General features: G+C 68.4%; 102 protein-coding genes, 1 tRNA gene, 1 other RNA gene and 1 pseudogene (2 of these 105 only partly in view). 52 read left to right on the top strand and 53 right to left on the bottom strand.

From position 1 onward, the window contains the following. A protein-coding gene (locus tag IE660_RS09205; RefSeq protein WP_203568062.1) for a hypothetical protein crosses the window boundary here: on the bottom strand, positions 1-351 show its beginning. 813 nt of this gene lie to the left of the window's left edge; 351 of the gene's 1,164 nt are visible here — the first part of the coding sequence; its start codon is at positions 349-351; its stop codon lies off the left edge, out of view. Between the two features lie 820 nt (positions 352-1,171). Between IE660_RS09205 and IE660_RS09200 the strand changes: the two genes are divergently transcribed. Beyond that, positions 1,172-1,738 carry a hypothetical protein gene (locus tag IE660_RS09200; protein WP_203568061.1) on the top strand — a complete coding sequence of 189 codons (567 nt, stop codon included), beginning with the start codon at positions 1,172-1,174 and terminating at the stop codon, positions 1,736-1,738. Continuing rightward, entirely contained in the window at positions 1,738-2,805 is a 1,068-nt protein-coding gene (locus IE660_RS09195; protein WP_203568060.1) for an ArdC-like ssDNA-binding domain-containing protein, read from the top strand. The genes IE660_RS09200 and IE660_RS09195 overlap by 1 nt, the downstream gene beginning before the upstream one ends. Positions 2,806-3,364: 559 nt before the next feature. On the opposite strand, the gene IE660_RS09190 is transcribed toward IE660_RS09195, so the two are convergent. From IE660_RS09190 to IE660_RS16400, 4 genes are all read right to left on the bottom strand, one after another. Next, on the bottom strand, positions 3,365-3,601 hold the full coding sequence (locus tag IE660_RS09190; RefSeq protein ID WP_203568059.1) for a hypothetical protein: 237 nt from the start codon (positions 3,599-3,601) through the stop codon (positions 3,365-3,367). A gap of 168 nt (positions 3,602-3,769) precedes the next feature. Continuing rightward, a complete protein-coding gene (locus IE660_RS09185) occupies positions 3,770-4,795 on the bottom strand; it encodes a hypothetical protein (protein WP_203568058.1) in 1,026 nt (341 codons plus the stop codon). After that, positions 4,792-5,319: a SigE family RNA polymerase sigma factor gene (locus tag IE660_RS09180; RefSeq protein ID WP_203568057.1), complete on the bottom strand. Its 528-nt coding sequence runs from the start codon at positions 5,317-5,319 to the stop codon at positions 4,792-4,794. Before IE660_RS09180 ends, IE660_RS09185 begins: the two co-directional genes overlap by 4 nt. A gap of 105 nt (positions 5,320-5,424) precedes the next feature. Next, a complete protein-coding gene (locus IE660_RS16400; protein ID WP_203568056.1) occupies positions 5,425-6,480 on the bottom strand; it encodes an endonuclease/exonuclease/phosphatase family protein in 1,056 nt (351 codons plus the stop codon). A 232-nt stretch (positions 6,481-6,712) separates the two neighbouring features. Here IE660_RS16400 and IE660_RS09170 point away from each other — a divergent pair, with 232 nt between their 5' ends. Continuing rightward, positions 6,713-6,907, top strand: coding sequence for a hypothetical protein (locus tag IE660_RS09170; RefSeq protein ID WP_203568055.1), 195 nt, complete (start codon positions 6,713-6,715; stop codon positions 6,905-6,907). A gap of 224 nt (positions 6,908-7,131) precedes the next feature. On the opposite strand, the gene murJ is transcribed toward IE660_RS09170, so the two are convergent. From murJ to yicI, 5 genes are all read right to left on the bottom strand, one after another. After that, the gene (gene murJ, locus IE660_RS09165; RefSeq protein ID WP_203568054.1) at positions 7,132-8,763 is read right to left on the bottom strand and encodes a murein biosynthesis integral membrane protein MurJ; all 1,632 of its coding nucleotides are present in this window, start codon (positions 8,761-8,763) and stop codon (positions 7,132-7,134) included. Between the two features lie 52 nt (positions 8,764-8,815). Further along, the gene (locus IE660_RS09160; RefSeq protein ID WP_203568053.1) at positions 8,816-10,090 is read right to left on the bottom strand and encodes an aspartate kinase; all 1,275 of its coding nucleotides are present in this window, start codon (positions 10,088-10,090) and stop codon (positions 8,816-8,818) included. 223 nt (positions 10,091-10,313) lie between these two features. After that, complete coding sequence (locus IE660_RS09155) at positions 10,314-10,721, bottom strand: antitoxin (RefSeq protein WP_203568052.1); 408 nt, start codon at positions 10,719-10,721, stop codon at positions 10,314-10,316. A gap of 92 nt (positions 10,722-10,813) precedes the next feature. Then, the gene (locus IE660_RS09150; protein ID WP_203568051.1) at positions 10,814-12,811 is read right to left on the bottom strand and encodes a beta-galactosidase; all 1,998 of its coding nucleotides are present in this window, start codon (positions 12,809-12,811) and stop codon (positions 10,814-10,816) included. Further along, positions 12,808-15,024, bottom strand: coding sequence for an alpha-xylosidase (gene yicI / locus IE660_RS09145; RefSeq protein WP_203568050.1), 2,217 nt, complete (start codon positions 15,022-15,024; stop codon positions 12,808-12,810). The genes IE660_RS09150 and yicI overlap by 4 nt, the downstream gene beginning before the upstream one ends. 94 nt (positions 15,025-15,118) lie before the next feature. Between yicI and IE660_RS09140 the strand changes: the two genes are divergently transcribed. Further along, positions 15,119-16,108, top strand: coding sequence for a LacI family DNA-binding transcriptional regulator (locus IE660_RS09140; protein ID WP_203568049.1), 990 nt, complete (start codon positions 15,119-15,121; stop codon positions 16,106-16,108). A 48-nt stretch (positions 16,109-16,156) separates the two neighbouring features. Here IE660_RS09140 and IE660_RS09135 read toward each other — a convergent pair whose 3' ends face one another. The 3 genes from IE660_RS09135 to IE660_RS09125 are packed head-to-tail and all read right to left on the bottom strand — an operon-like array spanning position 16,157 to position 19,790. After that, positions 16,157-17,146: a carbohydrate ABC transporter permease gene (locus tag IE660_RS09135; protein WP_203568048.1), complete on the bottom strand. Its 990-nt coding sequence runs from the start codon at positions 17,144-17,146 to the stop codon at positions 16,157-16,159. Then, positions 17,143-18,156, bottom strand: a complete 1,014-nt coding sequence (locus tag IE660_RS09130) for an ABC transporter permease (protein ID WP_328701914.1) — start codon at positions 18,154-18,156, stop codon at positions 17,143-17,145. Before IE660_RS09130 ends, IE660_RS09135 begins: the two co-directional genes overlap by 4 nt. Then, positions 18,153-19,790: an extracellular solute-binding protein gene (locus tag IE660_RS09125; protein ID WP_203568047.1), complete on the bottom strand. Its 1,638-nt coding sequence runs from the start codon at positions 19,788-19,790 to the stop codon at positions 18,153-18,155. Before IE660_RS09125 ends, IE660_RS09130 begins: the two co-directional genes overlap by 4 nt. 219 nt (positions 19,791-20,009) lie before the next feature. Between IE660_RS09125 and IE660_RS09120 the strand changes: the two genes are divergently transcribed. Further along, positions 20,010-22,814: a beta-glucosidase family protein gene (locus IE660_RS09120; protein ID WP_203568046.1), complete on the top strand. Its 2,805-nt coding sequence runs from the start codon at positions 20,010-20,012 to the stop codon at positions 22,812-22,814. A gap of 12 nt (positions 22,815-22,826) precedes the next feature. On the opposite strand, the gene IE660_RS09115 is transcribed toward IE660_RS09120, so the two are convergent. Both IE660_RS09115 and IE660_RS09110 read right to left on the bottom strand, forming a co-directional pair. Next, a complete protein-coding gene (locus tag IE660_RS09115) occupies positions 22,827-24,311 on the bottom strand; it encodes a glycoside hydrolase family 5 protein (RefSeq protein WP_203568045.1) in 1,485 nt (494 codons plus the stop codon). Further along, on the bottom strand, positions 24,304-25,578 hold the full coding sequence (locus tag IE660_RS09110; protein ID WP_203568044.1) for an ROK family transcriptional regulator: 1,275 nt from the start codon (positions 25,576-25,578) through the stop codon (positions 24,304-24,306). Before IE660_RS09110 ends, IE660_RS09115 begins: the two co-directional genes overlap by 8 nt. Before the next feature lie 116 nt (positions 25,579-25,694). Here IE660_RS09110 and xylA point away from each other — a divergent pair, with 116 nt between their 5' ends. From xylA to IE660_RS09090, 4 genes are all read left to right on the top strand, one after another. Then, complete coding sequence (gene xylA, locus IE660_RS09105) at positions 25,695-26,873, top strand: xylose isomerase (RefSeq protein WP_203568043.1); 1,179 nt, start codon at positions 25,695-25,697, stop codon at positions 26,871-26,873. 6 nt (positions 26,874-26,879) lie between these two features. After that, positions 26,880-28,316 carry a xylulokinase gene (locus IE660_RS09100; protein WP_203568042.1) on the top strand — a complete coding sequence of 479 codons (1,437 nt, stop codon included), beginning with the start codon at positions 26,880-26,882 and terminating at the stop codon, positions 28,314-28,316. 24 nt (positions 28,317-28,340) lie between these two features. Further along, positions 28,341-28,916, top strand: coding sequence for a DUF1707 SHOCT-like domain-containing protein (locus tag IE660_RS09095; RefSeq protein WP_203568041.1), 576 nt, complete (start codon positions 28,341-28,343; stop codon positions 28,914-28,916). 71 nt (positions 28,917-28,987) lie between these two features. Beyond that, positions 28,988-29,302: a GNAT family N-acetyltransferase gene (locus IE660_RS09090; protein WP_203568040.1), complete on the top strand. Its 315-nt coding sequence runs from the start codon at positions 28,988-28,990 to the stop codon at positions 29,300-29,302. Positions 29,303-29,311: 9 nt separating this feature from the next. On the opposite strand, the gene IE660_RS09085 is transcribed toward IE660_RS09090, so the two are convergent. Beyond that, positions 29,312-30,991, bottom strand: a complete 1,680-nt coding sequence (locus tag IE660_RS09085; RefSeq protein ID WP_328701912.1) for a glycoside hydrolase family 13 protein — start codon at positions 30,989-30,991, stop codon at positions 29,312-29,314. Positions 30,992-31,255: 264 nt separating this feature from the next. Beyond that, entirely contained in the window at positions 31,256-34,435 is a 3,180-nt protein-coding gene (ileS, locus tag IE660_RS09080; protein ID WP_203568039.1) for an isoleucine--tRNA ligase, read from the bottom strand. Positions 34,436-34,818: 383 nt separating this feature from the next. Here ileS and IE660_RS09075 point away from each other — a divergent pair, with 383 nt between their 5' ends. The 3 genes from IE660_RS09075 to IE660_RS09065 all read left to right on the top strand — a co-directional run bounded on the left by IE660_RS09075 (position 34,819) and on the right by IE660_RS09065 (position 36,717). Continuing rightward, the gene (locus IE660_RS09075) at positions 34,819-35,472 is read left to right on the top strand and encodes a uracil-DNA glycosylase family protein (RefSeq protein ID WP_203568038.1); all 654 of its coding nucleotides are present in this window, start codon (positions 34,819-34,821) and stop codon (positions 35,470-35,472) included. Positions 35,473-35,636: 164 nt separating this feature from the next. Next, entirely contained in the window at positions 35,637-36,515 is an 879-nt protein-coding gene (locus tag IE660_RS09070; RefSeq protein WP_203568037.1) for a hypothetical protein, read from the top strand. A 58-nt stretch (positions 36,516-36,573) separates the two neighbouring features. Next, on the top strand, positions 36,574-36,717 hold the full coding sequence (locus IE660_RS09065) for a hypothetical protein (RefSeq protein WP_203568036.1): 144 nt from the start codon (positions 36,574-36,576) through the stop codon (positions 36,715-36,717). A 33-nt stretch (positions 36,718-36,750) separates the two neighbouring features. Here the strand turns inward: IE660_RS09065 and IE660_RS09060 are convergent, their stop codons facing one another. From IE660_RS09060 to IE660_RS09025, 8 genes and pseudogenes are all read right to left on the bottom strand, one after another. Beyond that, a complete protein-coding gene (locus tag IE660_RS09060) occupies positions 36,751-38,784 on the bottom strand; it encodes a hypothetical protein (protein WP_203568035.1) in 2,034 nt (677 codons plus the stop codon). Positions 38,785-38,982: 198 nt separating this feature from the next. After that, on the bottom strand, positions 38,983-39,612 hold the full coding sequence (gene recR, locus IE660_RS09055) for a recombination mediator RecR (protein ID WP_203568034.1): 630 nt from the start codon (positions 39,610-39,612) through the stop codon (positions 38,983-38,985). Continuing rightward, the gene (locus tag IE660_RS09050; RefSeq protein ID WP_203568033.1) at positions 39,612-39,929 is read right to left on the bottom strand and encodes a YbaB/EbfC family nucleoid-associated protein; all 318 of its coding nucleotides are present in this window, start codon (positions 39,927-39,929) and stop codon (positions 39,612-39,614) included. The genes recR and IE660_RS09050 overlap by 1 nt, the downstream gene beginning before the upstream one ends. 149 nt (positions 39,930-40,078) lie before the next feature. Then, on the bottom strand, positions 40,079-42,478 hold the full coding sequence (locus IE660_RS09045) for a DNA polymerase III subunit gamma and tau (RefSeq protein ID WP_203568032.1): 2,400 nt from the start codon (positions 42,476-42,478) through the stop codon (positions 40,079-40,081). Continuing rightward, positions 42,468-42,812, bottom strand: a pseudogene (locus IE660_RS09040) (DUF418 domain-containing protein); the annotation flags it as partial. The gene IE660_RS09045 and the pseudogene IE660_RS09040, both read right to left, overlap by 11 nt. 120 nt (positions 42,813-42,932) lie before the next feature. Continuing rightward, positions 42,933-43,023, bottom strand: an RNA gene (gene ffs / locus IE660_RS09035) — signal recognition particle sRNA small type. A gap of 112 nt (positions 43,024-43,135) precedes the next feature. Continuing rightward, entirely contained in the window at positions 43,136-43,453 is a 318-nt protein-coding gene (locus tag IE660_RS09030; protein ID WP_203568031.1) for an FG-GAP repeat domain-containing protein, read from the bottom strand. Further along, positions 43,428-43,940 carry a hypothetical protein gene (locus IE660_RS09025; protein ID WP_203568030.1) on the bottom strand — a complete coding sequence of 171 codons (513 nt, stop codon included), beginning with the start codon at positions 43,938-43,940 and terminating at the stop codon, positions 43,428-43,430. Before IE660_RS09025 ends, IE660_RS09030 begins: the two co-directional genes overlap by 26 nt. Before the next feature lie 183 nt (positions 43,941-44,123). Between IE660_RS09025 and IE660_RS09020 the strand changes: the two genes are divergently transcribed. From IE660_RS09020 to IE660_RS08995, 6 genes are all read left to right on the top strand, one after another. After that, positions 44,124-44,507 (top strand): SHOCT domain-containing protein, encoded by a 384-nt coding sequence (locus IE660_RS09020; protein WP_203568029.1) that lies wholly within the window; start codon positions 44,124-44,126, stop codon positions 44,505-44,507. Next, positions 44,507-44,797, top strand: coding sequence for a hypothetical protein (locus tag IE660_RS09015; protein ID WP_203568028.1), 291 nt, complete (start codon positions 44,507-44,509; stop codon positions 44,795-44,797). Before IE660_RS09020 ends, IE660_RS09015 begins: the two co-directional genes overlap by 1 nt. 643 nt (positions 44,798-45,440) lie before the next feature. Further along, positions 45,441-45,528 (top strand) — tRNA-Ser (locus IE660_RS09010). A gap of 212 nt (positions 45,529-45,740) precedes the next feature. Beyond that, the gene (locus IE660_RS09005) at positions 45,741-46,037 is read left to right on the top strand and encodes a hypothetical protein (protein ID WP_203568027.1); all 297 of its coding nucleotides are present in this window, start codon (positions 45,741-45,743) and stop codon (positions 46,035-46,037) included. Beyond that, complete coding sequence (locus tag IE660_RS09000) at positions 46,034-46,324, top strand: hypothetical protein (RefSeq protein ID WP_203568026.1); 291 nt, start codon at positions 46,034-46,036, stop codon at positions 46,322-46,324. Before IE660_RS09005 ends, IE660_RS09000 begins: the two co-directional genes overlap by 4 nt. Next, positions 46,317-46,529, top strand: coding sequence for a hypothetical protein (locus IE660_RS08995; RefSeq protein WP_203568025.1), 213 nt, complete (start codon positions 46,317-46,319; stop codon positions 46,527-46,529). The genes IE660_RS09000 and IE660_RS08995 overlap by 8 nt, the downstream gene beginning before the upstream one ends. Before the next feature lie 69 nt (positions 46,530-46,598). On the opposite strand, the gene IE660_RS08990 is transcribed toward IE660_RS08995, so the two are convergent. Continuing rightward, entirely contained in the window at positions 46,599-47,621 is a 1,023-nt protein-coding gene (locus IE660_RS08990; RefSeq protein ID WP_203568024.1) for a Gfo/Idh/MocA family protein, read from the bottom strand. Positions 47,622-47,624: 3 nt separating this feature from the next. Next, positions 47,625-48,467, bottom strand: a complete 843-nt coding sequence (locus tag IE660_RS08985; protein WP_203568023.1) for an aldo/keto reductase — start codon at positions 48,465-48,467, stop codon at positions 47,625-47,627. Between the two features lie 224 nt (positions 48,468-48,691). Here IE660_RS08985 and IE660_RS08980 point away from each other — a divergent pair, with 224 nt between their 5' ends. The 3 genes from IE660_RS08980 (at position 48,692) to IE660_RS08970 (ending at position 53,328) form a co-directional block, all read left to right on the top strand. Further along, the gene (locus IE660_RS08980; RefSeq protein ID WP_203568022.1) at positions 48,692-50,530 is read left to right on the top strand and encodes an ABC transporter ATP-binding protein; all 1,839 of its coding nucleotides are present in this window, start codon (positions 48,692-48,694) and stop codon (positions 50,528-50,530) included. After that, on the top strand, positions 50,527-52,311 hold the full coding sequence (locus tag IE660_RS08975; RefSeq protein ID WP_203568021.1) for an ABC transporter ATP-binding protein: 1,785 nt from the start codon (positions 50,527-50,529) through the stop codon (positions 52,309-52,311). Before IE660_RS08980 ends, IE660_RS08975 begins: the two co-directional genes overlap by 4 nt. A 309-nt stretch (positions 52,312-52,620) precedes the next feature. After that, positions 52,621-53,328 (top strand): lysoplasmalogenase, encoded by a 708-nt coding sequence (locus IE660_RS08970; RefSeq protein WP_203568020.1) that lies wholly within the window; start codon positions 52,621-52,623, stop codon positions 53,326-53,328. A gap of 71 nt (positions 53,329-53,399) precedes the next feature. Here the strand turns inward: IE660_RS08970 and IE660_RS08965 are convergent, their stop codons facing one another. Continuing rightward, positions 53,400-54,854, bottom strand: a complete 1,455-nt coding sequence (locus tag IE660_RS08965; protein WP_203568019.1) for an MBL fold metallo-hydrolase RNA specificity domain-containing protein — start codon at positions 54,852-54,854, stop codon at positions 53,400-53,402. Between the two features lie 80 nt (positions 54,855-54,934). After that, positions 54,935-55,225 (bottom strand): PIN domain-containing protein, encoded by a 291-nt coding sequence (locus IE660_RS08960; RefSeq protein ID WP_203568018.1) that lies wholly within the window; start codon positions 55,223-55,225, stop codon positions 54,935-54,937. 89 nt (positions 55,226-55,314) lie between these two features. Here IE660_RS08960 and IE660_RS08955 point away from each other — a divergent pair, with 89 nt between their 5' ends. From IE660_RS08955 to IE660_RS08940, 4 genes are all read left to right on the top strand, one after another. Beyond that, on the top strand, positions 55,315-55,557 hold the full coding sequence (locus IE660_RS08955; protein ID WP_203568017.1) for a hypothetical protein: 243 nt from the start codon (positions 55,315-55,317) through the stop codon (positions 55,555-55,557). Between the two features lie 149 nt (positions 55,558-55,706). Further along, complete coding sequence (locus IE660_RS08950; protein WP_203568016.1) at positions 55,707-57,719, top strand: aldo/keto reductase; 2,013 nt, start codon at positions 55,707-55,709, stop codon at positions 57,717-57,719. 267 nt (positions 57,720-57,986) lie between these two features. Continuing rightward, entirely contained in the window at positions 57,987-58,376 is a 390-nt protein-coding gene (locus IE660_RS08945; protein WP_203568015.1) for a cytochrome P450 family protein, read from the top strand. 76 nt (positions 58,377-58,452) lie between these two features. Continuing rightward, positions 58,453-59,184 carry a PIG-L deacetylase family protein gene (locus tag IE660_RS08940; protein WP_203568014.1) on the top strand — a complete coding sequence of 244 codons (732 nt, stop codon included), beginning with the start codon at positions 58,453-58,455 and terminating at the stop codon, positions 59,182-59,184. Positions 59,185-59,190: 6 nt separating this feature from the next. Here the strand turns inward: IE660_RS08940 and IE660_RS08935 are convergent, their stop codons facing one another. Next, complete coding sequence (locus tag IE660_RS08935) at positions 59,191-60,672, bottom strand: alpha-N-arabinofuranosidase (RefSeq protein ID WP_203568013.1); 1,482 nt, start codon at positions 60,670-60,672, stop codon at positions 59,191-59,193. Between the two features lie 118 nt (positions 60,673-60,790). On the opposite strand from IE660_RS08935, the gene IE660_RS08930 reads away from it, so the two are divergent. After that, positions 60,791-62,713, top strand: a complete 1,923-nt coding sequence (locus IE660_RS08930; protein WP_203568012.1) for a glycoside hydrolase family 127 protein — start codon at positions 60,791-60,793, stop codon at positions 62,711-62,713. A 130-nt stretch (positions 62,714-62,843) separates the two neighbouring features. Beyond that, positions 62,844-63,389, top strand: coding sequence for a hypothetical protein (locus IE660_RS08925; protein WP_203568011.1), 546 nt, complete (start codon positions 62,844-62,846; stop codon positions 63,387-63,389). Between the two features lie 100 nt (positions 63,390-63,489). Here the strand turns inward: IE660_RS08925 and IE660_RS08920 are convergent, their stop codons facing one another. Then, positions 63,490-64,368, bottom strand: coding sequence for a glycosyltransferase family protein (locus IE660_RS08920; protein ID WP_203568010.1), 879 nt, complete (start codon positions 64,366-64,368; stop codon positions 63,490-63,492). A 220-nt stretch (positions 64,369-64,588) separates the two neighbouring features. Here IE660_RS08920 and IE660_RS08915 point away from each other — a divergent pair, with 220 nt between their 5' ends. Next, positions 64,589-65,302 (top strand): glycosyltransferase family 2 protein, encoded by a 714-nt coding sequence (locus IE660_RS08915; protein ID WP_203568009.1) that lies wholly within the window; start codon positions 64,589-64,591, stop codon positions 65,300-65,302. Position 65,303: 1 nt separating this feature from the next. Then, positions 65,304-66,266, top strand: coding sequence for a glycosyltransferase family 2 protein (locus tag IE660_RS08910; RefSeq protein WP_203568008.1), 963 nt, complete (start codon positions 65,304-65,306; stop codon positions 66,264-66,266). Positions 66,267-66,291: 25 nt separating this feature from the next. Here IE660_RS08910 and IE660_RS08905 read toward each other — a convergent pair whose 3' ends face one another. Genes IE660_RS08905 through IE660_RS08885 form a run of 5 tightly spaced genes read right to left on the bottom strand, consistent with a single transcriptional unit; the run spans position 66,292 to position 72,349 of the window. Next, complete coding sequence (locus IE660_RS08905; protein WP_203568007.1) at positions 66,292-67,197, bottom strand: glycosyltransferase family 2 protein; 906 nt, start codon at positions 67,195-67,197, stop codon at positions 66,292-66,294. Next, entirely contained in the window at positions 67,194-68,396 is a 1,203-nt protein-coding gene (locus tag IE660_RS08900) for a glycosyltransferase (protein WP_203568006.1), read from the bottom strand. The genes IE660_RS08905 and IE660_RS08900 overlap by 4 nt, the downstream gene beginning before the upstream one ends. Beyond that, positions 68,396-69,526 (bottom strand): glycosyltransferase, encoded by a 1,131-nt coding sequence (locus IE660_RS08895; RefSeq protein WP_235997286.1) that lies wholly within the window; start codon positions 69,524-69,526, stop codon positions 68,396-68,398. Before IE660_RS08895 ends, IE660_RS08900 begins: the two co-directional genes overlap by 1 nt. 52 nt (positions 69,527-69,578) lie before the next feature. Beyond that, on the bottom strand, positions 69,579-71,411 hold the full coding sequence (locus IE660_RS08890) for an ABC transporter ATP-binding protein (protein WP_203568004.1): 1,833 nt from the start codon (positions 71,409-71,411) through the stop codon (positions 69,579-69,581). Positions 71,412-71,413: 2 nt separating this feature from the next. Further along, a complete protein-coding gene (locus IE660_RS08885; protein ID WP_203568003.1) occupies positions 71,414-72,349 on the bottom strand; it encodes a glycosyltransferase in 936 nt (311 codons plus the stop codon). Positions 72,350-72,417: 68 nt separating this feature from the next. On the opposite strand from IE660_RS08885, the gene IE660_RS08880 reads away from it, so the two are divergent. Next, a complete protein-coding gene (locus tag IE660_RS08880; RefSeq protein WP_203568002.1) occupies positions 72,418-73,344 on the top strand; it encodes a hypothetical protein in 927 nt (308 codons plus the stop codon). On the opposite strand, the gene IE660_RS08875 is transcribed toward IE660_RS08880, so the two are convergent. The 9 genes from IE660_RS08875 to IE660_RS08835 form a co-directional block, all read right to left on the bottom strand. Then, the gene (locus tag IE660_RS08875; protein WP_328701910.1) at positions 73,320-74,225 is read right to left on the bottom strand and encodes a glycosyltransferase family 2 protein; all 906 of its coding nucleotides are present in this window, start codon (positions 74,223-74,225) and stop codon (positions 73,320-73,322) included. The genes IE660_RS08880 and IE660_RS08875 overlap by 25 nt on opposite strands. 11 nt (positions 74,226-74,236) lie before the next feature. Further along, a complete protein-coding gene (locus IE660_RS08870) occupies positions 74,237-76,396 on the bottom strand; it encodes a glycosyltransferase family 4 protein (RefSeq protein ID WP_235997282.1) in 2,160 nt (719 codons plus the stop codon). Then, a complete protein-coding gene (locus IE660_RS08865) occupies positions 76,396-77,457 on the bottom strand; it encodes a glycosyltransferase (RefSeq protein WP_203568000.1) in 1,062 nt (353 codons plus the stop codon). Before IE660_RS08865 ends, IE660_RS08870 begins: the two co-directional genes overlap by 1 nt. Continuing rightward, entirely contained in the window at positions 77,457-79,706 is a 2,250-nt protein-coding gene (locus tag IE660_RS08860) for an N-acetylneuraminate synthase family protein (protein WP_328701909.1), read from the bottom strand. The genes IE660_RS08865 and IE660_RS08860 overlap by 1 nt, the downstream gene beginning before the upstream one ends. Positions 79,707-79,798: 92 nt before the next feature. After that, a complete protein-coding gene (locus IE660_RS08855) occupies positions 79,799-80,809 on the bottom strand; it encodes a prephenate dehydrogenase (protein ID WP_203567999.1) in 1,011 nt (336 codons plus the stop codon). After that, positions 80,800-81,807, bottom strand: coding sequence for a CgeB family protein (locus IE660_RS08850; protein ID WP_203567998.1), 1,008 nt, complete (start codon positions 81,805-81,807; stop codon positions 80,800-80,802). The genes IE660_RS08855 and IE660_RS08850 overlap by 10 nt, the downstream gene beginning before the upstream one ends. Further along, a complete protein-coding gene (locus tag IE660_RS16395; protein WP_203567997.1) occupies positions 81,804-82,343 on the bottom strand; it encodes an acyltransferase in 540 nt (179 codons plus the stop codon). The genes IE660_RS08850 and IE660_RS16395 overlap by 4 nt, the downstream gene beginning before the upstream one ends. After that, positions 82,340-83,611 carry an O-antigen ligase family protein gene (locus IE660_RS08840; RefSeq protein ID WP_203567996.1) on the bottom strand — a complete coding sequence of 424 codons (1,272 nt, stop codon included), beginning with the start codon at positions 83,609-83,611 and terminating at the stop codon, positions 82,340-82,342. The genes IE660_RS16395 and IE660_RS08840 overlap by 4 nt, the downstream gene beginning before the upstream one ends. Before the next feature lie 4 nt (positions 83,612-83,615). Then, positions 83,616-85,103 carry a polysaccharide biosynthesis tyrosine autokinase gene (locus tag IE660_RS08835; protein ID WP_203567995.1) on the bottom strand — a complete coding sequence of 496 codons (1,488 nt, stop codon included), beginning with the start codon at positions 85,101-85,103 and terminating at the stop codon, positions 83,616-83,618. A gap of 161 nt (positions 85,104-85,264) precedes the next feature. On the opposite strand from IE660_RS08835, the gene IE660_RS08830 reads away from it, so the two are divergent. The 3 genes from IE660_RS08830 to IE660_RS08820 all read left to right on the top strand — a co-directional run bounded on the left by IE660_RS08830 (position 85,265) and on the right by IE660_RS08820 (position 88,547). Beyond that, entirely contained in the window at positions 85,265-86,350 is a 1,086-nt protein-coding gene (locus IE660_RS08830; protein WP_203567994.1) for an acyltransferase family protein, read from the top strand. Between the two features lie 9 nt (positions 86,351-86,359). After that, the gene (locus tag IE660_RS08825; protein WP_203567993.1) at positions 86,360-87,034 is read left to right on the top strand and encodes an acylneuraminate cytidylyltransferase family protein; all 675 of its coding nucleotides are present in this window, start codon (positions 86,360-86,362) and stop codon (positions 87,032-87,034) included. 94 nt (positions 87,035-87,128) lie between these two features. Continuing rightward, complete coding sequence (locus IE660_RS08820; protein ID WP_328701908.1) at positions 87,129-88,547, top strand: sugar transferase; 1,419 nt, start codon at positions 87,129-87,131, stop codon at positions 88,545-88,547. Between the two features lie 10 nt (positions 88,548-88,557). On the opposite strand, the gene IE660_RS08815 is transcribed toward IE660_RS08820, so the two are convergent. From IE660_RS08815 to rfbA, 3 genes are all read right to left on the bottom strand, one after another. Beyond that, positions 88,558-89,397 carry a glycosyltransferase family protein gene (locus tag IE660_RS08815; protein ID WP_203567992.1) on the bottom strand — a complete coding sequence of 280 codons (840 nt, stop codon included), beginning with the start codon at positions 89,395-89,397 and terminating at the stop codon, positions 88,558-88,560. Between the two features lie 215 nt (positions 89,398-89,612). Then, positions 89,613-90,944: a hypothetical protein gene (locus IE660_RS08810; RefSeq protein ID WP_203567991.1), complete on the bottom strand. Its 1,332-nt coding sequence runs from the start codon at positions 90,942-90,944 to the stop codon at positions 89,613-89,615. Further along, the gene (gene rfbA, locus IE660_RS08805) at positions 90,932-91,804 is read right to left on the bottom strand and encodes a glucose-1-phosphate thymidylyltransferase RfbA (RefSeq protein WP_203567990.1); all 873 of its coding nucleotides are present in this window, start codon (positions 91,802-91,804) and stop codon (positions 90,932-90,934) included. Before rfbA ends, IE660_RS08810 begins: the two co-directional genes overlap by 13 nt. Positions 91,805-91,899: 95 nt before the next feature. Here rfbA and rfbB point away from each other — a divergent pair, with 95 nt between their 5' ends. From rfbB to IE660_RS08770, 7 genes are read left to right on the top strand one after another with little or no spacing between them, the layout of a single operon-like run. Continuing rightward, entirely contained in the window at positions 91,900-92,898 is a 999-nt protein-coding gene (gene rfbB, locus IE660_RS08800; protein WP_203567989.1) for a dTDP-glucose 4,6-dehydratase, read from the top strand. Next, positions 92,898-94,277: a sugar nucleotide-binding protein gene (locus tag IE660_RS08795; RefSeq protein WP_203567988.1), complete on the top strand. Its 1,380-nt coding sequence runs from the start codon at positions 92,898-92,900 to the stop codon at positions 94,275-94,277. Before rfbB ends, IE660_RS08795 begins: the two co-directional genes overlap by 1 nt. Beyond that, positions 94,274-95,173 (top strand): nucleotidyltransferase family protein, encoded by a 900-nt coding sequence (locus tag IE660_RS08790; protein WP_203567987.1) that lies wholly within the window; start codon positions 94,274-94,276, stop codon positions 95,171-95,173. Before IE660_RS08795 ends, IE660_RS08790 begins: the two co-directional genes overlap by 4 nt. Further along, positions 95,170-95,430, top strand: a complete 261-nt coding sequence (locus IE660_RS08785) for a PqqD family protein (protein ID WP_203567986.1) — start codon at positions 95,170-95,172, stop codon at positions 95,428-95,430. The genes IE660_RS08790 and IE660_RS08785 overlap by 4 nt, the downstream gene beginning before the upstream one ends. Next, entirely contained in the window at positions 95,423-95,962 is a 540-nt protein-coding gene (locus IE660_RS08780) for an arsenate reductase/protein-tyrosine-phosphatase family protein (protein ID WP_203567985.1), read from the top strand. Before IE660_RS08785 ends, IE660_RS08780 begins: the two co-directional genes overlap by 8 nt. Before the next feature lies 1 nt (position 95,963). Then, positions 95,964-96,680 carry a hypothetical protein gene (locus tag IE660_RS08775; RefSeq protein WP_203567984.1) on the top strand — a complete coding sequence of 239 codons (717 nt, stop codon included), beginning with the start codon at positions 95,964-95,966 and terminating at the stop codon, positions 96,678-96,680. Beyond that, positions 96,677-96,943 (top strand): hypothetical protein, encoded by a 267-nt coding sequence (locus tag IE660_RS08770; RefSeq protein ID WP_203567983.1) that lies wholly within the window; start codon positions 96,677-96,679, stop codon positions 96,941-96,943. Before IE660_RS08775 ends, IE660_RS08770 begins: the two co-directional genes overlap by 4 nt. Here the strand turns inward: IE660_RS08770 and IE660_RS08765 are convergent. Next, on the bottom strand, positions 96,934-97,956 hold the full coding sequence (locus tag IE660_RS08765; protein ID WP_203567982.1) for a MauE/DoxX family redox-associated membrane protein: 1,023 nt from the start codon (positions 97,954-97,956) through the stop codon (positions 96,934-96,936). The genes IE660_RS08770 and IE660_RS08765 overlap by 10 nt on opposite strands. A 298-nt stretch (positions 97,957-98,254) precedes the next feature. On the opposite strand from IE660_RS08765, the gene IE660_RS08760 reads away from it, so the two are divergent. Beyond that, positions 98,255-101,068: an MGH1-like glycoside hydrolase domain-containing protein gene (locus tag IE660_RS08760; RefSeq protein ID WP_203567981.1), complete on the top strand. Its 2,814-nt coding sequence runs from the start codon at positions 98,255-98,257 to the stop codon at positions 101,066-101,068. Between the two features lie 42 nt (positions 101,069-101,110). On the opposite strand, the gene IE660_RS08755 is transcribed toward IE660_RS08760, so the two are convergent. After that, positions 101,111-103,090, bottom strand: coding sequence for a heavy metal translocating P-type ATPase (locus IE660_RS08755; RefSeq protein WP_203567980.1), 1,980 nt, complete (start codon positions 103,088-103,090; stop codon positions 101,111-101,113). A 49-nt stretch (positions 103,091-103,139) separates the two neighbouring features. Then, the gene (locus IE660_RS08750; protein ID WP_203567979.1) at positions 103,140-103,358 is read right to left on the bottom strand and encodes a heavy-metal-associated domain-containing protein; all 219 of its coding nucleotides are present in this window, start codon (positions 103,356-103,358) and stop codon (positions 103,140-103,142) included. Between the two features lie 201 nt (positions 103,359-103,559). Here IE660_RS08750 and IE660_RS08745 point away from each other — a divergent pair, with 201 nt between their 5' ends. From IE660_RS08745 to IE660_RS08735, 3 genes are all read left to right on the top strand, one after another. Continuing rightward, complete coding sequence (locus tag IE660_RS08745) at positions 103,560-104,267, top strand: Crp/Fnr family transcriptional regulator (protein ID WP_328701906.1); 708 nt, start codon at positions 103,560-103,562, stop codon at positions 104,265-104,267. A gap of 211 nt (positions 104,268-104,478) precedes the next feature. Next, entirely contained in the window at positions 104,479-104,709 is a 231-nt protein-coding gene (locus IE660_RS08740) for a DUF6498-containing protein (protein WP_203567978.1), read from the top strand. 98 nt (positions 104,710-104,807) lie between these two features. Then, positions 104,808-105,098 (top strand): hypothetical protein, encoded by a 291-nt coding sequence (locus IE660_RS08735; RefSeq protein WP_203567977.1) that lies wholly within the window; start codon positions 104,808-104,810, stop codon positions 105,096-105,098. Between the two features lie 55 nt (positions 105,099-105,153). Here the strand turns inward: IE660_RS08735 and IE660_RS08730 are convergent, their stop codons facing one another. Then, positions 105,154-107,454: a family 78 glycoside hydrolase catalytic domain gene (locus IE660_RS08730; RefSeq protein ID WP_203567976.1), complete on the bottom strand. Its 2,301-nt coding sequence runs from the start codon at positions 107,452-107,454 to the stop codon at positions 105,154-105,156. A gap of 295 nt (positions 107,455-107,749) precedes the next feature. On the opposite strand from IE660_RS08730, the gene IE660_RS08725 reads away from it, so the two are divergent. Genes IE660_RS08725 through IE660_RS08710 form a run of 4 tightly spaced genes read left to right on the top strand, consistent with a single transcriptional unit; the run spans position 107,750 to position 112,134 of the window. Next, entirely contained in the window at positions 107,750-107,941 is a 192-nt protein-coding gene (locus IE660_RS08725) for a hypothetical protein (protein ID WP_203567975.1), read from the top strand. A gap of 22 nt (positions 107,942-107,963) precedes the next feature. After that, the gene (locus tag IE660_RS08720; RefSeq protein ID WP_203567974.1) at positions 107,964-108,962 is read left to right on the top strand and encodes a DNA topoisomerase IB; all 999 of its coding nucleotides are present in this window, start codon (positions 107,964-107,966) and stop codon (positions 108,960-108,962) included. A 4-nt stretch (positions 108,963-108,966) separates the two neighbouring features. After that, positions 108,967-109,629, top strand: a complete 663-nt coding sequence (locus IE660_RS08715; RefSeq protein WP_203567973.1) for a uridine kinase family protein — start codon at positions 108,967-108,969, stop codon at positions 109,627-109,629. Positions 109,630-109,656: 27 nt separating this feature from the next. Further along, a complete protein-coding gene (locus tag IE660_RS08710; RefSeq protein WP_203567972.1) occupies positions 109,657-112,134 on the top strand; it encodes a phosphoketolase family protein in 2,478 nt (825 codons plus the stop codon). Positions 112,135-112,251: 117 nt separating this feature from the next. Here the strand turns inward: IE660_RS08710 and IE660_RS08705 are convergent, their stop codons facing one another. After that, on the bottom strand, positions 112,252-112,539 hold the full coding sequence (locus IE660_RS08705) for a DUF1905 domain-containing protein (RefSeq protein WP_203567971.1): 288 nt from the start codon (positions 112,537-112,539) through the stop codon (positions 112,252-112,254). A gap of 77 nt (positions 112,540-112,616) precedes the next feature. Here IE660_RS08705 and IE660_RS08700 point away from each other — a divergent pair, with 77 nt between their 5' ends. The 4 genes from IE660_RS08700 to IE660_RS08685 all read left to right on the top strand — a co-directional run. After that, positions 112,617-113,042: a DUF3592 domain-containing protein gene (locus IE660_RS08700; protein ID WP_203567970.1), complete on the top strand. Its 426-nt coding sequence runs from the start codon at positions 112,617-112,619 to the stop codon at positions 113,040-113,042. A gap of 93 nt (positions 113,043-113,135) precedes the next feature. Then, positions 113,136-113,522 carry a YciI family protein gene (locus tag IE660_RS08695; protein ID WP_203567969.1) on the top strand — a complete coding sequence of 129 codons (387 nt, stop codon included), beginning with the start codon at positions 113,136-113,138 and terminating at the stop codon, positions 113,520-113,522. Further along, positions 113,519-114,766 (top strand): RNA polymerase sigma factor, encoded by a 1,248-nt coding sequence (locus IE660_RS08690; protein ID WP_203567968.1) that lies wholly within the window; start codon positions 113,519-113,521, stop codon positions 114,764-114,766. Before IE660_RS08695 ends, IE660_RS08690 begins: the two co-directional genes overlap by 4 nt. Positions 114,767-114,776: 10 nt before the next feature. Continuing rightward, positions 114,777-115,343, top strand: the beginning of a protein-coding gene (locus IE660_RS08685; RefSeq protein ID WP_203567967.1) for an MFS transporter. 771 nt of this gene lie beyond the right edge of the window; only the first 567 of its 1,338 coding nucleotides appear in the window; its start codon is at positions 114,777-114,779; the stop codon falls past the right edge of the window.

Genomic DNA, 115,343 nt, shown 5'->3' with positions numbered 1-115,343 from the left:
TAGGAGGTACTTGGTGCTTAGTCGATTGCACAGCATGCGCAAGCCGCGCACCGCACGTTCATCGACCGTCAAGCCTTGAATCCCCCGGGTAGCCAGCAAACCGCCATCATTGGAGAAGCATCTTCCCATCAACTCGCTGGCTTTGGAAGGGGAGGAGCGTGGCAGTGTGATCAGCCATTCAACAACCTCAATGAGCTTCTCGTAAGTGGCGTCTATTAGAGAATCGCTCGCTGACGAGTTCCACTTCATGCTCTCCAACACCGTCGCCAAGCGGTAGCGAATAGCAGCTTCGGCGATTCTGCGATGCTCTGAATGCGGCACTACCGTGACACCGGGAGTCAAAACCTCCACGGACGCGAGGCTACCTTTGTCTGGATGTAGAACATCGACGTAGAAGTACGTAAGTTGCTTCTCCAGTTGACGAGTGTCGAAGGTTAGGGATGTGCGTGAGATAATAGACCGATCCCCGATAGTGAAGTGCTCAGTCGCCCGGGTGATCACCCGATGGGGGTCTCTCATGAGCTGAAGAAGGACGTTCACGAGGTCATCATCCGACGGAGGGCGCCGTCGAACCGCCTCGGGGCTCCGCTTAGGAGTTGCGCTGGCCACGTGCAAGCCTTCCATTCTCGCTGTGGCGCAGAAGCGGTCCAGTTCCCTTCATGTTGCCCATTATGGACGCTAGCGATCGGCGCGTGAGCCATTTGGGGCAGACCTGCCTCATCGCAGAAGAAGGTCACCCAGCCTAGTCCTCCGAGTATAGGATCATCTTCCTTCCTCAGACTCGGACGTGGCGCGCTTGGCACTTCCGTGGATGTCGTGATCATCGCGTCCAGCGGCATCCCACGCCTCGAGGTCAGACCCTCGGCGGAACGCTGGAGGATATTGGAACCACAGCGAGCGTTCCTTCGACAAGCTCGGGACCTCGACCCAGCCCATCAGCGAGCTGCCACGGCCGCTCCGGGATCCTCTCTCTGGGTCGGGTCCGCAAGGGTTCGAACACCCACCACCTCGCTGAACTTAAGTGGCGAGAGACGGCGTACATGCCACATCCAATGAATGCTCCGTGGTAGGCGAGCTCAGATTGAAGCTCTCGGAGTTGTCCACGAGCGCGAGCAAGTGCCCGCTATGTAGGTGACTAGCGACCAGCGCGCACCTGTCGTGAGGAGGCCTCATGAACTCCCAGCCCCGCGGACTGTTCCCCGGCACCGAGTTGTGGTTGCAGTGGGCTGACCCGCACGGCGTCCGCCACGACGACGATGGCAAGTCGTTCAACGAGGTGGCCCGCGACTACCAAACCAGCCACGCCAACAGCGAGCTGCTCGCACCGGACCCGTCCGGCTCGCCGTCCGCAACCCACCAGGCGGCTGCGAGTACGGCCTACGCGCGGGCGTTGCTGATCGTGGCCACCATCGAACACCGTGGCGGCGACCTGGACGTCTACCCGGTGCAGGTCTGCGACTCGGATGGGAGGATCGTCGCGCGTCGCTCGTCACCCGATGAGTCGTGGGAGTCCTTTGCTGGGCCGACCGTCGCACCAGACGACCCCGGAGCGCTGGGCGACCAACACGGCGCTGGGGTTCCGGCCGTGACCGAACCGGAACTGCCCCTGCCTGATGTCCCCCTCATCGTGGAGGACCTGCTCGTTGAGGCCAAGCAACTCGCGGACGCGGGCGCACCGCCCGAGGTGATCGAGAAGATCCTCGACCAGGTCGACCCCCTGCGAGAAGGCCGCGGCTGATGACCGGCTACCGCAAGCCGGTCAGCGACGCGGACCGGGCTGCGGCCGCCGAAGCCCGGCAGGCCATCCTGGACAAGCTCCGCGCCCAGCTCCGCGACGGCATCCTGGCGTTGAACGATCCGCAGGCATGGCAGGAGTGGCTGAGGTTCTCCGCCCAGTTCCACCGCTACTCCATGGGCAACTCGATGCTCATCATGCTCCAGGACCCGCAGGCCACCCACGTGGCTGGGTATCAGGCGTTCAAGGCGATGGGACGCCAGGTGCGGCGCGGGGAGACCGGCATCAAGGTCCTCGCTCCGATCACCCGCCGAGAGTCTCGCCTCGACGACGCTGGCCAACCGATGCGCGACGACCAGGGCCACGTCTTGCACCGGACCCACGTGGTTGCGACAAGACCAGTCACGGTGTTCGATATCCGGCAGACAGACGGGCCTCCGTTGCCCGACCCCAAGGTCGGCGAGGCCACCCTCCTCACCGGGCAAGCCCCCTCCGGACTGTGGGACCGCCTCCAAGGCCTCCTCGAGGCACGGGGATTCGACGTACGTCGCGGCGCGGACCTCGGGGGGCCGAACGGCTACACCGACTTCGGCCGGCGGCTCGTCATGGTCCGCGATGACGTCGACGACGCGCAGGCCGTCAAGACCCTCGCACACGAAGCCGGTCACGTGATCCTCCACCCAGACCGGCAGGGCCGCGATTGCCGGGGGATCATCGAAGTCGAGGCCGAATCGGTCGCCTACATGGTGACCAGCGCCCACGGTCTCGACTCCAGCCAGTACACCTTCAACTACGTCGCTGGCTGGGCCCTCAACGCGGTGACCGAGCAGCGGGACCTCGCCGACATCCTCCGCAGCACAGGCCAGCGTGTCATTGGCGCCGCAGACCTCATCCTTCAGGCCACTCAGCCGGCTCCGACCATCACCGACAGCGCGCTCGATGCTCTGGAGACTGACATCCGAGTTCAGACGGACCCCACGCGCTGGGAGGCAGTCACCGTCGGCCAGGCCATCACCCCCGAACCGCCGACCGTGCCTTCGCCGGCGCTGGTCCCCTCAGTGGGCCGCTGACCATGACGATCGCGATGGACGAACTCTCCTCACCCGGCCCATGCGACAGCGTTGCGTCGTCGACGCGGCGCTTGCCGCACGACCTCAAGCGGAACGGTGCCCGCGCCTCCCTGTTGCTGCGAGCGGTCGGTGTCGGACCTGCCAGGCCCCACCGCGCACAGGAGGGAGCCGAACCTGTTCCTGCACGCGTCCCTCTGCGCTGGCTCGCCAATGATCCCGGTGCGGGCTCCGCCTATGCTGAAGGGCAGCGATGGACGCGAGATCCGCGCGGATCTCGGGTTCGTAGCGATTCCCCACGTATTCCCCACGACAAGGTGACGCAATGGCTACGGCCCATCAAAATACCTTGTCAGAGTCCATTCGCATTGGATAGAAGAGAGCTTCAACTCCTCTCTCGCGCACAAGCGGAAAGGCCCCGATGATTCGGGGCCTTTTTCCTTGCGACAAGGGATTTCCGCGCGAAGGTGGGCGCTTCCCCCGGCGGGGCCACAACAACACGCACAACCGAACCATTCCCCGATTGTGCGGCGACGAGCCGGCACACAACCACCACGAAGGGTCAGCGGAATTGGGGATGAACCGCTCGTCCCCAGCTGGCGAGGTCGCCCCAGGCGTCCGGCGCGTCCAGCGGATTGTCCTGCCAGGCGCGCACATCGGGGTCACTCTTTTCGGACTGCGCGATGAGTGCGGCCAGAGCTTGGTCGAGCAGTTCTGGGTCGGAGGGCGTTCCGGCGCACTCCCGCGCCTGACGCAGGAGGTCGCCGTCGACGGTGATGTTGAGCGCGACACGAGCCATAGCCCCAGAGTGTCACGTTCATGCCGCAGGACGAAGGTCGTCTGAGGAGGCGGTCTCGACACGGTCGCTCGTCCCTCGCGAACCACTCGACCGGCCGTGGGGGGAACCGAGAGGCGGATCACTCCGGGTACTCCCGGAGTGATCCGCCATTCGGATGCGAGCCCGACCTCAGCGGGTGAGGAGCAAGTCCTCCGGCTTGCCGTCGACCTTCCAGATCACCTTTGGCGGCTCGACCTCGGTCGTGGCGACCACCAGCAGCACCTTGTGCTCGGTGGCGGGCTGCACGTAGCGCTCGATCGAGGCATCCCCCTGCACCCGGATGTCGGCGGCGGCCAGGGGCAGCAGCACGGCCCAGGTCTCGGTGCCACTGCTCGGTCCGCTGGTGTCCTTGCGGTACAGCACCGACGGACCTGAGGTCTTCACAGCACCCATGGTCAGGGTGGACTCGTCGCTGATCCCCCACCACTGGCCGTCGACGAACGCGTTGAAGGAACTTTCGGGGATCTCGATCTGCCTAGGGTTGCGCCCCTCCTGATTGCTGACCAGGCCACGGCTGTCGACCCAGTACAGCGGGAACAGGTTCTCGTCCTCGCCGTTCTCAAGCTGGTTGAAGCGCACCAGGAAGACCGAGAGGTCGGTGCCCGGCACGGGCTTGGAGACCTGGGTGTTGGCACCCTTGGAGGGACAGAGCAGGTACGCGGGCTTGCCGACCATGATCCCCATCACGTGACCCTTGGTGACATCGCCGGCCGACCAGGTCGCTCCACGGTCGGGCAGGTCGCTGCCGCCCCACAGTTCTGGCCAGGTGCCGTTGGGATTGGAGACCCTCATCTTCACCGTGGGTTGGGTGGCCCCCACTCGTCCGATCGCTGCCCGGTTGACCTCGAACCGGAAGGTCTTCGGGTCGTCGGCGTGCTCGACGCCGAAGGAGTCGGGCAGCCGGTCGAAGTCGATGGTCACCCAGTCGGCACCACCATCGGCGGGCTGCGCCCCGCGGGGCAGGCGGTCGTCGATCACGGCGGCCCCGAGCCCGAGCGCGGCCAGCACGCCGAGACCAGCACCGCCACGCAGCAGGTTGCGTCGGGTGACGGCCCGCTGGCCCATGCCCAGCACGGCGTCGGGGTCGATGTCGAGGTCGGGGGTGTCGGTGTTGCGCAGACTCGTGCGCAGGTCGTTCTCGAAGTCGGTGCTCATGCTCGTGCTCCCTGTTCCATGGTCTGGGTGTCGGTGGCGCGCCCGCTCAGCGTGCGCAGGGTGGCCAGTCCGCGTGAGCAGGCTGACTTCACCGCCCCCAGAGAGATGTTGAGTTCGTTGGCGACGTCCTGTTCGGCCAGGTCGTCGAAGTAGCGCAGGACGATCACCGTGCGCTGTTGGGCGGGGAGTTGGGCGAGCAGGCGAACCAGCTCGTCACGGTCGTCCACGACCTGGAAGGGGCTGCGCGGCTGGGCACGTTCGCCGTAGTCAGGGATCGGCAGGTCGCGATGCTTGCGATGGTTGTCGATGTTCTGGTTGGCCATCACCCGGCGGCAGTAGGCGGGGGCGTCGTCGCGACGCACCCGCTTCCAGGCCAGGTAGGTCTTGACCAGCGCTTGCTGCAGCAGTTCGCTGGCTGCTTCACGGTTGCCGGTCAGCAGCCAGGCGGTGGACGACAGCGACGCTGTCGACTCCGCCACGAAGGCCGCGAACTCGTCGTCGGCCTGGCGCTTGCTGGTGAACATCAGGTGCCTCTCTGTGTGGACACCATGCTCTACGGATGAGTGCCTGCGAAGGTTGCCTCGCCGCTGGGTGAAATCGCGCGAGTTCGGACGACGCCGTCATCGCTCTCAGCGTGCGTAGGTCAGCCGCACCACGACCGCTCGGTGGTCAGAGCCGGGAGAGTCGACCACCCACGACCCGCGGGACGCGTCGTAGGGCTTGGCGAAGACGTGGTCGATCCGCGCACCCGCCCAGGTCGGCCAGGACGAGGGCCAGGTGCCCATCGCGTTGGTGCCGACGGTGGCCGGCCGTACCCCGGGATCAAGCGCGGCGTGGTCGAGGGTGGCGTTGAAGTCGCCGGCGGCCACCACGTGGCGTTCGGCCCGGATGGCCTGCGAGGCGTTGCTGACCGTCCCTCGCCAACTGCGCGACCAGACCGCGTGCTCGCGGTGCCACGGCGGCACCGAGGGCGGCGGAACGGCGTGCACCGTCATCAGTACCGGTCCGTCGTGACCGACGGGATCGGCAATCACCAGACCTCGTTGCAGCCCTTCACGCACCCGGTACTCCCCCGCCTGCGGGCTGACCAGCAGGGCGTTCGGCCAGGGCGACGACACCGCGAAAACCTGCCACCCCGGCTCACCGAGCGCCGCCAGTTCGGCCGCCACCTTCTCGGCATGGTCGCGCTCGGACTCCGGCAGCGCGACCATCGTCGCCCGGGAGCCGTGGGCGAGTCGAGCGATCCAGGCCGGGTCGACTTCGTCCCACAACGAGTTCAGCGACACCACGGTGAAGTCGTCGTCGCCAACCGGGGACGAGGCGATCTGCTCGATCGTCGCAGGCGCGTCACCGACGCCACCCCGTGACCAGACCACGGCGCCGTGCACGGCGACCGAGCAGGTGAGCACGACCACCATCAGGCTGGCCATCACCGCGCCGAAGCTGCCCACACCACGTCCAGCCCGTCGAGCGCGGACTTGGCGGACAAGCAGCACCACCCACACCAGCACCGCCACCACCAGGGCCACCAAAGTGAGTGCCAACAGCAGCGTTCGGAAGGCGACCAGTTGCCCGATCGGGGTGACCATCGACAAGCCGCTCGCCCTGGGGAAGGTGAACACTCCGACCACCGCGGTGGCCGCCACGAAGGCGAGCACCGCCAGGATGCGTCCGGGTCGTCTCACCCACCCAGCCTGCCCGACGCGGGTGGCACACCCAAACGCGCTGTTCGCTGATCCACAGTCAGGTCGATGTGCCCGGTCAGGTCGGTCTTCCCGTTCAGGGCACAATGACTGCCATGGCCTCCTCGACCACACGCCGCGCACGCCGGATGCAGGTGGAGCGCTGGTTCAGCGACCGAGGTCTGGCCGAATTGCTCGAGGGCAACCGCTTCGCACCGACGTCAGCCGCCGGGCGGTGCGTCCCCTGGTCGTGCGGGTGGCCGCGTTCATGGGCGTCTTCACCGCCTTCTACTACGCGGTCGCCTCGGCCACCGACGCGGTGCGGCGCGACGGGGTGGACGACGCCACCGAGACCGGCATCCGTGAGGCCTGCGCGGTCCGCCTGGTGCTGGTGAGCGAATCGCTTTCGGGCACGGAACAGGCTGCCTGACCCGGTCGGTTCCGACGCATTGGACATGTTTGCGGTGGAGGGCGCAACAGCCCTAGTCTGGTCGCAGGTCGGTTCCCCTCCGACCCACGCGGCACACAGCACGACCACCCTGCATTCCCCCTCGCAGTTGATGGACGTCGCCGCACACTGCAGGACCCCGGATCCCCCGACCCGGGGTCTTGCTTCATTTGCGGGTCCGACTGGAGCGAGGGAACGCTGGAAGCTCAGCGCACCAGCCGCAGCCGCCGCAGCACGGGGGCGAGGAACTCGTCCACCTCGACGATGCGCATCAGCTTCGACGCCCCGAGGAAGATGCCGACGAACAGCACCCCGGCCACACCCAGTTCGAGCAGGGCGCCGACGAAGCCGCTGCTGAAGCGTCCGATCACCCAGGCCACACCGTGAGCCACCAGGCCGGCGAACGCGGCGGCGAGGGTGAGCCTGACGTAGAGCCGCCATACCGTGGCCAGGTTGAGTCCCTGCAGTTGCCGGCGGGCGACCAGGACGAACACGATCGCGGCGATGCCGTTGGCGATGGTCTGGCCGAGGGCGATGGTCACCACGGCCCAGTGCTTGGGCACGACGAAGGCGAGCAGGCCGAAGCCCATGTGCACGGCGGTGAGCAGGCCCTGCAGTGCCAGGTTCGTGCGTCCGTCCTCGCGGGCGAAGCAGTAGCGCTGCTGCAGCGTGGTGAGCCCGAAGGCCATCGTCCCGATCGCCATGGCGGCCAGCACCCAGGCCACGTCGACCTGCTGGTCGTGCACCATGCCGGGGAAGACCACCCGCACCACTGGGAGCGCCAACGCCACCAGGCCGAGCGACATCGGGATCACCGCCACCGCCGGCAGTGACATGCCCCGGTTGAGCAGGCGCCGTGCTTCGGGCAGGTCGCGCGCGTTGAAGGCCCGTGACATCTGCGGGTAGAGGGCAGTGAGGATCGAGGTGGTGACGAAGCTGTGCGGCAGCATGAACAGCAGGAAGGCATACTGCTGCACGGCGACGCTGGCCACGCTCTCGTCCTGACCACGGATCACGGTCATCGCCCACTGCAGGAAGAGCCCACCCAGCTGGGCGAGCACCAGCGCGGTGAAGGTCCAGCCCAGGATCTTGGACGCCGAGCCGAGCCCGTGACCACGGAACCCGAAGCGGGGACGCCAACGGAAGCCGCCGCGGTACAGCGGGATCACCAACGCCAGTCCCTGAACCACGATGCCCAGGGTCGACGTGCCGCCGAGCATCCACACCATCGAGGACGACCAGACCGCTCCCCCACCCTGGGGCCCCCACAACGCCAGGAAGCCGATCAGGCCGGCGATCTGGACGAGGTTGGCCAACACCGGCGTCCACATGAAGGCAGCGAACTGGTCGCGGGCGTTGAGCACCTGCCCGAGCACGGCGTACAGGCCGTAGAAGGCGATCTGGGGCAGGCAGATGAAGGCGAACGCGACGGTCAGTTGGTGGTGGTACTCGGGCAGATCGGTGGTCAGCCTGATCAGCAGCGGAGCGGCGACCGTGGCGGCGATGGCCACCCCGAAGACCAGCAGCAGCGAGGCGGTGAGCAGTCGGTCGACGAAGTCCTGGCCGCCGTCGTCGCGAGCCATCGCCTTGGTGATCTGCGGGATGAGCACCGCGTTGAGCACGCCGGCCGACAGCAGGATGTAGACGTAGTTGGGCAGCGTGTTGGCGATGGCGAAGGCGTCACCGCCGAGGGTGGCGCCCACCGCTGCGGTCAGCAGCGCGGCGCGAACCAGACCGAGCACCCGGCTGGTGAGCGTGCCGGCCGCCATCAGCGCGGAGTTGCGTCCCAGGGACGCTGCGGCCGAGGGCTTGGCCGAGGTCTGGGCCGCCGAGGTCATGGACGCACGTTACTGCGTGGCTGCCGGTGGAGCCGTTCAGCGACGCGGGCGATCAGCGGCCGGTGCCGGCGTAGACGACGGCCTCGCCCTCGGCGTCCAGCCCGAAGGCGGTGTGGGCGGCACGCACCGCGTCGTCCACCTTGTCGGCCTCGACGACCACCGAGATGCGGATCTCTGAGGTGCTGATCATCTGGATGTTGATCTCGGCGTCGGCCAGGGCATTGAAGAACTTGGCGGTGACGCCGGGGTGCGAGCGCATCCCGACCCCCACGATCGAGACCTTGCCGATCGAGTCGTCGTAGAGCAGGTCCTGGAAGCCGATGGTGTCCTGCTGGGCGCGCAGGGCCTCGATCGCCTTCTTGCCGTCCGACATCGGCAGGGTGAAGGTGACGTCGGTGCGGTTGCTGTCGACGTTCGACACGTTCTGCACGATCATGTCGATGTTGATGTCGGCCCTGGCCACGGCATCGAAGATGCGGGCGGCCTCACCGACCCGGTCGGGCACCCCGACCACGGTGATCTTCGCCTCGCCACGGTCGTGGGCGATGCCGGAGATGATGGCCTGTTCCATGGGATTTCCTTCGTTGATGTCGTTGAGGTCCTTGACCCAGGTGCCGGGCTTGTCTGAGAAGGACGACCGCACGTGCACCGGGACGTTCTCGCGCCGGGCGTACTCCACGCAGCGCAGGTGCAGGATCTTGGCGCCGTTGGCGGCCATCTCGAGCATCTCCTCGTAGGAGATCTCGGGGATCCGCTGCGCCCCGGGGACGATCCGGGGGTCGGCGGTGAACACGCCGTCGACGTCGGAGTAGATCTCGCAGTAGTCGGCGCCCATCGCCGCAGCCAGGGCGACCGCGGTGGTGTCGGAGGCGCCTCGTCCCAGGGTGGTGATCTCCTTGGTGTCGTTGCTGACCCCCTGGAAGCCGGCGACGATCACGATCGAGCCCTCCTCGAGGGCGGCCTGGATGCGTCCGGGCGTGATCTTGAGGATGCGGGCGTTGCCGTGCTGCTCGGTGGTGATGACGCCGGCCTGCGAGCCGGTGTAGCTCTTGGCGACGTGGCCAAGGTCTGACAGCGCCATCGCCAGCAGGGCGGCGGACTGGCGCTCGCCGGTGGTCAACAGCATGTCGAGCTCGCGCGGGGCCGGCTGCGGCGAGACCTGGTGGGCGAGGTCGAGCAACTCGTCGGTGGTGTCACCCATCGCCGAGATCACGATGACCACCTCGTGGCCCTCGCGCTTGGCCGCCGCGATCCGGCGTGCGACCCGCTTGATCGACTCGGCGTCGGCGACCGACGACCCGCCGAACTTCTTCACGACCCTCGCCATGGCACCTCCTGTTGCTCCGCGGCCATGCTAGCGAGGCCGGATGCAGCGCAGCGTCCCCGCCGGTGGGTGGTCAGGTGGGCGCTGCTGGGCAAGGGGGCGAGGAACGAGCTCCAGTTCTGCAGCTCTCGGCCTTCCTGCAGCTCCGGCTTCGGTTTGTGGCGCGAAACGCGCTGTCAAACGCGTGTTTCCCGCCACAAACCGATCAGGCCCCTGGGGGACGAATTCAGCTCTCGGGCATCTTGGGGGTCTCGGCCTTGGGTTCGGGAGCGTCGAACTCCGGAGTGCCGGCCGGCTCGGTGGGTGCCGGTTCGGTGGGCTGCGCGGGCTCGGTGGGGGCGGGCTCGGTGGGGGCGGGCTCGGTGGGGGCGGGCTCACTGGGGGCGGGCTCGGTCGGGGCAGGTTCGGTCGGTTGGCTCGGCTGCTCGTCGGCGTTGTTGGGCAGGCCCAGGCGCCCCTCGATCCAGTCACCGGCCTTGTCGACCATGCCGGAGTGCTTGCCGCCGGTGCGGGCGTCCACCGCGTCCTCGATCTTGTCGATCACGCTGCGGGTCTTGTCCGGGTTGTCCTGGGCGTAGTCCTTGGCCTTGTCGATGTACTCACCGGCGTTCCCGAACTGCTGCTGGTCGGTCATCGCGTCCTCCTGGGTCGGGGATGGGGTGACCACAGCGTGGCAGGCTCGTCCTCCGCGCCGCAGGATCTGGGCCCAGATGAACGAGCTTCGCCTCACCGCTCGACGAGAACGACGACACCTCCCCCGGGCAGCTCGATGGCATCGTCCTCGTCGCCACCCAGCAGATCGCGCGCCGGGCACCGCAGACCCAGCTTGACCGCCTTCCTCGACGGGTTGAACACGAAGGTCGCCGCCCCTCGGCGGGCCACCTCGCAGCCCTGCCAGTCCTCCGACGACCCGGCCAGCACGGGGATCGACGACTCGACGCCGGCCTGCTGCAGGGCGTGCTCGACCAGTCGATCCAGCATCGGCGCGGGCAGGTCTGCCCCGACGAGCACCATGCGGTGCCGCGGCGACGAGACCACGACAGCATCCAGGTCGGGGTACAGCGGGTCGTCCGGATCGACAGACACCAGCACCTCGGCGTCGTCCACCCTGACCTGGTCGGCCCAGACCTGGGCGCGGCCGTCGCCGAGCAGGTCGGAGCGCAACGCCAGACCACTGCCGGCCAGCGGCCAGGGCTGCTCGACCACCGCGCCGAGCAGGTCACTCAGGCCGACCGGGAAAGGCCCCTGGTGCACCCCGCCGGTCTCGTCGGTCACCACGGTGAACGGCCCCAGCACCAAGCCAGCCCCACGCTCGACGACACCGCGCAGGTTGCTGATCGCGTCATCGGCGACCACGTGCGCGATCGGTGCGAGCACCAGGTCGTAGCCCGACAGGTCGTCCGAGGCAGCGCGCAGGTCGACCGGCACCCCGCGGCGCCAGAGCGGCTGGTACCACGACTGCAGCACCTCGATCGGGTCGCGGGTCTTGCTCGGCATGGTGGGGTCGGTCAGCGCCCACCACGAGTCCCAGTCGAACAGCAGGGCCACCCGTGCCGCCTCGTGCACGCCCACGAGTGACGACAGCCGCGCCAGGTCGTCCCCGATCTCGACCACGCCACGGTGCAGGCGAGCGTCGGCCCCGGCGTGCGGCAGCATCGCGGAGTGGAACCGTTCGGCGCCGTGGTGCGACTGGCGCCACTGGAAGCTGAGCACGCCGTCTGCCCCGTGGGCCACGGCCCGCAACACGTCGTGGCGGCGCTGCACGTCGGTCTTGGCGACATTGTGCGGGCGCCAGTTCACCGCGCCCATCGCCTGTTCCATCATCATCCACGGCTCGTTGCGCAGCGAGCGCATCAGGTCGTGGACGAGCGCCGCGCGCACCGGCCCGCCCTCGAGGTCGCCGGGGTCCTTGTAGTGGTCGTCGGTCATGATGTCGACCTCGCCCGCCCACCGCTGGGAGTCCACACCCGGGTAGAACCCCATGAAGTTGGTGGTGATCGGGGCATCGCCCACCAGCGGACGAAGCACGTCGCGCTGCTCGGTGAAGAGCCGCAGCAACGCGTCGGAGGAGTAACGCCGGAAGTCCAGGGCGTGCGACGGATTGTGGTGGTAGGGGGCCGTGCGTGGTGGCAGCACCTCGCTGAAGTCCTGGTAGCCCTGGCTCCAGAAGGCCGTGCCCCAAGCCCGGTTGAGCCCCTCGATGTCGCCGTGCCTGTCGGCCAGCCAGGCCCGGAACGACTCCGCGCACAGGTCGCAGAAGCAGGTCGGGCCGTACTCGTTGCCGATGTGCCACATCACCACACCCGGATGGTTGCCGTAGCGCTCACCGAGCCGTCGGGCCAGCTCACGGCAGGCATCGCGGTAGGCCTTTGACGAGGGGCAGTAGTGGTTGCGGGCACCGTGGTGGGTGCGCACCCCACGCGCGTCGACGTACAACGCGTCCTCGTGGGCCAGGCCGAACCACGGCGGTGGTGAGGCGGTCGGAGTGGCCAGGTCGACGTCGATGCCGTTGCCGTGCAGCAACTCGATGACCTCGTCGAGCCACTCGAAGTGCCACTGGTCCGGGCCGGGCTGGAGGGTGCTCCAACTGAAGATGCCGACCGAGACCAGGTTGACCCCTGCGGCCTTCATCAGCGCGACGTCGTCGCGCCACACCTCGGGGCTCCACTGTTCGGGGTTGTAGTCGCCGCCGTAGCGGAGCCGCTCGCCCAACAGTCCGCTCATGCCCGGCCGCCGACGACAGCCGACCAACCCTGGGGTGCGTCCGGGGCCTCGACCTCGACACCGTGGGCGGTGGCGGTGACGGTGTAGCGAACCGGGTCGGCACCGACCCTGGGCACCAGCACCTCGCGGGACTGGCCCTCGTCCAACTGGTAGGCCTCGAGCCTGACGCCGTCGGCCCAGTCGTAGTCGGGACGATCGGTCACCGAGCCACGCGCCAGCACGGAGCCGGGCCGCACCATCAGCGGCAGCGAGTCGAAGCCGTGCTGCTCGCGCAACCAGCGGCCGCCCTCGACCACCTCGCCGGTGAGCAGCCTCGTCCAGCGACCCTCGGGCAGGTAGTACTCGACCATGCCGTCGGCGCTGAACACCGGCGCCACCAGCAACGAGTCACCCAGCATGTACTGGGTGTCGAGCGTGGCGGTGGCGGGGTCGTCGGGGAACTCGACCACCATCGGACGCATCACCGGCACGCCGTTCAGGTGCGCCTGCTCACCCATCGCCGCCAGGTAGGGCATCAGCGACATCTTGAGTTCGGTGAAGGTGCGGGTGACGTCGACCGCCTCGTCGTCGAAGGCCCACGGCACCCGGTAGGACGACGAGCCGTGCAGCCGCGAGTGCGAGCTGAGCAGCCCGAATGCGACCCACCGCTTGAAGATCGCCGGGTCGGGCAGCCCCTCGAAGCCGCCGATGTCGTGGCTCCAGAACCCGAAGCCGGACGAGGCCATGCTCAGCCCCCCGCGCAGCGACTCAGCCATCGCGGCGAAGGTCGACTCGCAGTCGCCGCCCCAGTGCACCGGCAGCTTCTGGCCGCCAACGGTCGCCGAGCGGGCGAACAGCACGGCCTCACCCTCACCACGCTCGCGCTCGAGCAGGTCGAACACCACCTGGTTGTAGAGCTGGGCGTACCAGTTGTGCATCCGGTGCGGGTCGGACCCGTCGTGCCAGACCACCTCGGTGGGGATCCGCTCGCCGAAGTCGGTCTTGAAGCAGTCCACGCCCTGGTCGAGCAGGCCCTTGAGCTTGTCGGCGTACCACTGGCAGGCGTCGGGGTTGGTGAAGTCGACCAGCGCCATGCCGGCCTGCCACATGTCCCACTGCCACACACTGCCGTCGGCCCGGGTGACCAGGTAGCCGTGCTCGACACCCTCGTCGAACAGCGCCGAGCGGCGGGCGATGTAGGGGTTGATCCAGACCGAGACCTTCAACCCGCGGTCGTGCAGCTTGCGCAGCAGGCCCTCGGGATCGGGGAAGGTGACCGGATCCCAGGTGAAGTCGCTCCAGTGGAACTGGCGCATCCAGAAGCAGTCGAAGTGGAACACGCTCAGCGGCAGGTTGCGCTCGGCCATGCCGTCGACGAACGAGAGCACGGTCTGCTCGTCGTAGTCGGTGGTGAACGAGGTCGACAACCACAGCCCGTAGCTCCAGGCCGGCACCCGGGCGGGCCGGCCGGCCAGTCCGGTGTAGCGCTCGAGCACATGCTTGGGCGTGGGGCCGTCGATCACCAGGTAGCGCAGCCGCTGCCCGGGCACCGAGAATTGCAGGCGCGAGGCCACCTCGCTGGCGATCTCGTAACTGACCCGGTCGGGGCTGTCGACCAGCACGCCGTAGCCGCGCGAGCTCAGCTGGAAGGGCACGTTCTTGTAGGCCTGCTCACTCGAGGTGCCGCCGTCGGCGTTCCAGATGTCGACCGACTGCCCGTTCTTGACGAAGGGCCCGAACCGCTCGCCCAGGCCGTAGACGTACTCGCGGATGCCCAGGCTCAGCTGTTCGATGACGTGGTGGCTGCCGTCGTCCAGTTGGGCCGCACCGACCGAGCGGGCGCCGGACTCGGTGAGCAGCACGTCGTCGCGCCAGAACTGCAGGCTCCACGGGCCCTCGGTCGCGACTCGGGCGCGCAGGCTTCCGGTGACCAGTTCGACGAAGCCCTCACCCTCGACCACCTCACCGTGACCACCACGGGGCAGGTCGAAGGCCGGGTGCTCACGCGCCACATGGAAGTGCTCGATCTCGACGGCGACGACCTCGGGGGCCGGGGAGTCGAGCCTGACCGTGATGATCGGCCGGTTGAGGGTGTCGCCCCGGTGCCGCAGCGGCCCGGTCGGGGCGTGGAACACCAACTGCCGCCCACGCACCTCGTACGACTCGACCTGGGCCGGCCGCAGCATCTGCTTGACGTTGTCAGCGAGCATCCAGTAGCCGTCGGTGAACTTCATCTTTCCTCCATCGAGTCATGGCGTAGTTGGGGTCGGTGGTGCATGGCGTGGGCCGCATCCCCATCCTGAGGGGTGGGCTGGAACAATGTGGCGTGTGGAGAGCCGGGTCGAGGTGTCGGGGATCAGTGAGGTCGCCCGACTGGCCAAGGTGTCGCCCTCGACCGTCTCGTACGCCCTGAGCGGCAAGCGGCCGATCTCCGAGGCCACCAAGCAGCGAATCAGCGCCGCCATCGACGAGCTGGGCTACCAGCCGCACGCCGGGGCGCGTGCCCTGGCGTCGCAGCGCACGCGCACGTTGGCGCTCGTGGTGCCACTGCGCAGCGGGATCGACCTCAACGTGATGATGCAGTTCGCGGCCGGGGTGCTGACCAGGGCCCGCGACCACGACCACGACGTGCTGGTGCTCACCGACCGGGACGAGACCGGGCTCGCGCGGGTCGGTCGGGGACGCATGGTCGACGGTCTGGTGGTCATGGACGTCGAGTCCGCCGACCCCCGGATCCAGGTGCTGGCCCAGTTGCGCCAGCCGTCGGTGCTGATCGGGGTGCCGGACGATCCGATGGGCCTGAGTTGCGTCGACTTCGACTTCGCGGCCGCAGCCCGGCTGGCCGTCACCGAGCTGGACGGACGAACCCGCGCGGGTGCGCCCCTCGCTCTGGTCGCCTCGCCCCCAGCCGTTTACGAGCGAGGCACCTCGTTCGCCCTGCGCCTGCGCGGTGCCTTCGTCGAGGCGTGCCACCAGCGCGGACGTGAGGCGATCGTCGTCCCCTGTGAACCGACGCCGGCCAGCGGACGCGCTGCGGTCGCCGCACTGCTCGAGGCCACGGACCAGCCCGGTGGCGTCCTGATCCACAACGAGTTGGCTGCCCCCGGCGCCTGCCCGGCTGCGCGTGAGGCGGGAATGGCCTCGGTCTGCATCGAACCCGAGTCGCTGACCGACGGGCCCGCTCCCGGCGGTGACCGCCTGGTGATCCCGATCTCGGCGCAGGCGATCGGGGCCGCTGCGGTCGACATGCTGATGGACCAGGTGGAGGACGGTGGTGTGGCCGGGGTGCAGCTGATGGCACCCCGGCTCACACGCTGACGACCCGCGAGTTCGTCGCGTCACCGTCGATCACTCCTTCAGCCGGTGTCAGCCCTTGACCGCACCGAAGATGACGCCCTTGGTGAAGTGACGCTGCACGAAGGGGTAGATCATCAGGATCGGCACCAAGGCCAGCACCACGACAGCCATCTGGATGGGCAGACCGGTGACCTGTCCTTCACGGATGTCGATCTGGCCCGGGTCGGCCCCGGGCATCGCCTGCCCCTGCAACACGTAGCTGCGCAGCACCAGCTGCAGCGGCCACTTGGTGTTGTCGTTGATGTAGAGCATGGCGTTGAAGAAGGCGTTCCAGTAGCCCACGCCGTAGAACAGTGCGACCACAGCGATCACCGCACGTGACAGCGGCACCACGATCGTGGACAGGATGCGCCACTCCCCCGCGCCATCGATGCGGGCGGCCTCGATGATCGCCGGCTCGATGGCCATGAAGAAGTTGCGCGTGATCAGCACGTTGAACGCCGAGACCGCACCCGGCAGGATCAGCGCCCACAGCGAGTTGAGCAGCCCGAGGTTGCTGATCAGCAGGTAGCTGGGAATCATGCCGGCACCGAAGAACATGGTCATCAGGAAGATGAACAGGATCGGGCGGTGGCCGAACGAGGTCGGCTTCGACAGGCCCCAGGCGGCCAGGATGGTCAACGTGGTCGACAGCAGGGTGCCAACGCCGGTGACGAACACCGACACACCGACGGCCCTGGTGACGATGCCACCGGCGATGATCTGCCGGTAGGCGGCGATGGTGAGCTCGTCGGGCAGGACGACCATGCCTCCGGCACGGGTGACGGCGGCGTTGGTCGAGAACGAGGTGATGATGATCGACCACAGCGGGAAGATCACCGTCAGCACGATGATGGTCAGCAGCACGCCCTTGGAGATCTTGGTGATCGCCTTGGGCTCCTCCTGGTAGACCGGTCGATTGGGGTTGCGCCGACGTACGCGGCGCACCGTGCCCGGCTCGGGGGCAGGGGTGATCGGGGCCTCGGCCGACCCCAGTGTGGGAACAGATCCGGTACTCATGCTTTCTGGTACACCCCCGCCTCACCCACCATGTGGGCCAACTTGTTGGCGCCCAGCACCAACATCAGACCGACGACGCCCTTGACCAGTCCAGCGGCTGTGGCGAAGCCCCAGTCACCGGCGATGACGCCCTGGTAGTAGACGAAGGTGTCGATGACCTCCGACGTGTCTGCGCCGACGGCGGCGCGTTGCAGAATCAACTGCTCGAAGCCGACGCTCAGCGCATCACCCAACCGCAGGATGAGCAGCAGGATGACCACTGGTCTCAGCGCCGGGAGCGTGACGTGCCACATTCGACGCCACCAGTTGCCGCCGTCGATGGCGACCGCTTCGTGCAACGCTGGATCGACCGTCGACAGTGCGGCCAGGAAGATGATGATGCCCCAGCCCGCGTCCTTCCAGATCGACTGCGAGGTGATCAGGATCAGGAAGGTGTCGGGGTTGGTCATCAGGTCGAAGGGCTGCCTGCCGTTCTGCAGCAGCACCCGGTTGACCAGACCAGCACCACCGAACATCTGCTGGAAGACCGTGACCACGATCACCCAGCTGAAGAAGTGCGGCAGGTAGACCACCGACTGGATGAAGGTGCGCACCTTGGTCGACAGCACGCTGTTGAGCAGCAGGGCCAGGATGATCGGCACCGGGAAGTAGAACACCAACTGGAACCCGGTGATGATCAGCGTGTTCTTCACCGCCAGCGCGAAGCGCTCGTTGGTGAACATCCGCTCGAAGTTGTCCCAGGCGATGAAGGCGCTGCCGCGGAACCCGCGGGCCGGGCGGTAGTCCTGCCAGGCGGCGATGTTGCCGGCCATCGGCAGGTAGGCGAACAGCAACAGCAGCAGCACGGCCGGCAGGGTCATCAGGATCAGCGACCGGTCGCGCTTGAAGCGGGTCCACGCGCTCAGCTTGCGCGTGGGCGCCGCCGGCGCTCGCCGCCCCCGACGGGGGCGACGAGCGAAGTCTCCGGTGGTGGAGTCGGCGGCGTCCATGGAGGTGGACGACGAACTCACTGCTCGTCCAACACCTTCTGGTAGATGCCGCGCAGCTCCTCGCCGCCGTTCTTCTTCCAGGTCTCGACCGCGGCGTCCAGGTCCTTCATGGTCTTGCGGCCACGGCTGATGTCCTTCTCGAGGTCACCGAACGGCGAGTCGAGAGCGGCCAGGCGCGTCGGCACGGCGATGTTCATGCCGTAGAAGGCAGGCTCCTTGAAGAACTTGGCGGTGTTGTTCACCCACTCCGAGTAGGCCTTGACGAAGCCGGGGAACTGCACCTTGGCGACCGACGGCGGCGGGCTGGCCAGGAAGATGTAGGTCGGCTGCACCTCGGTGGTGCCCAGCGCGTTCAACTTCGGCAGCTTGTCGGCGTCAAGGGTGTAGTGCGTGCCCTCGATGCCGTAGTTGACCAGGTTGTACTCCTCGGTGCCGAACGGCGAGGCGAGGAAGTCGGCGATCTTGAGGATCTCCTTGATCTTCTCCTCCGACAGGCCCTTCTTGATCGCCGAGAAGATGCCCATGGCCGGGCCCTTCCAGACGACGGGGTCTCCGGAGCCCGAGCCGATCACCGGCATGGGCAGCTGGCTGTACTGGGGGTTGTTGGGCAGCTGGCGCTGCAGGGCTTCGGCCCAACCACCGATGCCGTCCGACATCATCATGGTCTGACCCGACTCGAAGCGCTGCTTGCCGTCACCGGTACCGGCGACCGCATCCGGGTGCACGACGCCAGCCGCGAAGAACTTCGCGTTGTTGGCGATGGCGTCGCGGTACTCCTGGGTCTCGTAGCGGTGGATCAGCTTGTCGCCCTCGATCTTCCACTTGGCCGGCACGGCGAACTGGTTGAACGACGGGGTCTGCATGTCGTCGGTGCCGTAGCGGCCGGCGGAGGCGCTGGTGAGCTGCTTGGCGAGCTCGAGCACCTCGTCCGGAGTGGTGGGCAGATCCTTGATGCCCTCCTTCTCGAACAGGTCGGCCCGGTAGAACAGCACGTTGGGAATGCCGGCGTCGGGCATCGGGATGCCGATCAGGGTGTCGCCGTAGACCGAGTAGCGCCACGAGTCGGTCGGGATCGAGGCCAGGTTCGGGTACTCGTTGACCTTGTCGCCACCGATGTAGGGCGACAGGTCGGTGAACAGCGCGGTGGCGTCGTCGGAGAAGCTCGCCGGCAGGTTCCAGGTGGTCAGGCACATCCAGTCGGGCATGTCCTTCTGCGAGGCCAGCACCGTCGACATCTTGTCGCCGTAGGTGTTGCCGTCGGAGATCTGGAAGGTCAGCTTCGCGCCCAGGCGCTCGTTGATGCCGTCGAAGTACTTGTTGCCCGAGGTGCGCGGGATGGCTCCCCACAGCGGGGTCATCACGGTGAGGGCCTGACCGGTGCCCGGGGGCTGGTCGTAGACCTTGACGTACTCGGCCGGGATCTTCTCGAAGCCGTTGGCCGGCGGCGGGTAGTCCGGGCTCACGTACTCCTTGAGCGTGTAGTTGGGCAGCTTCTGGTCGGGGCCGGCCGAACCACCGTTCGTCCCACCACCGTTCGGGCTGTCCGTACCGGCACCATCAGTGCGGCAACCAGCCAACAGCGACGATCCTGCGATGGCGGTGGCTCCGAGGCCCAAGGCCCCGATGAAGCCGCGTCGCGACAAACCGTTACTCATGTGTCACTTCCTTGTGCGATGGAGCGGCCACACGGTGTGGCCTCGTCGAAGCGATTCGACTCGACCACCGTAGGCGGTCCTGCCTGGAATCCAAGGGATGGTGAGTCACTTCGTTGCCATATCGTTGCATGGCAGAACAAAAGACGCAATGATGGGGTCCGGAATTTCGTCGCACGGACTTCGACAGCCGACGACTGTCCACTTCACCGGGAGCCTCGCATGACGCCCAAACCCAGTCTGTCCAGCGAAGATCTCGTCCACGCGGTCGAGACGCTGCTCGCGCAGCTGTCGGACGCCCAGGTGGTGGCACTGCTGCACCAGCACCAACCAGCCATCCCCGAACACGGGTTGCAGGCCTTCCACACCGGGCAGGAGGCAGCCCACGGAGTGGCCTGGGTGGGGGTCGCCACGGTGTTCCCGCAGCCGGTCGGCATGGCTGCCACGTTCGACGCCGACCTCGTCCGCGAGATCGGTGAGGCGGTCGGGGTGGAGTTGCGCGCCAAGCACGCCCAGGATCCGGTCGAGCACGGCCTGAACGCGTGGGCGCCCGTGGTCAACCCGCTGCGCCACCCGCGTTGGGGACGCAACGAGGAGGGTTGGTCTGAGGATCCCTACGTCACCGGATGGCTGGCCTCGTCCTACGCCCGGGGGCTGCGCGGCGACCACGAGGTGTTCTGGCGGGTCGTCCCCACGTTGAAGCACCTGCTCGCCTACAACAACGAGACCGACCGCTGCACCTGTTCGGCCTCGCTGTCGCCGCGAGTGGTGCACGAGTACGAACTGCCGGCCTTCCAGGTGCCGGTCGCCCACGGCAGTGCCGGCGCGGTGATGCCGTCGTACAACCTGGTCAACGGGCGACCCACCCACGTCAGTGCCGAGTGGATCGACGAGCTGCGCCAGATCGCCCCTGACCTGGTCACCGTCTCCGATGCGTATGCGCCGACCAACCTCACCGAGGCCCAGCGCACCCACCCCACCCGCGCCGCCTCGCACGCTGCCGCGGTCCGGGCCGGCCTCGACTCGTTCACCGACGCCGACAAGCGCAGCGAGACCACGATCACCGCTCTGCAGCAGGCACTGGACGAGAACCTGCTGACCATGGACGAGGTGCGGGCTGCGGCACGGCGCCTGCTGCTGATGCGGGCGCTCACCGGTGAACTCCACCCTGACTCGGACCCCTTCGTGGTCGGGCCCGACCAGATCGACACCCCCGAGCACCGCGACCTCGCCCGACGCTCAGCCCAGTCGCAGGTGGTGGTGCTGCACAACAACGGCGTGCTGCCATCCAGTCCGGGCTGGCGGCTGGCCGTGGTCGGACCGTTGGCCGACACGGTCAAGAGCGACTGGTACTCCGGCACCCCACCGTACGAGGTGGGCATCGCGTCCGCCGCCGGCCAGGCCGGCTGGCAGGTCAGTCACGACGACGCCGCCGACCAGGTGCGGTGGCACAGCACCGAGGCTGCCACCCGGGGGCAGGTGCTCACCCGCGACCAGGACGGCTTCCTGGTGGTAGCCCCAGCCGACGACGCGGCCACCCACCGGGTGACCGACTGGGGTGATGGCACCCTGACCATCGCCGACGACGCCACCGGGCTGCTGTGGAGCGGACGCCACAACGGCATGATCGGCATCGATGCCACGAGGCCGGGCGGCTGGGTCTGCCAGGAGGAGTTCCGCGAGCACGCCTGGGACGACGGCACCGTCTCGATCGAGCACGTGGGCTCGCGACGCTGGTTGCGCATCGAGCAGTTCGGCGACCTGGTCAGCGCCACCGCCCTGCGACTGGACGAGGCGTCGCGCTTCACCCGTGACCTGGTCTCGTCCGCTCGCACCCGGGTGGAGGCGCTGGCGGCCGAGGTGGACGAGGTCTGGGTGGTGGTGGGCAACGATCCGCACCTGCTCGGCCGCGAGACCGCCGATCGCCCCAGCCTCGACCTGCCGCACGCACAGCGAGCCATCTGTGAGGCTGCGCTCGGCCACGACGCCCCCACCGTGCTGGTCGTGGTCTCGTCCTACCCCTACGCGCTGGGTGACCTGGTCGACCGGTGCGATGCCGTGGTGTGGAGCTCGCACGCCGGGCAGGAACTGGGCCATGCAGTGGCCGACGTGGTCTCGGGGGCGGTGGAGCCGCGGGCCCGCCTCGCCCAGACCTGGTGGGCCAGCGAGGACGACATCGGTGACCTGTTCGACTACGACGTCATCGGGTCGGGTCTGACCTACCAGTACAACGAGGCCACACCGCAGTTCGCGTTCGGGCACGGCCTGGGCTACTCCCCGGTCGACTACTCGCAGTTCGTCCTCGACCGGCAGCACGTCCGCGTCGAGCAGCCGGCGCACGCTCGGGCACTTCCTCCCGACGACACGGTTGCCGTCGCCTCGGTCACCCTCGCCAACACCGGCGAGCGGGTCGTCCACGAACTGGTGCAGCTCTACGCCTCGTCGCTCGACCATCCGCTGGCCGCGCCACGACGCGTGCTGCTGGCCACGCAGTGGGTGGAACTGCAGCCCGGCGAACGGGTCGAGGTCGACGTGCCGGTCACCACCCAGCGGTTGGCGACCTGGTCGGTGCGCACGCAGTCGTGGCGCGTGGAACCGTCACGGTGGCAGATCTTCGTCGGCCACGACTGCCTCACCGCCTGCGGTGAGGCCGAGCTGGTGGTGGAGGCCGACCCCGCTCCCCCGCACAGCTGGCCGCTGACGGCGTGGAACGCCGACCACCATGCCCGGGTGCAGTTCATCGCGACCTCGGACGAGCGAGGCTCGGCCGCAGCTGTCGAGCCCGGTGCGGACCAGGCGGTGGTGAGGTGGGACGAGGTCGCCGTCACCGGACCCGTGACGGTGCGAGCGCGGCGGGGTCGAGACGAGGGCGGACTCGAGGTCGCGTGGGCCGACCAGACCCACGACGTCGAACTGCCCACCCAGGCGTGGGGCGACGTCCACCTCGATCTGCCACCGGGCGAAGGCTCGCTTGAGCTCAGGATGACGGGTTCTGCGCAGGTCTGGCGGATCGACCAGGCGACGTGAGGGTGCCCCGGGTCAGCTGAGGCGGACGCCGAGCAGCTCGGTTCCGCCGGCCCCACCGACCACGGTGATGCCGGTGTCGTCGATCTGAACCTCGGGTGACGAAGGGGATGATTCGGCGACCACGGCCTCGGCTGAGGTCGCTCGTCCGCGCACCCGGAAGCGGGCGGTCTCACCGGGCCGCAGCACGAGCACGTGTTCACCGGCCCGGGCTCGCTCGCGCGGATCAGCGGCGAACGGGTTGATGCCCTGGTCACCGCCGCGGTACTCGATGGTGTGGCCGTCGGCGGCACGCACGCCGGCTCCCTGCCCGGCGTCCCAACGGTGCTCGGCGGCGTAGGCGGGTACGAAGCCTGCCGGGGCCTGCAGCAGGGCATCGACGATCTCGCCGTGCCAACGGCAGTTCGACAACCGGAAGGCCTCGAGCACCTCGTCCAGCAACCGCTGCGCGACCTCGGGCGCCGGGCCCTGCGATCGCCTCTCAGCGGCGGCGACCACCTCGTCCCACCCCTGGGGGGCGGGGGCATCAGCTGGGGACGAGGGGTTCTCGAGCTTTTTCCACGGCCAGAAGTTCCACGAGATGCCGAGTTGCTCGTAGCTGCCGAAGGCGGCGCGCATCCACTCGACGCTGTTCTCGCCACCCTCCCCCATGTAGAGCGGAAGGCCCAGCCGTGCCGCGGGTTCGATGAACTTGGCCAGTCCGTCACGGTCGGGGGCGTCCCAGTAGCGGTGGAACTGCAGGCAGGAGTTCTCGTCCCAGACCTGGTCGAAGATCGAGAAGTTGGTCGACCAGTGGCTGCCCTCGTACATCAGCAGGTGCTCGCTGTCGACTGCGCGGATGGCGCTGGTCAGGTCGCGGTAGAGGGGGACCAGGTCATTGGCGTGCAGGTGCTGGAACTCGTCGCGACAGGGCTCGTTGAGCAGGTCGTAGCCCATCACGGTGGGTTCGTCGCGGTAGCGGGTCGCGAGCTCGGTCCACAGCGACAGGCACCAGCTGCGGTAGGGCTCGTCGAACACCTCGGGCCGGTCATGCTCGGAGTCGTCGATGTTGGCCCCGGTCTGCCCTCCGGGGGCGCCGTGCAGGTCGAGCAGCACCAGCAGTCCGGCGTCGCGGCACCAGCCGATGACGTCGTCCAGCCGGCGAAAACCCTCGTCGCCGAACTGGCCGTCGGCGTTCATGAACAACCGCCAGTTGAACGGCACCCTGATGTGGTCGAAGCCGCACTCGGCGATCCTGGCGACGTCGTCGCGGGTGAAGAACTGGTCGCGGAACCTCGTCCAGAAGGTGGCTGCGTACCGCTCCCCGGCCAGGTTGACGACCAGTTGCTCCATCAGTCGGGGGCGAGTCGCTCCGTCGAAGAAGCGCCACATGTAGCCCTCGGGCAGCAGCCAGTTGCCGATGCCGACCCCGCGGAAGAGCCGTGGCTCGCCGTCCAGGTCGAGCAGGTCGGTGCCTCGGCGGCGGACGAAGCGGGTGGTGGCAGGGCCCGTATCAGGCATGGGGTGTTCCTTGGTCGAGGATGAGGGGGGTCAGCCAGGAGGCGGGGTCGCTCAGCACTGCTTCGAGTGCTGCGACCGCGGCTCCCCACGAGGCGGGTGAGGCGTCGAGGGCCACGGTTTCGACGGTGGGCGGTGCGTAGGGGGCGGCGAGCACACGGGTCTGCAACTCAGCGACCATGGCCGCGGTCAGGTGGTCGCCGAGTTGGCCCAGGTGACCACCCATCACCACCTGTGACACGTCGAGCAGGTTCAGCGCACCAGCCACGGCGATGCCGAGCGCGCGTCCGGCCACCTGTACCGCACCGACAGCCCGGGGGTGCCCTGCGGCCAGTGCTGCGGCCAGCTGCTGGCGGTCGGTGACCCCCGCAGCGGTCAGCAGTCCTCGCAGACCTGCCACGGTCTCCAGGCATCCGCGGGCACCACAGCCGCACAGGTCGCCGCGTGGGTCGACGTAGGTGTGGCCGATCTCGCCGGCCCAGCCGTGGCTACCGGTGATCAGTCGGCCGGCTGAGACCAGCGCCGACCCGATGCCGACCTCACCCGACAGGTACAGGAAGTCCGACCACGGTGAGCGTCGACCGGGAGCGATCCTGGCCACACTGAGCGCGGCGAAGTCGGCCTCGTTGCCGACGATGACCTGCCCCGGCATGCCCATCGCGTCCGCCAGCCCGGACGCAGCGTCGACGTCGTGCCAGTCCAGGTTCGGGGCGCGCAGCAGCACTCCTCGGGAGGTGTCGACCAGACCGGGCAGGGCCAGCCTGACGCCGGTCAGTCGACTGCTCGGGGGCAGGCCGTCGAGCGCCTCGTGGGCGAGGGCTGCCAGACGGGTGAACACGTCATCTGGCGTGGCACTGGTCAGGTCGGTCTCGACGACCCGCTCGGAGACCACCTGACCGGACAGATCGACCACGCGGGCAGCCATCAGGCCGATGTTGGCCTCGAGCCCCAGCCCGACGAACGACGACTGGGCCGGCGTCAGCGGCACACCGGGGCGGCCGCGCTGGCCCCCCACCCGCGGTTCACCCTCCTCGACCAGACGATGGGCGACCAGTTCGTCCACCAGCCGCGACACGGTCGATCTAGTCAGGCCGGTGCGCAGGGCGACATCGGCGCGCGTCAGCGGCGACTCCGAGAAGATCACCTGCAGCACGGTCGCGAGGTTGAGCTCGCGCAGGCTGCCCTGGTTGGCGCCAGACGAGCGCGCCGCATCGGGCGACGCCGGGCTCGATGCCGGGTCACGTCTGCGACGCTCGCCGCTGGTTGCCATGGCTGCTTCCCTCCCTGGATTCGACCCTCACCGTATCCAGACCAGCACCCTTGACCTGCAGCACGTCGGATCGATATGTTTCATCGTAGAACAAAACCACCTCAGAGGAGAGCTCCATGGTCCGCACACCCACCCCCGACGACAAGTTCTCCTTCGGCCTGTGGACGATCGGCTGGACCGGCACCGACCCGTTCGGCGTGCCCTCTCGTCCAGAACTCGACCCGTGGGAGTACGCCGAGGGCCTGGCCGAACTGGGCGCCTGGGGCATCACCTTCCACGACAACGACGTCTTCGCCTTCGACGCCACCGACGACGAGCGCTCCGCCCGCGTCGGCCAGCTCAAGGACGCGGCTGGCAAGGCCGGACTCGTCATCGAGATGGTGACCACCAACACCTTCACCCACCCCGCGTTCAAGGACGGCGGCCTCACCTCCAACGACCGCTCGGTGCGCCGCTTCGGGCTGCGCAAGATCCTGCGCAATGTCGACCTCGCCGCCGAACTGGGTGCCAGCACCTTCGTCATGTGGGGCGGCCGAGAGGGCGCCGAGTACGACTCGTCCAAGGACCTCTACGCCGCGCTCGAGCGCTACAAGGAGGGTCTCGACACCGTCGCCAGCCACATCAAGACCCAGGGCTACGACCTCAAGATCGGCCTGGAGCCCAAGCCCAACGAGCCGCGCGGTGACATCTTCCTGCCCACCGTCGGGCACGCGCTGGCGCTGATCGCCGAACTCGAGCACGGCGACATCGTCGGGCTCAACCCCGAGGTCGGCCACGAGCAGATGGCCAACCTCAACTACACCCACGCCCTGGCCCAGGCGATGTTCAGCGGCAAGCTGTTCCACATCGACCTCAACGGCCAGCGCGGCCTGAAGTACGACCAGGACCTGTGCTTCGGTCACGGCGACCTGATGAGTGCCTTCTTCACCGTCGACCTGCTGACGAACGGCTTCCCGGCCTCACCCGACGCCCCCCGCTACGACGGCCCGGTGCACTTCGACTACAAGCCGTCGCGCACCGAGGGCATGCAGGGCATCTGGGACTCCGCGAGCGCCAACATGGAGACCTGGTTGCTGCTGGCCGACAAGGCCCGGGCCTTCCGCGCCGACCCCGAGGTGCAGCAGGTGATGAAGGACGCCTCGATCTACGAGTTGTCCGAGCCGACGCTGGCCGAGGGCGAGTCGCTGGCCGACTTCCTGGCCGCCGACGAGCCGTTCGACGCCGACGCCGCGGGCGCTCGCGAGTACGGCTTCGTCAAGCTGCAGCAGTTGGCGATCCGCCACCTGATCGGCTGACCGACGATGGCGAGGACGCTCGTCGCGGGGGTGGACTCGTCCACCCAGTCGTGCAAGGTGCTGGTCTGCGACGCCGAGACCGGTGAGGTGCTGCGGCAGGGGCAGGCCGCCCACCCCGACGGCACCCAGGTGCACCCCGAGCACTGGTGGCAGGCCCTGCAGACCGCGATCGCCCAGACCGGCGGCCTGGACGACGTGGCTGCGGTGTCGGTCGGCGGGCAGCAGCACGGCATGGTCTGCCTCGACGAGAGCGGCGAGGTGGTGCGTGAGGCGCAGTTGTGGAACGACACCAGCTCAGCCGGAGCCGCCCGCGACCTGGTCGACGAGCTCGGCCCCGAAGCCTGGGCCGAGGCGATCGGGTCGGTGCCGGTGGCCTCGATCACGCTGACCAAGCTGCGCTGGCTGGCCGAGCACGAGCCCGACAACCTCGCCCGCACCGCAGCGGTCTGCCTGCCACACGACTACCTGACCTGGCGGCTGACCGGCTCGCGCGACGTGACAACCCTGGTCACCGACCGGTCGGACGCCTCGGGCAGCGGCTGGTTCGACTCGGTGGGCAACCGTGAGCGTCGTGACCTCCTTCGGCACGCGATCGGCGCCAAGGGCGACGCGATCGTGGTGCCGCAGGTGCTCGGCCCGCGTGACCGGGTGGCTGTGCCCATGGCAGGGACCGGCGCCGTGCTCGGCCCGGGCTGTGGCGACAACGCCGGTGCTGCGTTGGGTCTGGGCCTCGACCCGGGGCAGACCTCCGTGTCGATCGGCACGTCGGGGGTGGTGGCGGCGGTCTCGTCCACCCCCACCCACGACCGCACGGGACTGGTCACCGGGTTCGCCGACGCCACCGGCCACTGGCTGCCGCTGACCGCGACGATCAACGGTGCCCGGGTGCTGGAGTCGACCGCCCGCCTGCTCGGCGTCGACCATGCCGGGCTCTCGGAGTTGGCGCTGGCGGCAGAGCCGGGTGCCGGTGGCTTGGTGAACGTCTGCTTCCTCGACGGGGAGCGCACCCCCAACCTGCCCGAGGCCACCGGGTCGCTGCTCGGCATGAGCCTGGCGTCGCTGACCAGGCAGAACCTGGCCCGGGCCGCGGTTGAGGGACTGCTGTGCCTGATGGCGTTCGGTCTGGCGGCGGTGCGTGCCCAGGGCGTCGACATCGAGCAGGTCACTCTGATCGGCGGCGGGGCACGGTCTGAGGCAGTGCGCCGACTGGCGCCGGCTGTGCTGGGCCTGCCCGTGGTCGTCCCCGAACCGATGGAGTTCGTGGCGCGCGGCGCGGCACGGCAGGCGGCGTGGGTGCTGTCGGGTGCGGACGAGCCACCGACCTGGTCGCTGCCCGGCTCGCAGGTGTTCGAGGCGGACGACCAGCCGTGGCTCAGGGATCGCTGGAACGAGGCCGTGGCAGGGCTGTACCCGTCGACGGTGGGTGCCACGCCGAAGGCGTAGTCCCGGCGGCACTATCCTGTCGGCATGAGTCAGGTGCCCCAGCGGATCGGTGATGCCGAACGTGATGCTGCCATCGAGGCGCTGCGTGAGCACCACGCCAAGGGTCGGCTCACCATCGAGGAGTTCGACGAGCGGATGCAGACCGCCCTGTCGGCCAAGGTGGCCAGCGACCTGCAGCCGCTGTTCAGTGACCTGCCCCGCGACCCGGCAGCGGCTGTCGAGTTCCTGCCCGCGCTGCGTCCGAGCGGGATGGCGCTGGCGGACGCCTCGACGCCGGCGTCGGTGTCGGTGTGGCGCCCGCAGGACGAGGCCGAGTACGAGCGGCTGACCCGGCTCGACCGCACCCTGGGGTGGGTGCACGCGGTGGGTTGGCCGCTGGTCATCGTGATCAACATCTTCGCCGGCTTCGACCTCTGGTGGCTGTTCATCGTGATGGGCGTGGTGGTCGGGTCGCTGCACGGCTCGGTCGAGGACCGTCGCAACAAGCTCAAGAAGCGTCGTGCCCGCGCCGGCCTGCCACCGCATCCCGATGACGAGGACGATGACGACGAGGACGACGACGAGGATCGCAAGCCCAAGAAGTCGAAGAAGGCGAGCTGATCACGGCGGGCGCCCCACCCGATGCGGCTGTGCCACAGTGGATGCTGTCCGTCACCACCCGAGGAGATTCCATGGGCGCCCCCATCAACGAACAGCCTGACCCGATCAGCTTCCACCGCGACGACGCCGGCCAGCGCTACGTGATCGAGTACGACGGCAAGCGGATCGGCCTGATCGACTTCCGGGTCGCCGGCGACGGCCTGATCGCCCTCCCCCACACCGAGGTGGACGAGGAGTACGGCGGCCGCGGCTTCGCCGGCCGCCTCACCCGGTTCGCCCTGGACGACATCCGCGAGCGCGACCTGAAGATCGTCGACCGCCCGCTGTGTCCCTACATTCGCGACTGGATCGGCAAGCACCCCGAGTACAAGGACCTGCGCGCCTGACCTCTCCGCTCAGGCTCGGAACCAGACCGTCGTGTTCGCAGGCACCTCGCCCGAGACCTCGTCCGACGAACTCGACAGCAGCACCTCCGCGCCCGCCAGCACCTCGGGCACATCGGCCGCGGCTTGGGTGAAGTTGGTGACGCTGTGCCACCCACCCGGGCGCTCGACGTGCAGCACGCCCTCGCCACTGTCGTGGAAGGTGACGGTCTCGTCGCCCAGCAGGCCGCGGCGCAGGCCCAGCGCCTTGCGGTACAGGTTGAGCATCGAGGAGGGGTCCTCGTCCTGCACCGACACGGCGAAGTCGGCGAACCACTCCGGCTGCGGCAGGTGTGCCGGCGCCACCTGGTCACCCACGCCGAACCCGTACGAGGTGCCGGTCGGCGTCCACGGCAGCGGCACGCGACAACCGTCTCGTCCCTTGTCGACCCCGGGTGAACGGAAGAACGTCGGGTCCTGGCGCTGGTCGTCGGCGATCTCGATGACCTCCTTCAGGCCCAGTTCCTCGCCCTGGTAGAGGTAGGACGAGCCGGGCAGCGCGAGGATCAGCATCGTGCCGGCAGCAGCGCGCCGTCGTCCCAGCTCCTCGTCGAACTCGGGTGCCGCACCGTCGGAGAGCACGTAGGCCTTGGCCGCGGCGGTGCCGGGCATGCCCTCCTGCTCACCGGCGCCGATCGGCAGTCCGTAGCGGGTGACGTGGCGGACGATGTCGTGGTTCGACAGCACCCAGGTGGTCGAGGCCCCTGACTGGTCGGCCAGCGCCAGGTTCGACTCGGCGATCTGGCGGAACGCGGCCGCGTCCCACGGCGCCAGCAGCAGGTCGAAGTTGAACGCCTGCCCCAGTTCGTCCGGCCGAGCGTAGGCGGGACGACGCTCCGAGGGCACCCACGCCTCAGCCACCGCCATCCGCGGCGGGTCGTACTCGTTGAAGACCTCACGCCAGCCCCGGTAGATGTCGTGCACACCGGGCAGGTCATTCAGCCGGTCGCACCCCATGATCGAGTTCGGGCTGCCCATCTCGGCCATCGTCGGCAGCGGCTCCGACAGATCCTTGACCATCAGGTTGGCCACGTCGACCCGGAAGCCGTCGACGCCGCGGTCGGACCAGAACCGCAGCGTGGTGTGGAAGTCGTCGATCACCTCGGGGTTGTCCCAGTTCCAGTCGGGCTGGGCCACGTCGAACATGTGCAGGTAGAACTGGCCGTCACCGACCGGCTCCCAGGCCGGACCACCGAACGACGCGGTCCACTCGGCCGGCGGCTTCGACTGGTCGTCACCCAGCCCGTCGCGGAAGATGTAGCGGTCGCGTTCGGGCGAGCCCTTGCCGGCCCTGAGCGCGTCCTGGAACCAGACGTGGCCCGAGCCGGAGTGGTTGGGGACGATGTCGACGATCACCCGGATGCCGCGCTCGTGCAGCGCAGCGACCAAGGCGTCGAAGTCGTCCAGCGTGCCCAGGCGCGGGTCGACGTTGCGGTAGTCGTCGACGTCGTAGCCGCCGTCGGCCAGCGCCGAGGGGTAGAACGGGCTCAACCAGACCGCGTCGACGCCGAGGGTGGCCAGGTGGTCGACCCGGCTGGTGATGCCGGCCAGGTCGCCGAGCCCGTCACCGTTCGCGTCGGCGAAGCTGCGCGGGTAGATCTGGTAGACCACCGCCTGCCGGTACCAGTTCGGGTCGTTGGTGAGCGTGGGCACGGCCGCCTCCTCGTCTTTGGGGTTGGTTCCCACGCTACCCGCAGACGACCGGCGCCACCGGGGTGGGGGCAAGGCCAGAGGCTGATGATGGGTTCCTGCCACTGGATCGCTGAAACGGGGCGAAATCCGAGGATTCGGCCGATCTGGTGGCAGGAAACCATCACCGAGACTGGTGGACCCCTGAAGCGGGGGTCTCGACAGGGTCGCTGCGCGACCTCCTCGACCGACGTTCTGACTCGCGGGCTGCTCGACCACCGGGTCTGGTTACGCGCGGACGACCTGCACCGCGAGACCGAGGTCGTCATCACGTGCCCAGTCGTCACCGGCGGCCTCGACCCGCTCGACCGCGGTGGCCAGCACCTCGTCGGCGATCAGGGTCTCGTGCGCCATGATCGCCTGGGCCAACTCTCCGTCAGCCGACCACTGCAGGGTGATCCGGTCCGAGACCTCGAGCCCCGACGCCTTGCGGGTCTCCTGCACCAGGCGGACGACCTCGCGGGCCAGGCCGGCCTGTACCAGTGCCGGGGTGAGTTCGAGGTCGAGAGCGACCGTCTCGCCCTGCTCGTTGACCACGCTCCAGCCCTCGCGGGGACGCTCGGAGATGATCACCTCGTCGGCGCCGACCTGCGTGCCACCTTCGTAATCGACTGTCGCGACGCCATGGGCAGCCAAGTCAGCCGCCAGCACAGCCGCGTCCGACGCGGCGATCGCCGCCGCCACCAGCGGTGTCTCCTTGCCGAACCGCCTGCCGAGCGCCCGGAAGTTGCCCTTGGCCGAGAAGTCGACCAGGTCTCCGGCACCGGCGAACGACTGCACCGCCTCGACGTTCAACTCCTGGCGCACCTCGGCCAGCAGCCCCTCGTCCAACTGGGCGAACGCCTGCGACGGGATCAGCACCCGCGAGAGCGGCTGGCGGGTCTTCATCTTCGACTCCGCGCGCGCGGCTCGTCCCAACTCGACCAACCGACGGGTCAGCGTCATCGACCGATCCAAGTCGGTGTCGATCTTCGACTCGTCAACGGTGGGCCAGTCCGACAGGTGCACCGAGGTCGGGGCATCGGGATCGGTGTCGCGCACCAGGTCCTGCCAGACCCGCTCGGTGACGAACGGGGTCAGCGGGGACATCACCTGGGTCAAGGTCACCAGGGTGCTGTGCAGGGTCGACAGCGCACCGGGATCGCCGTCCCAGAAGCGGCGGCGCGACCGGCGGACGTACCAGTTCGACAGCAGGTCGACGAACTCGGCGACCGCCGACCCCACGGCCTGGGTGTCGTAGTTCTCCATCGAGTGAGTCACCTGGGCGACCAGCGACTGGGTCGACGAGGTCAGCCAGCGATCCATCACGTGGTCGGACTCGACCAGACCGTCGGCGGGCGACCAGTCGTTCGTCCGCGCGTAGAGCGCTTGGAACGCGACGGTGTTCCAGTAGGTCAGCAGCACCTTGCGGACGATCTCCTGCAGGGTGGTGTGACCCACCCGGCGGGCCGCCCAGGGCGAGCCACTGGCGGCCATGAACCAGCGCACCGCGTCGGCGCCGTGCTGTTCCATCAGCGGCACAGGCAGCAGGATGTTGCCCAGGTGCTTGCTCATCCGCTTGCCGTCCTCGGCGAGGATCAGCCCCAGGCAGAGCACGTTCTTGTAGCTGGACTGCTCGAACACCAGCGTGCCGACCGCCATCAGCGTGTAGAACCAGCCGCGGGTCTGGTCGAGTGCCTCGGCGATGAAGTCGGCCGGGTAGTTCTGCTCGAGCTTCTCGGCCGAACCCTCGACCCACGGGTAGCCCCACTGGGCGAACGGCATCGAGCCGCTGTCGAACCACGCGTCGATCACCTCGGGCACGCGCCGGAAGGTGCCCTCGACCCCGGGCAGGGTGAAGGTGACGTCGTCGACGTAGGGCCGGTGCGGGTCGAGCCCGGACTGGTCGGTGCCGGTCAGCTCCGACAGTTCGGCCAGCGAGCCGACGCACACCATCTGGCTGGGGTCGAGTTCGTTGCGCCAGATCGGCAGCGGGGTGCCCCAGTAGCGGTTGCGGCTCAGCGCCCAGTCGATGTTGTTGTGCAGCCAGTCGCCATAGCGTCCGTGCTTGATGGTCTCGGGGAACCAGGTGGTGGCCTCGTTCTGGGCGATCAGTTCGTCCTTGATCGCGGTGGTGCGGATGTACCAGCTGGGCTGGGCGTAGTAGAGCAGCGCGGTGTGGCAGCGCCAGCAATGGGGGTAGGAGTGCTCGTAGTCGAGCTTCTTGAACAGCAGACCCTGCGCCTCGAGGTCGGCGACCAGGGCGGCGTCGGCGGTCTTGAAGAACTGTCCGCCGACCAGGGCGAGGTCGTCCTCGAAGGTGCCATCGGCACGCACTGGGTTGACCATCGGCAGTCCGTAGCGCCGGCAGGTGGCCATGTCGTCGGCGCCGAAGGCGGGGGCCTGGTGCACCAGACCGGTGCCGTCCTCGGTGGTGACGTAGTCGGCAAGGACGACGAAGTGGCTGGCCGTGCCGGTCTCGGGGCGAGCCGTTGCCTCGGGGAAGGTGACGAAGTCGAACGGACGCTGGTAGCTCCAGTTCTGCATCTCGCTGCCCTGGAAGCTGTCGGTGACCGTCCAGGCCGAGTCAGCCGCCGACAGATCGCCGAAGTTCTGCCTGGCCAGCGGTTCGGCGACCACGAGGGTCTCGTCGGCGGAGCTGACCGTGACGTAGGTGACCTCGGGGTGCACCGCCACGGCGGTGTTGCTGACCAGGGTCCACGGGGTGGTCGTCCACACCAGCAGCGAGGCCTTGCCGGCCAACGGGCCCGAGGTCAGCGGCATCCGCACGTAGACCGAGGGGTCGACGACATCCTCGTAGCCCTGGGCCAGTTCGTGGTCGCTCAGGGTGGTGCCGCAGCGCGGGCAGTAAGGGGCGACCCGGTAGTCCTCGACCAGCAGGCCCTTGTCGAAAATGGTCTTCAGCGCCCACCAGCAGCTCTGCACGTACTCCGGGGTCATCGTGACGTAGGCCTCGTCGAGGTTGACCCAGTAGCCCATCCGGTTGGTCATCACCTCGAACTCGTCGACGTGGCGCTGCACCGACTCGCGGCACTTGGCGTTGAACTCCTCGACCCCGAACGCCTCGATGTCGCCCTTGCCCGAAAAGCCGAGTTCCTTCTCGACGGCGAGCTCGACCGGCAGGCCGTGGCAGTCCCAGCCGGCCTTGCGCTCGACGTGGTAGCCGCGCATGGTGCGGTAGCGGGGGAAGACGTCCTTGAACACCCGGGCCTCGACGTGGTGGGTGCCGGGCGTGCCGTTGGCGGTGGGCGGACCCTCGTAGAAGGTCCAGTGCGGCCCGTCCTTGGTCTTGTCGAGCGAGGCGTCGAAGGTGTTCTCGCGCTGCCACAGCGCGAGCACCTCGTGCTCCAGGGCGGGGAAGTCGACGCCAGCGGGTACGGCGCGGTAGCGGTTCTGCGGGTCGGACATCTGGGCGGTTCCTTCGTGCGGAGTGTGACTCGACGGACGAAGGGACGAGGCACGGGCCCCGCGGTACCACCCTCCTTGGGGCGACGTCGTGCGACCTGGCCGCGTGGACGAGCCCCCGCTCTGCTGTGCCGCTGCCGGTTCTAGTGAGGTGGGACGACCCACCCGTTCTTCCGGCGGCTCCGAGGTGATGGCCCCATCAACGCCGTGCGACGTGGCCGAGTCTAGGGCAGGCGCTCGCGGCGCCCCAAGTCGGTTGCGTCGCGGGTGTTCGCGGACGAGGCGGTGTGCCCCTGTCACATGATCGTTCGACGGCTGTTGCCGCACGGTGACCCACGGTGCCGCCCGAGTTGGTGTGATCGAGCATCGGACGACAGGAGCACGCCATGGCCCGACGCCTACGCCACGCCAGCCACCGCCGAGCCCAGTGGGACCAGCGGCACCAGCCCCAGGTCAAGGCGCTCAACGTGTGGATCGAGTCGCTGGCCGACGCCCACCACGGCAGCCCTCCGCTGATCGCGCCGCACCACCGCGCCAGCCGGGCCGAGCTGCTGGTGATCGGGCCCGGCCCCACACCCGCGGCGGTCGGTCCGCACGGCACAGGACTGCTCTCGACCGAGAACGACGACGCGCCCAGCGCCCTGCTCGACCACCACCTGCGCCGGGTCGGGCTCGACCCCGACCTGTGCGTGCCGTGGGGTGCCGTGCCATGGTCAGGTGGATCCTCGTCCAGCCTCGACCTGCGGGCGGGCGCTCAGCTGCTGCCGGCGCTGGTCGACCTGCTGCCCCGGCTGAGGGTGGTGCTGGCGCTGGGCGGTACGGCCCAGGACTGCGTGACCTGGTACCTGCGCGACCAGCCCGAGCACCTGCGCAGCCGCGGCATCAGCCTGCTGCGCACCTACCAGTTGGCCACCCCGGTCGACGGCCCCGACGAGGTGCTGCGCACCGGTGCGGTCGAACGCGAACAGGGCGTCCGGACGACGTTCGCCCGGGTGGCGGAGCTGCTGGGCACGCCGGCCTCGCCCACCTTGGTCGCCTGACGGAGCTTGTCACACGAGGGCCAAGGGCTGAACCGGCCGACACCTACCCTTGGTCGGCATGGACGCCACCCCCACGCCGACCACACCATCGAACCGTTCGCGTCGGCAGCTGCTGGCCGCCGCGGGACTGACCACCCCTGACTGCCGCACTCACCGGCTGCGGTGTGCTCGGCGGGCGGTCGTCCACCACGACGACTGAGCAATCGAGCGGCCAGCAGGCCTCGTCGGGCCCTGCCGCCTCGAGCGCCACCCCGACACCGTCGGGCAGGACGACCGCCCCCGGCACCGTGCTGACCAAGGCCACTCCGACCCCGGTCGGCATCGACCTGTCCAGGCAGGCTGTCCGGGTGGCCGGGCCGCACCTGGGTCTGGCGGTGAAGGCCGAGGGCAGCCCGAGGCTCCCACCGGTGTGGGACCGGTTGGTGGCCAAGGGAAGCCCGGTCGGCGACCAGTTGCAGGCAGCCGAGGGCGAGGAGTGGTTGCTGGTGTCGCTGACGGCCTGGGCACCCTTGATTCCGACTGACAAGTACCGGGCGTCGTGCAGCGTGGTCGTCGGCGCCACCACGGTCGAGCTGACGAAGCTGCTCGGGCGCTTCGACCGGTACCTGGGCTATGACGGGCGCCACATCGCCGTCGCGGTCTCGGCGCCGGTCGGAGCCAAGGCGTCACTGGTGATCAGCGATCAGGGCAAGAAGGTCAGCCTCGACCTGCGCACCCTGCAGGTGTCGAAGGACGCCGACAGCACGGCGATGATGCTGGCCGCACGCCTCGAGACGGTCACCTACCAACCCGACAAGCTCGAGTGGAAGGGCGGGTGGGCTGACGGGCGCAACGTCGACGAGATGAAGTTCGGTGCTGACCTCGATGCCAAGGCCAGCTTCTTCACGCCAGGGAGCTCGGAAGACGGCTGGGCCAAGCCCGGACGAGTCTGGTTCCACGTCAAGTACCGGGGCACCTACCGGTCGACGTTTCACACCGCTCACCCTCGACTACGGTCAAGCCACCATCAGCCAGGGCAAGACGGTCTCCAGAGCACGCCCTGACAAGCTCAAGCTGCAGGATCTGTGGACCACGTTCCAGAACCAGACCATCACCTTCGACGTGCCGGCCGCGTTCGTCGGCGGCACCCTGAAGTTGGTCTTCCCGACCACCGTCACCATCAAGTACCGCGAAGGTCAGCGCGCCACCCACCGCCTGCGCGGCTCGGCGAAGTTGACCACGAAGGTGGCTGTCGCCTGGGGCTGAGGCCCTCGGGACCGCGATCGTGGCCTGGCGCACCTACTGCTGGTCGCTCGGCCGGTGCGGCGGGGTCGGCTGGGACTCTGGCAGGTGCTGAGTCGGTGGTGTCGAGTGCGACTGCGGGTATGGCGGCGGCGTCGCCTGCGACTGTGGGTACGGCGGCGGCGTCGCCTGCGACTGTGGGTACGGCGGCGGCGTCGCCTGCGACTGCGGGTACGGCGGCGGCGTCGCCTGCGACTGCTGGTGCGGCTGGTGCGGCTGGTGCGAGTACTGCGCCCGGTGCTCCTGCGGCACCGCTCCCGGGGCCTGCGCGAACGCCTCCGGGTGCTGCTGCGTGGCAGCGGACTCCGAGGCCGACGCTGACTGTGCCTTCTTGCGTCGCGAGAGCAGCAGCAGGATGCCCACCACGGCCCCGACCAGAACCAACGCCAGGGCACCGACCAGGATCCAGCCGGCCATGTTGCCCGTGGATGCCACCACGGACAGCCGCACGGGCTCCTGCCTCGACAGCGTCTTCAGCGTGATGGTGCTGCCGTTGATCGAAGCACCCGCGGGGACCGAGCCCGGCTCGATGGTCATGTTGCTGGGCAGCGTGATCGTCCACGACACCTCCTTGCCGACCTGCGAGCGGTAGACCTGAGAGCTCAGTCCGAGGTTGCCGGTGAGTCGGTACTCCTTCGAGAACATCCCACCCCCGTCGGTCTCGACCAGCGACACCCACGGGGCACCGTCGGGGAGCGAGACGATCTCGCCGAGCCGGCGTCCCAGGTCGCCCAGCGAGCTGCCGGCGACCGTGGTGGTGTAGACCACCACGTCGTCCCCGTCGGCGACCTCGATCGAGCCGACCGCAGCCGGCGGGGTGAGCATCTGCTGGAGTCCCTCGCCGAGCGCCTTGGCGTCAGCGGCCGGCACGGCGTACTTGGTCACCATCGAGCCGCCCTCGTCGCCCTTGATGTCGACCGCGACGTCGATGCTGCTGAACGAGACCGGACGACGCATCTGCAGCGGTGCCTGTGGGCTCATCGCCACGGCCTGCTTGTCATCGATCGTGGTCGGCTGCGAGGGCGACTGCCATCCCTCGGGGACGACGACGAAGCTCCTCACGGCCGCGTCCCTGAGGCAGATGGCGCTGCACTCGGCGGAATCGACCACCGTGGTGAGCATGGTCATCGGCACCTCGGGATCAGGGCCGGACGAGATGGCGAAGTCGGTCGACTCGGAGGTGAGTGCGGTGTTGGTCTTGGCCTTGAGGTCGTCGGGCGACGAAGCCTTGAACACCATCCGCCAGGTCGTGTCGGTCGAGGCCGGCGGGGTCAACTCCCCGCCTTCGGGAGTCGACTTCTTGAAGAACTCGTCGAACCCCTTCTCGTCTGCGGCGTAGCTGACCCGGGGGAGGTTGTAGATGATGGTGCGGGTGTACTCGTCGGTGCCGAGTCCTTCGGTGACGACGGTCACTGAATCGAACCCGAGCTCCTGGACGGTGTTGTAGCGCATCTGCGAGCCCGCCGGGTGCTTCACCCCGTCGATCTCGACGTTCGAGTTCCCCAGCTCCATGATGTTGGACTTGTTCTCGTCCGAGACGGTGCCCGTCTTGACCAGGGCGTTCACCAGCCACTGGAACAGGTCGGTCGAGGCGAAGTTCTCCTTCAGCTCAACACCCTTCTTGAAGACCGAGTTGTAGACCTTCAGGGTGACCTGCACCTCGCGGTCGACCACGTTGCCGGCGCCCAACACCGCAATGACCTTCGAGGTGTAGTCGGCCTCGTCGGTGAACGGGATCTGGAAGGAGTAGACCGTCGACCCGGTGTCGACTCCACGCGACATGCCGGAGTACTTCATGGCGGCCGGGATGTTCTTCTTGATCACCCCGTCAACGGCTGGGGCGCCACCCTTGACCTTCTCCATGTCGTCCTTCGACACGGTGATGGTCATGGCGCGAACGCCCGAACCATCGTCCTTGAGGGTCAAGACGGTGTCGACCTTCCCGCCACAGGCGGTCAGGAGCAGCAGGACCATGGTGAGCATGACGGCAAGCAGTGGCTTGCGGCGGACGCGGGCCGTCGTCGTTGACATGGGGAGTGGGCCTCTCGGCAGATTGGCGTGGCGAGGTCTGTTCCGACAGTGTGAACAGCTCTTCAGACTTCTTGTCTGCCGGACAGGCTAACACCGTTCCCACCCCCCGGGGTGGGGGTCCGGCCCTCTTCAGCCAACCGTCAGCCAACGAGTGCTGCACCCCTTGCCCGAACGGTCACTGGGTCGGCAGTGGCGCAGTCAGGACGCTCCGCCCGCACCGGCTTCGACCGGTGGGTTGAGCACCACCCGGCCGTCGAAGGCGCGTCCCAGGGTGACCTGGTCGGCGTACTCGAGGTCGCCACCCACCGGCAGCCCGCTGGCCAGCCGCGAGACCCGTACCCCCATCGGGACGAGCAGCCGCGACAGGAAGGCCGCGGTGGCCTCGCCCTCGACGTTGGGGTCAGTGGCCAGGATGACCTCTTCGACGGTGCCGTCGGCCAGCCGCTGGCACAGTTCGCGGATGTGCAGGTCGCTGGGGCCTCGTCCGTCGATCGGCGAGATTGATCCGCCGAGCACGTGGTAGAGCCCACGGAACTCGCGGGTGCGCTCGATCGCGATGACGTCCTTGGACTCCTCGACCACGCAGATCGAGGTCTGGTCGCGGCGGGTGTCACGGCAGATCCGGCAGCGCGACTCCTCCGAGACGTTGAAGCAGATGTCGCAGAACTTGGCGCGCGCCTTCACCTCACGCAGCACGTCGGCCAAGTGGTTGACCTCTTCGGGCGGGGCATCGAGCAGGTGGAAGGCGATCCGTTGGGCACTCTTGGGACCCACACCCGGCAGGGTGCCGAGTGCGTCGATGAGTTCCTGGAGCGCGCCCTCGTACATCACAGACCGAGCTGTCCCAGGTCGGGCATGGCCGGCATGGCGGCGGTGGCCCTGTCCTGCGCCTGCGTGGTGGCGTCACGGACGGCGGCGATGACAAGGTCGGCCAGGGTCTCGGTGTCGTCGGGGTCGCAGGCTTCGGGCTTGATGGTCAGCCCGATGAGCTCACCGGTGCCGCGCACGGTCGCCTCGACCAGGTCACCGCCGGCCGATCCGGTGAAGGTGGAGTTGGCCAGTTCCTGCTGGGTCTGACGCAGCTGGGCCTGCATGGCCTGGGCCTGGGCCAGCAGGCCGCTCATGTCCATTCCCTCGGGGAACATCGCATCGTCCTCTCGTCAGGCCCTCGGGCCTCGGGCGTCCATGGTGGTGGACGAGTGTGCCAGGCAGCCTACGCGGCCGCGGGCCGGGTGCCGGGCTGCCCACGCGGGTTCCGCGCTGAGCGCAGCGCGCCGGATGGGGGCCGGCTGGCTCAGCGGTCCTCCTCGGCGATGAGTTCCGCGCCGAGGTGCTTCACGATCAGTTCCGAGGCTGAGCCGACGCCGTCGTCGAGCACCACGTCGTCGGGGTCGGCGAGGTCGTCGCCCTCCTCGTCGGTCTCGGGTTCGGTGGGGGCGGTCGACATCGGCCTGATCTGCTCACGTGCTGCGGCGCCGTGGGACGACTGCCGCGGCCGTTCGGTCTCAGTGGGCTCCCCCGTCGGGCTCGACGGGGGGCCCGGACTGTCGGGTGACTCCGGGGAGTCGGGGCTGCCTCCCCTCTGCGCCGGCGGGGTGGGCTCCCTCGGGGTGGACTGACTGGGCCCGCGGTCGGCTGCGGGCTGGCCGGTGGGGGCGCCTTGTCCGCCACGGTCGGGGGCGGTGCCAGGGCCCGCGCTGTGGTCGCCGCCGTCGACGATCGGGACGATGGCAAGGTCAGCGCTGAGCACCTCGACGATGCAGTCGCGCAGAATGTCGCTGCTGCCGCTGGAGTTGAAGTTCTCGCGGGCCCCCGGGTTGGAGAAGCCGAGTGTCAACGCACCGCCCTGCACGTCGAGCACTTGGGCGTGCTGGGTGAGGATCATCCACGTGAAGCGGCGCCGCCCCTTGACCGCCTCGAGCACCTGCGGCCACTGGCTGCGCACCCGGGTGACATCGATCGCTGCAGGGTCACCACTGGGACGAAGCGCCGCGGCGGGCTCGGGGGTCGGTTCGGGCGCAGGGGCCTGCGCCATCGCGGGACGCTGGGTGCGCCGCTGGGGAGCGGGCGTCTCGGCCGGATGATCGTCGGGGCGCGCCGGCGGGCCGGCCTGCTCGGTGGCCGGGTGCGTCGGTGCGGGGGGCGCTGCCTCGGTGTCGGTCCACTGCTGGCGGGGGGCGGCGGGCTCAGCCGTCTGGGGACGCGGCGCCACGGCGACACCGGTGTCGGCGATCCGGCGCTCGAGCCGGTCGAGCCGGGCATGCACGCCGCGCTCGTCCACATCGGCACCCGGCAGCAGCACCCGCGCGCACATCAGTTCCAGGTGCAGGCGTGGAGCGGTCGTCCCCCGCATCTCGGTCAGCCCTGTGGCGATCACCTCGGCGGCCCGGGTCAGCTCGCCCGGACCCATCCCCTGGGCCTGCACGGCGAGGCGTTCGGCCTGGTCAGCCGCCACATCGATCAGGCCGGAGCTTACCGCGTCTGGCACGGCACCGACGATCACCAGGTCACGCAGCCGGCGCAGCAGGTCCTCGGCGAAGCGTCGCGGGTCCTGACCGACCTCGATGACCTTGTCGACGGCAGCGAACACGCTGCGGGCGTCGCCGGCAGCGAAGGCATCCATCACCTCGTCCAGCAGCGCGTCGGGGGTGTAGCCGAGCAGCGCGGTGGCCTGGTGGTAGCTGACGCCGTCCTCGCCGGCGCCACCGAGCAACTGGTCGAGCACCGACAGCGAGTCACGCACCGAACCGGCGCCGGCGCGGACGACCAGCGGCAGCACGGCCGGGTCGATCGCCACTCCTTCGGCCTCGCACAACGTGCCCAGGTAGGCGGTGAGCACCTTGGGCGGCACCAGCCGGAACGGGTAGTGGTGGGTGCGCGAACGGATCGTCCCGATCACCTTGTCGGGTTCGGTGGTGGCGAAGATGAACTTGACGTGCGGCGGAGGCTCCTCGACCAGCTTGAGCATCGCGTTGAAGCCGGCCGTGGTGACCATGTGGGCCTCGTCGACGATGTAGATCTTGTAGCGGCTGTGCACCGGGGCGAAGAAGGCCCGTTCGCGCAGGTCACGGGCATCGTCGACACCACCGTGCGACGCGGCGTCGATCTCGATCACGTCGATCGACCCGCCGCCGCCACGGGCCAGGTCGCGGCACGACTGGCACTCACCACACGGGGTCGGGGTCGGGCCCTTCTCGCAGTTCAGCGCCCGGGCGAGGATGCGTGCCGAGGTGGTCTTGCCACACCCGCGCGGGCCGCTGAACAGGTAGGCGTGGTTGACCCGGTTGTTGACCAGGGCCCGCTGCAGGGGCTCGGTGACGTGCTCCTGGCCGATGACGTCGTCGAAGGTGTCGGGGCGGTACCGGCGATAGAGCGCGAGCGGGGCTTCGGGCAGCTCCTGCCGGGGACCGCGATCAGGCGCCGGTGGCGGGGCCAGACCACTAGGTGGCAACTCGGCAGGTGGCAGCTCGGCAGACGGCCGTTCGGCGGGCGCCACATCTTCGGTCGGCGCGGTCACCTCGGGCAGCGGGGCGTCGTCCTCGTCCTCGTCGACCGGCTCGGACGAACCGTGCACGTCATCGATCTGCCCGGCGTCGTCGTCACCGAAGAGCCCCGGGCCGTCCTGGTCGTAGAAGTCGTCCTCGAGGTCGGGGTCGGAGTCCAGACCGAGGTCGAGCTCGTCGTCAGCTGCCACACAGGCACTCTAGTGAGGCCTCCTGACAGATTCGACCCGTCGGCCAGACCGGCGACCCGACCCGGCCACACTCAGGCACCGCGCCGCGACAACGGCCCGGCCTTTTCCACAGCCACTCGAGCAAGCCGAGCGAGAACCGGCGAAGCCACCGGTGGGCGAACGCGACCACGAGCACGGCCACCACCACAGGGCCCGCGATGGCCACCGGCACCCGCCACTGCCCGAGGTCGGCAGCCAGACCCAGGCCCCAGCCGTAGAACAGGAACCCTGCGACCAGGTTCGGCAGCAGGTAGCAGCTCAGTGCAGTCCGTCCGACCTCGATCAGGCGGCGGGCGGTCCAGCTGTTGACGGGGTGGCGGTGGCGAGGGCGGCCGAGTCACAGCGGATGCCCGCCGAGCGAGCGGCGTCGATCATCGACGGTGTGCTTGGACGCGCTGGTCGCCATCCGGGCATGAAAAGGCCCCCGCGCACCCGGTAGAGCCCACTGACCCTTGCTGTCTTCCGACCCTGGGGGAGTTGGGTGAGGTGCCGCCGCACGGGGGTTGCCAACCAGTCTAGTGGCGATCGGCGGGTGCCCCAAACGGGCGGCGCGCCAAGGTCGGCGACTGCGGCGTGGCTGATGGGGCGCTGCGTGTTCAGCGCCCCACCAGTCGTCCATCAGGCCATGAGACGGAACTTGTTGGCGTCGGCCATCACCACGCGCGGTGTCTGGAACCATCCGGTCGAGGTGCTCGGGTAGAGCCGAAGGGTCCCGTCCACGTTTCGGCCGATCAGATCGAGACGACCATCGTTGCTCTGGTCGCCTGGGACGAACACCGGACTGTAATGCGCCCAACCACGCCCGACCTGCACACCGGCTGCCAATGTGCCGTTGGCAGCTGACGTGTAACGCCAGAGGGTCCCGTCGGCACGAATCGCCATGACATCGCTTCGGCCATCGCCGTTCACGTCACCGACGCTGAAGAGCTCGCGCATCCCTTGCCAGCGCCATCCGATCTGCCCGACCGCGGTCAACCCTGAGCGCGTGATCCGGTAGCGAATCAGCCCTATGCCTGAGGTCGAGCGGGTCGGCCGCGGCATAGGCGAAAACGACCAGCGCCAAGCTGGGTGAGGGGCGCGCCACCGGACCCCGGCAGACCATGGCCAGGCCCAGCACCACCGCCACCAGCACGGCCGCGAAGGCAGGTCCGTCGGCGATCAGGTAGAGGGCGATCGCGACCATGCCCCCCACCCAGGCCCAGATCGGACGCCACCGTCGTCCGAGCAGGGCCAGTGCGGCGAGCAGTGCTCCCGCCACGGCCAGGGCCGGCGGGTCGATGCCGGACGTGTCGACCCGGCCCGGCCCGCGGTCGCGACCAGCGCCGTCCAAGCCCATCGCGTGCGCGCCCACCCAGACCACGACCATCACCCAACCCGTCGCGACGGCGATCAGGGCGTCGACCACCCAGCGCGTGGCGGTCATGACGCCACGGTGCGGGGTCGAAGGAGCCGGCGAGGTCACGCCCCCGAGACTACGCAGCGAGGGTGCGTGTTCGCGTCGTCGCAGGGGCGCATCGTGGCCTACGTCATCTGACGTAGATCTGGGGTGGCCAAGATCGTCATCCGGGCCGATGAACGCGAGGTGGCGCGAACGAAGACTGGGGTCATGACCATCTTCGAACTGCCCCTGCGAGGGGCGCACCACATGGGCCCGGGTTTCGGCGGGTTCCATCTGCTGCAAGGGCTGCTGCTGCTGTTGGTGGCCGGCATCGTCGCGCTGCTGGTGCGGGGACGCATCGGACCCGTGCGTTGGGTCCCACGCGGACCTGCCGGCACCGGCCCGCGCTTCGGACCCGGGCCTGCCGGCCAGGGCCCTGACAGTGGGGGCCCAGTCGGCTGGGCCACTGGCGCCAGCCGACCGCCGGAGGACACCGCCTTCGAGACCCTCAGGATGCGCCTGGCCAATGGCGACATCACCCCCGATGAATATCTGGAACGCACCTCGGTGCTGCGTCGTCCGCAGCCGCCGACCGACGAACGGAGCAACTGATGTGGATCCTGGTCACCGCCGCCGTACTGCTGATCGTGCTGGCCATGAAGGGACGCCTCGGTCCCCTGATCTGGGAGGGACGACCTGTCGCGGCCGGCGACACCCACCGCGGTCTGGGCAGAGGACCCTGCGGACGCTGGGCCGGCGCACGGCCCGACGTGGGTGCCGACGCAGGTGCCGACAGCCCGCCTCGCGAGTCGGCCGAGTCAGTGCTGGCACGGCGGCTGGCCGACGGGGAGATCACCCCTGAGGACTACCTCGAGCGCAGCTCGCTGCTCAACGAACGCTGATTGCCGGCACAGCTGAGGACAACAGCCACGCACCCGGAGCCCCCTAGGTGAGGGTCTCCGGGTGCGTGCCGGTCTGAGCAGCAGGGTGGGCCGTGGTCGAACGCCAGGGCGAGCCACGGTCACCGCCCCCGGCCTGAACGTGAGGTCGGCACCGACCACCCACTCGGCCATCGAGCAGACCCTGCAGAGGACACGCACCGTGACCCTGACCTGCTAGGTCGACGGACCCCGGGCCGATGGCAGTTCCCGGTGGTACAAGTACGACACCGAGGGCAATCTCTCGTTCTGGGTGTCTGGCTCCGGGCTCGGTTCGGTGAGTTCATCCATCAAGGCGTGCGGCAACACCCCCAGCGCGCCGGCCGTTCAGGGGCGCACCACCGCCGACCTGAACCGACATGTGAGCCCCGAGCACGCGGGACGCCAGCGCTGGTGTCTTCAGCGAGGGCACCACGGTCAGGATCGTCTGCCAGCTCGAGAACCAGGGCGTCGGTGGCAACAAGCTGTGGTACCTGTCCAGTGACGGCACCTGGCTGTCGGCTCGCCTCGTGCAGAACACCGTGGGTGGCACCCCGATCTGGTGCACCAGAACGAGGTGACGCCGAGGGTTCGCCAGTGACGCTGACGAGCCGGTAAGCTCCGCTGCGGAGGATTCGCCTAGAGGCCTATGGCGCTCGCTTGGAAAGCGGGTTGGGTTCACGCCCTCACGAGTTCGAATCTCGTATCCTCCGCCAGCACCGATCCCGCCCTCACCCGGGGCGGGATTCGGCATTTCAGGGCAGCGTTCGACGCTCGTGCGACCCCGCTGGTGTGGTTGAGTCCGCACATGGCTCGCGTCGAGGTTCGTCCCACCACCAGGTCGCACATGGCAGCTGTGCTCGACCTGATCGCCGAGGTCGAGGCCGACACCCTGACCGCCCACCCAGCGTAGCCACCCACCGATCCGATGGCGGTGCGCACCGCACTGTCTGAGGCACTGGCGGGCGAGCACGGCGTGGTGGCCCTGGACGGGTCCGACGTGGTCGGTGCGCTCACCTTCACCGGACCGTTCCACCCCTTCCACGGCGACCACTGCGGGGTGCTGGCCGGGCTGCACACCAGCGCAGTGCGCGGCGACGACCGCGACGCGACCTTCACCGAGATGTTCCGCACGGCTGCCGCACACCCCGACTTCGCAGCCGTCGACACGTGGACGATCACCACCTACACACACGACGGTGACCTCGCCCGGGGCCGACCATGAACGGCTTCGGGGCCCGGCTCGCAGACTCGGTGATCAGGCTCGAGCAGATCGAGGACGCCGAACTGCATGCCGCGCTGACCATCGATGAGGTGTCGGCCCAGGACGCCGTCGAGGTGCTGGCCCTCAAGCAGGGTCTGGTCGACCACCTGGGTCGTCCGCCGATCTGGTTGAGCGGGTTCAACTACACCGAAGAGAACCTGACCGAGATCTCGTTCACCCCGTACACCACCACCTGGCAGCGCCGAAGTGACCGGCCGCTGGGCGAACTACCATGGCGCCATGGCTGAGATCCGCAAGTTCACCCCGGCAGCAGGCGGGACGATCGCCCAGGCACTGGCCAAGGCGATGGGTGAGACCGTGCGTCCGGTCACCCCTGGAGCCCCGCCCAAGCCCGGCCCCGAGGACGAGCCGATTGATGAGCGCGAGTCTCCCCTGACCCAGGTGAGTGTGAACAGCCAGTTCCTGGTGGCGCCAAAGCCCAAGACCGACTGAGGACGCTGATCGTGTAGGAGCACCTGCGCGAGGTGTCAAGATCACGCTGCCCCTCGTCCCGGACGACCCTCAGCCGCGGTGCCGCACCGCCACCCGCTGGGCCTCCAGCGCCAGCCGGCACACCTCGAAGGTGTGCTCCTGTGAGGCGGCGGTCCTCGTCCCCTCGGCGACGTCGCGGACGATGTCGGCGTAATAGCTGAGCGGTCGTCCCGAGCAGTCCTCGCGGTGCACGCCCTCGGCGTCCACCCAGATCAGGTGGTTGCCGCCCTCGGCTCCGGACACGTCGACGTACTTGCGGATCTCGAGGTAGCCCTCGGTGCCCAGCACGAGAAGTCGTCCATCACCCCAGGTCGGCAGCCCGTCGGGGGTGAACCAGTCGACCCGGATGTAGCCGCGCGCACCATCGACGCCGCTGAGCACCATCTCGCCGAAGTCCTGGAAGTCCGGGTGCTCGGGGTGGGCGTAGTTGCCGACCGCACTCGAGACCACCTCACCGGACTCCGATCCGGTGAACCACAGGAACTGGTCGATCTGGTGGCTGGCGATGTCGACCAGGATGCCTCCGTAGCGGCGCTCGTCGTAGAACCAGTCGGGACGACCCCCTCCCCCGGCCAAGTGTGACGCCTCGCGGTGCGGACCCAGCCCCAGGGTCTGGACGACTCGTCCGATCCGGCCCTCGCGCACCAGTTCGCCGGCCCGGGCCACCGCGGGCACCTCGAAGCGTTCCGAGAAGGTGACCGACCAGAATCGTCTGTTCTCGCCGACCGCTCGACGCAGCTCGTCCAGTTCGTCGAACGAGATGCATCCGGGCTTGTCAGAGACGACATGCTTGCCGGCGCGCAGTGCCGCCAACGAGATCGAGGCCCGCTGGTCGGGCGCCGCAGCGATCACCACCAGGTCGATGTCGGGGTCGGCGATCACCTCGTCGACCGCGCGCACCGGCACTCCCTGGGCCTGTGCACGGAAGGTCCGTGCGACCGGGGAGTCGCCGTCCAGGGTGGCACTGGCCACGAGTTCTGCCCCGGCTTCGAGCAGGCCCCTGGTCTGGCCGAACACGTGCGGGTGGTCGAGCCCGACCGCAGCGAACCTCATGGCTCAGTGGCCGGCGTTGTCGGAGTCGACGACCTCGGCCTCGGCGCCCTTGCCGAGTCCGGTGACCTGGGCCATCTCATCGTCGGTCAACTCGAAGTCGAAGATGTCGAGGTTCTCGGCCATCCGGCCCGGGTTGGACGAGCGCGGGATCGCGACCAGCCCCATCTGGTGGTGCCAGCGCAGCACGACCTGGGCGGCCGACTTGCCGTGGCGCCCGCCGATCTCGGCCAGCAGCGGGTCGCCGCGCAGGGCGCCGTCTCGTCCGCCGATCGGGCTCCACGACTCGGTGACCATGCCGTGCTCGGCTGCCCAGGCCCGTGCGTCGGCACGGTTGGCGTAGGGGCTGAGTTGAATCTGGTTCAGGTCGGGCACGATGCCGGTCTCGTCCAGCACCCGCTGCAGGTGGGTGGGCTTGAAGTTCGAGACTCCGATCGCGCGGATGGAACCATCGTCCAACAAGGCCTTGAGCCCCTTGACCGCCTCGACGTAGCGGTCCTGGTCGGGGTTGGGCCAATGGCACAGGAACACGTCGATGTGGTCGACGCCCAGACGCTCACAACTGGCCTGCCACGCCTGCCGGACGCCATCGACGCTGTGCCAGGCCTTGTTGAACTTCGAGGTGATCAGGATTTCGTCGCGGTCCAGGCCGGACTCGCGGATGCCCTGGCCGACGGCCTCTTCGTTCTTGTAGTTCTCGGCGGTGTCGATCAGGCGGTAGCCGGCACTGATGGCGGCCTTGACCGCAGCAACCGCGTCGTCGCCGAGGATCGAGGCGGTGCCCAGGCCGAGCGCGGGCAGATTGAGTCCGTTGAGCAGCGTGACAGTGGGAACGGTGGGGGCAGTCATGTGGCCACTGTGCCAGCCTCCCGAGCACCACACTGGAGTCTGAGCACCAACGTTGGTGCACGAACTCGAGTTTGGTGCGGGGAACGCCCCCTCGGGGTGGAGCGCTGACAAGTCGATTGACACCACCTCGGCCCCCACCTAGCGTGGCCGAGGCCCCGCCGCGAGCCGAGCCACCCGAGCCCCGGCCGATGGGCTCAACCCCGACCGACCCCACAGGAGGCGCGATGGTGCTCTATCGCCACCTGTTCCGGCTGTCTCCGGTGGCCACCGTGCTCGCGCTGACCCTCACCGTCGCCGACGCCGCCGCCACCGTCGTCCTGCCGTTGCTGCTCGGACGAACGATCGGCTCGCTCTCGGGCTCGTCGATCGCCACCTCGCTGTGGTGGGCAGGCGCGCTGATCGGGGTGATGCTGCTCGCCGAGACCGCGCAGAAGGTCTCGAGCATGGCCCGGGAGTTCATCGTCCGCCGTGCCGAGAAGGACCTGCGGATGCGCAGCGCCCACAGCTTCGTCCGCGACCCGTCGCTGACCGCACCGGAATCACCCGAACTGACCGGTACCGCGAAGCGGCTCACCGAGTCGATGTGGCAGTTCTCCAACGGCTGCGGCAGCGCCGTCACCTACCTGCCCGGCGGCCTGCTGAGCCTGGCGGGCACCACGGTGGCGCTCGGGGTGGTGTTCTCTTGGCCGTTCGCGCTGTTGTTGTGCGCGGCGGTGGTGGCCCAGGTCTGGATCATCACCAAGGTGGTCTCGGCCCAGATGGAGGTCTGGAGCGACAACACCGAGCCACAGCGGCACGCCGGCTACGCCCTGGAGCAGTCGCTCGGCCCGGCCGCCAAGGAACTGCGGATCTTCGGCCTCGGCAGCTACCTGATCGACCGCTACCGCGAGAACTACCTGATCGCGCTGCGGCCGTGGTGGCGCAAGCGCTGGGGCTACTCCGGCCAGCACCTGGCTGCCGGTGGGGCCCGGGTGGTGCTGATGGTCGCCGCACTCGCTTGGGCTGCCCAGCTCACCCAGACCGGACGACTCGACGTCACCGGGTTCACCACTGCCGCCTCGCTGGTCATCACCTTCGGCGTGCTCGACATCTGGGGTTTCACCACCGTGCGCGCCGCGGTCACCCGCCTGGGCTGGCTCGAGGAGTTGTCTCCGCCGGCCGACTCCGCGGTGGTCGCCGAGATCGAGCAGGGGCGCCGTACCGCGCCCACCACCGTCTCGGCACCTGCGCCCGAGGTGGTCTTCGAGGACGTCAGCTTCCACTACCCCCGCCAGGACAGACTCGTCCTCGAGCACCTCGACTGGCGCCTGCCCGCCGGCCAAGCCACCGCGCTGGTCGGCGTCAACGGCGCCGGCAAGTCGACCCTGGTCAAGCTGCTCACCGGAGGGTTCCGCCCGACCTCGGGACGCATCCTGGTCGACGGGGTCGACCTGGCCACCTTGGACGAGGAAGGGCTGGTCGCCTGGCAGCGCCGGATCGCGCCGATCACCCAGGACTTCGTCCACCTGCCGCTGTCGGCCGGTGACAACGTCGAACTCGGCACCGGACGACTGTGGTCGGGCTCGATGCGCGGGGACGACCACCCCCACGACACCCTCGACGCGTTGGCGAACCGGGCTGGCCTGGTCGACCTGGTCGAGCGGCTCCCCCGCGGCTGGGCCACCGTGCTCGACAAGACCTTCACCGGCGGCACCGACCTGTCCGGCGGCGAGTGGCAGCGGATCGGACTGGCCCGCGCCCTGCGCGCGACCGAGGTCGGGGCCGGGCTGCTCGTCCTCGACGAACCGGCGGCGGCCCTGGACGTCGAGTCCGAGGCGAGGCTGGTGTCGAGCTACCTCGACCTGGCCTCACGGGCGACCTCGCTGCTGATCTCGCACCGGTTCTCGGTGGTGCGTCCGGTGCCGACGATCTGCGTGCTCGACGGCGGACGGATCACCGAGCAGGGCAGCCACGAGCAGTTGATGGCACTCGGCGGCGAGTACGCGCACCTGTTCACCTTGCAGGCCCAGCGCTACCTCGACGGCCACGACGTCGACGACGACCTCGAGGAGGTCGACCAGTGACCGCCCTGCGCATCATGTGGCTGTGGGTGAGCCTGGCCTTCCGCGCCACCCCGTGGCTCGCCACGTTGCTGAGCCTGAACGCGGTGGTGGCTGCAGCGCTGGCGCCGCTCACCTCGCTGGGGCTCGCGATGGCGATCGGAGCTGCGACCACTGGCTCGTCGCTGTGGCCCGGTCTCGGGCTGGCCGCAGGCGTGCTGGTGGTGGGGACGATCCTGGCCAACATCGCTCCACCGGCCGGCGACACCGCCGACGAGAAGATCATGATCCACGTCGCGCAGGACATCATGCACATGGTCACCGGCATCGGCTCGATGGGCCACCACGAAGACCCGGCTCTGGCCGACCGGATCGGGCAGTTGCGCCGAGAGATCTGGCAGATCAGCGGCATCTACCGCGCGCTCACCTTCGTCGGCACGGTGGCCGGGACGATCACCGTCGGGACGCTGCTGGTGAGCATCCACCCCTTGATGCTCGGACTGCTGCTGATCGCGCTGCTGCCGACCGGGCTGAACACCTGGTTCGCGGTGCTGCAGCGGCGGCTGTGGAAGTCGAAGGAGCCCGAGCGACGTCTGGCCGACAAGCTCACCGAGCTGATGTGGACTCCCTCGGCCTCGGTCGAACTGCGCAGCTTCGGGCTGGGTCCGGTGCTGCTGCGGTTGTCGGGGCAGGCCTACGACGAGGAGCTTCGTCCGCTGCGCCGGCTGATGGTGCGCAGCGCCTGGATCGTCACCGCCACCAGCATGCTGGCCTGGGCCTGCTACCTGGCCGCACTCGCCTGGCTGGTGGTGCGCGCCCACGACGGGCTGGCCTCGGTGGCATCGGTGGCGCTGCTGGTGATGATCGCCGGACAGATCCGCACGACGGCGGCGAGCATCGCCATGAACGCCAACATGGTGATCGACGCCCTCGACACCTTCGGGCGCTACCAATGGCTTCGTGACTACGCCCGACGCCACGACTGGAGCGGTTCGACCGCCCAGCCACCGGCGCGGTTGAGCCATGGGATCACCGTCGAGGACGTCTCGTTCGCCTACCCCTCGGACGCCCACAACCAGCGCACCGCCCCCAGCCTCGACCGGGTCTCACTGGAGTTGCCGGCCGGCACGACGGTCGCGTTCGTCGGCGACAACGGGGCGGGCAAGTCGACGCTGGTGAAGCTCTTGGCCCGGCTCTACGACCCCACCGAGGGACGGATCCTGGTCGACGGCACACCGCTGGACGAGATCTCGCCCGACGCCTGGCGGGCCCGGATCTCGGCCGGGTTCCAGGACTTCGCTCGGCTGGAGTTCCTGGCGGTCGAGACCATCGGCGCCTCTGACCTGTCGGTGGACGAGCGCGCGCCGATCGAGGAGGCCGCCCGCCACGGTCAGGCCGATGTGGTGATCGACTCGCTCCCGTCGGGACTCGACACCCAGTTGGGCATGCAGTTCGAGGGTGGGGTCGGGCTCTCGGGTGGCCAGTGGCAGCGCCTGGCTCTGGCCCGGGCGATGCTGCGCAAGCGGCCGCTGTTGATGCTGTTGGACGAGCCGACGGCCGCCCTCGACCCGGAGGCCGAGCACGCCATCTACGACCGCTACGCCGCGGCGGCCCGCGAGGTGGCCCAGAGCACCGGCGGGGTGACCGTGCTGGTCAGCCACCGGTTCTCGACCGTGCGGATGGCCGACCTGATCGTGGTGTTGAGCGGTGGCCGGATCGTCGAGCAGGGCAGCCATGCCGAGTTGCTGGCCGCCGGCGGACGCTACGCGGAACTGTTCCACCTGCAGGCCGACGCCTACCGCTGACCCTCTTTGGCAGATCGAGCAGGGCGCGTGGCACGAGCGTCTCGAGACCACGACGGTCACCGTCCGGCGCCGAAGGCCACGCCGATCGTCGACGGGCATCGCATGCAGTGCCCGCCCACGATCATGGTGCCCCTCACGCTGAAGCCGTGCCCGTCGAGCCGAGGAGCCGGGGGCTCGAGCGCCGACACGCTTCACCCGAAAGGGTCCCCCTTTGATGGTTTCGTGCCACGCGATCGCGAAATCGGGCCGAAATCGGGGCAAATCCTCGATCGCGTGGCACGAAACCATCACCGCCCTAGGCTGACCTGCATGCGCCGCCCCTCTGCCCCAGCGCTGATCGGCTGCCTCGCGTTCGTGGTGGCGTCGATCATCCACCTGGGCATGCTCGTCGCTGGTGCCGAGGGATCTACCGCGCGGGTCAGCCAGGGCAGCCTGATGCTGACGCTGGCGATCTGGGCACTGGCACCGCTGCCCCAGGGGCGAGGTCTGGCGCCGCGTCCATTTCCGGCCTGGTTCGCGCTGGGGATGGCCGCTGCCATCGGGTTCAGCTGGCTGGGCGATGTCGGGCCGGCGTTCGCACCTGACGGGACCGGCTTCCTGACCATGGTCGGGTTCTTCTTCCTCGCCCAGGTGGCGTGGATCGCCACCTTGTTCCCCTGGCGTCGGCACTCGATACTGACCGGGTCGAGGCGACCTCTGGTGCTGGTCTACCTGGTCGCCGCGGGCACGGTGCTGGCGCTGACGGCCTCCGGGGCAGGGTCACTGGTGTGGGCGGTGGTGCCCTACGCGGTGGTGCTCGCCGCGACGGGAGTGCTGGCCACCGGGCTCGGCTGGCGCGGCACCCTCGGCGGCCTCCTGTTCATCGTCTCCGACGCCCTGATCGCGATCTACACGTTCCGCCCGAGCACCGATCCGGGCGAACCCACCCGGGCGCTGGTGATCATGGCCACGTACTGCCTCGCGCAGGGGTTGCTGGTCTGGGGTGTGCGGCTGGCGCTGCAGGTGGGACGGCGCTAGACCAAGGAGGGCGTGGCGGTTTCGACACGTCCGCTCGTCTCTCGCGGACCACTCGACCGACCGGGCGAGCGTCACTCCCCCGGGCGCTCGGGCTCCCCGCAGATCAGCGGCTCCTCACCTTCTTCGATCGTCACGGGCTCGGCCTGGTCAATCCGGATCACCTCGCCGTGTCGGGCCACCACCACGGTGAAGCCCAACTCGTCCTCGATCCGCTTGGCGAACACCGGCGCCACCTGCGGGTCGCCGTGCACCAGATGGACGCACTCGGGCTCTCGTCCCAGGTCACGCAGCCAGTCGATCAGGTCGGACGCATCGCCGTGCACCGAGAACTCGTGGTCGCGCACGATCTCGGCCTTGACCTTGATGTGGCGTCCGTTGATCTTCACGGTGCGCGCGCCGTCCTCGAGCGCCCGTCCACGCGTGCCCTCGGCCTGGTACCCGGTGAGCACGACCGTGTTGCGGGGGTCCGGAAGCAGCCGGGTGAGGTGGTGCAACACGCGTCCGCCCTCGGCCATGCCTGAGGACGAGATGATCACCGCCGGGCCGCGGAACTCGTTGATCCTGCGTGACTCCTGCCCGGTCCGCGTCTCACGGATCCTGGGCATGCCCTTGAAGTCGGCCACCGTGATGCCATCGGCCAACTCGTCCAGCGAGGTGTCCTCGTAGACGTCCAGCGCCGCCAGCGCCATGGGCCCGTCGACGAACACCGGCACGTCGGGGATTCGTCCCGCGCGGTAGGCGTCGGTCAGGAACTTCAGGATCGTCTCGGTGCGGTCGATCGCGAACGCCGGGACGACCACCTGGCCGCCACGGTCGATCGTCCGGTTGATGGCGTCGACGAAGTCGGTGTGGGGCAGGTCGGGTTCGGGGTGCTCGCGGTCGCCGTAGGTGCACTCCATGACGATGTGGTCGGCGGGCTCGGGGACCGCACGCGGCTTGAGGATCGGGTGGTCGTGTCGTCCCAGGTCGCCGGAGAAGACGATGTCGGTGCCGGGAGCGGTGACGTGGATCGAGGCCGACCCCAGGATGTGCGCGGTGCGGGTCCAGCGGGCCACGATGCCATCGCCGAGGTCGACGTCGGTGTCCCAGCCGACCTCGCGGAACAGCGGCAGGGTCTGCTCGACGTCCTCGAGGGTGTAGAGCGGCAGCGGCGGGTTGTGCTTGCTGAAGCCGCCCTCAGCGTGGTCCTTGGCCTGGTTCTCCTGGATCTTGCCGCCGTCGCGCAGCACGATCTCGGCCAGTCGGATCGTCCCCTTGGTGGCGTGCACCGGACCGCGGAAACCCTTCTTGACCAGCGCCGGAAGGTAGCCGACGTGGTCGGTGTGGGCGTGGGTGAGCAGCAGGTCGGTGACCGTCGACGGGTCGACCGGGAAGTCGGCCCAGTTCTCGTCACGCCAGCGCTTCTCGCCCTGAAACATGCCGGCGTCGATCAAGATCCTCCGCTCCCCTACGGTGAGCAGGTACTTCGAGCCGGTGACGGTGCCGGATGCGCCGTAGAAGGACAGGGTCACGGGAACGCTGGTCATGGTTCCAGTCAAGCACCGCGAATGGTCGCCAGGGGCGATCCCGGCTGGTCAGCGCACCCTCCGCGGCAAGTTGACCGCAGTCAACGTCGGGCGGACGACACCGGCGCCCCGGGCAACGCCAGCAGCGCCCGGTCGCTGGTCAGCAGGGTGGCGCCGTCGACCAGGCACTGCGCCAGCAGCATCCGGTCGAACGGGTCGTGGTGGGCCACCTCGGGCAAGTCCTGCAAGGCGAGGGCATGGTCGCGCACCTGTTCGTCCTCACCCTCGAGCATCGAGATCGGCGGACCGTGGGTCCACCCCTCCACCCCGAACACCACGTTCTGACCACGGTTGACGACGAGTTCGACCCCAGCACCCCGATCTGGCTGCACCTGGTCAATGGCTCGGCCTGGCCCGGTACTTCTTCGCCGCCGGCGGGGGCAGCGAGTCGTGGATCAACAAGCTGGGCTTCGGTGGCGTGGTGCTGGCCTGGTTCCTCTGCCACCTGGCGCAGCAGGCGGTGGCGATCGCCGGCTTCTTCCTGCCCCTGAACTTCATCGTGGCCGCCGATGGTCTGCACTGCACCCCGACCTGGCTCGACCTGTACAACTCCGACACCCAGTCGGTTGTCCCGTTGGGCGCCTTCCTGCTGATGTGGCTGCTCGCGCTGGTCGCGATGTGGCGCTCGCAGGTCTCGTTCGACCGCAAGGTCGAGCTGCGCTGAGGTCCACCGACGAACAGCCCGGCATGAGCCTCTGACAACCTGGGCGGCCCGTGAATTGTCTGGATAGGCTGACACAGACAGCAGTTGCGCCGGCGCCGTGGTCGCCGAGCCATTGGACCCCACCGCCGCGTCCACACCTAGGAGTAGAAGTGAGCAACACCGCTCCCATTCGTTGGGGCATCATCGGCCCCGGGGCCATCGCCAAGGACTTTCGCCGTGGCGTCCTCGACAGCGAACTGGGCACCCTCGAGGCGATCGCCAGTCGCAACCCCCGTAAGGAGGGCCTGCGCCAGGACTTCCCCGAGGCTCGCATCATCGACGGCTACGAGGCGATCCTCACCGACCCCGACGTCGATGCGATCTACATCTCCACCCCGCACACCGGGCACGCCGAGTGGGCGATCAGGGCCGCCGAGCACGGCAAGCACGTTCTGGTCGAGAAGCCGATGGCGTTGTCGGGCTTCGAGGTCGACGCGGTGATCCACGCCCACCGTCAGGCCGGCACCTTTCTCGGCGAGGCGTTCATGTACCGGTTGCACCCGCAGACCCAGAAGCTGTGGGACCTGATCGCCGCCGGCACCATCGGCGAGGTGCGCTTCATCAGCGCCGCCTTCGGCTACCAGGCCCGGGCCTTCAACCCCGACAGCCGCACCTTCGCCTCGTCCCTGGCCGGTGGCGGCATCATGGACGTCGGCTGCTACCCGGTCTCGTTCGCCCGGCTGGTGGCCGGCGCTGCGGCCGGTCAGCCGTTCCTCGACCCCGCGCAGGTCAGCGGCGGCGCCAGCCTCAACCCCGAGGGCACCGACGACACCGCCGCCGCGGTGCTCACGTTCGACAACGGCATCACCGCCCAGGTCAGCTGCGCGGTGATGGCCAACCTCGACACCACCGCCCGCATCCACGGTTCTGAGGGGACGATCGAGGTGCCCCGGTTCTGGTTCGCCGGCGGCAACGACCGCACCGGTGGTCAGGGCCACATCGAGATCGTCCGACCCGATGGGTCGCGCGAGGTCGTCCAGGCCGGGCAGACCAAGGACCTCTACGCCTACCAGGTCGATGCGGCTTGCGAGGCGATCATCGCCGGCCGCCAGGAGTTCGCCACCCCCGGCATGACCTGGGCCGACAGCCTGGGCAACGCCCGCGCGCTCGACAAGTGGCGCAAGGACTCCGGCATCGAGTTCAGCGTCGAGACCGCAGCACAGCGCACCAGCACACTGGCGGGACGCCCGCTGTCGTCCGAGGGCGGCATCATCCCCAAGCGGCAGGTGCCCGGGCTCGAGAAGCCGGCCTCGGCGCTGGCGCTGGGATTTGAGGACTTCCGCACCTTCTCGTCCGGCGCGATCCTGCTCGACGCGTTCTGGGAGAAGGGCGGCAACATTCTCGACACCGCCTACGTCTACGGCGGCGGCTACACCGAGACCCTGTTCGGCGAGTGGCACACCTCGCGCGGCGTGCGCGACCAGGCCGTGCTGATCGGCAAGGGTGCACACACCCCGCTGTGCTACCCGGAGATGATCGGACGACAGCTCGACCAGAGCCTGGAGCGGCTGCAGACCGACCACGTCGACGTCTACTTCATGCACCGTGACAACCTCGACGTGCCGGTCGGTGAGTTCGTCGACGCGATGGACGAGCAGGTGCGCCTGGGCCGGATCCGTGGCCCGTTCGGCGGCTCGAACTGGACGATGGAGCGCTTCGACGAAGCGGTCGCCTACGCCCAGGCCAACGGTAAGCAGGCCCCGCAGGCGCTGTCGAACAACTTCGCCCTGGCCGAGATGCTGACCCCGCTGTGGGCGGGCTGCGTCACCTCGTCGACCGAGGAGTGGAAGCAGTGGCTGCGTGAGCGCCAGGTGGCCAACTTCTCGTGGTCGAGCCAGGGTCGCGGCTTCTTCACCGACCGCGCCGGACGCGACAAGCTCGACAACGCCGAGCTGGTGCGCACCTGGTATGGCGAGCGCAACTTCGCCCGCCGCGACCGTGCGATCGCGTTGGCCGAGCAGTTGGGCAAGAGCCCGATCCATGTGGCGCTGGCCTACGTGCTGGCCCAAGACTTCCCGTCGATCCCGCTGATCGGTCCGCGCACGCTGGCCGAGTTGGACGACAGCCTGCAGGCCCTGGAGATCGATCTGACGCCCGACCAGGTGCGGTGGCTGGAGGCGTGACCGACCACCTCATCGAGGAGTTCGATCCGACCGGGCACGACCTGCGCGCCCTGACCGACGACCTGCGCCACCGGCATCCGGTGGCTCGCACGGCCAAGGGCGAGCGGGTGCTGTTGGGCACCTGCAGGTGGGACGAGACCGCGCACCGCCGCGGTTGCCGAGGCCTTCGACGAGATCATCCGCTCGGTGTTGACTCGACGATCACGAGGGTCTTGGAGGGCTCGCCGCGACCCAGACCAAGCGCCGGACGATGTCACCACCCAGTTGATGCGTGACGAGGTCGAGGATCGTCCTTTCACCGATGCAGAACTGGTGTCGGTGCTGCGCCACTGGACCGGCGCTGACCTCGGCTCGATCGCGCTGTGCGTGGGCGTGCTGTTCTCGTACCTGGCCGAGCGTCCTGAGTTGCAGCAGCCGCTTCGTGAGGTCGCCGACCACCTCGACCCCGAGGGCAACGCCGAGCAAAACGTGGTCTACGGGATCGGTCCGCACGTGGGCCCAGATCGACCGCAGGCCACCATGCAGTTGCGCATCGTGGTGCGCGAGGTGCTGTCGCGCTTCACCATCGAGGCCGTGGACGATCCCCAGCGGGTCCGGGAGGTCGCCCCGGTGGGGGGCTTCCACCAGGTGCCGGTGCGGCTCGTCCCGCTGGACTGACCCGCCGAATGGCGTCGTCGGCCATGCTGGGAACCATCACCGCCGATCCCTCGGCGGAACCGAGACAGGAGAACCGATGACCCTGCCCGCCTTCACCGAACCCCTCGAGCGCGTGCTGTGCGTGGTCGCCCACCCCGACGACATGGAGTACGGCACCTCGGCCGCGGTCGCCAAGTGGACGAGCAGCGATACCCAAGTGGCCTACCTGCTGCTGACCGCCGGTGAGGCCGGCATGCAGCGTCCGCCCGAAGAGGTGGGGCCGCTGCGCGCTGCCGAGCAGCGGGCGGCCTGCGAGCAGGTGGGGGTGAGTGAGTTGACCATCCTCAACCACCCCGATGGGGTGCTGCAGTACTCACTTGACCTGCGCCGTGACATCGCCCGGGCGATCCGGGAGTTCCGCCCGACTGCGGTGGTGACCCCCAACTTCGAGGTCGAGGCCTACGGCGGCTACAACCAGGCCGACCACCGGGTCGCCGGGTTGGCCTGCCTCGATGCGATCCGCGACGCCGACAACACCTGGGTGTTCCCCGAACTGGCCAAGGACGGCCTGCCCAAGTGGGCGACAACTTGGCTGCTGATCGCCGGCCACAACGAACCCACCCACGGGGTCGAGGTGGACGAGGAGCACGTCGCGGCGTCGGTGCGCTCGCTGGAGTGCCACGAGGCCTACCTGGCCGACATCCCCGCCCACCCGGTGCCGGCGCAGTTCATCCCCGAGATGCTCGCCGGCGGCGGCCAGGCGATGGGCGTCGAGCACGCCGCCACCTTCAAGGTCGTCCGGATGGGTGGCCTCGGCGCCGAAGACTGACCCTTCTCAGCCCCTCACCTGCACCCGCACGGTGGCGACGCTGTGCGGGGGCAGCGTGATTGACACCCGACGACCCTCGACGCTGAACCCGTCGCGTCCGCTCTCCAGGTCGACCGGCGCCACCTCGTCGGAGTGGTCGAAGGTGTTGTGCGACTGCATGGTGGCGCCGGTGAGCACCTGCGCGCGCAGCAACTCCCCCGCCTCGACCGGTAGTTCGATCACCAGCGGCGCGGCCTCGTCCAGCCCTGCGTTGACGAAGCTGATCGTGTGGGCGCCGTCCTTGACCGAGGCGGTCACGTCAACATCGTCCGGGAACTGCCCGCCGACCGGCACGAACTCGGCGTCCTGGTGGTCGCTGAACAGCGAGAAGGTGTGGAAGGTCGGGGTCTTGACCATCCGCGGGCCGTCGGTGAGCAGCATGGCCTGCAGCACGTTGACCATCTGGGCGATGTTGGCCATCCGCACCCGGGCCGCGTGCTTGTGGAAGATGACGAAGTGAATCGCAGCGACCACCGCGTCGCGCACGGTGTTCTGCTGGAACAGGAAGCCGGGGTTCGTGCCGGGCTCGACCTGGTACCAGGTGCCCCACTCGTCGACCACCAGGTTGACCCGCTTGCCGGGGTCGTGGCGATCCATGATCTGGCCGTGGCGGGTGATCAACTCGTCCATCCGCCAGGCCTGCACCATGGTGGCGCGCCAGCCGTCGGCGTCGAAGTCGAGCGCTGAGGCCTTCTTCTCCCAGATGCCCTCGTTGGGAATCGTGTAGTGGTGCAGGCTCAGCCCATCCATCTGGCGGGCGGCGTTGGCCATCAGCACCTCGGTCCAGCGGTAGTCGTCGACGTTGGCGCCGCACGCGATCTTGCTGATCGGGGTGTCGGAGTACTGCCGCACGAACGTCTGGTACTGCCGGTACAGGTCGGCGTAGTGCTCGGGACGCATGGTGCCGCCGCAGCCCCACGACTCGTTGCCGACCCCGAAGAACTCCAGCTTCCAGGGCTGCTCACGGCCGTGGGCGCGGCGCAGTTCGGCCATCGGTGAGGTCGACTCGAGCGTCATGTACTCGATCCAGTCCGACATCTCCTGCACGCTGCCGCTGCCGACGTTGCCGTTGACGTAGGCCTCGGCGTCCAACTGGTGCAGCAGGTCGAAGTACTCGTGGGTGCCGAAGTCATTGGGTTCGCTGACCATGCCCCAGTGGGTGTTGACCATCGGCTGGCGCTCGGGCCCGACCCCCTTGAGCCAGTGGTACTCGTCGGCGAAGCAGCCGCCGGGCCAGCGCACCAACGGCACCTTGATCTCGCGCAGGGCTGCCACCACGTCGCTGCGAATGCCGTTCTTGTTGGCGATGGACGAGTCGGGCCCGACCCAGATGCCTCCGTCGATGCAGTGGCCGAGGTGTTCGGCGAACTGTCCCTGCAGCCGTCGGTCGAGGTGGTGGGTGGGGGCGTCAGCCAGCACGAGCGTGGTGGGTGTGGACGAGGTGGGCATCGTGGGTCTCCTGCCAAGGGGGGTCGAGATCGATTCAGACGTGCCTGGGTCGAACGCTAGTAGGCTCGTCTGACAACGCAAGTACTTCCTCGGCCAACGCCTGCACCTGGAGTCACCGATGACACCGCTGCCCACTGTTCCCCTGTCTGCCGTCCCGCTCTCGGCGGTCACGATCACCGACGAGTTCTGGGCCCCGCGCCGTGAGGTCGTCCGCACTCGGACGATCCCGCAGCAGTACCGGCAACTGGCCGAGGCCGGCCACCTCGACGCCCTGCGGCTGGACTGGAAGCCTGGCGACGACAAGGAGCCCCACATCTTCTGGGAGTCCGACGTCGCCAAGTGGATCGAGGCCGCCAGCAACACCCTGGTCCACCACCCCGACCCGCACCTGGATGCTGCACTCGACCAGGTGATCGGGCTGGTGGCAGGCGCCCAGGGTGACGACGGCTACCTGAACGTCCACTTCACGGTGGTCAAGCCGGGGCTGCGGTTCACCGACCTGCGCGATGCCCACGAGTTGTACTGCCTGGGCCACCTGGTCGAGGCTGCGGTCGCCCACCACCGGGCCACCGGCAAGACCTCACTGCTCGACATCGTGCTGGGCTACCTCGAGTTGGTGCGCCGTGAGTTCGGCGAGGGCGGTGTGGCTGCCCACGGCTACGACGGCCATGAGGAGATCGAACTCGCACTGGTCAAGCTGTTCGACCTGACCGGCGACCGGACGCACCTCGACTTGGCGGCACAGTTCGTCAATGACCGCGGCACGAAGCCGTTCTTCTTCGAGGACGAGGCGCGTCGGCGCGGCGACGACGGCTTCTTCGCGCGCTACTTCCCACGTCGTCCCGAAGAGGCCGAGCGCCACCGCCAGTACTCCCAGAGCCACTTGCCCGTGCGTGAACAGGACGAGGCGGTCGGCCACTCGGTGCGGGCGATGTACCTGTACTCGGCGATGGCCGACCTGGCCGCCCGGCTCGGCGACGACGGCCTGCGTGCGGCGTGCGAGCGGCTGTGGACCTCGGTGGTCGACCGCAAGATGTACGTCACCGGTGGCATCGGCGCCGACGCCTCGATCGAGGGGTTCCGCGGCGACCACGAACTGCCCAACGACGCCAGCTACAACGAGACCTGCGCCAGCATCGGACTGGTGATGTGGGCCTGGCGCATGGGTCTACTCACCGGCGAGGGACGGTACGGCGACGTCGCCGAACTGGCGCTGCACAACACGGTGCTGGCCGGGGCGTCGAGCGACGGCACCCACTACTTCTACGGCAACCCGATGCAGTCCGACGGTGAGCACGCCCGCCAGGAGTGGTTCGGCGTGGCCTGCTGCCCACCGAACTATGCGCGGCTGCTGACCTCGCTCGAGAGCTACGCGTTCGCCACCGGTGGCGACGAGGTGGTGGTCACCCTGTTCATCGGTGGCGAGGTTCGCGTCGATCTGGACGAGGGTCCGGTGCGGTTGTCGGTCGAGACCCGCTACCCGTGGGAAGGGCAGGTGCGCGTCCGGGTCGAGGACGCGGCCCGGTTCACGTTGGCGGTGCGGGTGCCGGCCTGGGCGAACGGGGCGACGGCCACGGTCAACGGCGAGCGGATCGATGTTGACGCGCTGGTCGACCGGGGCTACCTGCGGGTGCACCGCGACTGGGCCGCCGGGGACGAACTGGTGCTCGAGCTGCCCCTGGTGGCGGAGCGTCTGTGGGCTGACCCGGCGGTGAGCGCCGACACCGGTCTGGTGGCCGTGAGGCGTGGCCCGCTGGTGCTGTGCGCCGAGATGCGAGGGGACGAGCCGGCTGCCGGGTCGCTGGTGCTGGGGCGCGACGCGCTGTTCACCGACGGGTGGGACGACGAGCTGGACGTGGCGGTGGTCGAGGCCACGGCGATGGCCGATCACTGGCCTGAGGATGCCGACGGGTTGTACCGGGTGACGGGTCCCGACCAGGTGGCGATTCAGGTGCGGCTGGTCCCCTACTTCGCGTGGGGGAACCGGGGTCCGTCGTCGATGCGGGTGTGGTTGAGGGAGGGGCCGTCAAGCCGGGCTTGAGGGCCGGGTTATACCATCAGCAGGACGGGGGACATTCGAACTTGACCTCGTGTCGGTGGCGGCTTAACCTGAGATCCGTCAGAATTGACGACTCTTGTCTTCACGCTCTTCATCACCCTGGGGGAAAAACATGAGCAACCTGATCAGCCGCCGAACGGTCGCCAAGGGCGCCGCTTGGTCGGTCCCTGCGGTCGTGGTTGCGAGCGCAACCCCCGCCTTCGCCGTCAGCGGCCCGAAGCCCACCGTCACCTACGACGGCGCGTGCAAGTTCCCCGGCAGCAACTGCAAGGGGCGTGTGTTCCAGGGCTACGGATTGGTCTTCGACGTCAAGAACAATGACCCCGACAACGCGATCTACTTCTGCTCGCCTGTCTTGAGCAACATCGAACCGGCTGACACGTTTGGAGGTGGGACTCCCCAGTGGACGCCTCCCGCCGGCGGATCTGGTTGTGTCAAGGTCGATGCAGGACAGTCTGGCAAGCTCTACTTCTTCATCACCAACACTGGCAACAGCCAGCAGACGAACTTCACGGGGACCCTCACCGTCCAGTGGGGTCACAAGTGCCCGTGCAGCTCCGACACGCATCACCACGACGCAGTCGTTGTCGACGTCGCCGTGACCGGGACGCCTCCGCACGGGGCCTGCCAGTGCGACAGCGACTTCATCCCGGCCTGACACCCCAACAGCTCTAGCAGGGAGGCCCAGCGTTCGCGGTGGGCCTCCCTGTTTGCCATGTCCCAGGATCACCCATGTGGTTCCCGCTACGGCGCTCCGCTCAGCCCAAAGCACTGAGCACGCCTGGCCTCCCGTCCCGGGCGGTTCTTCCCTGCCACTCGCGAAGCAGGGGGTCCAGGGCCGTCATCATTCTTGGCGACATCAGTGCCTTCGGCCCTCGTCGCGCAAGCGCCGGGAACACTCGCTGTCGCCAACCGACGCTCTCCGCGAGATCGAGATACTGCTGAGCGACTACTCCTGGTGCATGGTGGGCAACGACGTAGCCTCGAAGTGAGCGCGAAGGATCGTACCCTGCAGCCAACCCCGCCGCGAGTCGCCCAGCAGTTGGTAGCGCCCCTGACTTCGCCCCGTTGAAGTTCCACCGCGCCAGTTCGTCCACGTTGCCCCACGTGATCATGCCGTCGGCGCCCCGGGGGCCCATGCAGTAGACGTTGCGTCCACAGGCCATCGCTTCGAGAGCCGTGCGCCCGACCCCGACCACGAGATCAGCTGCGTCCATGGCACTCTTCGGGTCGCTGGTCGGGCCAAGCTTCGTGTTGAGGCCCACGAGGTCCAATTCGACGCCGAGGCGAGAACAGGCCTCCTGGAGGATCTCCGTCGCGGGTGACTCGTGATTCGACACCATTGCAACCCTGGTCAAGGTCGAGTTGACAGCACCAGTGGGAACGAAGTGGTCCACGTCGATCGGATTGCCGATCACAGTGGATCGCACGGGGACGAAGCTCGCCACGTACTCTGACACGCTCACATAGGCATCGGCGCCCAGCACAGGCCACTCCAGCGCGGGGACCACCCCGTGAATCACCATGATCCGCGAGCGAACCGCAGCGCGTCGAAGACTCCTCATTGTCTCGTTGTGATTGACGATCGCCAGGTCGTAGCGCCCATCGAAACATCCCATGGAGGCATGCCGGGCCACAGACTGTTCCCCTCGACCGCATGGACGTGCACCTCATGCCTCCGAGCGACCAGCTCGTCATACAAGGTGCGGGTCCACATCTGAGCACCCGCCAGTTGATGAAGGCTCATGGTCCCGAGCAGGATGCGCATGCTCAAAGTCTAGGGTGTGGCCCTCCTTCGAGTGCTCGGTGCAGCGCTACCGTAGCGTTGGTGACAAGCCGGGACAGTGAGGAGATCGCATGACCTTCAGCGTCATCATCCCCACGCTCCAGCGATCCGACTTCCTCGTGCCCCTGCTTGAGATGGTCACCAGGGAGAGTTTGGTACGCGAGGTGATCGTCATCAACAACGCCCCGACTCCAGTGTCCTTCAGACACCACAAGCTGATCGTCCTCGATCAGCCCGGCAACATCTACGTCAATCCGGCATGGAATCTGGGGGTGCAGAGCGCCACGAGCGACCTGCTGTGCATCGCCAACGATGACCTGCTGTTCCCACCGACCCTGTTCAGGTTCGCCCGCCGGGCACTCCGCCTACCCATCGGCATACTCACTCCCGCAGCCTCGTGCTACCGAGGGTTGACTGACGCAGTGCCCGATGACCAACCACCGGATCCCGGTCGTCTACGCATCCTTCCGGTTTACCGCCGCACCTATGGCTTCGGCAGCCTCATGTTCATGCGACGCTCGTCCTACAGGCGAATACCCGAAGAGATGAAGATCTGGTACGGAGATGACTACTTGTTCGAGCACCAGAAGCGCCGCAACGCGATCTTCTCAGGGTTTGACATCGAGACGCCGATGAGCGCCACGGTCGGCGACCCCCAGTTCAATCCGCTGCTCGCCAGCGACCGGGCCGCCTTCATGTCTGCCGATCGTGGTGGATACGACCAAAGGTTCGCCAAGGAGGCAAGCGTCATGCGCCGACTGGCCACGATCGCGGGACGACGCTGACATGGCTCCCGATACCGGCGACGGGCGGCTGAGCGGCACTACAGCCATCGTCATCTCCTACAACCACGAGGCGTACGTCACCCAATGCCTGGCCTCCGTGGTCGACCAGACCACGCAGGTCGATCGCGTGATCTTCGTGGACGACGCGTCACGGGACGGCTCAGCGGCTGCGGCCTCCCAGTATTTGGCACAGTCAGGCATCGACCACCTGGTGCTGGCGCACGAGCAGAACCGGGGCCTGTGCAGCGGACTGAACGAGGCACTGTCACATGTCGACACCGAGTTCTACTTCTACATCTCGGCCGACGACACGATGGAACCGCACCGTCTGGGCCAGCAACTGAGGCACCTGGCTCGCCTGCCCAGCTCCTGTGCAGCCTGCTACAGCGACGCCTACCGGATCGACGCCACCGGCGACCGCCTGCCTGAGGTCTTCAGCGAGCACTACCGCTGGCCGGATGCCGAGAGGCGGCAGGGGAACATCTTCGGCCAACTGCTGCTCAACAACTGGATCCCTGCGCCCAGCGTTCTGCTCCGGACCGCTGCGGTTCGTGAGGTGGGCGGGTACGACGAGGACCTCTTCTACGAGGACTACGACCTGTGGCTGCGGCTCGCCGAACGCCACACGTTCGCCGTGGTCAATGAGCCGCTGGTTTCGCACCGAGTCCTCGACACCTCCTTGGGCAGCGTGGAGTTCGGGGCGGCCAATCCCCGCTTCCTCCGGGCGCTGGTGAGGACCTTCGGAAAGCATGTCGACCACCCGGAGCATTCGACTCTGGCCAGTGACCAGCTCTGGAAGCATGCCCGCGAGCTCTGGTCAGCAGGAGGGTCACGACGAGAAGTTTCTTCGGCCATGTGGAGCGCACGACGGACGTCGTTGGGTCGTGTCCGCTACTGGGGCTTCCTCATTGCCGCGGCAATGGGTCTGCCGGGCACCCTGTACCGTGCCCGGCGGCGGCGCTAGGGTCGGCCGCGGCGCCCCAGCCAGCTCAGAACAACTCCGCCGCCGGCGCTCGCCGCAGGACTCGGTAGGCGAGCTGTCCCTCGAAGTTGCCCAGGAGCGCTCCGGCATCGCGGGCGAAGACCATCCTCTGTTCGAGTGAGCGGCGAGTCTGAAGCCAGCGGACCGGCAACGCCACGACCCGGGTCACTGTCCACTTCAAGGACATGCCCGTCACGGCACGCCCGCGCTCGAGGCTACGCACGTAGGTGAGCACGCGGCCCTTGGACCAGCCACGGCGCTGGCGCAGCAATCCCTTGACCCCGTCGCGCAGACGGTAGGCAATGACAGCTTCCGGCACGACCACCAGCTCCAGCCCGTGCTCCTGGGCCCGCCAGGAGAACTCGGTGTCCTCGTCCCCCATCAACCCGTAGGCCATGTCGTAGCCACCGACCTCGACGAACTGCCGTCGCCCGATGGCCATGTTCCCGGCCCAAGCAGTCCGCAGGTAGCCCTGGACGACGAAGGGTTCGGAGTGAACCTGGTCGGTGCCCTCGAAGAACACCCTCCGGGCTGTCGCCGAGTTCAGCGACTCGAGCTCCAAGCGGCCAGCAGCCAGCGCCCGGTCGCTCTGTTCCACAGCGCGAGTCATGGCCTCTACCCACCCGGGCTGGACGATGTCGTCCGCGTCGCAGAACAACAGGATGTCTGCCGAAGCCTGGCGAGCACCGACGTTGCGGGCATAGGCCGGACCTTGGCGCTCGGTGGCGGGAACGACCCGGATCGCCAGTCTTCCCTCGAAGTCAGCACAGGTCTGCACCAGGTCGTCCGTCGAGCCGTTGTCGACCACCAGTACCTCGATTGCCGGATCGACCTGAGCCTCAAGGGCCTCGAGTTGCTGTCGCAGCAGCGGCGCACAGTTGTACGCCGGAATCACGACTGAGGCCCGGGTCATCGCGGGGACTCCAGCAGGTCGTCGAGCAGCCGGTTCAACCGCGTCGTGAAGGCTTCGGGCGCGAAGTCGCGCGCACGGGCGCGACCGAGCGCCACGGCCTGGGCCACCTCATCTCGCGGCGGCCCTTCAGACGAGTAGCCCTCGACCCAGGTGCGAGTGAGGGCAAGCAGCTCGTCGATGGTCGTCCACTGGAACTGGGCACCCATCGGGTCCACCACCTCCTTGGGGCCTGCGACTCCGTACACCAACGGAATGCAGCCGGCCGACATGGCTTCCACGGTGCTGATTCCGAAGTGCTCCTGCGCCCGGGGATCAGTGGCTTCACTCGTGCCGAAACCCTGGGCATGCCAGTACACCGCGCTCGTGCCGTAGAGCTGCTCCAGCTCGTCTCGACTGACGTTGGGGCGCAGAGCGACGGGGAGACCCTCGGCCAGGGCCTCGAGATCCGAGAAGTACTCCGCGTCGGCCTGGTGGCAGGACAATCCCCCGGCCAGGATCAGAGACCAACCCCTGACATGGAGATCGGTCATTGTGGCGAAAGCTCTGATCAAGTGATCCTGGCCCTTGTACGGAGTGCCCGAGGCGCCGGCTTGGAATCTGCCGACGGTGAGAACCGTCCGTGTCTTGGTGCTGAGTGCGACGGGGCTGCATGCCGGATGCAGCACCAGCGCGTCACGCTCCCAAGTTGTGCGCACGTGGTCGCGCGTGAAGGCAGAGTTCGCCCACACCTGGTCGTAACTCGCCACCGCACTGGCCCTGGTGGGATGCGTTGCCAAGCGCCTGACCATGCCTGACGCACCCATGTAGGGCCGTCGCCAACCCTGCGCCTGCGTGGTGAGCGGGTGCGGGAAGTGGCAGTAGAAGACATTCCAACGTCCAGAGGCGGGCACGTCGCTGCCGTACTCGGCGTTGATGAACACGTCGAGGTCAAGCCGACGGGCTCTCCGGTGGTGCGCGATGGCCTCTCGCGTCCGATCGACCTCTCGCAATGGTGACGGCGGTGCCGCTGGTAGCTCGACGATCGTCACCGCCGACAGGGGCCGCCCGAAGTCCTTCTCGATCTGCGGCACGTCGGTGCCCTCAGCCACCAAGAGGTGGGCGTCCATGCCCCGTCCGGCCATACCAAGGGCCAGGTCGATCGCCAGGCGCTCGGCGCCGCCTCGTCCGTTGAGCCATGGAAAGTACACACCGGCGCGCATCATGACTGCCCTGACTCGTTTGACTCTCTGCGCCGCTCGCCCAGCTCGTCGAAGAGTGCGAGCCATCGTGGCGTGATGGCCGTGTGCCGGTAGGAGTCGGCATGCCGACGAGCGGCCTGGCCCATCCGCACGCGGTGGTCACGATCGCCCATGGCGTCGCGCAGTGCCTGGGTGAACGCAGGTACGTCACCAGCTGGCACCAGCACACCGGCGTCCGACGGCACCAGATCACGGACGCCCGCCGAGCAGTCGAAGACGATGCTCGCAACACCGGCACTGGACGCCTCGAGCAGTGACATCGGGAAGCCCTCGTAGAGCGAGCTCATGGCATGCAGAGCGGCACCAGCCAACACCGCGGCAGAGTCGGCCGTGGGAGGCAACAGCTCGATCCTGTCCTCTGCCCCAAGGTCAGCGATGGTGGACCGCAGGAAATCAGCTTCAGGCCCATCGCCGTAGAGGTGAAGTCGCCATCCCCGCAGCTCCGGGTCGCGGGTGGCGTCGGCGAAGGCAGCAATCAGCACGTCGAGTTGCTTTTCTGCAGAGAATCGCGAGAGCGCCACCACTGTTCGGCTCTCAAGGTTCGATCGTGGCATCTCGCTGAACAGCGCATTGGGGATGGCGCGCACCGGCACGTCCATCACTTCGCGGAACCGGGTCGCGTCCTCGTCCGTGAGACAGACGAAGCAGTCATCGGCGGCGAAGGCAGGTCGGATCAGACCTGCCAGCCACGGTTCGTGGTGCAGGCTGGCGAATGATGAGTGGTGCTGCCCAATCAGCAGGGGCCCATTGTGCTTGGCCGTGTAGCCGGTCTCGGCCAGCGCCTGCCGGGCAATGACGTGGCTGCACACCACCACGTCATCGGCACCCATGCCCTCAACCAGGCGACGAAGTCGGCGCTGCCGAACGCGGCGCAGCACGCGCTTCATGGGCCACAGCGGCGCCCGCAGCAGCCCACGAACCCCCGCGCCGCGCAACAACGGGCGGTCGTCGAGGAACTTCCAAGGAAAGAGCACCCACGTGGGAAAGACGGGCTCGGCAGTGCCGGGCCTCAAAGAGACATGACGCACGGACAACCCACGGCCTTGCAGGCCGCGCGAAAGGTTGCCCACCGCCGTCGACCCCCCGCTCATCTCAGGGGTGCGTGGGCAGATGAACAGGATCCGACGCTCGACCGTGGAGCCCTCAGGAGTTGACATCGTCTGCCTGCACTTCGGAGCCAGCTTGGGCGGGTGCATCCAGAGAGCCCAGCTCGACCAACCGGTTGAAGGCGGCCGACTGCTCCCTGACCTCGGCGAAGGTACCGCTCGCGCTGACCCGCCCATCCTCGAGGAAGACAAGCTGGTCGACGCTACGCACCGTCGAGAGTCGATGCGCCACGATCAAGGTGGTGACACGACCGCGCAGCGCCTCGACGGCTTTGGCCACATGATGCTCCGTCTCGTTGTCAAGCGCTGACGTGGCCTCGTCCAGCACGAGGACGTTCGGGGCACGGTACAGAGCTCGGGCGATCCCGAGGCGTTGCCGTTGACCGCCGGACAGGCGCGAACCTCGCTCGCCGATGCCCGAATGCAGTCTTCGAGGCAAGTCCCTGACCAAGGAGTCCATCTGCACGGCCCTCAGTGCGTCCCAGACGCGCGCCTCATCGGCCTGGTCGGGCTCGACGCCGAAGGCAACGTTCTCCAGGATGCTCTCATCAAGGATGTAGACGTCCTGGGGGACGTAGGCCAGCATCTGGCTCCACTCGAAGTCTGTGATCGGTGTGCCGCCGTAGCGGACGTTACCGGTCGTGGGTTCGATCAATCCCAGGATGATGTCAACCAGCGTGGTCTTTCCGGCGCCGCTGGACCCGACGATCGCCAGTGAGGTGCCAGCAGGCACATTGAGGCTGACCCCGTTCAACACCGGGGTATGCCCATCGGGGTAGCTGAAGGTCACATCATCGACCTCCAGGGATCCAGCGCGGGCGGTCGAACCTTCCGGCGATGACTCAGGTGCCAGACGCTGCAGTGGCTGGCGCAACAGGTCGGCGGTGATGGCCAACCCTGCCCGTCCGTAGTTCACGTTGCCGATCGTGGCCGACATGCCGCTCAGTGTGGGGAGGATCTTCATGGCGGCGGCCACGAAGAGCGTCAGGGACGGCATCATCGCGCCCGGGTCACTGGCGGTGAGTGAGATCACGATCAGCAGGATCGCCATGCCCCAGATGGTGACGACCTCGAGCACCTGCTTGGGCACCTGGGCGAGGAAGTTCACCCGTCTCGACGTCGCTTGCACCTGCTTGTTGGCGTCAGCGTACCGGTGCAGGAAGTGCCCCTCGGCCCGGTGCATCTTGACCTCGCGGAAGGCGCCAACAGCCTGCAGCATCGCCTTGCTCAACCGTGCACCCGCCTGGTTCGCGAGCAGCCCGGCCGACTTGTTCGGGTTCACCAGCAGGCGGTCAATCAGCAGCATCGTGATCGCGAAGTAGACGATGGCAACCAGAGTGGGTACCGGCATCGTCACCAGGAGCAGAGAGATGATGACCAGCACCGACAGCACCTGGGTTGCCAGAGAGGCAAGGCCTCCGATCACCCGTCCGACTCCGTCGGAAACCGACTGCCCGAGCGCCCTGGCGATCTCGGCCGTGTTTCGGCGCCTGTGGGCCAGGTAGTCCTCAGCCAGGAAGTGCTGGAGCAGCTTCTGCTGGGTCTGGGCGATCATCCGGTTGTTGAAGCCCAGGCTCCACCACTGCAGGCGAAGAGAGAACAACGCCTTGGTCAAGAAGGCCAACATGACGCCTGCGGCGAGTTCCAGCACCAGGACCTGTCGGCTTGGCTCACCCAGCAACGACCAAATCTTGCCGAGGTAGCCACTGCTGAGGTCTTCGCCCGTCAGCACCTGCATCAGGGGGAACAGCGCAGCCAAACCAACGAGGTCGAAGAAGGACGCAAGCAGCTGGACCAGGACAAGGAGTACTTGGCGGCGCCGATCCTCGGGCGCCCATGATCGCAAGACGGTGATGACGTCAGCCCGCATGGTCAGTCCAACCCCACGCCCAGCTGACGGGCAGGAACTCGGCCCAGGAGCCGATGCTGAACCCAGCCCACGAGCAGTCCGCTCGACGTGCCGAGCCGTGAGGCAACCGCGTTCCAGTCGCGCGCCTTGGCTCCCAGCAGCATCAGAACCCCGGCGACGAGGCTGCGTACCGGGTTCAAGGGCCAAGCACCGCGCAGGTGGGGAGACCTGCTCCACGCGCCGAACCTCGCGCACTGGCGTGTGTGCATGAAACCGCGGTGGTAGCCCATGCGCAGCGTCTGCGCGGGCGTGGCCCGGTCGCGGTAGGCGATCCGCGCGACCGGGGAATGGGCGATGGCGATGCCAGCCTCGTTCAGTCGCATGGCGAAGTCGCCGTCGTCCGAGCCACGTCGGTATGACTGGTCGAACCCACGTAGGTCCCGCGCGACGGCGGTGAGCATCGCGCAGTTGCCGCCCATCATCACCGGGTACACCTCATTGGCCGTCGGTGGGGGCGGCGCGACATAGTTCGTGCCCTGACCGTCGATGCGCTGCCAGACCTCGTCGACCGTGGTGAAGACCTCGGCAGACATGTCTGCGGCCGAGCCCGACACCACGTCGTGGTCGGCCAGACAGCGCCACAGGTCACGCAGCCAGTACTGGCTGACGACGTCGTCGGCGTCGCAGATGGCGATGTGGTCGAAGCGCGCCTCGCGAATGCCCACGTTGCGGGCGTAGGAGACCCCCTGGTGCTCGCGCGCGGGAACCACGCGCAGGCTGGGCAGACGCGGCGTCCAGTGGTCGATCACGGGGCCGAGGTCATCGCTGGAGTTGTTGTCGACGACGACGACCTCGTAGTCGGGCACGTCGACCTGCCTGGCCAACGCCTCCAATTGCAGCCCGATCGTGTCGGCAGCGTTGTGGCAAGGGATGATGACGGTCACACCCGCCTCGCCCATGCGACCTCCCCGCTTCCCCCTGACAGAGGCCCATCCTGCCACAGGGGAGCTGAACTAGGGTTTCGACTGTGGAGCACCCCTTTCCCGTGGCTGAGCACCACCTGCTGCTGTCACCCCACTTGGACGACGCGCTGTTCAGCGCTTCGGAGCTGGTGTGTGCCGTCGACCCTGAGGTCTGGACCGTTTTTGCCGGCGTGCCAACCTCGCCAACCGCGACGGAGTGGGACCGACGATGCGGCTACGACGATGCCCAAGCGCTCATGCGTGACCGACGCGCCGAGGACGTCGAGGCCTTCGCCAGCGTCGGAGTGACCACTCACCAGCTTGACGCCCTCGAGCGGGCCTACGTCACACCGTCCGTACGAGCGAAGGACATCGAGTCCGTGACCCACAGCGTGGACGTCTGGGTGGCGGACCACCCAAGAGCAGTGATCTGGTTGCCGATCGGCGCCGGTGGACAGATGCCCGAGGGGCTCGTCGAACGAACGCGCTCGATGCTCAGCAGGTTTCGGGGAGACCAGACAGCCCAGGTCCCGGCCAGCTCACCGCCAGCTGCAGCAGCCCACACCTGCGTCCCCGTCCAGAGCAGCTCGCCCAGTCAGCTGAGGCGACTCGCCCAGCAGGTGCTGCATCGGCTGTACGTCCGTCGACGCCGCAGGGCCCAACGCCGCGGAATGCTGGCCAATGAAGACCACCTGGTGCTGCGTGATCTGGTGGTCGAGCGCTATCGCAGCGATCCCGGAGTGCGGATCGCGTTCTACGAGGAGTTGCCCTATCTGTGGTCGCGGCGCGGTGACGAGCAGGCAGCCACCACCTCGACCCGTCTGGGGGTCCGGCTCGAGAGCGCCGATGTCCCGGTCGACCGAGCGCGCAAGGCGCGACTGCTGGCCCACTACCGGACCCAACTGGTCGTGATGGATCCTGTGCAGCGGCGCCTCGAACAGGCCGACACCCTTCCCGTCACCGAGCGCTACTGGTGGGCCGAGCCCAGGTAACCCGCCCACACCGCCGACTCCACCACCCAGGCGACGGCCTTGCGCCCGATCGGTCGTGGCAACACGGGTAGGGCCAGGTCGACCGCTCGTCCCAGTCGCTCGACCCCGCTCCGACTCAGGACTCGCGCCGTGGCCCCGACCAACACGTTCCACGGGCTGCGCATGCTGGGGGCCGTGTCGCCACTGGTCCCGGCGCCATGGAGCGTGTCGAAGGTGCGGCGGGCCCGTCCGGAGTCGTAACCCCGCAACGCCCTGATCTCACAGGTGACCGACGCCATGTGGTGCAAGACCTCGGCGTCGGAGACCAGCACGATCGGCACCCCGAGTTGGTGCAGACGGTGACCGAAGTCGACATCCTCCCAGCCATACCCCTGGTAGGTGGCGTCGTAGCCGCCGACCTGGTCGAAGGTGGCGCGGGTCACCGACACATTCCCACCCCACAGCCGCCAGCGCTGGTCGGCGGGCAGTCCGTAGGCGTGGTTGCGGAACGAACGGTCGGCATGGCTGCCGTAGGCCCGCATGTAGGCGTTGTCGGGAGCGATGTTGAGCGGCAGGCCCACCGCTCCAACCGGTTCACCAGCCGCGTGCGCGGCCAGGTGTGCCGCCACGTGCCCCGGGCCGGGTTCAAAGTCGTCGTCGCAGCGAATCAGCACGTCACCGGTCGCCGCAGCGAACCCGGCGTTGAGGGCAGCCACTCGTCCTCGGTTGTCGGGGAACTCGATCAGAGTCAGGGGCAACTCATCGAACTCCTCGAGCACGGCACGACTGCCGTCGATGTCACCGTCGAGCACGACGACCGCGTCCCAGTCGGCGTGGCTCTGACTGCTGAGCGCCTGCATCAGACGCGGCAGACGCTCACGCCCCCCTCGGCTGGGGATCACCAGGGTGGCCCTCACTGGCCGACTCCGGCGAGGTCGTCGACGTGGCGCTGGATCGCCGCGCGGAAGGCAGCGGGCGAGAACTGCTCGGCGTGCTCTCTCACCGTCTGCTCCGACAGTGGCTCGCCGTCGAGCCTCTCGACTGCTGCCCTGACCTCAGCCGGCGTGGCACGATCGAAGAACCACCCACTCACACCCTCAACCACGGTGTCGAGGTAGCCACCGGCACGCAGGGCGAGCGTCGGCGTGCCGAAGGCGAACCCCTCGACCGGCGTGAGGCCGAAGTCCTCGTGGCTGGGGGCTATCACCGCGATGGCGTGGGTGTAGGCCCAGCGCAGTTGGGCGTCCGAGATTCCCTCGAGCATGGTCACGTTGGCGGGAAGGTTGCGTCGGAGCGTGGCGCCCAGCGGGCCGCGCCCGATGATCACCAGGTGCCGCTCGGGCATCTGCCGGAAGGCCTCGATCACCACGTCGACGTTCTTGTAGGGCATCAGTCGCGAGACCATCAGGTGGAAGCCGCTCGCCGCATGCTCAGGCAGCGGCAGCGGCTCCGTCACACCCTGGGGATCGATGCTGTGGGGCGGATGGACAACTTCGGCGTCGATGCCGTACACCTGCTTGATGCGCCGCTGGACGACGCTGGAGTTGGCCAGGTACCTGTCGGCAGATCGGGCGGCACGCTGGTCCCAGGCGACCAGGGCTGGCCTCAGGACCTTCAGTGCCCAGCCGCTCGGCGCTCGCCACCACGGGCGGCCGAGGTAGTCGTCGCTCAGGTAGAGGAACCGGGCTGGTGAGTGGCAGTAGACCAGCTTCTTCGCCGGCGTCCGCACGCCATGGGCGAAGCCGGTGGTCGAGACGATCAGCACGTCAGCGTCGCGTCCAGCGACGGTGGTGCTGAAGGCGACCGGGTACAGGCCGAGACCGAGCCGGAAGTTCCGCTTGAACACATCGATGCGGTCCATCCAACTGGTGTGGACATCCCTGGTCGCCAGTTCCGGATAAGTGCTGTCGGGCGCGTAGACCGACGTGGTCAGCTCAGCCTCGGGATAGGCCTGACTGAGGGTCAGCGCGACGCGCTCGGCCCCACCGCGTTGGGTGAAGTAGTCGTGGACGAGCGCCACCCGGGGTTCGGCCCTGGTGGGGCGCACACCGCCTGCCGGGCGGTTGAGACTGTCGAGCAGGTCGGCGAGCCGTCGACGTCCGGCCCGTGGGGAGAAGTGTTCGCTCCAGCGGTCGCGCATCGCGTCGAGCAGCCCCTCGTCAGGCTCGGTGGCCTGCTGGACAGCGCTGGCCAGGGCGACCGGATCGCCGGCGGGAACGACCAGCGGGTATCCCGGGCCAGCGACCTCGCCCAGCGCCCCTGCGTCAGAGACGACGAAGGGCACCTTGGCGGCCATCGCCTCGGCCACCACCAGACCGAAGGGTTCGCGCCAGACCGAGGGGAAGACGGCGACGTCGACGTCGGCGAAGAACTCGTCACGATCGATCCAGCCGCGCCGGTCGCACAGGTCACCCAGGTCGTGCAGAGCCTGATCGATCCGCTCGGCCTCAACCGGGTCGACGAAGCGGCTCTCGCCTGCCACGACGAGTCGGTACCGACCGGGCGTGCGCCGCTCCAGTTCCCTGATCGCCTCGCAGGCCACCAGCACACCCTTGTCGATGCTGAGCCTGCCGAGCATGCCCACGCGGATCGGCTGCTGGCGTGGACGGGCAGCCTGGGGCACGTCGTCGACCCAGTTCCACAGCACCGACGTGCCCGGGATCGCCGCGGCCATGTCATGAGAGGGAACGACGGTCTGCAGCACTCCCTGGCGAGCCACGCGCGCCATCAGCTTCTGGGCACCCGACGGATGCTGGTGCAACTCGACGATGCGATGGCGATGGCCGGCGGTCGCCAGGGCGGGGCGCAGTCCGTTGCACCACAGCAGGCCTTGGCGATGGCTGCCGTCCCAGGCGCGCAGACCCCGCAGGTAGTCGACGGTGGTTCGTCCGTGGATGCCGACGGTGTTGAAACCGCGTCGTCTGGACTCGTCCACCACGTCGCTCGGGTACTCCGGTGCGACCACGGTCACGTCGTGGCCGAGTTCACGCGCCGCCTCGGCGAGGGCGAACAGCATCACCTCTCCCCCGCCCATCGTGGGCTGGTTCGAGGCGAAGGTGATCGGCTGGCCCATCACACGCCCATCTGCTCGTAGACGGCGGCGATCTGCTCGGTCATCTGCCGCACGGTCGGGATGGTGTCGGGCAGCACCGGACGAGCGTTCAGGTCGAGAGCCTGCTCGATCGCGATCGCGGCGAAGGCGCCGTCATCGTCCACGCTGCCGATGCAGCGATCGGGGAGGATCTCGGGGTTGCCTCCGATCGGGCTGGCGGCCACGCCCATGCCCTGGGCCACCGCGTCGAGCAGGGTGTAGGAGAGGTTGTCGGACTGGGAGGGCTGCAGGATCACGTCGTGCTGGGCCATCGCCGCCGGGGCGTCGATGAACCCTGGGAAGGTGACCGAGTCGTCAATGCCAAGCTCACCGGCCAGCCGCTGCAGACTGTCAGCCTCGTCTCCGGACCCCGCGACCGTCAGCGTGGCCGCCGGGTGCTGGGCCAGGACGAGGGCGAAGACCCTCAGCGTCATGTCGACGTTCTTCTCAGCAGACAACCGCGACAACGACAGGAAGCGCAGCCCTGGATCACGCTGAGGGGGGTCGGCCGGTCGGTCGACCCCGTTGCGGATGACGGTGATGGGTCGGCGCGTCCGCCAGTAGCGGCGCATGTCTCGCTCGGTCGAGGCGCTGACCGCGATCAGTGAGTCGAAACGGGTGAGCCTGAGCCGGTGCACCGTCTCCATGGCCACCGCGCGGGCTCGGGTCGGGTGAAACATGTAGCGGTCCGGCGAGATGTGGTGCTCAGTGCTCACCAAGCGGGGCCGGCGCTCGGGGGCGGCCAACGCGGCCAGGATGTCGGCCCTGGCCAGGTGGGTGTGGACGATCTCGGGCCTCAGCCGACGCACCAGGGTTCGCAGGTTCCGGATGGCCGTCGGCGTCGAGACCCCTCCCCCAATGTCGACGGCAACGGCCACCCCACCCGCCGCGTTGACCTCGTCCAGCAGTGGGCCCCGGGGTGCTGCCACGACCAGGTCCCACCCGGGCACGCCGACGCGCGCCGTGTCGATGATGTGGCGGGCCACCCCGGCCAAGTTCGACACCGGTGCCACCCACAGCGCGGTGCGAGGTGTCGGTGGCATCAGAACCACTCCTCGAGCCGCTCCAGGGCAGTCCAGAACCCTTCCCCGTTGTTGGTGTGCCCCATCCAGATCTCGGGAATGAAGCCGACGCCGGGGCACCCGTCGTCGAGTTGCTGGGCCAGCAGCGGCCAGTCGATCTCGCCCTCCCCCACCTGGGGGCCTTCACCGTCGACGCCCTCGGCGTCGACCAGGTGCAGGTGCTCGGTGTGGGGGGCGAGGCGCTCCACGTACTCCGAGAAGGGGCGTCGGGTGAAGTTGGCGGCCAGCTTGGAGTGGGAGGTGTCGAGGGTGAGCCGGTGCCCGTACTGCTCGCAGAACTCCACGGTGTCGTCGAGCGCCATGAACAGGTTGTGGTACTGCTGGCCACCCATCAGCCACGGGAACGGCGGCAGGGTCTGGGCCGTGATCCGCACCTCGGAGGCGTCGATGCGTTCCAGGGCTTGGGCGATGCGGGCATACATCGCGGGACGGGCGCCCGGCTCGACGAAGCTGTCGGCGGTGAAGCCGCCCATGGTGGCGATCATGATCGGCGCCTGGTCGACGGTGAAGTGCTCGGTCAGGCTGCGGGTGATGTCGACCACCCGCTGCATCTCGACGATCGATCGCTCCCAGACCTGCTCGTCGGGGCTGGCCAGGTTGACGATGAAGTCACCGTCGTACAGGTCGGGCAGGTGCACAGTGAAGCCCATGTCGAGCTTGGTGTCGGCGAAGATCTCGTGCACGCCGAGTTCGACGTCCTTGTGCGACAGGTGGAACTCAAGGAAGTCGGGGGTGGCGACCTCGGTGAGGCGGGCGAAGTCGTGGTAGCGCACCGGGATGCCCCAGGGCCGGCGGAAGCTGTAGGGGCGGGGCCCGGACGCCACCTCGGCGAGGTCTCCGGGGTAGAAGAAGTCGCCCTCGTCGACGATCCGGTGGGCCCTGCGGCCGACCAGGTCGCCCAGCCGGTTGGGCTGCAGTCCTCGTCCCGGGGACTTGATGGCCACGTCGTCGGCGCTGATGGTCTGGCCCACCTCGATGCGGCGGGTTGCGATCAGTGACTTGGCCAGGGTGACCCGGTTCATCGACTCACCGGTCGAGACCGACCGCGGACGATCGCTGCCCATGGCTTCCTCGAGTTCGCGAATGCGGGCGGCCATGGTGGCGAACTCGGCCGGCAGCAGCGACACCTTGTGGTCGTTGCCTTCCAGACCGCGGTCGAGAGTGAAGTGCTTCTCGATGATCCTGGCGCCCATGGCCACCGCCGCCAGAGGGATGTGCCAGCCGCGCTCGTGGCCGGAGTAACCAACCGGGCCGCCGGTGAGTTCGCGCAGCCGGGTGAGGTAGCTGAGGTTGATGTCCTTGAATGGCGCGGGGTAGGTCGACTGGCAGTGCAGCATCGCCCAGGGCGAGCCCGACGAGCGCAGCAGTCCGATGGCCTCGGTGATCTCGTGCTCGGTCGACATGCCGGTCGAGACGATCAGCGGCAGCCCGGTGGCGAACATCTCGTCGAGCAGGGCGTGGTTGGTCAGGTCGGCGCTGGCCACCTTGAGGGCGGGGATGCCGTCGTTGGCGAGCACGCGCACCGAGGGGGCGTCCCACGGGGTGCAGATCACCTCGACGTCGCGTGCGCGGCAGTGGGCGAACACCTCGAGCATCTGCTCTGCGCTCAACGAGTACTTGGCCAGCAGCCCGAGGGTGTACTGGGCGCCGAGGTCCTCCCCGGCGGTCGAGGCGCCGCTCTGGCGATAGAGCGCCTCCATGTCGCGCAACTGGAACTTCACCACGTCGGCCCCGGCGCCGACGGCGAGGTCGACCAACTCGGTGGCCATCGCGACCGAGCCCTGGTGGTTGTTGCCGATCTCGGCGATCAGCAGGGCGGGGTCCTCGTCCGAGACCCGATGTCGGCCGACCTGCAGGTGGCGGCGGTCGGCGCTGGCGATCGCGACGATGCGTCGCTGCTCGTCGAGCAGGGGAATGTGGGTGATCCGGTTCGACAGCGCGGCCGCGATCTCGCTGGGTGCGGTGCCGAACGGCAGCCACGTGGCCCCTCGGTTGGCCACGCCGTCGATCGGCAAACTCAGGTCGGTGGTCTCGGCGCTGATCAGCCAGCGCCGCACGTCACCGTCGGAGACCGAGCCGATCAGGTGGCCGTGCGAGTCGGCGACGAACAGCACGCGCGCCTTGTTGGCCGAGATCTTGGTGAGCGCGGCCAGCACCGACTCTGAACCGTTGATGACCAGTGGCCCCACCTGACGATCCACCAGCACCACGATGGCCCCCTTTTGTTCGACCCCCGTACCTCGCCGCCCCCTGTGGCACTGCCACGATACCGAACCGGCGCTGACGGGCGCGTTGGGTGTTGTCACCCGACCTGCGAGGCGATGGTGCGCGCGGGCTCCTGGGCGAAGGCTGGGGCCTGTGTGGGCGCGTCTCCCCAGCGTTGGATGCCGACACGGCGCCACAGGTCTTCGACCCAGCGCGGTGGCGAGGGGTGGAACCCCCACGCGGGCAGGCCACGCGCGGCAGCTTCGAGGATGCCCGTGGAGAAGACCGACACCACCGGCTGGGACCTCTGTCGTAGCGCGACGCCGCTGTCGTCGAACGTGATGCCGGCCCGGCGCCACACCACGTGGATCGCGCGTGACACCACGTCGACCTCGGCCGGGTGTGGACGGTAGAGCGCCTGCTCACGCCGACAGAAGTCCCAGGCAGCGCGGGCATAGGAGTGACGCGGCAGTTCAGTGCCGTGCAGTTGCCCCAGGAAGAGCGCCGGGCCGTCGGCTGGCGCGGACACCGGATCGGTGGCCGCCTTCCACAGCAGTTGCGACCCGACTGTGACGACATCGACGTCACCTCGTCCGGAGCGCCAGAACTCCCCATCACCCTCGGTCCAGGCGGCCACCGTCGAGCCAGGCGGCAGAGGCGGTGCGAACGGGGTGAGCAGGCCGTGCTGGACGACGATGAACCTCACGCCTCGCCCACTGGCCCAGCGGTGCACCGGCAACGAGACAGCCTCGAAGCTGCCCGCCGACAGGACGGTGGAGATCGACGGCGGCAACTCCTCGACACCGGCGAGGGGGCGCGTCGTCCAGCCGGGTCTGGTGAGATGGGCCGGGAGCGGTCCGCGGGTGAGGATCGCGGCAGGCGCTGCCACATGGTCGAGCGGGGCGAGCAGGGCGTCGACGCTGGTGCCGCGTGCGACGTCGAGGGCCACCAGCACCCGCGGCTGGTCGCTGGTGTGATGCAGGTGCAGCGGAGCCTCGGGATGAGGTCTGACCCGGTTCTTCACGGCCGCCTTGACCTGACGAAGACGGTGGTGCGAGCGCTCCCATCGCTGCCAGGCGGCGAGGTCGGTCGGATGGATCAGACCCACAGCTGCTCCACCACCCGCGCACGTTGGGTGAAGGTGTGCTCGGCCAGGGCTCGCCGGGCGCCGGCTTCCCTGAGCGCCCGCATCCTGGTGGTGTCGCGCCTCACCCGTTGGGTCTGGTCGAGCAGTTCGTCGTGGTTTCGGAAGACCAGCACCTCCTTCTCGGGCTCGAACAGGTCTGCCACGTCGGGGCGGTCGATCAGCTGCACGGCCCCCACACCGGGAGCCTCGAAGGTGCGCATGGTGAACCCGTCCTGGTCACCGTGGATGTTGATGGTGGCCAGTGAGTCGCGCATCACCGCCCAGGCCTCGGTCAGGCTGATGTCGCGGTGGGCAGGAAGCCCTGTGGTGCCGACGCGGAAGGTGCGCAGCCGGTCGACCGGGTGCGCTGACCAGTCCCGCCCGTAAGCCGTCACCGGCACACCCGCCTGGTGCAGGTGGGTCAGGGCGGCTTCGCGGGAGTCGAACCGGGCGCCCACGAAGGTGATGTCGTCGGTGGGGCGTGGGGCACGCAGCGGACGGTGGGGGTCGTAGGCGTTCAGGACGTGCACCACCTCGGCCCCGGCAGCGCGCAGGCTGGCGGCATCGGCCTTGGAGTAGGTGGCCAACGGTCCCATGGCCGCGAGCGCCTCCAGGGAGTGCTCCATCCGTCGGATTTCGTCCCACAGCCACAGGCGGCGCGTCGCGCCGAGGTCGTCCACGGCCTGCCAGAAGTCGTCGGTGAGCGAGTCGCCCCTGATCACCAGGACGATGTCAGGCTTCGCGGCCCTGACCGCGGCGATCGCCCGTCGGGTGACCCGCTCGGCCGAGATGTGCTGGGGGCGCCCTCTGAGCTTGCCGGGCACTTCGTAGGCCAGCTTGTTGTAGATCTTCTCGACGTTGCTGCCGGCGTCGTAGCAGTGGGTGCTGGCCCGGTAGCCGAGGTCTTCGAAGCCGCGCTCGATCGAGCGCCAGTAGCCGGGGAAGCTGGGGGCGACCAGCAGGATCGAACGAGTGCTCATCCGATCACCCGGGCCGGGATGCCACCGACGACGCTGCCGGCCGGCACGTCCTTGGTGACCACGGCTCCGGCCCCGACTGTTGCCCCGTCGCCGATGGTCACTCCTCCGAGCACGGTGCAGTTCTGGCCGATGAACACGTCGTCACCGATGCGCACCTCGCCTTTGCCGGTGACCGCGTGGCGATTGCCGCGCTGGTGGTCGGTCGAGGTGATCATCACGTTGTCGGCGACGACGCAGCGGTCGCCGATGAAGACCGGGTCGATGGAGTGCACGTGCAGGCGGTGGCCGAAGTGGCAGGCGTGGCCGATGTGCAGTTCGCCCCGTTCGCCCTCGGTGGCCAGCCAGGCCCCGTCACGGATCAGGGTGCCGTCGCCGATGTGGATGCGCTTGACGCCCTGCAGCATGATCGGCGCGATCACCACCGCACCGCGGCCGACGTGACCGAAGCCTCGGCTGTAGAAGAGTCGGGTCATGAGTTGGCCGCGGCGGTAGCGCAACCCGGCAAGCTTCTCGAGCATGGTGCTGATCGGGCTCATGGCTCTCCTCGTGGGACTTGACGACCCGTACCGACCGGCGCGGCAGCAGCGGTCTCCTCGTCCCAGTCTGGGTCACTTCCGTCTGGCCTGAGCAGCAGTTGGCGAACCTCGTCGCTGACCCCTCTCACGAGGTGCTCCCCGACGGGGACGGCCAAGCGCGCCCAGATGGCGAACCCGAGGGCCAGTGCGGCGGCCGAGGTGAAGAAGACCTCGCCGAGCTTCCAGGCGCAGACCATCACGGCGCCGCAGGCAGCCTCGCCTGCCTTGACCCGTCGCGGCACCACGGCGCGGGGGCTCAACAGTCCAACCCCCACGAAGGCAAACATCCCCACGATGAGGATCGTCATCGGCCAACCCCCCTCGACCCTCAGCGCGAGGTAGGAGTTGTGAAAGAACTCCACACGCCCATTGGGCAAGGTGGCGACTGCGGTGGTCAACCCCATTCCGAACCAGGGGGCAGCCGCCACCTTCTCGTGCGAGGCCGCTTCAACCATCGACCGGAACCAGTCGGTCTGATAGCGGTTGGAGAAGACACCGATCCGGGCCAGCCGCTCCTCGGCGTAGAGCAGCCCGTAGACCAAAGCCCCAGCCAGCCCGAGTCTCAGCGCCCACACGAGTCGGTTGCGCATCAGGAACCACACCGCGGCCACGACGAAGGCCGAGATCGAGGTCCGGCTGCCGGTCAAGAAGAGCACGCCGCCCATCAGCACCGTCCACACGATCAGGTTGCGCGGCCGGCGGATCACGTAGAGACCGAGCGCATAGAGCACCACATACCAGAGTCCAGCGACGTTCTTGTCGCCGAACCAGCCAGTCAGGTAGGGAGGGTACTGGTTGGGGGTCAGTCCCGCGTAGAAGGCCAAGATGTTGACCACCAGGGTCGAGAACATCAAGCCCACCACAGCCGAATAGAGGTGAAAGCGGCCCTGAGCCACGGTGACGATCAGTGCACACAGCAGGCCAATACGTATCAGGCGATTGGTGTGGTCGACTCCTGCCAGGTGCGAGACCAAGGCCAGGTAGCCGAGCAGCATCGCCAGCCCCAGTGTGAGCACGCCCATCCCACGTACCCGGTACATCGGCTTGCGGAAGAAGGCGACCACCAACAGGAAGGCTGTCAGGGGAACACCCCCTGGAAAGCCGGGCATCAAGGGGAAGCGGTCGAACAGGAACAGCGAGAACAGGAACGCATCTGCGGGACGCAGCCGCTCCGCGAAGGCCCGCCACGCACTGGCTGACCCTCGCTCGCCCTCGACCGCCTCGGACACGGAGTTAGGCGTGCGCTCGGCGTGGAGCCTCGTCCACGTTCTCGGTGTCGGGATCCGGCGCGATGACCTCGGCCGCACCCTGCGACTTCTTGTCGCCGTAGTAGTTGCCGTAGTAGGAGTGGTACTTCCCGCTGACTCCGGCCCCATAGACCACCGAACCCAACGCCTTGCGGGGCGCGCGGTGCAGCACGGTACCGAACATGGTGGCGCCGACCTGGCTCATCAGCTTCATGCTCAGGCGCATCTGCTCCTTGTAGGTCTTGCCGACCCGCGAGACCAGGATGACGCCGTCGCAGGCGGCCGCCACCAGCCCGGGGTCGGTCACCGCCAGCACCGGTGGGGCATCAACGATGACGAAGGAGTCCTCGCTGAGTGTCTCGATCAGTTCTCGCATGCGCTGCGAGCCGACGACCTCGCTGGGGTTGGGGGGCACACGACCAGAGGGCAGCACGAGCAGTCGAGCATCGGGGGTGGGGTTCAGCGCATCCTCGAGGTCGATACTGCCGGCTAGCACCTGCGTCAGACCGACCACGTTGTCGAGACCAAAGATCTTGTGCTGCACCGGCTTGCGCAGATCGGCGTCGATCAGGACGACATTCTGCCCGGATCGAGCCATCAAGCGGGCGAGGTTCGACGAGATGGTCGACTTCCCTTCACCCGGGTTCGCGCTGGTGATCACGATCGATCGAGGAGGATCGTCAACGTTGACGTAGCGAAGGTTCGTCCGCAACTGCCGGAGCGCCTCGCCAGCCGGCCCCAGAGCCAAGCTCTGGCTCTCCCCCTTGGCGGTGCGCTGCTGGCCGAGTTCCTTGGTGTCCGGTACGACCGCCAGCACACTGTGACCAGTGAGTTCTTCGACATCCTTGGTGGTGCGCACCCTGACGTCCAGTTGCTTGCGCGTGAAAGCGATCAGGTAGCCCAACAACAGCCCGCCAAGGAGCCCTGCGCCCACCGCGATCGGCAGGTTCGAGGTGTCGAGGCGCCCTGCCCCGCTGGCCTGCTGGTAGGGGGCGATCTGCACGGTGACTCGGTTCGGGTCCTCCTTGAGGCCGTCCTTGCTGGGGCTCAGGGACTCCAGCCGGAACGCCTCGGCTGACAGGGCGCGCATGGCAGCGTTGGCCAGGGTCACCGAACCCTCGGGTGTGGGAGCACTGGCGACGATGCGAATCATGTTGGTCGAACCGACCACGCTTGCCCTGGCTGACCCCTGCGCGGCACCTGCCTGAGAGACGACGGCCGGGTCCTTCCCGATCCGGGCCCACACAGCCGTGGTGTCCATCAGTGAGACATAGGCAGCGGCCTTCTCCTGGGCTGCCGTACTCGACACGTACTGGTCGCCTGAGCCCACAACCACCACGCCGAGCGTGGTGGCCTGGTAGAGACTGGGGCGGGTCAAGGCGTAGGCCGCCCCGAGCGCACCGCCGATCAGGGCCAACGACAAGATGATGACCACGTTGTGCCGTGTGAGGCGCACGAAATCAAGCAGCGTCACTCAGCAACCCCCACATCATCGGCGCACCCCCGGCAGGCAGTCCGTGCAAGGAGTATAGGCAGCGACCCACCTGATGCTCCACAGCACGGGCCGAGCCACCCGCTGGCGGCACCTCCAGCGCGCCTTGTCAGCACCCCTCATCGCTGGGGGACAATCGGGACATGTCTGCCCCACCGACCGTCTCCACGGCCACGTCGCGAGACCATCGCGTCGATGCGATCCGTGGCGTGGCGATCGTCGCGGTGGTGTTCGGCCACGTGGTACGCGGGCTGATGGCCGCTGGGTTGGTCACCTCCTCGAGCGCACTGGGGCTCGCCAGTGAACGTGTTGTCTACTTCTTCCATCTGCCGCTGTTCGCGTTCGTCACCGGGGCCTTCATGGGCGCTTCCGTCGAGAAGTCCGGTCGGTGGAACTGGCTGAGGAAGCGCGAATGGCAACTGCTGTGGCCCTTCCTGGTCTGGACGGTGATCATGGGGGTCTTCTCGGTCGCCACGAGTCGCCTCAAGAACACCCCCACCACGTGGAGCGACGTCGTCACGCTGTGGCGCCCACTCGGGCACCTGTGGTACCTGCCATGGCTGATGCTCGCGACGGTGGCCGTGGTGCTGGCGCGCCCCTGGCGTCCGGGAGCGCTGCGATGGGTCGGCATGACCCTGCTGGCCGTTGCCTCACTGGCAGCCTGGGGGCGTGCCCCGGGCAACACCCTCGTCGACGGAATGGCGCTCCTGGTCTTCCTTGCTCTGGGCGGTTGGGTGGGTGCGCGACGACTCACGACTGCACTCGACACGGTCGGAACAACACGCCTGGTGATCGGGGGCGTTGCGCTCACCGCCGCAGGTGTCGCCCTCGGCTTGTTCACCCCGGCGGTGGCACCGACGGTGGCGAGCCTCGTCCCCATCACGCCCGCCGGCGTCGCCCTCGGAGTGCTGTGCAGCGCGGCGCTGAGCGCTGGGGTGTTGGCCCTGACCGCCGGCGCAGCCACGGCCGCACGACTTGCCGGGCCGTTGAGCCTGCTCGGACGGGAGTCTCTGGCGATCTATCTCGCCCACATCCTCGCCACCGCCGGCACCCGGATAGCGCTCGAGTTGGTCGGCGTTTCACAGGTGACCGTTCACGTGCTGCTGGGCACAGTGCTGGGCGTGGCGGCACCACTACTCTTGGTCGTGATCACTCGCAGGGTGCCGTGGCTGTTCGCTGCACCCCGGGTTCGGCAACTGACGACGGGCGGGGGCGCCGCCAGGAGGTAGTCCACGGCCATGCTGGCAGTCATCCCGGCTCGGGGCGGGTCGAAGGGCATTCCGCGCAAGAACCTGCTGCAGGTGGGTGGCAAGCCGCTGATCGTCTGGACGATCGAGCAGGCGCTGGCCGTGCCGTCTCTGACCGTGGTGGTCTCGACCGATGACGACGAGATCGCTGCTGTCTCAGCCGCAGCAGGGGCAAGGATCGTCCACCGCCCGGCCGACCTGGCCAGGGACGAGACCCCCACCGAACCCGTGGTGCTGCATGCCATGGATGCCTGCCCCGAGGCGTCCGCAGACGCGGTGATGCTGCTGCAGGCCACCTCGCCGGTGAGGCTACCTGGCACCCTGCAGCGCGCGGTCGACGAGTTCACCGAGGCTGGCCACGACTCGACCGTCGGGGTCGTCCCGAACCCGCCGTTCCTGTGGACCCACGACGGACCGGACGCACAGGCCCTCTGGGACGTCGCCCATCGCCCTCGCCGCCAGGACCTTCGCCGTGACCAGTTGCGCTACCGCGAGACCGGTTCGGTCTACGTGACACGCTCCTGGGTCTACCGCGAACTGGGCAACCGACTCGGTGGCCGGATCGGCCTGTTCGTGATGGACGAGCGCGAGGGAATCGACATCGACACCCTGCACGACCTCAACCTCGCCGACAGTTGGCTGGTCAACAATGCCACGAGCAACTGATGACCCCTGTCACGAGCTGACCGACTCGCCTGACAACCCGGCCTCGAGCGACGACAATGGCTGGGCGATCTGGCCCAGAATGGAGCCAGCCCGGGTGATCGGGGGACACGACGTGAGGCGGCGCTATCGGCTCGTGCTGCTCGTCGCTGATCTGGTGATGATCGCCGTGGCCCTCACGCTGGCCACACTCTTCCGGTTCTGGCTACCCCTGAAGACCACTCCCGGCGACCTGAACCGCCTGCTCGTCCCCACACTGCCGTGGATCGGGTTGGGCTGGATGCTGGCCCTCTACCTGGGCGGCGCCTATCGCCATCGTCGGTGGGGCGCCGGCCTCGAGGAGTACCGCCAAGTGGCGAACGCGACGGTCATCTACGTGTTGACCATCGGGCTGGGCGCCTACCTGTTCGAGTACCCCTTGTCGCGCGGCTTCTTGGCCATCCTCTTCGCAATCAGCGCGCCCCTGCTGTGTCTGGGACGCCTGTTGGCCCGACGAGCCCTGCAGCACTTGCGCAGCGCTGGACGCTACTGCACCCGCACGCTGGTCGCCGGTGACCCGGGCCCGGTCGCCGACCTGATCGGCGTCCTTCGTCGCGAGACCTGGCTGGGTTACGCCCCCGTGGGGGTCGCCACCCACGCAACTGGTGTGAATGAGGTCGCTGGTGCCACCGTCGTCGGCAGCCCCGACGACATCCTCAGCGCGCTTCAAGCGGCACGGGCCGGCACAGTCATCTTCACCACAGGGTCAGTGCATCGCGGCCGTGACTTCAACGAGATGGCGCGCACGCTCGAGAGGCACCACGCCGAGATGGTGGTCGTCCCCGCACTCAGCGAGATCTCGGCCCAGCGGATCGCGGTGACCCCGGTCGGCGGGCTGCCCCTGATGCACGTCGGCAAGCCGCAGGCCGAGCGCTCGCTGCGCTACACCAAGCGGCTCTTCGACATCGCCGCCTCAGGCGTACTCCTGGTGCTCTTCTCGCCACTGCTGCTGGTGGTGTCGCTGGCGATCCGAGGCCAGGACGGGGGCAGCGTGCTGTTCCGGCAGATGCGCGTGGGTCGAGGCGGCGAACCCTTCGCCCTTCTCAAGTTCCGGTCGATGGTGATGAACGCCGAACTGCTGCGTCGAACCGAGTTGGAGGATCAGAACGAGGTCGACGGACAACTGTTCAAGATCAAGGATGACCCTCGCATCACCAAGCTCGGTCGGTTCATCCGGAGGTACTCGATCGACGAACTGCCCCAGTTGGTGAACGTGCTACGCGGCGAGATGAGTCTGGTCGGGCCCCGTCCGGCACTACCGGAAGAGGTCGCCGGGTACGCATCACACGTCCGCCGCCGGCTCGACGTGCGACCCGGCATGACTGGCCTGTGGCAGGTGTCGGGACGTTCCGACCTCAGCTGGGACGACGCCGTGCGCCTCGACCTCTACTACGTCGACAACTGGTCACTGTTGCAGGACATCGTGATTCTGTTCCGCACGGTTCGGGCGGTCTTCCAAGCCAGCGGCGCGTACTGATCCGGGCGGTTCAGCGGTCGTTCCGGGCTCTCCACGCCTGGTACTTCCGGTAGTACGGCCGAAGTCGAGCCTTCAGTCCTGACGTGGCCACCACCTTGCGATTGCGCACGGCATAGCTGACCGGCCCCAAGGGCGAACGCACCTTCACGCTGAACTTGTCGAGCAACTCGTCGGGGACGAGTTCCTGACCGATGCCCCACTCTTTGGCGAACCGGGCAACACCCCACTCCTTGTCGGGGTACCCGCAGAAGTGCATGACGAAGGCATCCGACAGCGAGTGCTCGTAGTAGTGGCCGCGCGAGTTGAGTTCGCGGTGGCCCACCACGTCGACCTGGTCGATCAGGCCGGTCGAGTACAGGTACCAGGTCACGATGTCCTGATCTCCGGCCGTGAAGATGCCGTGCTCGGCGGGATCCCACCAGTTCTTGGCCAACTCGAGATTGTGGTCGCCGATGCTGCCGAGCAACTCGCGTGATCGGGGGTCGTGGCGCAAGGCGAACACACCGGTGTTGAGCGTCGACCAGAAGCCGTTGGGCTCGAGCGGGCCTTCCGCGATCACCATGAACTTGCCCGCAGCCTCGGCAGCGGCGATCAGGTCTCGGAAGCCGTCGCGCTCGAAGTCGGTGATGTAGGCATCGTCATCGATCCAGACCAACCAGTCGTAGTTGGGCAGCAGCCGCTCGACGATCCGTGTCTTGTAGAAGAACTTGTTGGTGATGCCCTCGTCGAGGCCACACTCCACCCGGTAGTCGAGGCCGTGCAGCCTGGCGTACACCGTGTGGTTGACGTAGCTCCGCAGCCGGATCTCGTCAGCTCCCGACACCAGACCGATACTCAACTGTCTCCCCATGCTAGGAGCGTAGAGGACAGGTCCGGCGGCTACTGCGAGTGCACGCCGACTCGGAAAAGAGCAGGCTGAACGGAGCTGAGCACCTCGGTTTGCGCGCCCTCCTGTGTGCCGGTAGCTCGATGGATCGCTGTTGGTACATCGCAAGCCAGGAACTCCACCTCGTCCGCGACGGCGCACAGCGACAGGGTGTGCCCCCTTGCCCACAAACTCGTAGGTCACCGATCAAGGTGGGAGCAAGCCACCTGGGAAGCCCAGTCGGTTGCCGCGCCTTGCGGGCTGAACTCGAGCCTGGCTACTGCTGTACCGCCATGGCAAGCGGCCTCGGCCTGCGCCAGTGACTGTGGCCAGGTGGGACCTTGAGCTTTGGTCGCATCCCCTCGGAAGTCCGCCGCGACGGCAAGTGCCAGCCCCACAACCAAGCCGACAGCCAGCCAGCGTCGCCAGTCTCCTAGCACAAATATGCTCGAACTGATCAGCATGATGCCCGGGATCACAAGCAGTGAAGCTGCCAAGGAGTAGCGACCAGGCTGCCCAACCGCATACCAATTGTCCAGGCTGATGAGTTCGGCCGTTGTCTGAGTTAGGGTCGCGAGGAGAGCGATGAGCCCCAAAGCGCCGAAGACCCAGCCCAGCCTCACAGCAGGTTCAGCCCAGCGGCCCCACGACATGACGATGAGTACCGCTACCACGGCTAGGCCAACGAGTGCGTACCCGCGCCCCATCACCTGCATGCTCAACATCGAGAGGTTCTGCCCAAACTCCGAGGCTGCCATGCCGCGGATCATCAACTGGTCGATCGCATCCCCAGGGTGGCGGACGAAATAGCCAGCACCCAGCACTTCGCCGCGATCAGACGGTCTGACTACCAGCGTCATGTTCACAACAATCAGCACAATGGACGTCACCGGTAGGAGTCTGCTCCACCTCGTCGCCTTCCACCCGGCGTACAGCAACACAGGGAGAGCCACAAGAGTCAGCGGCTCCGAGAACACCGCGAGCACCATCACCACGCCCAACCCGACCGCCGACCATGGCCCGGGGGGGCGGGCCAGCGCCACCAACACCGTCGCCACGATCATGTACCAGCGCAGATTGGTAAGGTTCCCCAGGACCTCCTGAGAACCGATCGGCGCGAACAGAAGTACGGCCGATGCGCTCAAGGCTGCCCAGCGCACCACTTCCCAGCGCCGTAAAACGTGGTAACTGAAGAGGGCCAACAGGGTCTTCACAACTCCGGCGGCAATGGCAACGTAGACGGCGAAGAATTCGAGTGGTAGGGCAGAGACTCCGATGGCGGTGATGAGGCGAGGAAGCAAGTGGGTGTAGCCCGAGTAGAGATGGAAGCAACTCGTCCACCCGTACGACAAGAAGTCGGTCAGGAAGACTAGGCCATCCTCCTTGTGCAGGTACCGCACAGTCCAAACCCGCGGGCGGGGAATCAGTTGCCACACGAAACCCACAAATAGCGTGAGAGTGACGATGCGACGCCACGCGAGGTCCGACAAGGCACGCTCGCGGGAGCGGCTCCGACGGTCTATGCCCTCCACTGAACCAGCCTGCGCAGATAGGCGCCATACCCCGACTTCTCGTACCGTTGTGCTCGCTCAAGCAGTTCGTGGTCCGACAGGAAGCCTCGACGCCAAGCTGCCTCTTCAGGGCAGCCAACCTGAAGGCCCTGGCGTGCCTGAAGTGTTCGAACAAAGTTGCTCGCGTCATTGAGTGAGTCGAAAGTGCCGGTGTCCAGCCACGCCGTGCCGCGCGGAAGAAGATCGACGTGCAGCTTGCCACGCTCCAGATAGGTGCGGTTCACGTCGGTGATCTCGAGTTCACCGCGCGGCGAGGGCTTGAGGTTGGCTGCGATCTCGACCACGTCTGAGTCGTAGAAGTAGAGCCCAGGCACTGCCCAGTGCGACTTGGGATGCTCCGGCTTCTCCTCGATCGAGAGCGCGAGCCCACTGGCGTCCACCTCGACCACCCCGTAGGCGCTCGGGTCGAGCACCTGGTAGCCGAAGACCAGCGCCCCATCCACCGAGTCGGCGCGCTGCTTCAGGCGAGTGCCCAGCCCCGAGCCGGAGAAGATGTTGTCACCCAGGATCAGGCAGGACGGTTGCCCATCGACGAAGTCTGCTCCGATGGTGAAGGCTTGAGCGAGGCCCTTGGGCTCGGGCTGCACCGCGAAGGTGAACTCCACCCCGAACTGCTCGCCGTCGCCCAGCAGGTGCTGGAAGGCGACCGCCTCGTGCGGCGTGGTGATCACGAGGATCTCCCTGATGCCAGCAAAGATCAGCGTGGTCAACGGGTAGTAGATCATCGGCTTGTCATAGACCGGCATGAGCTGTTTGCTGGTGCCCAAGGTGATTGGGTGCAGCCTCGAACCGGTTCCGCCGGCCAGAATGATGCCTCGCATGCCACCACTGTGGCAGAGCATCACGCGAAGGGGGGCTGTCAGCGCAGGTTGCACGACCCGTGCCCCCCGCGGGTCGTCCCGATAGTCTGACCCACGTGACGACCCTCCTCGTGACCGGCGGGGCCGGCTTCATCGGCAGCAACTTCGCGCGCTGGGTGTTGGACCACACCGACGCCGGCGTGACCGTGCTCGACGCCCTCACCTATGCCGGCAACCGGGCCAACCTCGACGGACTTGACCCAGCCCGCCTCAACTTCGTCCACGGGTCGATCGCCGACCCCGCCCTGCTCGACGACCTGGTCGCCGACCACGACGTCGTGGTCCACTTCGCCGCAGAGTCGCACAACGACAACTCCCTCGACGGGCCGGCGATCTTCGTCGAGACCAACATCGTGGGCACCTACCACGTGCTGCAGGCGGTGCGTCAGCACGGCAAGCGGCTGCACCACATCTCCACTGACGAGGTCTACGGCGACCTCGAACTCGACGACCCGGCCAAGTTCACCCGCACCACCCCCTACAACCCGTCGTCGCCGTACTCGGCGTCAAAGGCGGCCAGCGACCACCTCGTCCGCGCCTGGGTGCGCAGCTTCGGCGTCCAGGCCACCCTGTCGAACTGCTCCAACAACTACGGCCCCCGCCAGCACATCGAGAAGTTCATCCCCCGCCAGATCACCAACGTGATCGACGGCATCCGCCCCAAGCTCTACGGCGCCGGGCTCAACGTGCGCGACTGGATCCACGTCGACGACCACAACTCCGCACTGTGGCGCATCATCGAGGCCGGACGCATCGGCGAGACCTACCTGATCGGCGCCGACGGCGAGAAGAACAACCGCGAGATCGTCGAGCTGATCCTCGAACTGATGGGTCAGCCCACCGACGCCTACGACCACGTCAACGACCGCGCTGGCCACGACCTGCGCTACGCGATCGACGCCGCCCCGCTGCGCGACGAACTCGCCTGGAGCCCCCAGTACTCCGACATCGTCGACGGCCTGCGCTCGACCATCGACTGGTACCGCACCAACGAGGACTGGTGGCGTGGCGCCAAGCAGGCCACCGAGGCCAAGTACGCCGCCAAGGGCCAGTGATGGCCGACCTGGCGGTGCACACCACGGCGATCCCCGGCCTGCTGCTGGTCGACCTGCCGCTGCACCACGACCCCCGCGGCTGGTTCAAGGAGAACTGGCAGCGCGCCAAGATGACCGCCCTCGGCCTGCCCGACTTCGGGCCGGTGCAGCACAGCGTCGCCTGGAACTCCGCCCGTGGCGTCACCCGCGGCTTCCACGCCGAACCGTGGGACAAGTTCGTCTCGGTGGTGCACGGCCGCGTATGCGGCGCCTGGGTCGACCTGCGCGAGGGGCCCTCGTTCGGCCAGGTCGTCACCCTCGAGATGGGCACTGACAAGGCCGTCTTCGTCCCCCGCGGGGTCGGCAACGCCTACCAGACGCTCAGCGACGACACCGTCTACTCCTACCTGGTCAACGCCCACTGGTCAGCCGCCGCCAAGCAGCACTACACCTTCACCAACCTGGCACTGCCCGGTGTCGCCTGGCCGATCCCGCTCACCGACGCGGTGATCTCCGAGGCCGACGAACACCACCCGGTGCTTGCCGACGTCACTCCCGCGGCGGCCCATCGTCCGTTGGTGGTCGGTTCGGCCGGCCAGGTCGGACGAGCGCTGTGCCGGCTGCTGCCCGAGGCTGTCGGCGTCGACCGCGACGAGTTGGACATCACCGACGCCGCCAGCGTCGACGCCTTCGACTTCAGCACCACCTCGGCGATCATCAACGCCGCCGCCTTCACCGCCGTCGACGCCGCCGAGGGCGACTCCCGCGCCCAGAACTGGGCGGTCAACGCGGTCGGCCCGGCCAACCTGGCACGGGCAGCCCGAGCCCACCGGCTGCCGCTGGTGCACCTGTCGTCCGACTACGTCTTCGACGGCTCCCGCACCGAGCACGACGAGGACGAGCCGTTCTCACCGCTGGGCGCCTACGGCGCGGCCAAGGCCGCCGGAGACCTCGCAGTCGCCGGCTGGCAGCAGCACTACCTGGTGCGCACCAGTTGGGTGGTGGGCGAGGGCCACAACTTCGTTCGGACGATGGCCCGGCTCGCCCGCGAGGGAGCCAGCCCGGCTGTGGTCGACGACCAGGTCGGACGACTCAGCTTCGCCGACGACCTCGCCCGCGGCATCTTCCACCTGCTCGAGGTCGTCGCCCCGTTCGGCACCTACAACCTCACCGGCGACGGAACCCCGCAGACCTGGTTCCAGGTCGCCCGTGAGGTCTACGCGCTGGTCGGCTCCGAGGGACAGGTCAGCGCCACCGACACCGCCAGCTACGGGCAGGGACGAAGCCTCGCCCCTCGTCCCCAGCACAGCACCCTGACCCTCGACAAGATCAAGGCCACCGGCTTCGTCCCCCGCGACCAGGCCGACTCGCTGCGCGCCTACCTCCAAGACCAGCCATGAGCGCTGCCGACGTGCCGATGCCCACCCGGGTGCGGTTGATCCACGGGGTGCTGCAGCGACTGGCCGAGCAGGCCGGCGCCGACGTGCTGCACATCAAGGGGCCGGCCGTCGCGCCCGAGATCATGGGCACGAGCACCGTCCGCGACCCGATCACCCACGAAATGGTCGAGGTGGTCAACGACCGCGACAGCAGCGACGCCGACATCCTGATCCGCCCCGAACACGTCGACCGCCTGCTGGTCGTCATGCATCGGGCCGGTTGGGACTTCAAGACCTCCTTCGCGGGGTCGTCCGCGTTCGGGCATGCGATGAACGTGCACCATCCGACGATGGGCAACGCCGACCTGCACCGCCACTTCCCCGGCCTGGACCGCAAGGCCTTCGAGACCCTGTGGGCCGACCGCGGCGAGGTCGAACTCGGCCACGTCAGTTGCCCGGTGCCCTCGGTGACCGGGCAACGGCTGCTGCTGCTCGTCCACGCCGCCCGCAGCGGACCCGACCACCCCGACCGCGATCGGGCGTGGGGACGCGCCAGCGAGTACGAGCGCACCCAGGTCTCGGCCCTGGCCGAGCGGCTGCACGCCGAGGTCGGGCTGGCCGCCGCCCTGGGCAACCTGGAGCAGTACCGCACCCACCGCGAGTACCTGCTGTGGAAGAGCTTCGGCGAGCGCCACCCGAGCAGACTCGGTGAGTGGCGGGCCCGCTGGCGCGCCGCCGACGGACCGGTCGAGAAGGCCCGCGTGGTCGCCATGCTCGCCACGATGGACGCCGGGCTGCTCGAGGCCGAACTGGGACGACCACCCACCAGCCGCGACCGGGTCAAACGAGCCCTGCGCCGCTGGACCACCCTGGGTCACGAGGTCCGCGCCCTGCTGCGCCGCAGGAGGTCGCGATGAGGTGGAAGCGGCATCCGCAGACCGTCTGGGAGGTCTCGCCCGACGACGTGGTGCACGCAGTGCGCGCCGACAAGGGCGTGATCGTGGCCCTCGAGGGCTGGGGTGCGCTGATCTGGACCAGCGACGAACCCGACGTTGAGGCGTTGGTGGCCGAACTCGCCACGATCACCGGTGAGGATGCCGCCACCATCGACGCCGGAGTGCGAGACTTCCTGACCGATCTCGAACAGCGAGGGCTGGTGATGACCGATGGCTGAACCGGCGTCGATCCTGTTCGTCTGCACCGCCAACATCTGCCGCTCACCGTGGGCACAGCTTCGGGCGCAGACGCTGATGCCGCACCTGCGCTTCGAGAGCGCCGGAACGCTGGCCACCCCCGGCAACCGAATGGACCCGGTGATGGCCGCCACGCTGCCGGTCGAGTCAAGGCCTACGGCCGATGTCGCGCCGCGCGGGTCTCGTCCGATCTCCTACCTCGAAGCCCAAGACCACGACCTGATTCTCACCATGGACCGTGGGCACCGGGCCTTCCTGGCCGAGGAGTTCCCCGAGGCGATCCGCAAGACGTTCACGCTGGGGCAGTTCGTCCAGACCACCCAGTCGGCACCGCCGGGGTTGGCGCTGCCGGAGTTGGTGCGCTGGGCCTACCGCCACCGGGTTCGTCCCTCGCGCGAGACCGACGTGGCTGACCCGTTCGGGCGAGGCCGCGAGGCGGCCGAGCGCTGCGCGGTGCAACTGGAGCAACTGCTCGGGGCGCTGCGTACTGTGCTGCCCGGCGAGGAGCGCTGACGTGCTGGCGGTGCACGGGTTGGATGCCACCGTCGGGGTCGACCTGGAGGGGTCGGGGCTCGAGCGGGACGAGTTCGTGCGCTTGTGGGGGCGGTGTCACGTCGAGGACGACCAGCCCGCCAGCGTGGTCGAGGCCAAGCCCGGCGAGTCGATGGAACTGCTGACCCAGAGCATCACCCGCGGTCTGGTGACCGCCAACATCGGCCGGCTGTTGATGCTGCACGCGGGCTGTGTCGCCGATCCCAAGTCTGGACGAGCACTGGCCTACGTCGCGCCCGGCGGCACCGGCAAGTCGACCCTGACCCGGCAGCTGGGGCGGCGCTTCGGCTACGTCACCGACGAGACCGTGGGGATCGAGCCCGACACGCTGCGGATTCATCCGTACCCGAAGCCGGTCACGCTGGCGGCGAGCCCGGGCGAGGAGAAGATCGAGAACTCCCCTGATGACTTGGGGCTCTTGCCGGCGCCGGAGTCCGTTCACCTTCACCGGTTGGTGGTGTTGCGCCGGAGCGCGACGGTGACCGAGCCGACGTTCACCGATCTCGACCTGCTCGACGCGGTGGGGATGTTGGCACCCGAGACCTCGTCGCTGGCGCAGTTGGCGAAGCCGCTGCACTTGCTCGCACAGATCCACGAGCGCCTGGGCTGCACGCTGGTCGAGTACTCCGAGTCGGCCGACGTGGTCGAGTGGTGCCTGGCGCAACTGGAGGCGCCGTGATCAGGCCGGGTGAGATCGTCGACTTCTACGTGCACGGGGACGAGTCCCTGGTGCTCACCGGTCGGCAGTGCCTGCGGCTGGCCCCGATCGCCACGCTGATCATGCAGCTGATCCCGTGCTCGCGAGCCGAGCTCGAGGCGGCACTGGTCGAGCAGTTCGGGGAGCCCCCGGCGGGTGAGCTGGACAGCCAGCTGGAGGCCTTGGCGGAGCACGGGCTGCTCACCCTCGACGCTGATTGGGGGCAAGCGCCAAGTCACTCCTGACCTTGGCGGGCTTCCTCCAGCTGGGCTGCGACATCGTTCACGAGCTCACGGACGTCCTCGCCGCGCACCGGACCGCCAGCCAGCAGGTCGTCCGTGCCGAGCAGGAACGCGCTCGGGCTCGACAGCCCCATCATCCTGACCAGGCTCATCTTCGGGTCGAACAGTGCGTCGTCCAGGGTGTCGGCGACGCCGGCGACCTGCACCTCGCGGGCGGAATCCGGCTCCATCGAATACAGCACTCGTAGCGCGACGGGATCGATGGCGGTGCGCCACTGGTCCAGCTCGCCGAACACCCAGTGGCAGGTGCCGCAGCCCGGGGAGAGGTAGACGATCAGCTGGGCCTGCCGACGAGCCATGTCGCGCAGCTGCACTTCGTCACCCGACGAGTTGAGCAAGGTGGCGAACGGGATCGGCGCACGCAGGTACTCGTCCTCGTCAAGCGCGGCGGCATCGGCCACGGCCGGCTGGAACATCGACATGAAGTCAGGAGCCGGCCGGTGGACGATCAGCCCGGCCAGCACGACGGCGACCGCGACACCGAGCAACCACAGCCAGGACTCCGCCGGTGCCTGGATCAGCCGCTGAACGATCGAATCGTCCGAGGCGACGGACGCCCAGACCGCGAGCGCAGCGATCACGGCGAGGACGATGTTGCGCACCAAGGTCAGTCCGGTGACCTCGCCCATGCCCAGTTCACCGAAGCAGCCACAGCTGGGCCGCACCGGGAAGGTCAGGGCGCGAGCGATCACGATCACGTAGGCGAGCACCAGCAGCAGCGCGGCCACCGCCGCCGCGACACCGGCCCAGCCGGGCAGGACGAGCACCGCCACCGCCAGCAGCAGTTCACCGGGAGCCAGCGCCGCCGGCAGGAACGAGGTGGTCATCCAGCGCGGCATCTTGAGCTGCTGGAACGCGCTGCGGGTGGCAGTGGTGTGGCGCAGTTTGGCCAGTCCGCTGACGACGAGCACCGCCGCGATCAGCACGGAGGGCAACAGGGCGGGGCCAAGGATCACGAGAGTGAGTCTAGAGGGCTGGGCGGGGGTGCCTGGCCGGCTTCTGACAAGGATCTTTGTGAGAATGCACGGTTTGGTTCGAAAAGTCGGAACGGTTCAGCTTGGTGGGGTTGCAGTGAACCGAGCCGGATCTCGACACGTTCGCTCGTCCCTCGCGAACTACTCGACCAACCAGACAGACCCTCGCGAACTACTCGACCAACCAGGCAGACCCTCGCCTGCCACTCAGATCACCTGAAGGGGCCCCCTCGCGACCTTCTCGGCCACCGGGCCGGGATCGTCCCCCTAGGCTTGATGGATGGCCACCTTCGACGACACCGCCGAGGGGCGGCGCCTGCATGACTCCCCCACCGACGACTGTGACTGGCGGCGCTGGGGCCCCTACGTCGCCGCCCGCCAGTGGGGCACCGTGCGCGAGGACTACTCCCCCGACGGCAACGCCTGGGAGGCCTTCCCGTTCGACCAGTCCCACCAGCGCGTCTACCGCTGGGGTGAGGACGGCCTGGCCGGCCTGTGCGACCGGTTCGGCTTCGCCAACCTGGCCATCGCCTTGTGGAACGGCAACGACGACCGGCTCAAGGAGCGTCCCTTCGGGCTGACCAACCCCCAGGGCAACCACGGCGAGGACGTCAAGGAGTACTACTGGGCGCTCGACGGCACCCCCACCCACTCCTGGGCGCAGTGGCTCTACCGCTACCCCCAGGCCGCCTACCCCTACGCCGACCTGATCGAGACCAACGCCAAACGAGGCCAACTCGAGCGCGAGTACGAACTGTCCGACACCGGCGTGCTCGACGACAACCGCTTCTTCGACGTCACCGTCACCCACGCCAAGGTCACCCCGCACGACATCTGCATGGTCGTCGAGGCCACCAACCACGGCCCAGACCCCGCCCCGCTGCACCTCGTGCCGCAGTACTGGTTCCGCAACACCTGGATCTGGGGACGCGACGACCGCACCCCCACCATGGGCACCGACCCCGCCCACGACGACTGGGTCAGCGTCACCAGCGACCAGGCCTGGCTCGGTGAGTACCGGCTCGCGGCCGAAGGTCGTCCGCAGGTGCTCTTCTGCGACAACGAGACCAACGCCGAAGCCCTCTGGGGGCAGAAGAACCTCTCCCCCCACCCCAAGGACGCCATCAACCAGGCGGTCGTCGGTGACGACCCCAGCCTGCTCAACCCCGCGGGCACCGGCACCAAGATGGGCTTCTGGTACCGCTTCGACGAGGTCGCCCCGGGCGAGACGGTGAGCATCCGGCTGCGCCTCACCAAGGCCGACGAGGTCGACGACGACCCGTTCGGCGACCTCTTCGACCAGACCATCGCCGCCCGCCGCGCCGAGGCCGACGAGTTCCACGACGCGGTGCTGCCCGACGGGCTCACCGACAACGACCGGCACCTGTGCCGGCGTGCCTTCGCCGGCCTGCAGTGGGGCAAGCAGCTCTACCGCTACTCGGTCAAGGAGTGGCTCGAGGGCGATCCCGAGCAGGTCAGCCCACCCGACGTCCGCCAGGCCCAGGAACCCTGGGGGCGCAACACCCTGTGGAACAACCTCGACCTGGCCGACGTGATCTCGATGCCCGACGACTGGGAGTACCCGTGGTTCGCCGCGTGGGACCTCGCCTTCCACTGCGTCGCGCTCGCCCACGTCGACCCGGCCTTCGCCAAGAACCAGCTGATGCTGCTGTGCCGCGACTGGGCCCAGCACCCCAACGGACAGCTGCCCGCCTACGAGTGGTCGTTCAGCGACGTCAACCCGCCCGTGCACGCGTGGGCGGCGTGGATGGTCTACCTCGCCGACGGTCGTGAGGACACCGACTTCCTGTCACGGATCACCACCAAGTTGCTGCTCAACTTCGGCTGGTGGGTCAACCGCAAGGACGAGTCGGGCAACAACCTGTTCGAGGGTGGATTCCTCGGCCTCGACAACATCTCGCTGTTCGACCGCTCCGGCGACGTGCCGGCCGGCTGGCACCTCGAGCAGTCCGACGCCACCAGCTGGATGGCCTTCCACACCCTGGTGATGATGCGCATCACCCAGGAGCTGGCCCGAAGCCTGCCCGGCTGGGACGAGACCGCGACCACCTTCTTCCACCGCTTCCTGTCGATCAGCCAGGCCGTCGAGGCGTTCGGTGCCCCGCCGGTGTCGCTGTGGGACGAGGACGAGGGCTTCTTCTACGACGCGCTGGTCAACGACGAGGGCCACGTGCAACTGGTGCCGGTGCGCTCGCTGGTGGGTCTGCTGCCGCTGATGGCGGTCGCCAACTCCCAGCCCTGGATCGCCGAGGAACTGCCCGACTTCGCCCGCCGCAGGGTCTGGATGAAGGAGCATCGTCCCGACCTGATGCGCTACATGCTCACCGAGCAGACCGAGAACGGCGAGGTGCAGACCCTGTCGCTGGTCGACAACGACCGTCTGCCGCGGGTGCTCAGCCGACTGTTCGACCCCGAGGAGTTCCTGTCGCCCTACGGCATCCGCTCGCTGTCGGCCACCTACCGTGACGGGCTGGTGGTCACCCTGGTCGACCAGGAGATGGAGATGCACTACGTGCCGGGCGAGAGCGACTCGCGGCTGTTCGGCGGCAACTCCAACTGGCGCGGACCCGTCTGGTTCCCGCTGAACTGCCTGATCGTCAACGCCCTGCGCCACCGCGCCGACGGGGTCGGTGGCGACCTGATCTGGGAGTACCCGACCGGATCGGGTGAGAAGTACAACCTCGAAGAGATCGCCGACGACCTGTCGCACCGGCTGGTCGGCATGTTCCGGCCCGGACCGGACGGGCGTCGTCCCGGCACCCCGCGGGACTTCCTGTCGGGTCCGTTGTGGGACGAGCACCCGGTGTTCAGCGAGTACTTCAACGGCGACACCGGCGAGGGCCTGGGCGCCACCCACCAGACCGGCTGGACCGCGATGGTCGCCCACCTGATCATCGAGGGCAAGACCCACCGGCTGCAGCACCTGGAGGGTGAACCGGCCGAGGCCGCGGCACCGGCGCCCGCGCCGCCCGCCCCGAACCCCGAGTACCGCAGCGACGACGACCCTGACTCGGGTGAGCCTGACGAACACCGCGACGAGACCGCACCGAAGACCCCCGAGACCACGCCGTAGCGGGTCCCGGGGGCCTCAGGGTGTGTGAGCGAGCCGTGACGGTCAGCGGGTGAGCGCCACCGGTTCGTCCTGCGTCGTTTCGGGCTGACGGACGACGGCTCGTCGGCTCGGGTTCGCCTCGGTGGGCCGGTCGGGACGATGACGCAGCAGCCGCATCGCGTTGACGATCACGATCAGCACCGACGCCTCGTGGACGAGCATCCCGATCGCCATGGTGACCCCGCCGAACAGGACGCCGGCGAGCAGGGCGCCCACGGTGAGCAGGGCGATCCAGATGTTCTGGCGCATGACATTGCCGGTGCGCTTGGCGACGCCGATGGCGTGCGGAATCAGGCTCAACCGGCTGGTCATCAGGGCAATGTCGGCGGTCTCGACGGCCAGGGGTGAACCGGCCGCTCCCATCGCGATGCCGACATCGGCCAGGGCCAGGGCGGGGGCGTCATTCACGCCGTCGCCGACCATGGCCACGGTGTGGCCCTCATGCTGCAGGTCGCGCACCGCGTCCAGCTTGTCTTCGGGCAGCAGGCTGGCGCGCACGTCGTCGATGCCCACCTCGGCGGCGATCGCCCGGGCGACCCGCTCGGTGTCGCCGGTGAGCATGATCACCTTCTTGACCCCGGATCGGTGCAGGCCTGCCACCAACTCGGCGGCCTCGGGACGAATCTGGTCGGCCACGCCGATGGCGCCGATCGCCTCGTTGTCGAGCGCCACCAGCAGCGGCGTGCGTCCCTGGCCGGCCAACTGGTCGGCGGCGGCGGACGCCTCGGCACTCAGCGCGCCGACGCTGTGCAGCAGGGCAGGGTTGCCGACGGCGATCGATCGTCCGTCGCGCTCGCCCTGCCGATACTGGGAAATGACGCCCTGACCGGGCACGGTCTCGACCGCCTCGGGGACGGCCGGCACCGTGATGCCTTGGGCCTCGGCCTGCTTGAGCACCGGGGTGGCCAGCGGGTGGCTCGACCCGGCCTCGGCGCGGGCTGCCCAGGCCAGCACCTCGTCGGCGGTCCACGAGCCGAAGGCGATCAGGTCGGTCATCTCGGGACGGCCCTGGGTGATGGTCCCGGTCTTGTCGAGGGCGACCACGTTGACCTTGGCGGCGGTCTCGAGGAACTCCCCGCCCTTGATGAGCACACCGTCGCGGGCGGCTCGTCCGATGCCGGCGACCAGGGCGACCGGCACCGAGATCACCAGGGCGCCGGGGCAGCCGATGACCAGCAGGGTGAGCGCGAGTTCGATGTTGCCGGTGATCAGGCCGGCCACCAGGGCGAGCACGATGATGCCCGGGGTGTACCACTTGCTGAACTTCTCCATGAACTGCTGGGTGCGGGCCTTGGCCTCCTGGGCCTCCTCGACCCGGTGGATGATGCGGGCCAAGGTGGTGTCGGCGCCGGTGTTGGTGGTGGTGATGGTCAGGAACCCGTCGGCGAGGATGGTGCCGGCGAAGACCTTCTCGCCGGGCGCCTTCTCGACCGGGATCGACTCGCCGGTGATCGAGGCCTCGTCGACCGCTGCGTGGCCGTCGGAGACGTCGCCGTCGACCGGGATCTTGCCGCCGTGCTTGACCACGACCAGTTCGCCGGGCAACACCTCGTGGGCGGCCACCTCGACCTGCACACCGTCGCGGACAACGGTGGCCGTGGTCGGAGCGAGCTCGATCAGCCCGGCCAGCGCCGAGCGAGTCTTGGCCAAGGTGGCGTCCTCGAGGGCGTGGCCGACCGCGAACAGGAAGGTGACCGCGGCCGCCTCCCAGTACTCACCGATGGCCAGGGCGCCGATCAGGGCGACCGAGACCAGCAGGTCGATGCCGATGGTGCGCACCCGCAGGGCCTGGTAGGCGCTGCGGACGACCGGCACACCGGCCACGACCGCAGCCGCCACCATGAACACGTCGTGGGTGATCTCGGCTGTGCGGCCGGACAGCAGGTAGCCGGCCAGCCAGGACAGGACGATCAACGTGCCCGAGACCACCGGCACGGTCCAGCGCCGGTGCATGCGGGAGCGGAGGCTGTTCAGTCGTGACATCGTCGGGTTCTTCTCTTTCGCGTGTCGTGGGGGTGGGTGAGGGGAAGGGTCAGAAGGCGGAGGCGCGGGCGGTGTAGCCGGCCTTCTTGACGGCGGCGACGAGGTCGTCGGCGGAGGTCTTGTCGGTGTCATGGTCGACCTCGATCTTCGAGGTGGTGAAGTGCACCTTGGCGGTCTCGACACCGGGCAGGGTCTTCAGCGACTTCTCGATCTTGGTGACGCAGGAGGGGCAGGTGAAGCCTTCGGCGCGGAGCATCGTGCGGGTCATGATCTGTGGTCCTCTTCTCGGGGTTTGGAGGGCCTCTGGTGAGGCCGACACCTTGAAGTTACGGACTTCGCCAGATACGTTCCTTGACGTAGATCAAGTTCAGTTCGATGCCCCACAGCCCTTGGACGGTCGAGTGGTTCCCGAGGTACGAGGGAACGTGTCGAGACCGCGGCGGGGTCTCGGCAGAGAAGGGTGTTTGACGTGGTGCGACAACTCGACATCCAGCCGGTCAGGGAACATGACACCTGTGTGGCCCGGGTCCCGATCTTTCGGGACCTGACCAGGCAGCAGCAGAACGAGGTCGCGGCCTTCGCTCGTCCGATCAAGGCCGACAAGGGCGCGGTGCTGCAGACCCCGTCGGCGACCCAGAACCGGCTGATGGTGGTGCACACCGGACGGATCCGGGTGGTGCACGTGCTCGAGAACGGACGCGAGCAGGTGGTGCGGGTGCTCGAGCCCGGCGACGTGATGGGTGAGACCTCGTTCCTGTTGGGACGGCGCCCCGAGCACTTCGCCTTCGCGGACCAGCCGGTGGCGCTGTGCACCTTCGACCATGCCGACCTGGCGCGGCTGGTGTCGACCTATCCCGACATCGCGGTGCGGATGTTGCAGGCCGCGACCGAGCGGCTGCTGTCGGCCGAGCGGATGCTGGCCGCGTTCTCGAGCACCGAGGTGATGACCCGGGTGGCGGCCTACCTGCTCGACCTACCCGCGATCATGCGTGGTGGGCAAGCCCAGGTGTCTCTGCCGATGGCGAAGAAGGACGTGGCGTCCTACCTCGGGACCACCCCGGAGACACTGAGCCGCCGGCTGGCCGAGTTGGTGGACGAGGGCGTGATCGAGATGTCGGGACGACGCGGCGTCGCCATCGTCGATGTTGACCGGCTCTCGGAGTTGGCCACCCCCTGAGCAGACATGCCCCTCTCGCTGGTCGAGCGGCAGCCGAGGGACGAGGCTGCGTGTCGAGACCCAACCTTTGCCGGCGACGCGCATCCTTCGTCCCCGACGGTCACCTTGGTCGCCGACGAACACTGCATGCCGTACCCGTCGCCGACTTCAGTGACCCTCGCCGTCGCACGGTGTCCGTCGAGGTGACGCTGGCCCCCCTACCATCAGGCCCATGCCCACCCGTGTCGCCGATGCCGCCACCATCGCGTTCGTGATCTTCAGCAACATCGCGGTCGCGGTCCCCGTGCTGTTCTGGGGTGCACCGGCCGGCAACCCACTGCTGTTGCTGCTGGTCGACTCGGTGGCGGCGGGCGTCCTCACCCTGGTGGCCGTGGCCCGAGCCGAACGCCGCGGCCAGACCGGCACGCTGCCGACGATGGGACGGCTCGGACCCATCCGCTGACTGACCCTCTTCCTGGTGATCTGGTGGCTGTTGCTCGGCTTCTTCGTGGTCGCCTTCGCCTAGCCGCCGGCGTCGAGTTCACGGCCCGGCTCTGGTGGGTGCCCTTGGCGTTGGTGCTGCTGCGGCTGGCGGTGGAGGCGGTGCACCCCCGCCTCCAGGCTCTGGACGATGCCGGACGCGAGGCCGCGTCCGCCCTGTTCGGCGTGGTCATCCGCCTGGTGGTGCTGGCGGCAGCGGTCATCGTGATCGTCTGGCTGTTCCGCGACGTGGCGCCCTCGGCCTCACTGCAGGGCAACGCCGCGATCGTGCTGGGGATCTTCTTGGTGGCGAAGACCGTTGCCGAGGTGATGCTGGTGGCGCGTCCGCCGAAGGGACGAGAGGTCCGCTGACGGGGCCGCCGACCAGGAGCTGTCTCGCCACGCCCACTCGTACCTCACGGGCCACTCAACCAGCGGCAGCCAGTGATCCCTCGTGGTGGTGCTCCCCTGCTGACAGCGGCAGCGCCGTCCCATCGGGCATCACCAAGGTCGCCGTCGAGCCCTCGGGCACGGTGACATCCACCGCCAGTCGTCCATCGGCCTGCAGCCAGGCCACTCGGATCCCTGCGCGCACCAGGTCGATGCTGTCGACGCCTGCCACCGGACGCGGCGCCACCGTGAAGCGACGCCAGCCCGGAGCCTCGCGCCGAAGCCCGGCCAACTGGTCCTCGATGAAGCGGATGCCCGCCCCGTGGAAGTAGTGCGCCCGCGACCTCACCGGCTCGACCCACATCTCCAGCAGGGTCTGGTGACCTCCGGCGCGCCACACCTCCCAACTGGGCCCGGTCGGGTTGGTCGCCGCACGCAGCGCCAGGTCGGCGTGCCCTTCGCACATCAGCAACGAGTAGAAGTGCTCGCCGCCGATGCAGCCGATGTTGTGGTGGTCACCCCGCGCTTCGATGTCCGCGACCAGGTTCGCCAGCACGTCGCTGCGGACGTCGTCGGGCACCACCCGGTGGGCCAAGGCCAGCACCTGCGGGGTCTGGCGGTACTGGTCGCTGTTCTCACTGCGCGAGCGTTCTGCGTGCACCCCGGTCAGCGCGACGGACGAGTAGACGCCCTTGTCGCGATCCAGGAAGGCGGCGTTGATCGCATCGACCAGATGTCCGCGTGCTGCCTCGAATTCGTCCGCCTCGGGCGACCCCGCCAGCGCGCGTGCGGTCACGCTGAGCGCATGGGCCAGCAGGATCGACGACTCGATGCGCACGTCCTCCGGCGGCGGGCCCATCGTCCCCGGTGACAGGTAGTCGCCGAGGATGCCATAGGCCAGGCCGTCCTCGTCCAGGCGGCCGATTTCGTGGCGCAGGTAGGCCACGACTCCGTCGCGGTGCACCGGCCACAGGTCGAGTTCGTACTCGTTGACCAGCGCGTCGACCATGACCGGGTAGAGCGTGGTCCACTCCGGCGCCGGCGAGCAGGGACTGGTGTCGTAACCCCAGCCGGCCGAGGGGATGATCACCGGCAACTGACCATCCTCACGCTGGGCGTCGAGGAAGTCGTCCAACCAACTTCCCAGGTGGCGACGTAGGTCGAAGCGCGCCAGCATCGCCGCCAGGGCCACCTGCGCGTCGCCGGTCCACCCGTTCTTCTCGAAGGTGGGGGTGTCGGTCGGCACCCAGTGCAGGTTCGCCCTCACGGTGTGGACGAAGGCCTGGTGCAGCCAGGTCAGCGTCGGGTTGTCGCTGGTGAAACTGCTGGTCACCGGCACATCGGCGGTGGCGACGCAGGCGGTCACCGTCACGTCGGTGTCGACCTCGACGCCGGTGACTTCGAGGTAGCGGAACCCCTTCCAGGTGTGGCGGGCCTGCCAGGGTTGTCCGTCGAGCACGAGCCGGTCGTGCTGGAAGCGTCCGGTGCGAATGAACTTGTTCTCGCAGATCAGTCCTCCATCGTCGTCGAGGGCCTCGCCGTGGCGTACCTCGACCTCGAGGCGGCCTTCGACCAGCGGAGTGACCTCGACCCAGCCGGCGACCACGCGTCCCACATCGCCGATCCAGTGGCCGTCGGCCAGCTTGGTCCAGGTCGGGGTGATGGTCTCGACCACCCGGATCGGCTCACTCATCGCCTCGCGCAGCGGGACGCCCGAGGTGGCGACCTCGCGTGCCAGGCGCTGGTGGGTGCGACCGGCCATCGGGTGATCACCCGCAACCACGGCCGGTGTCCCGGACGAGTCGTCGAACCCGGGTTCGCGCCCGCCGGCCGGCTCGAGGGTCTGGTCGAAGTCCTCGCCCTCGTAGAGCGAGTCGAAGCGGGTGCCGCCGGTGCTGGTGCGCCACGAGTCGTCGGTGACCAGCACCTCGGTGCGGCCGTCGGCAAAGGTCAGGTGCAGTTCGGCGGTCATCCGCACGGTGTCGCGCCAGGGAGCGTTGACCCACTCCCAGACCTCGGGGGTGTGCATGTCGTAGAAGCCGCGTCCCAGGTCGGCGGCGAGCACGATCTCATCGGCGCCGGCGACCAGGTCGGTGACGTCGTCGGTGGTGGCGCGGGCGACGACCGCGTGGTTGCTCAGTCCGGGACCGAGCCGGGCGTCACTGACCGGACGACCGTTGATCGTGGCGTTGACGGTGCCCTGCGCCGACAGGTGGAGGGTCGCGTTGGTGGGGCGCTCGTCCAGGGGCCAGGCGCGGCGGAAGATCGGTGCGGCGTGCGGGTGATCGGGGTGCGGGTCAGCGGTGATCCAGGCAGCACGCCAGGTGTCAGGGAGCATGAAACCATTCAACCCGAGCGGCGGTGCAGAGATGTCGTGCACTACGGCACAGACCGCCATGACAACGGGGCTGCTTCCCCCCTTTCACGCCAATTCAGCAGGACGACCCCCGTTGGCCGGTTCGCCGCGCCCGCAGTGTCCCTCGAGCGCACCAGCCCCCGACCCAGCCGGGACCCACCACCCCACCCTCAAGGGTGGACAGCGTTCAGTCGTCCCGCCGCCCACCACCGGCCGCCGGTAGCGTTGACCAACCCCGCGGCGCAGGCTGCGGATGCTGATCACCCGAGGAGGACCCATGACTGATCCCAAGCGCGACGACACCACCAACGTCGAGGAACTCAACGACGAGGGCGTCGGCGCCACCATGGGCGCCCCCAACAGCTTCGAGCCCGAAGAGGCCCACAAGAACGTCGACCCCGACGACGCCCCCTCGCGCGAAGAGCGTGCCGAGGACGCTGAGGTCGAGGACGAGGACGCTCAGGCCTGACAGCCGAGCCTGACACCACACCGTGGCCCGCCTGAGGCGCGTCACCGCGCGCATGCCCGGGTGGACGCGCAGGCGCTCCGGCAAGGGGTTTCGCTACCTCGACACTGACGGCAGCGCGCTCTCGTCCGATGACGTCGAGCGCGTGAAGTCGCTGGCGATCCCGCCGGCGTGGACCGACGTGTGGATCTGCCCGATCGCCAACGGCCACCTGCAGGCCACCGGGGTGGACGACGCCGGCCGCACGCAGTACCTCTACCACCCCGACTGGCGAGCCAAGCGTGACCGCTCCAAGTTCGACCGGGTGACGCTGGCCGCCGGGCAACTCCCGGCCGCCCGTCGCCAGATCAGTCGTGACATCGGCCTGGACGGCATGCCTCTCGAGCGGGCCTGTGCCACCGCGGTGCGCCTGCTCGACGTCGGCTACTTCCGCATCGGCAACGACGCCTACACCGACGCCAACGGCTCGTTCGGGCTGACCACGCTCGAGCGCCAGCACGTGCGGCGGCGGGGCGCGACGCTGATCTTCTCGTTCACCGGCAAGTCAGGCATCAGCCACACCATCCCGGTGGACGACGACCCGGCGGTCAAGGCGCTGGAGTCGATGCGCCAGCGCCGCGACGAGAGCCACCGCCTGCTGGCCTACCGCTCGTCCTCGGGCTGGACCGACCTGTCGGCGGGCGACGTCAACGCCTACCTGTCGGAGCTGTTCGGTGGCGGGTTCACCGCCAAGGACTTCCGCACCTGGCACGCCACGGTGATCGCTGCCGAGGTGCTGGCGCTGGCCGAGGAGCCTGGCGACACCCAGGCGTCGCGCCGCCGTGCGATCAAGCAGGCGGTGATGGAGGTGTCGTCCTACTTGGGCAACACCCCGACGATCGCCCGCAAGTCCTACGTCGACCCGCGAGTGATCGACCTGTACGAGGCCGGCACGACGATCGAGGCGGCTGCCGCCAAGCGTTACCGCAGTCCGCACGCCCGCCAGGCCGGGCTGGAGAAGGCGCTGCTCAACCTGCTTGGCTGAACGCATGCACCTGCCCGCCGAGGAACCGCTGTTCGACGACCTGCAACCGTGGGACGACGCCACGCTCGTCCGCTTCGTGCATGAGCGCGCGGGCACCGGTCGTCCGCTCGTGCTGGTCGACGGACGATCCGGTGGAGGCAAGACCACCCTGGCCGCGAGGCTGGCGACAGCGCTGGGCGCCGACATCGTCTGCACCGACGACGTGGCCTGGTACGAGAGCTTCTTCGGCTGGGACGACCTGCTGGCCGACCACGTGATCACGCCGTGGCGGGCCGGCGACGACGTGCGCTACCGCCCGCAGGCCTGGGACGAGCGGAACCGCGAGGGGGCGATCACCTGCTCGGGAGCGCGTCCGCTGGTGATCGAGGGGGTCGGCTCGGCTCGTCCCACCCTGCGTGACCTCGCCGACGTCGTGGTCTGGGTGCAGTCGGACGAGCGTGAAGCCCGCCGCCGGGGCATCGATCGCGACGTGGTCGTCTACCACCGGAGTCCGCAGCAGGCCGAGGACTTCTGGGAGGAGTGGCAGAGCCACGAGGATCCCTTCCAGGCCGAATCACGACCGTGGGAGGCGGCCGACCTGGTCGTCCGCGGCACGTCGGCGCAAGCCCCCGACGGCACACCCTCACGGTCAGACCTCGATGTCATTTGGGTGAAATCGCTTGATTGACCCCGCCGAGCCACAACAGTGGACTCCATGAGCACAGAGCCCACGCTGGAGCACCTGTCCACCCTGAGTGATGACGACCTGGCCGCCATCGACGCCTGGTGGCGAGCCAACAACTACCTCACCGTCGGCCAGATCTACCTGCAGGCCAACCCGCTGCTGCGCGAACCGCTGAGCGCCGACGACATCAAGCCCAGGCTGCTCGGGCACGGGGGCACCTCGCCGGGGCTGGCGTTCATCTATGCGCACGCGTCGCGGCTGATCAGGCTCACCGGGCAGCAGATGATCTACATCGCCGGCCCCGGGCACGGCGGTCCGTCGCTGACCGGCGCCTCGTACCTCGAGGGCAGCTACACCCCGAACTTCCCGCACGTCACCCAGGACGAGCCCGGGCTGGTGCGCTTCTGCCGCCAGTTCTCGGCACCCGGGGGCATCCCTTCGCACGCCTCGGTGACGACTCCGGGCTCGATCCACGAGGGTGGCGAGCTGGGATATGCGCTGATCCACGGCGTCGGGGCGATCTTCGACAACCCTGACCTGATTGCGCTGACCGTTGTCGGTGACGGCGAGGCCGAGACCGGTCCGCTGGAGGGGTCGTGGAAGGGCATCTCGTTCGTCAACCCGGCTCGCGACGGAGCGGTGCTGCCGGTGCTGCACCTCAACGGCGCCAAGATCGCCGGGCCGACGGTGCTCGGCCGCAAGTCCCCCGAGGAGGTACGCAGCCTGCTCGAGGGGCACGGCTACGAGGTGGTCGAGGTCACCGGGGACGACCTGCCCGGCATGCACCACCGCATCACCGAGGCACTGGCCCACTGCTACGACCGGATCAAGGCCATCCAGGCCGAGGCGCGAGCCGACGCCGGTCGAGTAGCCAGCGCCAGCGAGCGTGTCGAGACCACGTCCGACCACACCAACCACGCCCCCCAACCCTCGTCCCGCCCCCGCTGGCCGATGATCGTCCTGCGCACCCCCAAGGGCTGGACCGGACCCGAGATCGTCGACGGCGAGGTCGTCGAGGGCACCTGGCGATCGCACCAAGTTCCCTTGTCAGGGGTCAAGCAGGACGATGCGCACCGCCGGTTGCTCGAGGACTGGATGCGTTCCTACAAGCCCGAGGAACTCTTCGACGACAACGGCCACCCCAGCGCGGTCGTCCTCGCCAACAACCCCGAGGGTGACCTGCGGATGTCGGCCAGCCCGCACGCCAACGGTGGTCTGCTGGCTCGCGACCTCGACTTGCCCGACATCGCCGACTACGAGGTCGAGGTGACCTCGCCCGGTGGCTCGCGCCACGAGTCGACGCGGGTGCTGGGCAAGTTGATGCGCGACATCTATCGCCGCAACCCCGACAACTTCCGGTTGTTCTGCCCCGACGAGACCAACTCCAACCGGCTGGGGGCGGTGTTCGAGGCCAGCGACCGCACCTGGATGGAGTCGCTGACCGACATCGACGTGAAGCTCTCCCCGTCGGGGCGGGTGATGGAAGTGCTGAGCGAGCACAACTGCCACGGCTGGCTCGAGGGCTACAACCTGACCGGGCGTCACGGGCTGTTCGCCACCTACGAGGCGTTCGCGATGGTGAGCGCGTCGCAGACCATCCAGCACGCCAAGTGGCTCGAGGAGGCCAGCCACCTGGAGTGGCGGGCGAAGGTGCCGAGCCTGAACATCCTGCTCAGCTCGACCGCCTGGCGCAACGACCACAACGGCTTCTCACACCAGGGCCCGGGGCTGATCAACAACGTCATCCAGCACCGCGGAGAGGTGGCCCGGGTCTACTTGCCGCCGGACGCCAACTGCCTGCTCTCGGTGTCGCGGCACGCGTTCCAGTCGCGCAGCCGGGTCAACCTGATCGTCATCGACAAGCAGCCACAGTTGCAGTACCTGACCTTGGACGAGGCCAACGCCCACTGCAAGCGTGGCGCGTCGGTGTGGGAGTGGGCCGGCAACGAGGACCCCAGCTCCGGCGATCAGCCCGACATCGTGCTGGCCTGCGCCGGCGACATCGTCACGATGGAGACGATTGCCGCGGCCCAGATCCTGCGCGAGAAGCTGCCCGAGTTGAAGGTGCGCGTGGTCAACGTGGTCAACCTGATGACCCTCTCGCGTCCCAAGGACCACCCCAACGGCATGTCGGCCGAGCTGTTCAGCGACCTGTTCACCGACACCCAGCACGTGATCTTCAGCTTCCACGGCTACCCGGGCACGATCCACCAGTTGGTGCACGGACGACCCGACGCCGACCGGTTCCACTGCCGCGGCTTCATCGAGCGCGGGACGACCACCACCCCGTTCGACATGGTGGTGCGCAACCGGGCCAGCCGCTACGACCTGGTGATCGACGCGATCCACAACACGACGCGGCGCCCGCGTGGGGCCGGCGAGGTGAAGGCGTGGTGTGAGGAGCAGTTGCGGCGCCACGAGACCTACATCGTCGAGCACCTGGAGGACATGCCCGAGGTCCGCGACTGGATGGTGCAGGAGGCCACCGACACCCCTGAAGCTCACTGAGGAGGGGCGAGGACCGGGCCGGGCGATCTGGATGGTCGAGTAGGGCGAGAAACGAGCCCGTAGCGAAACCCCGGCGATCTCGACACGCTCCTTCGTCGCCACCCTTCAGCAAGCGGATCAGGGCTCGGAGACCTCGACCGTCATCGACACCCGATCACCCAGCCCCACCTTCTCGGCGCGCTGCACGGCCACCTTCACCGGCACCATCAGCACCCCGTCCTTGGGCATCAGCGAGGTGGTGTAGCTCGTCGCCCCCAACTGCACCCGCGCCGCGTAGCACCCCCACCCGTAGCTCAGGTGGGTCAACGAGCGCAGCAGGTCGGAGTCGTCGGGGTCCATCGCCACGAACAGGAACGGCGCCGGTCCGCGCCACTCGATGATCTCGCCCTCCACCTCGAACTCCATGCCCTCCATGATCGGTGCTCGACCCTGACCCAGATGCCTGAAACGCTGGATCCACCCCCACACCCCAGGAGGAGCCCATGCCCACCAGCACGGTCTGGGTCTTCGGACTGCTGATGGCCCTGTTCGGACTGCTCATCGCCTTCATGGGCTGGAACCAAGTGCGCCAGCACCGCAACCGCCTGCAGACCTGGCGTCCCGGACGGGCCCGGGTCACGGGCTACACCTGGAGTTCCGGCGGCGACGGCAACAGCCTGCAGCACTGGCAGCTCGAGCGCACCGACGCCAACGGGGTCGTCCACAAGACCACCAGCCAGATGGGCACCACCTGGGGGACGCTGCGCAGCTTCCCGTTCGAGGTCGACATCGTGGTCAACCCCGAGGACGAGTCCCAGTTCGCGCTCGCCTCTGGCGCGCGCTCGGGTGCCGGCGGCGTCGCCTTCGTCCTGGCCGGGCTGGTCTTCGCGATCTTCGGCACCATGCTGGTCATCACCGGCTGGCTCTGAAACTGCTCGCACAGGACCGTCGAGAACTGGCGCCCTCGTCCGTCACGATGATGAGGACGCACGCGGCGTCCCGTCACCCTGAGAGGCAGACCGATGAAGCGCTACCTGTTCCTGATCGCCGCCACCCCCGTCGACTGGACCTCGTTCACCCCCGAACAGCAGGCCGAGTTCATGACCCAGCACGCCCAGTTCGAGAACCACCTCACCACCCACGGACGCCTGGTCTCGACCGCACCCCTGGCCGGCGCCGAGGCCGCCACCACCATCCGCCACCGGGACGACCAGTTGGTGGTCAGCGACGGACCGTTCGCCGAGACGGCCGAGGTGATCAGCGGCTACTACGACGCCGAACTGCCCGACCTCGACTCGGCCATCGCCGCCGCAGCCCTGCTGCCCCACGGCTACGCCGTCGAGATCCGCCCGGCGATCCCGACTCCCACCCCGGACGACCAGGTCCCAGAAGATCAGGCACAGGCGTGACCGACGCCGGCGAGGCGCTCAGCCGGGTCGTCGGTGAGGACTGGGGCCGGCTGATCGCCCTGCTCGTCTCGCGCTACCGCCGGGTCGACCTGGCCGAGGACGCCCTCGCTGACGCCGTCGAGGCCGCCGCCCGCACCTGGCCTGAGCAGGGAGTTCCCGACAACCCGGCAGCGTGGCTCAACACCACCGCCCAGCGCCGGCTGCTCGACCGGCTGCGCTCCGAAGGAACCTGGCAGCGCACCGTCGAGCGACTCACCACCGACTCCCCCACCACCGCCCCAGGAGCCGACACCATGGCCAACCTCCCAGACGTGGACGACGACCTGCTGCGCCTGGTGATGATGTGCGCCCACCCCGCGCTCGCCCTCGAGGCCGCCGCCGCCCTGAGCCTGCGGCTCGTCCTCGGTGTCTCGACCGCCGACATCGCCCGGCTGTTCCTGGTCAGCGAGCCCACCATGGCGGCCCGGATCACCCGCGCGAAGAAGAAGATCGTCACTGCCGGCATCGGATTCGACGTACCGGCGTCGGACGACCTGCCGGGCCGTCTCGAGACAGTCGCCCAGGTGGGCTACCTGGCCTTCACCGCCGGCTATGCGCCGGGATCAGGGCCTGATGTGGTGCGCACCGAACTCAGCGGTGAGGCGATCCGGCTGGTCGAGACAGTGCTCGGGTTGCGTCCGGGTGAGCCGGTGCTGGTGGCGCTGCTCGCGCTGATGCTGCTTCAGCACTCACGACGCGACGCCCGGGTCGACGCTGACGGCCAGCTCGTGCTGCTCGCCGACCAGGACCGCACCCGGTGGCACCACGACGAGATCGTCCGCGCGCGTCACCTGATCGACGACCTCGACACCACCGACGAGCTGCCGGCGCTGGCCGCCAGCAACCTCGTCCAAGCCCTGATCGCCTGGGAGCATGCCAGCGCGCCGACCGCCGCCGACACCGCCTGGCCCAGGATCGTCCGCCACTACGACACACTGCTGCGGATCGCCCCCTCACCGGCCGCGGCACTGGCTCGCGCGGTCGCCGTCGCCGAGGCCGACGGTCCGCTCGCCGGGCTCAAGGCGTTGGAGGGAATCGAGCTGGTCGGGCACCGTCTGGAGTCGGTGAGGGCCGAGCTGTTGACGCGGGCCGAACGCTGGGACGAGGCAGAGCTGGCGTTCGTCCGAGCGATCGAGGCCTGCGACAACGACGCCGAGCGGTCGCACCTCGAACGCCGCCTCACCGAGATGCGTGCCCGGGCCTAGTGTGGGCGCCATGAGCGAGCCCGTGCAGCCCCACCTGCTCGACTCGCGCCGCGCTTGGCTGATGCTCGGCGTGGCCACGGTCATCTACACCGTGGCGATCGTCCACCGCACCTCGTTCGGCGTGGCTGGACTGGTCGCCGCCGACCGCTTCAACGCCCCCGCCACCATCGTCAGCCTGTTCGTGGTGGTGCAACTGCTCACCTATGCGTTCATGCAGGTGCCCGCCGGACTGCTGGCCGACCGCTACGGCAGTCGGCTGGTGATCGGCACCGGGGCGCTGATCATGGGGCTGGGACAGTTCAGCCTGGCGTTTGCCGAGGCGGTGCCGTCGGCGGTGGTGGCGCGCATCCTGATCGGTGCCGGCGACGCGATGACCTTCACCTGCGTGGTGAAGATGATGCCGGCCTGGTTCAGCAACAAACGGGTGCCGCTGCTCGTCCAGAGCCTGACCATGGTTGGCCAACTCGGACAGATCCTCACCGCGGTGCCGTTCGCGGTCTTTCTGCGGGCCCGGGGCTGGACGCCGGCGTTCACGGTGCTCGCGGTGATCGGTCTGTTCGCCAGCACCTTCGCGTGG

This window comes from Aestuariimicrobium ganziense (assembly GCF_015352975.1).
Taxonomy (GTDB): domain Bacteria; phylum Actinomycetota; class Actinomycetes; order Propionibacteriales; family Propionibacteriaceae; genus Aestuariimicrobium; species Aestuariimicrobium ganziense.
The sequence above is the reverse complement of the archived record's forward strand: the minus strand, read 5'-3'. Positions and strand labels throughout refer to the sequence as shown.

Excerpts from the sequence above, each read along its gene's own strand:
- IE660_RS09200 (WP_203568061.1), top strand. The coding sequence starts at position 1,172 with ATGAACTCCCAGCCCCGCGGACTGTTCCCCGGCACCGAGTTGTGGTTG.
- IE660_RS09195 (WP_203568060.1), top strand. The coding sequence starts at position 1,738 with ATGACCGGCTACCGCAAGCCGGTCAGCGACGCGGACCGGGCTGCGGCC.
- IE660_RS09190 (WP_203568059.1), bottom strand. The coding sequence starts at position 3,601 with ATGGCTCGTGTCGCGCTCAACATCACCGTCGACGGCGACCTCCTGCGT.
- IE660_RS09185 (WP_203568058.1), bottom strand. The coding sequence starts at position 4,795 with ATGAGCACCGACTTCGAGAACGACCTGCGCACGAGTCTGCGCAACACC.
- IE660_RS09180 (WP_203568057.1), bottom strand. The coding sequence starts at position 5,319 with ATGTTCACCAGCAAGCGCCAGGCCGACGACGAGTTCGCGGCCTTCGTG.
- murJ (WP_203568054.1), bottom strand. The coding sequence starts at position 8,763 with ATGACCTCGGCGGCCCAGACCTCGGCCAAGCCCTCGGCCGCAGCGTCC.
- IE660_RS09160 (WP_203568053.1), bottom strand. The coding sequence starts at position 10,090 with ATGGCGAGGGTCGTGAAGAAGTTCGGCGGGTCGTCGGTCGCCGACGCC.
- IE660_RS09155 (WP_203568052.1), bottom strand. The coding sequence starts at position 10,721 with ATGACCGACCAGCAGCAGTTCGGGAACGCCGGTGAGTACATCGACAAG.
- IE660_RS09150 (WP_203568051.1), bottom strand. The coding sequence starts at position 12,811 with ATGAGCGGACTGTTGGGCGAGCGGCTCCGCTACGGCGGCGACTACAAC.
- yicI (WP_203568050.1), bottom strand. The coding sequence starts at position 15,024 with ATGAAGTTCACCGACGGCTACTGGATGCTCGCTGACAACGTCAAGCAG.
- IE660_RS09135 (WP_203568048.1), bottom strand. The coding sequence starts at position 17,146 with ATGAGTACCGGATCTGTTCCCACACTGGGGTCGGCCGAGGCCCCGATC.
- IE660_RS09125 (WP_203568047.1), bottom strand. The coding sequence starts at position 19,790 with ATGAGTAACGGTTTGTCGCGACGCGGCTTCATCGGGGCCTTGGGCCTC.
- IE660_RS09120 (WP_203568046.1), top strand. The coding sequence starts at position 20,010 with ATGACGCCCAAACCCAGTCTGTCCAGCGAAGATCTCGTCCACGCGGTC.
- IE660_RS09115 (WP_203568045.1), bottom strand. The coding sequence starts at position 24,311 with ATGCCTGATACGGGCCCTGCCACCACCCGCTTCGTCCGCCGCCGAGGC.
- IE660_RS09110 (WP_203568044.1), bottom strand. The coding sequence starts at position 25,578 with ATGGCAACCAGCGGCGAGCGTCGCAGACGTGACCCGGCATCGAGCCCG.
- xylA (WP_203568043.1), top strand. The coding sequence starts at position 25,695 with ATGGTCCGCACACCCACCCCCGACGACAAGTTCTCCTTCGGCCTGTGG.
- IE660_RS09100 (WP_203568042.1), top strand. The coding sequence starts at position 26,880 with ATGGCGAGGACGCTCGTCGCGGGGGTGGACTCGTCCACCCAGTCGTGC.
- IE660_RS09095 (WP_203568041.1), top strand. The coding sequence starts at position 28,341 with ATGAGTCAGGTGCCCCAGCGGATCGGTGATGCCGAACGTGATGCTGCC.
- IE660_RS09090 (WP_203568040.1), top strand. The coding sequence starts at position 28,988 with ATGGGCGCCCCCATCAACGAACAGCCTGACCCGATCAGCTTCCACCGC.
- ileS (WP_203568039.1), bottom strand. The coding sequence starts at position 34,435 with ATGTCCGACCCGCAGAACCGCTACCGCGCCGTACCCGCTGGCGTCGAC.
- IE660_RS09075 (WP_203568038.1), top strand. The coding sequence starts at position 34,819 with ATGGCCCGACGCCTACGCCACGCCAGCCACCGCCGAGCCCAGTGGGAC.
- IE660_RS09060 (WP_203568035.1), bottom strand. The coding sequence starts at position 38,784 with ATGTCAACGACGACGGCCCGCGTCCGCCGCAAGCCACTGCTTGCCGTC.
- recR (WP_203568034.1), bottom strand. The coding sequence starts at position 39,612 with ATGTACGAGGGCGCGCTCCAGGAACTCATCGACGCACTCGGCACCCTG.
- IE660_RS09050 (WP_203568033.1), bottom strand. The coding sequence starts at position 39,929 with ATGTTCCCCGAGGGAATGGACATGAGCGGCCTGCTGGCCCAGGCCCAG.
- IE660_RS09030 (WP_203568031.1), bottom strand. The coding sequence starts at position 43,453 with ATGCGCGAGCTCTTCAGCGTCGGTGACGTGAACGGCGATGGCCGAAGC.
- IE660_RS09025 (WP_203568030.1), bottom strand. The coding sequence starts at position 43,940 with ATGACCGCCACGCGCTGGGTGGTCGACGCCCTGATCGCCGTCGCGACG.
- IE660_RS09020 (WP_203568029.1), top strand. The coding sequence starts at position 44,124 with ATGACCATCTTCGAACTGCCCCTGCGAGGGGCGCACCACATGGGCCCG.
- IE660_RS09015 (WP_203568028.1), top strand. The coding sequence starts at position 44,507 with ATGTGGATCCTGGTCACCGCCGCCGTACTGCTGATCGTGCTGGCCATG.
- IE660_RS09005 (WP_203568027.1), top strand. The coding sequence starts at position 45,741 with ATGGCGGTGCGCACCGCACTGTCTGAGGCACTGGCGGGCGAGCACGGC.
- IE660_RS09000 (WP_203568026.1), top strand. The coding sequence starts at position 46,034 with ATGAACGGCTTCGGGGCCCGGCTCGCAGACTCGGTGATCAGGCTCGAG.
- IE660_RS08995 (WP_203568025.1), top strand. The coding sequence starts at position 46,317 with ATGGCTGAGATCCGCAAGTTCACCCCGGCAGCAGGCGGGACGATCGCC.
- IE660_RS08990 (WP_203568024.1), bottom strand. The coding sequence starts at position 47,621 with ATGAGGTTCGCTGCGGTCGGGCTCGACCACCCGCACGTGTTCGGCCAG.
- IE660_RS08985 (WP_203568023.1), bottom strand. The coding sequence starts at position 48,467 with ATGACTGCCCCCACCGTTCCCACTGTCACGCTGCTCAACGGACTCAAT.
- IE660_RS08980 (WP_203568022.1), top strand. The coding sequence starts at position 48,692 with ATGGTGCTCTATCGCCACCTGTTCCGGCTGTCTCCGGTGGCCACCGTG.
- IE660_RS08970 (WP_203568020.1), top strand. The coding sequence starts at position 52,621 with ATGCGCCGCCCCTCTGCCCCAGCGCTGATCGGCTGCCTCGCGTTCGTG.
- IE660_RS08965 (WP_203568019.1), bottom strand. The coding sequence starts at position 54,854 with ATGACCAGCGTTCCCGTGACCCTGTCCTTCTACGGCGCATCCGGCACC.
- IE660_RS08945 (WP_203568015.1), top strand. The coding sequence starts at position 57,987 with ATGCGTGACGAGGTCGAGGATCGTCCTTTCACCGATGCAGAACTGGTG.
- IE660_RS08940 (WP_203568014.1), top strand. The coding sequence starts at position 58,453 with ATGACCCTGCCCGCCTTCACCGAACCCCTCGAGCGCGTGCTGTGCGTG.
- IE660_RS08935 (WP_203568013.1), bottom strand. The coding sequence starts at position 60,672 with ATGCCCACCTCGTCCACACCCACCACGCTCGTGCTGGCTGACGCCCCC.
- IE660_RS08930 (WP_203568012.1), top strand. The coding sequence starts at position 60,791 with ATGACACCGCTGCCCACTGTTCCCCTGTCTGCCGTCCCGCTCTCGGCG.
- IE660_RS08925 (WP_203568011.1), top strand. The coding sequence starts at position 62,844 with ATGAGCAACCTGATCAGCCGCCGAACGGTCGCCAAGGGCGCCGCTTGG.
- IE660_RS08915 (WP_203568009.1), top strand. The coding sequence starts at position 64,589 with ATGACCTTCAGCGTCATCATCCCCACGCTCCAGCGATCCGACTTCCTC.
- IE660_RS08910 (WP_203568008.1), top strand. The coding sequence starts at position 65,304 with ATGGCTCCCGATACCGGCGACGGGCGGCTGAGCGGCACTACAGCCATC.
- IE660_RS08905 (WP_203568007.1), bottom strand. The coding sequence starts at position 67,197 with ATGACCCGGGCCTCAGTCGTGATTCCGGCGTACAACTGTGCGCCGCTG.
- IE660_RS08900 (WP_203568006.1), bottom strand. The coding sequence starts at position 68,396 with ATGCGCGCCGGTGTGTACTTTCCATGGCTCAACGGACGAGGCGGCGCC.
- IE660_RS08895 (WP_235997286.1), bottom strand. The coding sequence starts at position 69,526 with ATGAGCGGGGGGTCGACGGCGGTGGGCAACCTTTCGCGCGGCCTGCAA.
- IE660_RS08890 (WP_203568004.1), bottom strand. The coding sequence starts at position 71,411 with ATGCGGGCTGACGTCATCACCGTCTTGCGATCATGGGCGCCCGAGGAT.
- IE660_RS08885 (WP_203568003.1), bottom strand. The coding sequence starts at position 72,349 with ATGGGCGAGGCGGGTGTGACCGTCATCATCCCTTGCCACAACGCTGCC.
- IE660_RS08870 (WP_235997282.1), bottom strand. The coding sequence starts at position 76,396 with ATGGGCCAGCCGATCACCTTCGCCTCGAACCAGCCCACGATGGGCGGG.
- IE660_RS08865 (WP_203568000.1), bottom strand. The coding sequence starts at position 77,457 with ATGCCACCGACACCTCGCACCGCGCTGTGGGTGGCACCGGTGTCGAAC.
- IE660_RS08850 (WP_203567998.1), bottom strand. The coding sequence starts at position 81,807 with ATGAGCACTCGTTCGATCCTGCTGGTCGCCCCCAGCTTCCCCGGCTAC.
- IE660_RS16395 (WP_203567997.1), bottom strand. The coding sequence starts at position 82,343 with ATGAGCCCGATCAGCACCATGCTCGAGAAGCTTGCCGGGTTGCGCTAC.
- IE660_RS08830 (WP_203567994.1), top strand. The coding sequence starts at position 85,265 with ATGTCTGCCCCACCGACCGTCTCCACGGCCACGTCGCGAGACCATCGC.
- IE660_RS08825 (WP_203567993.1), top strand. The coding sequence starts at position 86,360 with ATGCTGGCAGTCATCCCGGCTCGGGGCGGGTCGAAGGGCATTCCGCGC.
- IE660_RS08815 (WP_203567992.1), bottom strand. The coding sequence starts at position 89,397 with ATGGGGAGACAGTTGAGTATCGGTCTGGTGTCGGGAGCTGACGAGATC.
- rfbA (WP_203567990.1), bottom strand. The coding sequence starts at position 91,804 with ATGCGAGGCATCATTCTGGCCGGCGGAACCGGTTCGAGGCTGCACCCA.
- IE660_RS08795 (WP_203567988.1), top strand. The coding sequence starts at position 92,898 with ATGGCCGACCTGGCGGTGCACACCACGGCGATCCCCGGCCTGCTGCTG.
- IE660_RS08790 (WP_203567987.1), top strand. The coding sequence starts at position 94,274 with ATGAGCGCTGCCGACGTGCCGATGCCCACCCGGGTGCGGTTGATCCAC.
- IE660_RS08785 (WP_203567986.1), top strand. The coding sequence starts at position 95,170 with ATGAGGTGGAAGCGGCATCCGCAGACCGTCTGGGAGGTCTCGCCCGAC.
- IE660_RS08780 (WP_203567985.1), top strand. The coding sequence starts at position 95,423 with ATGGCTGAACCGGCGTCGATCCTGTTCGTCTGCACCGCCAACATCTGC.
- IE660_RS08760 (WP_203567981.1), top strand. The coding sequence starts at position 98,255 with ATGGCCACCTTCGACGACACCGCCGAGGGGCGGCGCCTGCATGACTCC.
- IE660_RS08755 (WP_203567980.1), bottom strand. The coding sequence starts at position 103,090 with ATGTCACGACTGAACAGCCTCCGCTCCCGCATGCACCGGCGCTGGACC.
- IE660_RS08750 (WP_203567979.1), bottom strand. The coding sequence starts at position 103,358 with ATGACCCGCACGATGCTCCGCGCCGAAGGCTTCACCTGCCCCTCCTGC.
- IE660_RS08740 (WP_203567978.1), top strand. The coding sequence starts at position 104,479 with ATGCCCACCCGTGTCGCCGATGCCGCCACCATCGCGTTCGTGATCTTC.
- IE660_RS08730 (WP_203567976.1), bottom strand. The coding sequence starts at position 107,454 with ATGCTCCCTGACACCTGGCGTGCTGCCTGGATCACCGCTGACCCGCAC.
- IE660_RS08725 (WP_203567975.1), top strand. The coding sequence starts at position 107,750 with ATGACTGATCCCAAGCGCGACGACACCACCAACGTCGAGGAACTCAAC.
- IE660_RS08715 (WP_203567973.1), top strand. The coding sequence starts at position 108,967 with ATGCACCTGCCCGCCGAGGAACCGCTGTTCGACGACCTGCAACCGTGG.
- IE660_RS08710 (WP_203567972.1), top strand. The coding sequence starts at position 109,657 with ATGAGCACAGAGCCCACGCTGGAGCACCTGTCCACCCTGAGTGATGAC.
- IE660_RS08705 (WP_203567971.1), bottom strand. The coding sequence starts at position 112,539 with ATGGAGTTCGAGGTGGAGGGCGAGATCATCGAGTGGCGCGGACCGGCG.
- IE660_RS08700 (WP_203567970.1), top strand. The coding sequence starts at position 112,617 with ATGCCCACCAGCACGGTCTGGGTCTTCGGACTGCTGATGGCCCTGTTC.
- IE660_RS08695 (WP_203567969.1), top strand. The coding sequence starts at position 113,136 with ATGAAGCGCTACCTGTTCCTGATCGCCGCCACCCCCGTCGACTGGACC.